99 protein-coding genes, 2 pseudogenes and 1 riboswitch (1 of these 102 only partly in view) are annotated in these 115,343 nt (G+C 70.7%); of the genes and pseudogenes, 74 read left to right on the forward strand and 27 right to left on the reverse strand.

All coding sequences use genetic code 11. The annotated features are described in order from the left end of the window. Nucleotides 1–41 precede the first annotated feature (41 nt). Both SH922_RS29330 and SH922_RS29335 read right to left on the reverse strand, forming a co-directional pair. Nucleotides 42–482 carry a winged helix-turn-helix transcriptional regulator gene (locus tag SH922_RS29330; protein WP_393061096.1) on the reverse strand — a complete coding sequence of 147 codons (441 nt, stop codon included), beginning with the start codon at nucleotides 480–482 and terminating at the stop codon, nucleotides 42–44. Nucleotides 483–610: 128 nt separating this feature from the next. Beyond that, entirely contained in the window at nucleotides 611–1,576 is a 966-nt protein-coding gene (locus tag SH922_RS29335) for a CAP domain-containing protein (protein WP_393061098.1), read from the reverse strand. 144 nt (nucleotides 1,577–1,720) lie between these two features. Here SH922_RS29335 and SH922_RS29340 point away from each other — a divergent pair, with 144 nt between their 5' ends. The 4 genes from SH922_RS29340 to SH922_RS29355 all read left to right on the forward strand — a co-directional run bounded on the left by SH922_RS29340 (nucleotide 1,721) and on the right by SH922_RS29355 (nucleotide 8,447). Beyond that, a complete protein-coding gene (locus SH922_RS29340; RefSeq protein ID WP_393061100.1) occupies nucleotides 1,721–2,002 on the forward strand; it encodes an acylphosphatase in 282 nt (93 codons plus the stop codon). 439 nt (nucleotides 2,003–2,441) lie between these two features. Continuing rightward, on the forward strand, nucleotides 2,442–2,654 hold the full coding sequence (locus tag SH922_RS29345; RefSeq protein ID WP_018551753.1) for a hypothetical protein: 213 nt from the start codon (nucleotides 2,442–2,444) through the stop codon (nucleotides 2,652–2,654). A 328-nt stretch (nucleotides 2,655–2,982) separates the two neighbouring features. Continuing rightward, nucleotides 2,983–6,807: an AAA family ATPase gene (locus SH922_RS29350; protein ID WP_393061102.1), complete on the forward strand. Its 3,825-nt coding sequence runs from the start codon at nucleotides 2,983–2,985 to the stop codon at nucleotides 6,805–6,807. 221 nt (nucleotides 6,808–7,028) lie between these two features. Beyond that, nucleotides 7,029–8,447 (forward strand): sugar porter family MFS transporter, encoded by a 1,419-nt coding sequence (locus SH922_RS29355; protein ID WP_393061104.1) that lies wholly within the window; start codon nucleotides 7,029–7,031, stop codon nucleotides 8,445–8,447. 74 nt (nucleotides 8,448–8,521) lie between these two features. Here the strand turns inward: SH922_RS29355 and SH922_RS29360 are convergent, their stop codons facing one another. After that, nucleotides 8,522–9,487: an LLM class flavin-dependent oxidoreductase gene (locus SH922_RS29360; protein WP_393061106.1), complete on the reverse strand. Its 966-nt coding sequence runs from the start codon at nucleotides 9,485–9,487 to the stop codon at nucleotides 8,522–8,524. Between the two features lie 63 nt (nucleotides 9,488–9,550). Beyond that, entirely contained in the window at nucleotides 9,551–10,942 is a 1,392-nt protein-coding gene (locus tag SH922_RS29365; protein WP_393061108.1) for a purine-cytosine permease family protein, read from the reverse strand. 262 nt (nucleotides 10,943–11,204) lie between these two features. Here SH922_RS29365 and ftsY point away from each other — a divergent pair, with 262 nt between their 5' ends. Beyond that, on the forward strand, nucleotides 11,205–12,413 hold the full coding sequence (gene ftsY / locus SH922_RS29370) for a signal recognition particle-docking protein FtsY (RefSeq protein WP_393061110.1): 1,209 nt from the start codon (nucleotides 11,205–11,207) through the stop codon (nucleotides 12,411–12,413). 79 nt (nucleotides 12,414–12,492) lie between these two features. Here the strand turns inward: ftsY and SH922_RS29375 are convergent, their stop codons facing one another. Beyond that, a complete protein-coding gene (locus SH922_RS29375; RefSeq protein ID WP_393061112.1) occupies nucleotides 12,493–13,149 on the reverse strand; it encodes a bifunctional DNA primase/polymerase in 657 nt (218 codons plus the stop codon). Between the two features lie 421 nt (nucleotides 13,150–13,570). Here SH922_RS29375 and SH922_RS29380 point away from each other — a divergent pair, with 421 nt between their 5' ends. The 6 genes from SH922_RS29380 (at nucleotide 13,571) to ftsH (ending at nucleotide 23,313) form a co-directional block, all read left to right on the forward strand. Then, complete coding sequence (locus SH922_RS29380; RefSeq protein WP_362550236.1) at nucleotides 13,571–15,046, forward strand: hypothetical protein; 1,476 nt, start codon at nucleotides 13,571–13,573, stop codon at nucleotides 15,044–15,046. Between the two features lie 382 nt (nucleotides 15,047–15,428). Continuing rightward, nucleotides 15,429–16,781: an ammonium transporter gene (locus SH922_RS29385; protein WP_393061114.1), complete on the forward strand. Its 1,353-nt coding sequence runs from the start codon at nucleotides 15,429–15,431 to the stop codon at nucleotides 16,779–16,781. Continuing rightward, nucleotides 16,778–17,116 (forward strand): P-II family nitrogen regulator, encoded by a 339-nt coding sequence (locus SH922_RS29390; protein ID WP_136330688.1) that lies wholly within the window; start codon nucleotides 16,778–16,780, stop codon nucleotides 17,114–17,116. Before SH922_RS29385 ends, SH922_RS29390 begins: the two co-directional genes overlap by 4 nt. A 31-nt stretch (nucleotides 17,117–17,147) precedes the next feature. Beyond that, nucleotides 17,148–19,547 (forward strand): [protein-PII] uridylyltransferase, encoded by a 2,400-nt coding sequence (locus tag SH922_RS29395; protein ID WP_393061116.1) that lies wholly within the window; start codon nucleotides 17,148–17,150, stop codon nucleotides 19,545–19,547. 121 nt (nucleotides 19,548–19,668) lie between these two features. Further along, nucleotides 19,669–21,222 carry a signal recognition particle protein gene (gene ffh / locus SH922_RS29400; protein ID WP_393061118.1) on the forward strand — a complete coding sequence of 518 codons (1,554 nt, stop codon included), beginning with the start codon at nucleotides 19,669–19,671 and terminating at the stop codon, nucleotides 21,220–21,222. 174 nt (nucleotides 21,223–21,396) lie between these two features. Then, entirely contained in the window at nucleotides 21,397–23,313 is a 1,917-nt protein-coding gene (gene ftsH, locus SH922_RS29405) for an ATP-dependent zinc metalloprotease FtsH (RefSeq protein ID WP_393061120.1), read from the forward strand. A gap of 133 nt (nucleotides 23,314–23,446) precedes the next feature. Here the strand turns inward: ftsH and SH922_RS29410 are convergent, their stop codons facing one another. Next, entirely contained in the window at nucleotides 23,447–24,301 is an 855-nt protein-coding gene (locus SH922_RS29410) for an SAM-dependent methyltransferase (protein ID WP_393061122.1), read from the reverse strand. Nucleotides 24,302–24,882: 581 nt separating this feature from the next. Here SH922_RS29410 and SH922_RS29415 point away from each other — a divergent pair. The 18 genes from SH922_RS29415 to SH922_RS29500 all read left to right on the forward strand — a co-directional run bounded on the left by SH922_RS29415 (nucleotide 24,883) and on the right by SH922_RS29500 (nucleotide 38,777). Next, nucleotides 24,883–25,476, forward strand: coding sequence for a hypothetical protein (locus SH922_RS29415; RefSeq protein WP_136329609.1), 594 nt, complete (start codon nucleotides 24,883–24,885; stop codon nucleotides 25,474–25,476). Nucleotides 25,477–25,634: 158 nt separating this feature from the next. Next, nucleotides 25,635–26,078, forward strand: coding sequence for a 30S ribosomal protein S16 (gene rpsP, locus SH922_RS29420; protein WP_326739033.1), 444 nt, complete (start codon nucleotides 25,635–25,637; stop codon nucleotides 26,076–26,078). Nucleotides 26,079–26,080: 2 nt separating this feature from the next. Further along, the gene (locus tag SH922_RS29425; protein ID WP_014153811.1) at nucleotides 26,081–26,320 is read left to right on the forward strand and encodes an RNA-binding protein; all 240 of its coding nucleotides are present in this window, start codon (nucleotides 26,081–26,083) and stop codon (nucleotides 26,318–26,320) included. A gap of 79 nt (nucleotides 26,321–26,399) precedes the next feature. After that, on the forward strand, nucleotides 26,400–27,011 hold the full coding sequence (gene rimM, locus SH922_RS29430; protein WP_393061125.1) for a ribosome maturation factor RimM: 612 nt from the start codon (nucleotides 26,400–26,402) through the stop codon (nucleotides 27,009–27,011). After that, a complete protein-coding gene (trmD, locus tag SH922_RS29435) occupies nucleotides 27,011–27,832 on the forward strand; it encodes a tRNA (guanosine(37)-N1)-methyltransferase TrmD (RefSeq protein ID WP_393061127.1) in 822 nt (273 codons plus the stop codon). Before rimM ends, trmD begins: the two co-directional genes overlap by 1 nt. 128 nt (nucleotides 27,833–27,960) lie before the next feature. Continuing rightward, nucleotides 27,961–28,311, forward strand: coding sequence for a 50S ribosomal protein L19 (rplS, locus tag SH922_RS29440; RefSeq protein ID WP_350995107.1), 351 nt, complete (start codon nucleotides 27,961–27,963; stop codon nucleotides 28,309–28,311). Nucleotides 28,312–28,356: 45 nt separating this feature from the next. Beyond that, nucleotides 28,357–29,127, forward strand: a complete 771-nt coding sequence (gene lepB / locus SH922_RS29445; RefSeq protein WP_393061129.1) for a signal peptidase I — start codon at nucleotides 28,357–28,359, stop codon at nucleotides 29,125–29,127. After that, nucleotides 29,120–30,199, forward strand: coding sequence for a signal peptidase I (lepB, locus tag SH922_RS29450; RefSeq protein WP_393061131.1), 1,080 nt, complete (start codon nucleotides 29,120–29,122; stop codon nucleotides 30,197–30,199). Before lepB (SH922_RS29445) ends, lepB (SH922_RS29450) begins: the two co-directional genes overlap by 8 nt. Further along, on the forward strand, nucleotides 30,096–30,995 hold the full coding sequence (lepB, locus tag SH922_RS29455) for a signal peptidase I (RefSeq protein ID WP_393063725.1): 900 nt from the start codon (nucleotides 30,096–30,098) through the stop codon (nucleotides 30,993–30,995). The genes lepB (SH922_RS29450) and lepB (SH922_RS29455) overlap by 104 nt, the downstream gene beginning before the upstream one ends. A gap of 51 nt (nucleotides 30,996–31,046) precedes the next feature. After that, a complete protein-coding gene (gene lepB, locus SH922_RS29460) occupies nucleotides 31,047–31,952 on the forward strand; it encodes a signal peptidase I (RefSeq protein ID WP_393061133.1) in 906 nt (301 codons plus the stop codon). Between the two features lie 49 nt (nucleotides 31,953–32,001). Continuing rightward, nucleotides 32,002–32,751 (forward strand): signal peptidase I, encoded by a 750-nt coding sequence (lepB, locus tag SH922_RS29465; RefSeq protein WP_393061135.1) that lies wholly within the window; start codon nucleotides 32,002–32,004, stop codon nucleotides 32,749–32,751. Then, a complete protein-coding gene (locus SH922_RS29470) occupies nucleotides 32,741–33,229 on the forward strand; it encodes an NUDIX hydrolase (RefSeq protein ID WP_393061137.1) in 489 nt (162 codons plus the stop codon). Before lepB (SH922_RS29465) ends, SH922_RS29470 begins: the two co-directional genes overlap by 11 nt. A 64-nt stretch (nucleotides 33,230–33,293) precedes the next feature. Beyond that, a complete protein-coding gene (locus SH922_RS29475; protein WP_003965949.1) occupies nucleotides 33,294–33,602 on the forward strand; it encodes a DUF2469 domain-containing protein in 309 nt (102 codons plus the stop codon). An 84-nt stretch (nucleotides 33,603–33,686) separates the two neighbouring features. Next, nucleotides 33,687–34,046, forward strand: coding sequence for a YraN family protein (locus SH922_RS29480; RefSeq protein ID WP_393061139.1), 360 nt, complete (start codon nucleotides 33,687–33,689; stop codon nucleotides 34,044–34,046). Beyond that, the gene (locus SH922_RS29485; RefSeq protein ID WP_393061141.1) at nucleotides 34,046–35,671 is read left to right on the forward strand and encodes a YifB family Mg chelatase-like AAA ATPase; all 1,626 of its coding nucleotides are present in this window, start codon (nucleotides 34,046–34,048) and stop codon (nucleotides 35,669–35,671) included. The genes SH922_RS29480 and SH922_RS29485 overlap by 1 nt, the downstream gene beginning before the upstream one ends. Before the next feature lie 89 nt (nucleotides 35,672–35,760). Next, nucleotides 35,761–36,945, forward strand: coding sequence for a DNA-processing protein DprA (dprA, locus tag SH922_RS29490; RefSeq protein ID WP_393063726.1), 1,185 nt, complete (start codon nucleotides 35,761–35,763; stop codon nucleotides 36,943–36,945). Nucleotides 36,946–37,235: 290 nt separating this feature from the next. After that, nucleotides 37,236–38,072 (forward strand): RNA polymerase sigma factor WhiG, encoded by an 837-nt coding sequence (gene whiG, locus SH922_RS29495; protein WP_350995091.1) that lies wholly within the window; start codon nucleotides 37,236–37,238, stop codon nucleotides 38,070–38,072. A gap of 129 nt (nucleotides 38,073–38,201) precedes the next feature. Continuing rightward, the gene (locus SH922_RS29500) at nucleotides 38,202–38,777 is read left to right on the forward strand and encodes a TetR/AcrR family transcriptional regulator (RefSeq protein WP_393063727.1); all 576 of its coding nucleotides are present in this window, start codon (nucleotides 38,202–38,204) and stop codon (nucleotides 38,775–38,777) included. 52 nt (nucleotides 38,778–38,829) lie between these two features. Here SH922_RS29500 and SH922_RS29505 read toward each other — a convergent pair whose 3' ends face one another. Beyond that, nucleotides 38,830–39,612 (reverse strand): peptidoglycan DD-metalloendopeptidase family protein, encoded by a 783-nt coding sequence (locus SH922_RS29505; RefSeq protein ID WP_393061143.1) that lies wholly within the window; start codon nucleotides 39,610–39,612, stop codon nucleotides 38,830–38,832. A 276-nt stretch (nucleotides 39,613–39,888) separates the two neighbouring features. Here SH922_RS29505 and rpsB point away from each other — a divergent pair, with 276 nt between their 5' ends. The 9 genes and pseudogenes from rpsB to SH922_RS29550 all read left to right on the forward strand — a co-directional run bounded on the left by rpsB (nucleotide 39,889) and on the right by SH922_RS29550 (nucleotide 49,785). Then, complete coding sequence (rpsB, locus tag SH922_RS29510) at nucleotides 39,889–40,818, forward strand: 30S ribosomal protein S2 (protein ID WP_393061145.1); 930 nt, start codon at nucleotides 39,889–39,891, stop codon at nucleotides 40,816–40,818. Between the two features lie 99 nt (nucleotides 40,819–40,917). Continuing rightward, nucleotides 40,918–41,754 carry a translation elongation factor Ts gene (tsf, locus tag SH922_RS29515; RefSeq protein WP_393061147.1) on the forward strand — a complete coding sequence of 279 codons (837 nt, stop codon included), beginning with the start codon at nucleotides 40,918–40,920 and terminating at the stop codon, nucleotides 41,752–41,754. 158 nt (nucleotides 41,755–41,912) lie between these two features. Continuing rightward, nucleotides 41,913–42,689 (forward strand): UMP kinase, encoded by a 777-nt coding sequence (pyrH, locus tag SH922_RS29520; protein ID WP_393061149.1) that lies wholly within the window; start codon nucleotides 41,913–41,915, stop codon nucleotides 42,687–42,689. Nucleotides 42,690–42,859: 170 nt separating this feature from the next. After that, nucleotides 42,860–43,417, forward strand: a complete 558-nt coding sequence (gene frr, locus SH922_RS29525) for a ribosome recycling factor (RefSeq protein ID WP_037690170.1) — start codon at nucleotides 42,860–42,862, stop codon at nucleotides 43,415–43,417. Then, a complete protein-coding gene (locus SH922_RS29530; protein ID WP_393061151.1) occupies nucleotides 43,417–44,502 on the forward strand; it encodes a phosphatidate cytidylyltransferase in 1,086 nt (361 codons plus the stop codon). The genes frr and SH922_RS29530 overlap by 1 nt, the downstream gene beginning before the upstream one ends. Nucleotides 44,503–44,606: 104 nt before the next feature. After that, a complete protein-coding gene (gene rlmN / locus SH922_RS29535; protein ID WP_393061153.1) occupies nucleotides 44,607–45,713 on the forward strand; it encodes a 23S rRNA (adenine(2503)-C(2))-methyltransferase RlmN in 1,107 nt (368 codons plus the stop codon). A 41-nt stretch (nucleotides 45,714–45,754) separates the two neighbouring features. Further along, nucleotides 45,755–45,871: riboswitch (TPP riboswitch) on the forward strand. 81 nt (nucleotides 45,872–45,952) lie between these two features. Continuing rightward, nucleotides 45,953–47,057, forward strand: a pseudogene (locus SH922_RS29540) (thiamine ABC transporter substrate binding subunit). Nucleotides 47,058–47,143: 86 nt separating this feature from the next. Continuing rightward, the gene (locus tag SH922_RS29545) at nucleotides 47,144–48,757 is read left to right on the forward strand and encodes an ABC transporter permease (RefSeq protein WP_393063728.1); all 1,614 of its coding nucleotides are present in this window, start codon (nucleotides 47,144–47,146) and stop codon (nucleotides 48,755–48,757) included. Nucleotides 48,758–48,759: 2 nt separating this feature from the next. Next, complete coding sequence (locus SH922_RS29550; RefSeq protein ID WP_393061155.1) at nucleotides 48,760–49,785, forward strand: ABC transporter ATP-binding protein; 1,026 nt, start codon at nucleotides 48,760–48,762, stop codon at nucleotides 49,783–49,785. 11 nt (nucleotides 49,786–49,796) lie between these two features. Here the strand turns inward: SH922_RS29550 and SH922_RS29555 are convergent, their stop codons facing one another. From SH922_RS29555 to SH922_RS29575, 5 genes are all read right to left on the reverse strand, one after another. After that, on the reverse strand, nucleotides 49,797–50,918 hold the full coding sequence (locus tag SH922_RS29555) for an LOG family protein (RefSeq protein ID WP_393061157.1): 1,122 nt from the start codon (nucleotides 50,916–50,918) through the stop codon (nucleotides 49,797–49,799). A gap of 65 nt (nucleotides 50,919–50,983) precedes the next feature. After that, nucleotides 50,984–52,168 (reverse strand): hypothetical protein, encoded by a 1,185-nt coding sequence (locus tag SH922_RS29560; RefSeq protein WP_393061159.1) that lies wholly within the window; start codon nucleotides 52,166–52,168, stop codon nucleotides 50,984–50,986. Continuing rightward, the gene (locus SH922_RS29565; RefSeq protein ID WP_393061161.1) at nucleotides 52,150–52,887 is read right to left on the reverse strand and encodes an ABC transporter ATP-binding protein; all 738 of its coding nucleotides are present in this window, start codon (nucleotides 52,885–52,887) and stop codon (nucleotides 52,150–52,152) included. The genes SH922_RS29560 and SH922_RS29565 overlap by 19 nt, the downstream gene beginning before the upstream one ends. Before the next feature lie 256 nt (nucleotides 52,888–53,143). Further along, nucleotides 53,144–54,523: an aspartate aminotransferase family protein gene (locus tag SH922_RS29570; RefSeq protein WP_326739068.1), complete on the reverse strand. Its 1,380-nt coding sequence runs from the start codon at nucleotides 54,521–54,523 to the stop codon at nucleotides 53,144–53,146. Beyond that, nucleotides 54,508–54,999, reverse strand: coding sequence for an Lrp/AsnC family transcriptional regulator (locus SH922_RS29575; RefSeq protein ID WP_326739069.1), 492 nt, complete (start codon nucleotides 54,997–54,999; stop codon nucleotides 54,508–54,510). The genes SH922_RS29570 and SH922_RS29575 overlap by 16 nt, the downstream gene beginning before the upstream one ends. 177 nt (nucleotides 55,000–55,176) lie before the next feature. Here SH922_RS29575 and SH922_RS29580 point away from each other — a divergent pair, with 177 nt between their 5' ends. The 3 genes from SH922_RS29580 to SH922_RS29590 all read left to right on the forward strand — a co-directional run bounded on the left by SH922_RS29580 (nucleotide 55,177) and on the right by SH922_RS29590 (nucleotide 58,590). Beyond that, the gene (locus SH922_RS29580; RefSeq protein WP_393061164.1) at nucleotides 55,177–56,616 is read left to right on the forward strand and encodes a gamma-aminobutyraldehyde dehydrogenase; all 1,440 of its coding nucleotides are present in this window, start codon (nucleotides 55,177–55,179) and stop codon (nucleotides 56,614–56,616) included. Nucleotides 56,617–56,826: 210 nt separating this feature from the next. Then, nucleotides 56,827–57,990: a spermidine/putrescine ABC transporter substrate-binding protein gene (locus SH922_RS29585; protein WP_393063729.1), complete on the forward strand. Its 1,164-nt coding sequence runs from the start codon at nucleotides 56,827–56,829 to the stop codon at nucleotides 57,988–57,990. Between the two features lie 54 nt (nucleotides 57,991–58,044). Next, complete coding sequence (locus SH922_RS29590; RefSeq protein ID WP_393061166.1) at nucleotides 58,045–58,590, forward strand: hypothetical protein; 546 nt, start codon at nucleotides 58,045–58,047, stop codon at nucleotides 58,588–58,590. A gap of 1 nt (nucleotide 58,591) precedes the next feature. On the opposite strand, the gene SH922_RS29595 is transcribed toward SH922_RS29590, so the two are convergent. From SH922_RS29595 to SH922_RS29620, 6 genes are all read right to left on the reverse strand, one after another. After that, nucleotides 58,592–59,791, reverse strand: a complete 1,200-nt coding sequence (locus tag SH922_RS29595; protein ID WP_393061168.1) for a serine hydrolase domain-containing protein — start codon at nucleotides 59,789–59,791, stop codon at nucleotides 58,592–58,594. Nucleotides 59,792–59,867: 76 nt separating this feature from the next. Next, nucleotides 59,868–60,596 carry a response regulator gene (locus SH922_RS29600; RefSeq protein ID WP_393061170.1) on the reverse strand — a complete coding sequence of 243 codons (729 nt, stop codon included), beginning with the start codon at nucleotides 60,594–60,596 and terminating at the stop codon, nucleotides 59,868–59,870. Then, a complete protein-coding gene (locus tag SH922_RS29605; RefSeq protein ID WP_393061172.1) occupies nucleotides 60,593–61,798 on the reverse strand; it encodes a sensor histidine kinase in 1,206 nt (401 codons plus the stop codon). The genes SH922_RS29600 and SH922_RS29605 overlap by 4 nt, the downstream gene beginning before the upstream one ends. A gap of 13 nt (nucleotides 61,799–61,811) precedes the next feature. After that, nucleotides 61,812–62,618 (reverse strand): SAM-dependent methyltransferase, encoded by an 807-nt coding sequence (locus SH922_RS29610; RefSeq protein WP_393061174.1) that lies wholly within the window; start codon nucleotides 62,616–62,618, stop codon nucleotides 61,812–61,814. 64 nt (nucleotides 62,619–62,682) lie between these two features. After that, the gene (locus SH922_RS29615) at nucleotides 62,683–63,402 is read right to left on the reverse strand and encodes a glycerophosphodiester phosphodiesterase (protein ID WP_393061176.1); all 720 of its coding nucleotides are present in this window, start codon (nucleotides 63,400–63,402) and stop codon (nucleotides 62,683–62,685) included. 24 nt (nucleotides 63,403–63,426) lie between these two features. Then, entirely contained in the window at nucleotides 63,427–64,506 is a 1,080-nt protein-coding gene (locus SH922_RS29620) for an adenosine deaminase (protein WP_393061178.1), read from the reverse strand. A gap of 78 nt (nucleotides 64,507–64,584) precedes the next feature. On the opposite strand from SH922_RS29620, the gene SH922_RS29625 reads away from it, so the two are divergent. Next, nucleotides 64,585–65,361, forward strand: coding sequence for a DUF4190 domain-containing protein (locus SH922_RS29625; RefSeq protein WP_393061180.1), 777 nt, complete (start codon nucleotides 64,585–64,587; stop codon nucleotides 65,359–65,361). A 155-nt stretch (nucleotides 65,362–65,516) separates the two neighbouring features. Here the strand turns inward: SH922_RS29625 and SH922_RS29630 are convergent, their stop codons facing one another. Beyond that, nucleotides 65,517–66,086 carry an NADAR family protein gene (locus tag SH922_RS29630; RefSeq protein ID WP_393061182.1) on the reverse strand — a complete coding sequence of 190 codons (570 nt, stop codon included), beginning with the start codon at nucleotides 66,084–66,086 and terminating at the stop codon, nucleotides 65,517–65,519. Between the two features lie 207 nt (nucleotides 66,087–66,293). Here SH922_RS29630 and SH922_RS29635 point away from each other — a divergent pair, with 207 nt between their 5' ends. The 8 genes from SH922_RS29635 to SH922_RS29670 all read left to right on the forward strand — a co-directional run bounded on the left by SH922_RS29635 (nucleotide 66,294) and on the right by SH922_RS29670 (nucleotide 75,970). Further along, complete coding sequence (locus tag SH922_RS29635; RefSeq protein ID WP_393061184.1) at nucleotides 66,294–67,808, forward strand: gamma-aminobutyraldehyde dehydrogenase; 1,515 nt, start codon at nucleotides 66,294–66,296, stop codon at nucleotides 67,806–67,808. Nucleotides 67,809–67,851: 43 nt separating this feature from the next. Next, complete coding sequence (locus SH922_RS29640) at nucleotides 67,852–69,102, forward strand: spermidine/putrescine ABC transporter substrate-binding protein (protein ID WP_393061186.1); 1,251 nt, start codon at nucleotides 67,852–67,854, stop codon at nucleotides 69,100–69,102. 54 nt (nucleotides 69,103–69,156) lie between these two features. Continuing rightward, nucleotides 69,157–70,305, forward strand: a complete 1,149-nt coding sequence (locus tag SH922_RS29645; protein WP_393061188.1) for an ABC transporter ATP-binding protein — start codon at nucleotides 69,157–69,159, stop codon at nucleotides 70,303–70,305. Next, nucleotides 70,302–71,228: an ABC transporter permease gene (locus tag SH922_RS29650; protein ID WP_393061190.1), complete on the forward strand. Its 927-nt coding sequence runs from the start codon at nucleotides 70,302–70,304 to the stop codon at nucleotides 71,226–71,228. The genes SH922_RS29645 and SH922_RS29650 overlap by 4 nt, the downstream gene beginning before the upstream one ends. After that, nucleotides 71,228–72,028 (forward strand): ABC transporter permease, encoded by an 801-nt coding sequence (locus SH922_RS29655; RefSeq protein ID WP_350995044.1) that lies wholly within the window; start codon nucleotides 71,228–71,230, stop codon nucleotides 72,026–72,028. Before SH922_RS29650 ends, SH922_RS29655 begins: the two co-directional genes overlap by 1 nt. Before the next feature lie 23 nt (nucleotides 72,029–72,051). After that, nucleotides 72,052–73,467, forward strand: a complete 1,416-nt coding sequence (locus tag SH922_RS29660; RefSeq protein WP_393061192.1) for an NAD(P)/FAD-dependent oxidoreductase — start codon at nucleotides 72,052–72,054, stop codon at nucleotides 73,465–73,467. Nucleotides 73,468–73,603: 136 nt separating this feature from the next. Then, nucleotides 73,604–74,053, forward strand: a complete 450-nt coding sequence (locus SH922_RS29665) for a hypothetical protein (RefSeq protein ID WP_393061194.1) — start codon at nucleotides 73,604–73,606, stop codon at nucleotides 74,051–74,053. A gap of 87 nt (nucleotides 74,054–74,140) precedes the next feature. Then, the gene (locus SH922_RS29670; RefSeq protein ID WP_393061196.1) at nucleotides 74,141–75,970 is read left to right on the forward strand and encodes a chitinase; all 1,830 of its coding nucleotides are present in this window, start codon (nucleotides 74,141–74,143) and stop codon (nucleotides 75,968–75,970) included. Here the strand turns inward: SH922_RS29670 and SH922_RS29675 are convergent. Both SH922_RS29675 and gabT read right to left on the reverse strand, forming a co-directional pair. Further along, nucleotides 75,921–76,739: a phosphatase PAP2 family protein gene (locus tag SH922_RS29675; RefSeq protein WP_393061198.1), complete on the reverse strand. Its 819-nt coding sequence runs from the start codon at nucleotides 76,737–76,739 to the stop codon at nucleotides 75,921–75,923. The genes SH922_RS29670 and SH922_RS29675 overlap by 50 nt on opposite strands. 151 nt (nucleotides 76,740–76,890) lie before the next feature. Beyond that, the gene (gene gabT / locus SH922_RS29680; RefSeq protein ID WP_362550367.1) at nucleotides 76,891–78,231 is read right to left on the reverse strand and encodes a 4-aminobutyrate--2-oxoglutarate transaminase; all 1,341 of its coding nucleotides are present in this window, start codon (nucleotides 78,229–78,231) and stop codon (nucleotides 76,891–76,893) included. Between the two features lie 246 nt (nucleotides 78,232–78,477). Between gabT and SH922_RS29685 the strand changes: the two genes are divergently transcribed. The 13 genes from SH922_RS29685 to SH922_RS29745 all read left to right on the forward strand — a co-directional run bounded on the left by SH922_RS29685 (nucleotide 78,478) and on the right by SH922_RS29745 (nucleotide 96,687). After that, a complete protein-coding gene (locus tag SH922_RS29685; protein ID WP_393061200.1) occupies nucleotides 78,478–80,949 on the forward strand; it encodes an ATP/GTP-binding protein in 2,472 nt (823 codons plus the stop codon). Nucleotides 80,950–81,078: 129 nt separating this feature from the next. After that, entirely contained in the window at nucleotides 81,079–82,647 is a 1,569-nt protein-coding gene (locus tag SH922_RS29690) for a PucR family transcriptional regulator (RefSeq protein ID WP_393061202.1), read from the forward strand. Between the two features lie 144 nt (nucleotides 82,648–82,791). Continuing rightward, nucleotides 82,792–84,237: an aldehyde dehydrogenase family protein gene (locus SH922_RS29695; RefSeq protein ID WP_393061204.1), complete on the forward strand. Its 1,446-nt coding sequence runs from the start codon at nucleotides 82,792–82,794 to the stop codon at nucleotides 84,235–84,237. Nucleotides 84,238–84,539: 302 nt separating this feature from the next. Continuing rightward, nucleotides 84,540–86,501 (forward strand): acyl-CoA dehydrogenase family protein, encoded by a 1,962-nt coding sequence (locus tag SH922_RS29700; protein WP_393061206.1) that lies wholly within the window; start codon nucleotides 84,540–84,542, stop codon nucleotides 86,499–86,501. A 95-nt stretch (nucleotides 86,502–86,596) separates the two neighbouring features. Then, nucleotides 86,597–87,844: a 3-phosphoshikimate 1-carboxyvinyltransferase gene (gene aroA / locus SH922_RS29705; protein WP_393061208.1), complete on the forward strand. Its 1,248-nt coding sequence runs from the start codon at nucleotides 86,597–86,599 to the stop codon at nucleotides 87,842–87,844. Nucleotides 87,845–87,903: 59 nt separating this feature from the next. After that, on the forward strand, nucleotides 87,904–88,398 hold the full coding sequence (locus tag SH922_RS29710) for a nucleotidyltransferase domain-containing protein (RefSeq protein ID WP_393061210.1): 495 nt from the start codon (nucleotides 87,904–87,906) through the stop codon (nucleotides 88,396–88,398). 104 nt (nucleotides 88,399–88,502) lie between these two features. Beyond that, on the forward strand, nucleotides 88,503–89,279 hold the full coding sequence (locus SH922_RS29715; protein WP_393061212.1) for a hypothetical protein: 777 nt from the start codon (nucleotides 88,503–88,505) through the stop codon (nucleotides 89,277–89,279). An 82-nt stretch (nucleotides 89,280–89,361) separates the two neighbouring features. Further along, entirely contained in the window at nucleotides 89,362–90,615 is a 1,254-nt protein-coding gene (gene dxr / locus SH922_RS29720) for a 1-deoxy-D-xylulose-5-phosphate reductoisomerase (RefSeq protein WP_393061214.1), read from the forward strand. After that, nucleotides 90,612–91,922, forward strand: coding sequence for a M50 family metallopeptidase (locus SH922_RS29725; protein ID WP_393061216.1), 1,311 nt, complete (start codon nucleotides 90,612–90,614; stop codon nucleotides 91,920–91,922). The genes dxr and SH922_RS29725 overlap by 4 nt, the downstream gene beginning before the upstream one ends. 184 nt (nucleotides 91,923–92,106) lie before the next feature. Next, nucleotides 92,107–93,261 (forward strand): flavodoxin-dependent (E)-4-hydroxy-3-methylbut-2-enyl-diphosphate synthase, encoded by a 1,155-nt coding sequence (gene ispG / locus SH922_RS29730; protein ID WP_393061218.1) that lies wholly within the window; start codon nucleotides 92,107–92,109, stop codon nucleotides 93,259–93,261. Nucleotides 93,262–93,432: 171 nt separating this feature from the next. Beyond that, nucleotides 93,433–94,275 (forward strand): GNAT family N-acetyltransferase, encoded by an 843-nt coding sequence (locus SH922_RS29735; RefSeq protein WP_393063730.1) that lies wholly within the window; start codon nucleotides 93,433–93,435, stop codon nucleotides 94,273–94,275. 62 nt (nucleotides 94,276–94,337) lie between these two features. After that, on the forward strand, nucleotides 94,338–94,913 hold the full coding sequence (locus tag SH922_RS29740; protein ID WP_393061220.1) for a GNAT family N-acetyltransferase: 576 nt from the start codon (nucleotides 94,338–94,340) through the stop codon (nucleotides 94,911–94,913). A 73-nt stretch (nucleotides 94,914–94,986) separates the two neighbouring features. Beyond that, a complete protein-coding gene (locus SH922_RS29745; RefSeq protein WP_393061222.1) occupies nucleotides 94,987–96,687 on the forward strand; it encodes a proline--tRNA ligase in 1,701 nt (566 codons plus the stop codon). A 66-nt stretch (nucleotides 96,688–96,753) separates the two neighbouring features. Here the strand turns inward: SH922_RS29745 and SH922_RS29750 are convergent, their stop codons facing one another. From SH922_RS29750 to SH922_RS29760, 3 genes are read right to left on the reverse strand one after another with little or no spacing between them, the layout of a single operon-like run. After that, entirely contained in the window at nucleotides 96,754–97,689 is a 936-nt protein-coding gene (locus SH922_RS29750; RefSeq protein WP_393061224.1) for an aminoglycoside phosphotransferase family protein, read from the reverse strand. Between the two features lie 28 nt (nucleotides 97,690–97,717). Continuing rightward, nucleotides 97,718–98,227: a ferritin-like domain-containing protein gene (locus SH922_RS29755; protein ID WP_393061226.1), complete on the reverse strand. Its 510-nt coding sequence runs from the start codon at nucleotides 98,225–98,227 to the stop codon at nucleotides 97,718–97,720. Beyond that, the gene (locus SH922_RS29760) at nucleotides 98,224–98,754 is read right to left on the reverse strand and encodes a hypothetical protein (RefSeq protein WP_393061228.1); all 531 of its coding nucleotides are present in this window, start codon (nucleotides 98,752–98,754) and stop codon (nucleotides 98,224–98,226) included. Before SH922_RS29760 ends, SH922_RS29755 begins: the two co-directional genes overlap by 4 nt. A 177-nt stretch (nucleotides 98,755–98,931) precedes the next feature. Here SH922_RS29760 and rimP point away from each other — a divergent pair, with 177 nt between their 5' ends. The 9 genes and pseudogenes from rimP (at nucleotide 98,932) to SH922_RS29805 (ending at nucleotide 111,090) form a co-directional block, all read left to right on the forward strand. Beyond that, a complete protein-coding gene (gene rimP / locus SH922_RS29765; protein WP_393061230.1) occupies nucleotides 98,932–99,429 on the forward strand; it encodes a ribosome maturation factor RimP in 498 nt (165 codons plus the stop codon). Between the two features lie 2 nt (nucleotides 99,430–99,431). Continuing rightward, a complete protein-coding gene (nusA, locus tag SH922_RS29770; protein ID WP_362556424.1) occupies nucleotides 99,432–100,472 on the forward strand; it encodes a transcription termination factor NusA in 1,041 nt (346 codons plus the stop codon). A gap of 160 nt (nucleotides 100,473–100,632) precedes the next feature. Further along, on the forward strand, nucleotides 100,633–100,911 hold the full coding sequence (locus tag SH922_RS29775) for a YlxR family protein (protein ID WP_176729335.1): 279 nt from the start codon (nucleotides 100,633–100,635) through the stop codon (nucleotides 100,909–100,911). A gap of 148 nt (nucleotides 100,912–101,059) precedes the next feature. Then, nucleotides 101,060–104,196: pseudogene (gene infB, locus SH922_RS29780) on the forward strand (translation initiation factor IF-2). Nucleotides 104,197–104,333: 137 nt separating this feature from the next. Further along, on the forward strand, nucleotides 104,334–104,630 hold the full coding sequence (locus tag SH922_RS29785) for a DUF503 domain-containing protein (RefSeq protein WP_326739190.1): 297 nt from the start codon (nucleotides 104,334–104,336) through the stop codon (nucleotides 104,628–104,630). Nucleotides 104,631–104,815: 185 nt separating this feature from the next. Beyond that, nucleotides 104,816–105,265 (forward strand): 30S ribosome-binding factor RbfA, encoded by a 450-nt coding sequence (rbfA, locus tag SH922_RS29790; protein ID WP_393061233.1) that lies wholly within the window; start codon nucleotides 104,816–104,818, stop codon nucleotides 105,263–105,265. Then, nucleotides 105,262–106,158 (forward strand): tRNA pseudouridine(55) synthase TruB, encoded by an 897-nt coding sequence (gene truB / locus SH922_RS29795; protein WP_393061235.1) that lies wholly within the window; start codon nucleotides 105,262–105,264, stop codon nucleotides 106,156–106,158. Before rbfA ends, truB begins: the two co-directional genes overlap by 4 nt. 200 nt (nucleotides 106,159–106,358) lie before the next feature. Then, nucleotides 106,359–110,093, forward strand: coding sequence for a trypsin-like peptidase domain-containing protein (locus SH922_RS29800; RefSeq protein ID WP_393061237.1), 3,735 nt, complete (start codon nucleotides 106,359–106,361; stop codon nucleotides 110,091–110,093). Between the two features lie 43 nt (nucleotides 110,094–110,136). Then, entirely contained in the window at nucleotides 110,137–111,090 is a 954-nt protein-coding gene (locus SH922_RS29805; RefSeq protein WP_393061239.1) for a bifunctional riboflavin kinase/FAD synthetase, read from the forward strand. A gap of 80 nt (nucleotides 111,091–111,170) precedes the next feature. On the opposite strand, the gene SH922_RS29810 is transcribed toward SH922_RS29805, so the two are convergent. Further along, nucleotides 111,171–112,535, reverse strand: a complete 1,365-nt coding sequence (locus SH922_RS29810) for an MFS transporter (protein WP_393061241.1) — start codon at nucleotides 112,533–112,535, stop codon at nucleotides 111,171–111,173. Nucleotides 112,536–112,735: 200 nt separating this feature from the next. Further along, nucleotides 112,736–112,918: a hypothetical protein gene (locus SH922_RS29815; protein WP_393061243.1), complete on the reverse strand. Its 183-nt coding sequence runs from the start codon at nucleotides 112,916–112,918 to the stop codon at nucleotides 112,736–112,738. 230 nt (nucleotides 112,919–113,148) lie between these two features. On the opposite strand from SH922_RS29815, the gene SH922_RS29820 reads away from it, so the two are divergent. Both SH922_RS29820 and SH922_RS29825 read left to right on the forward strand, forming a co-directional pair. Beyond that, nucleotides 113,149–113,748 carry a MarR family winged helix-turn-helix transcriptional regulator gene (locus SH922_RS29820; protein ID WP_393061245.1) on the forward strand — a complete coding sequence of 200 codons (600 nt, stop codon included), beginning with the start codon at nucleotides 113,149–113,151 and terminating at the stop codon, nucleotides 113,746–113,748. Nucleotides 113,749–113,808: 60 nt separating this feature from the next. Further along, on the forward strand, nucleotides 113,809–114,918 hold the full coding sequence (locus SH922_RS29825) for an XdhC family protein (protein WP_393061247.1): 1,110 nt from the start codon (nucleotides 113,809–113,811) through the stop codon (nucleotides 114,916–114,918). Nucleotides 114,919–114,992: 74 nt separating this feature from the next. On the opposite strand, the gene SH922_RS29830 is transcribed toward SH922_RS29825, so the two are convergent. Beyond that, nucleotides 114,993–115,343, reverse strand: partial view of an ABC transporter ATP-binding protein gene (locus SH922_RS29830; protein WP_393061249.1) — the final stretch only. It continues 654 nt past the right edge of the window; 351 of the gene's 1,005 nt are visible here — the last part of the coding sequence; its start codon lies beyond the right edge, outside the window — the gene reads right to left on this strand; it ends in the stop codon at nucleotides 114,993–114,995.

The following is a 115,343-nucleotide window of genomic DNA, read 5'->3' on the forward strand; positions in this document are numbered from 1 at the left end:
GACGTGCCGACCAAGCCGGCGAACCTATGCGGTCAATACACCTAGCGGACCTCGTGGGCCTCGTCGTACCGCCCGCGCGCCACCAGGACCTCGGACATCCGGCCCTCGACCAGCTGGATGAGGCCGAGCAGCTGTTCGGCGACCTGACGACCCAGGGGTGTGAGCTCGTAGTCGACGCGGGGCGGATTGGTCGGCTGGGCCTCGCGGTGCACCAGCCCGTCGCGCTCCAGCGCATGCAGTGTCTGGGAAAGCATCTTCTCGCTCACCCCGTCGACCCGGCGGCGCAGCGCGTTGAACCGGAGGCTGCCCTCGGACAGCGCGCCGAGCGTCAGACTGCCCCAGCGGCCGGTGACGTGCTCCAGGGTGCTGCGCGAGGGGCACTGCTTGGAGAACACGTCGAAGGGGAGAGTGCCGTCCGGTTCGAAGGAGAGTGTGCCGCGCGGGCAGCCCTCGTCCGGTGCGCTGTCGCCGATCCCGTCCATGAAACCAGCGTACGCCCGCACAGCGCTGTCCACGAGGTTGCGCATCCCGTGGGTGAGCGAGTGGGGCGTACGAGGTCGGAGTGGGTGATGGTGCGGGGCGGGCGGGGCTCAGTGGTGCTCCGGCAGCCTCAGAAGCCGAAGTCCTGCGTCCACCAGGGACCGCCGGAACCGAAGTGGACACCGACGCCGAGCGTCTTGTAGTCGCAATTGAGAATGTTTGCGCGGTGGCCGTCGCTGTTCATCCAGGCCTCCATCACGGCCTCGGCGTCGGCCTGGCCGCGGGCTATGTTCTCACCGCCGAGACCCGAGACGCCGGCCGCGGCGGCACGGTCCCACGGGGACTGCCCGTCGGGGTCGGTGTGGTCGAAGAAACCGCGGGAGGCCATGTCGTCGCTGAAGTTCTGGGCGAGCGAGGCCAGCGAGGAACTCGCGGTCACCGCACTGCAGCCGACCTTGGCGCGCTCCTGGTTGACCAGGGCGAGCACGGCAGCCTGGGCCGAGGTGTCGGCGGCCGGCGCGGTGGTCTTGCGGGCGGCCGGTGCGGAGGCGGAGGTCCTGGGTGCGGCCGGGCTCGGCGCGGCGGCCGGTGCCGAGCTCTTCGTGGTTCCGGCGGCGGGGGCCTTCGAGGCGGTGGAGCGGTTCGCCTGCGCCTTCGCGGTCGCCTCCTTCGCCTCCTTCGTCCTCGTCGGTTCGGACGTCTTCGAAGGGGACGCGGACGGCGTGCCGGCCTCGGGGGAGCCCGACTTCGTGGGGGCCTTGGCACGTTCGGTACCGCGGCTGGCGGCGGCCGACGCGGATCCGCGATCGGCCGGCGCGGTCGTGGAGCCGCCCTGCGTCAGGAGGTCGGGGGCCGCGTCGGAGCGCACCTGGTCGGCGGCCGTGCCGCCCCCCACGTTGTAGCTGTCGCCACCGGGCAGCAGGCCGGAGGCCACCGCCACGGCCCCGACGGCGAGGGCCGCGGAGACGCCGAGCAGTCCCGTGCGTACCGGTATGCCGGACCGCTTCCTGCGGCGCGTGCTCCGGTTCTGGCCTGCGGTTCCCTCCGCGTGCTGCTCAGCGGCGGGAGCTGCGGCGGAGCGTCGATGGCGTCCCATCTGCTGTGCCCTTCTGACGATCTGGACGCCGTTGTCGGCGCACCTTGGCTCACCCGATCGAGTGAAGCTATTGCGAGGGGACTGTACGCCATGGCGATTCGGCGAGAAGTGCTCCGAGAGCAATTGGCCGGTTAGCGTTCGGGCATGAACGAAGATGTGCGACTCACCGCTTGGGTACGCGGCCGAGTACAGCAAGTAGGGTTCCGCTGGTTCACCAGGGCAAACGCTTTGGAGATCGGCGGCCTCACCGGATTCGCCCTCAATCTCGACGACGGACGAGTGCAGGTTGTGGCCGAGGGGGCGCGTGAGAATTGCCACCGTCTGCTGGATTGGCTGCGCTCGGACGACACACCCGGCCGCGTTGACGGAGTCACTGAGATCTGGGACACGCCGCGGGGCGGATACGAGGGATTCGCCATCCGCTGATCCGGTCCTCCAACGGGGGAAGGGTGGGGTCTGTGTTCGGGCCGTGTTCGAGGCGCCGCGGGGGGTGATGACGAAGGGCGCGGTCATGCGTACACATGAAATGACCTGCGGAATGACCCGGTGGTTGCCAAGATTCGGTTGCCGTGCCAGGCTGCGGCAGTAACGATGATCTCCATGCCCCTGAGGGTCCCGTCGGAGAGTCGCGCCGCATGATCGTCAAGCCGCGCGCCCCCGGGACGCCCGCCTCTACAGGGTGTGATCGTGTTGACCGTCAAACTTTTTGGTGAGACGCTGAAATCCCCGCGCACCTTAGCTGTTCGGTAGAGCTGTTTGGCAGCAGAACAGCAGTGAACACAGAGCACTGCCGAGCACCGCGGGTGCGATTCCCTCACGACCCACACCGCATCGGTCGGTCACTCAGTGTGGAGGACCATCCATCATGGCAAAGGCGCTTCTCGGTTACGTCGGCGGTTCCGATCCGCGACTCCTCGCCGAGATGCGACGGCTTCAGCAGCGCGTCCAGGATCTTGAGTCCGAGCTTGTACGGATTCAGGACGAGAACGACGCGCTCAATGCCGCCGCCCAGCACCAAGAGTCGCTGCTCGACAGCATCGACATCGACGTACCTCAGGCAGAGCCGGCGCTGACCTGACCAATGGCCCTCAGGGGCCGGTCGGGCTGCATGCGTCAGCCGCACGGGATCATCGCCGGATCGTCACCGGATCATTGAAGATCAATCGCTCTTGATCTGCTTCTTCATATGCCTCGTCATTGATCCGGGCACGTACGCCTTCATGGAGACGGCGGATCCGTCGACGCAGCATTGCACAAGATTTGCAGGGGACGCTTCGGCGTCCCTTCTTTCTTTTCCCCTCCGGCCTGCGCCCGTCCTGCCCCGGACGTACACCCCTTGCCTTACCGTCTGATGTGCCCTGCACCTTCATCAGCGAAACCGAGAGCGAAAGGTAGAGTCCGGCGGCGTGCACCTCAAGGCCCTGACCCTGCGTGGTTTCAAATCGTTCGCCTCCGCCACCACCCTGCGGTTCGAACCCGGGATCACCTGCGTGGTCGGTCCCAATGGTTCGGGCAAGTCCAATGTGGTGGACGCGCTCTCCTGGGTCATGGGGGAGCAGGGTGCGAAATCCCTGCGCGGCGGCAAGATGGAGGACGTGATCTTCGCCGGCACCACCGGGCGGCCGCCGCTCGGCCGGGCGGAAGTGTCTCTGACGATCGACAATTCCGACGGCGCACTGCCCATCGAGTACGCCGAAGTGACGATCACTCGGATCATGTTCCGCAACGGTGGCAGCGAATACCAGATCAATGGCGACACCTGCCGGCTGCTGGACATCCAGGAACTCCTCTCGGACTCCGGTATCGGCCGGGAGATGCATGTCATCGTCGGCCAGGGCCAGCTGGACTCCGTGCTCCACGCGGACCCGATGGGGCGCCGGGCGTTCATCGAGGAGGCCGCGGGCGTCCTCAAGCACCGCAAGCGCAAGGAGAAGGCGCTGCGGAAACTGGACGCGATGGGGGCGAACCTGGCCCGTGTGCAGGACCTCACCGACGAACTGCGGCGGCAGTTGAAACCGCTCGGCCGGCAGGCGGCGGTGGCCCGCCGGGCGGCCGTCATCCAGGCCGATCTGCGCGATGCCCGGCTGCGCCTCCTCGCCGATGACCTGGTGCGGTTGCACACCGCGCTGCGCAGCGAGATCGCCGACGAGGCGGCGCTGAAGCAGCGCCGCGAGGCGGCCGAGGCAGAACTGAAGGCGGCCCTCGCACGCGAGGCCGAACTGGAGGGCGAGGTACGCAGGCTGACGCCGCGGCTCCAGCGTGCCCAGCAGACCTGGTACGAACTGTCGCAGCTGGCCGAACGGGTACGCGGCACCGTCTCACTCGCCGACGCCCGGGTGAAGAGCGCCACCGCGCCGCCCGAGGAGGAGCGGCGGGGGCGCGATCCCGAGGACATGGAGCGCGAGGCGGCCCGGATCCGCGAGCAGGAGGCGGAACTGACCGCCGCGCTGGAGGCGGCGGAGCACGCACTGGAGGACACCGCGTCCCACCGGGCCGAACTGGAACGGGAACTGGCGGCCGAGGAACGCAGGCTCAAGGACGCGGCCCGCGCCCTGGCGGACCGCCGCGAAGGGCTCGCCCGGCTGAACGGCCAGGTCAACGCGGCCCGCAGCCGGGCCGGTTCGGCGCAGTCGGAGATCGACCGGCTGGCCGCCTCGCGCGACGAGGCGCAGGAGCGGGCCGTCGCCGCCCAGGAGGAGTACGAACAGCTGAAGGCCGAAGTCGACGGCCTGGACGCCGGGGACACGGAACTCGGCGAGCGGCACGAGGCCGCCCGGCGCGAACTGAAGGAGGCGGAGGGGGCGCTCTCCGCGGCCCGGGAGGACCTCACCACCGCCGAACGCAAGCGCGCGGCGGTCGCGGCCCGCCATGACGCGCTGGCCCTCGGGCTGCGCCGTAAGGACGGCACCGGCGTGCTTCTCGGAGCCCGGGACCGGTTGGCGGGTCTGCTCGGACCGGCGGCGGAACTGCTCACGGTGGCCCCGGGGCATGAGATCGCGGTGGCGGCGGCGCTGGGCGCGGCGGCGGACGCGGTGGCCGTGACGGACCCGGCCACGGCGGCGGAGGCGATCCGGCTGCTGCGCAAGCAGGACGCGGGGCGCGCGTCCCTCCTGCTCGGCGGCAGCGGCGGCGACGCAAGCGGAGGCGGCGACGGCGGCAGAGGCGGCGCGAGTACGGGCGGCGCCGTACCCGGCGGATCCGATGCCGTGGGGCACGTACCCGGTCAGGGGTCGGAGGCCCACCCCGAGCCGTGCGCCGGTGTCGCGCATGTCCCGGGTCAGGGTGCGGAGCCCGCCCCACGGGCACCGGAGGCCACGTCCTTCACCCACCGTGGACCGGCCGAAGCCCGACCCGAGGCAGCCGAAGCCCGACTCGAGGCTGCCGGACACCTGACTGCCCTGGTCCTCGCCGGCGGCCGGGGCACCCCCGCCGTCGCCGATCTCGTCAGCGGTCCCGTCGAACTGATGGCCGCGGTCCGCAGGCTGGTACGGGACATGGTGGTCGTCGGGACACTGGAGGACGCCGAGGACCTGGTCGCAGCCCACCCGGAGCTGACGGCGGTGACCGGCGAGGGGGACGTCCTGTCGGCGCACTTCGCGCACGGCGGCTCGGCGGGTGCGCCCAGCCTCCTGGAGGTCCAGGCGTCCGTGGACGAGGCGGCGGCCGAGATGGCCGAACTCGCGGTGCGGTGCACGGAGCTGGCCGAGACGCAGCGGCGCGCGGCGGAACGGCGCGGCAGTTGCGCGGCGCTCGTCGAGGAGCTGGGGGAGCGCCGCCGGGCCGCCGAGCGGGAGAAGTCCGGGGTGGCCCAGCAGCTCGGCCGGCTGGCCGGCCAGGCGCGCGGCGCCGCGGGCGAGGCCGAGCGGATGGCCGCGTCCGCCGCCCGCGCCCAGGAGGCGCTGGAGCGGGCGACCGAGGAGGCCGAGGAGCTGGCCGAACGGCTGCTGGTGGCCGAGGAGGCGGCGGAGGACGGCGCGGACGAGGAGCCGGACACCGCCGTGCGCGACCGGCTGGCCGCCGACGGCGCCAACGCCCGCCAGACCGAGATGGAGGCCCGGCTCCAGGTCCGTACCCACGAGGAACGGGTCAAGGCTCTCGCAGGCCGCGCCGACTCCCTCGACCGGGGCGCCCGCGCCGAACGCGAGGCCCGCGCCCGCGTCGAGCAGCGCCGCGCCCGGCTGCGTCACGAGGCCGCCGTGGCCTCGGCCGTCGCGTCCGGCGCCCGTCAGCTGCTCGCCCATGTCGAGGTGTCGGTCGTGCGGGCGGAAGAGGAGCGGGCCGCCGCCGAGGCGTCGAAGGCCGAGCGGGAGCGGGAGCTGGCGGCCGAACGGCACCGGGGCCGCGAGCTCAAGGGCGAGCTCGACAAGCTGACGGACTCGGTCCACCGGGGAGAGGTGCTCGGCGCCGAGAAGCGGCTGCGGATAGAGCAGCTGGAGGCGAAGGCCCTGGAGGAGCTGGGCGTGGAGCCGGCCGGACTGGCGGCGGAGTACGGACCCGACCAGCTCGTCCCACCGTCGCCGGCGGCCGAGGGGGAGGAGCTGCCGGAGGATCCGGAGCACCCGCGCAACCAGCCGAAGCCGTTCGTCCGGGCCGAGCAGGAGAAGCGGCTGAAGTCGGCCGAACGGGCGTATCAGCAACTCGGGAAGGTGAATCCGCTCGCCCTTGAGGAGTTCTCGGCGCTGGAGGAGCGGCACAAGTTCCTCTCCGAGCAGCTGGAGGACCTGAAGAAGACCCGGGCCGATCTGATGCAGGTCATCAAGGAGGTCGACGAGCGGGTCGAGCAGGTCTTCACCGAGGCGTACCGGGACACGGCCCGCGAGTTCGAGGGCGTCTTCTCGCGCCTCTTCCCGGGCGGTGAGGGGCGGCTCATCCTGACCGATCCGGACAACATGCTGGCGACCGGTGTGGACGTCGAGGCCAGGCCGCCGGGCAAGAAGGTCAAGCGGCTCTCCCTGCTGTCGGGCGGCGAAAGGTCGCTCACGGCAGTGGCGTTGCTGGTCTCGATCTTCAAGGCCAGGCCCAGCCCGTTCTATGTGATGGACGAGGTCGAGGCGGCGCTCGACGACACCAATCTGCAGCGGTTGATCCGGATCATGGAGGAGCTCCAGGAGAGCTCCCAGCTCATCGTGATCACGCACCAGAAGCGGACGATGGAGGTCGCCGACGCGCTGTACGGCGTCTCGATGCAGGGCGACGGCGTCTCCAAGGTGATCAGCCAGCGGCTGCGCTGAGCCTTTACTCAATCTTCAAGGCTTCAACGTACCGATTTGCGCCTTCATGGGTGGATCTCGGGTGAAACCTTGCCTGCACCCCGGTGTTGACTTCAAAACTTGAACGCATAGTCTCTGCAACGTCGTTTTTACCTTCAAGTGGTGCCAGGGTTGAAGTTGTGCCCCACTAGAAGAGCTCACCCCCCACCGCCTGACGTTGCGGCCAGGCCCCAGGAGTTCATGTGACCAGCACATCGCAGGGACCGGAGTCCGGAGCCCGGGCGGCTCATCCGGACCACATCGGCCATGTCATCTTCATCACCGCAGCGGCCGCTATGGGTGGCTTCCTCTTCGGCTACGACAGCTCCGTGATCAACGGCGCGGTCGAAGCGATCCGCAGCCGGTACGACATCGGCTCCGGCACGCTCGCCCAGGTGATCGCCATCGCGCTGATCGGCTGTGCGATCGGTGCCGCCACGGCCGGCCGGATCGCCGACCGCATCGGCCGCATCCGCTGCATGCAGATCGCCTCGGTGCTCTTCACCATCAGCGCCGTGGGTTCCGCGCTTCCCTTCGCGCTGTGGGACCTGGCGATGTGGCGCATCATCGGCGGCTTCGCCATCGGCATGGCGTCGGTGATCGGTCCGGCGTACATCGCCGAGGTCTCACCGCCCGCCTACCGCGGCCGGCTCGGCTCCTTCCAACAGGCGGCGATCGTCATCGGCATCGCCATCTCCCAGCTGGTCAACTACGGCATCCTGCAGATCGCCGACGGTGACCAGCGCGGCAAGATCGGCGGGCTGGAAGCCTGGCAGTGGATGCTCGGCGTGATGGTCGTGCCCGCGATCCTCTACGGACTGCTCTCGTTCGCGATTCCCGAGTCGCCGCGCTTCCTGATCTCCGTCGGCAAGAAGGACCGGGCCCGGCAGATCCTCGAAGAAGTCGAAGGCAAGAACATCGACCTCGACGCCCGGGTCACCGAGATCGAGACCGCGATGCACCGCGAGCACAAGTCGAGCTTCAAGGACCTGCTCGGCAGCCGCTTCGGCTTCCTGCCCATCGTCTGGGTCGGTATCGGCCTGTCGGTGTTCCAGCAGCTCGTCGGCATCAACGTGGCGTTCTACTACTCGGCGACGCTGTGGCAATCGGTCGGCATCGACCCGACCGACTCGTTCTTCTACTCGTTCACGACCTCGATCATCAACATCATCGGTACGGTGATCGCGATGGTCCTGGTCGACCGGGTGGGCCGCCGCCCGCTGGCCCTCGTCGGCTCCTGCGGCATGGCCGTCGCCCTCGCCTTCGAGGCCTGGGCCTTCTCCGCCGACCTGGTCGACGGCAAACTCCCCACGACCCAGGGCGTGGTCGCGCTCGTCGCCGCCCATGTCTTCGTGCTCTTCTTCGCCCTCTCGTGGGGCGTCGTGGTCTGGGTCTTCCTCGGCGAGATGTTCCCGAACCGGATCCGCGCCGCCGCGCTCGGCGTCGCCGCCTCCGCGCAGTGGATCGCCAACTGGGCGATCACCGCGAGCTTCCCGAGCCTCGCCGACTGGAACCTGTCCGGCACGTACATCATCTACGCCTGCTTCGCCACGCTCTCGATCCCCTTCGTCATCAAGTTCGTCAAGGAGACCAAGGGCAAGGCGCTGGAGGAGATGGGCTAATCCCCCGCTGCCCCTCTCCTCGAAAACCGTACGGCCCCGGCTCGCGCCCGCGAGCCGGGGCCGTACGCATGTCGTCACCCCCCGATCGCCCCGCAGAACAGCCGCAGACTGCGCCACCCCTCCTCGACCGGCATCCCGCCGCACAGCGGGTGCAGCACCAGGCTGTCCAGCTCCCCGGCCAGGGCCGCGCACGCCTCCGGTGTGACGACCCGGTAGACGCCCTCGGCCCGGAGTTCCGCCACCGTCGTCGCCGCCGAGCGGACGGCCGAGCGGATGTCCTTGGACTGCCAGGAGGCGTACGTGCACGCCTCGTGCAGGAAGTGCTCCCCGTACTCGGCCCAGGTCCGGTCCGGATCCTCGGACACGTGCAGCAACGGCGTCTCGGCGGCGGGCATCATGCAGAAGCCCTCCGTGCCGTGCTCCGCGCGCCGCTCGTGGTAGTACGCCTCCAGCTCCGGCAGGTGCGCGCTCGGGAACAGCGGCAGCCCCAGCCGCGCCGCCCGCCGCGCCGCCGCCCGCGAGCTGCCGCCCACCAGCAGCAGCGGATGCGGGCGGGTGTACGGCCGCGGGGTGACCGTGACCGTACGGCCGCGGAACTCGAACGGCTCCCCGGTCCACGCCTGCAACAGCGTCTCCAGCACTTCGTCCTGGAGACGGCCGCGCCTGCCCCACTCGACGCCGGCCCGCTCGTACTCCTCGGGCCGGTAGCCGATCCCCGCGACCGTGACCAGCCGGCCCGCACTCAGCAGGTCGAGCACCGCGATGTCCTCGGCCAGCCGCAGCGGGTCGTGCAGCGGCCCGATGACCGCGGAGACCGTGACCGCGATCCGGCGGGTGGCCCCGAAGACGGCACCGGCGAGGACGAACGGGGACGGCAGCCAGGAGTTGGCGGCCCCGTGGTGTTCCTCGGTCTGCACGGTGTCGACGCCGTTCTCGTCGGCGTACGCGGCCATGTCCAGTGCCGCACGGTAGCGGGCCGAGAGGGACCCCGGGGTGGCATGGGGATCGACGAGGTTGAACCGGACGACGGTGAAGGCCATGACGCTGTCCCCCTGGATCCTGACTGGCGGGCCGGGCGAGGCCGGACCCTAGCTGACGAGGCGTCAGAAGGGTAGGGGCATGGCCCGCCGTCGCTCCCCGGGCCGCGGCAGGATTGCGTACAGACCGCCCGAGACGACGATCGTGACCGCCCAGCCGAGCCCGTTGCGTCCCGTCCAGGTCGCCGCGAGCGGGCCGGTGAACCACTCCACACCGGTGAACAGCAGCCCCACCGACAGACCCGCAGCCCAGGCCGCCACCGCGCTCCACGCGAAGCCGCCCGTGTACCAGTAGGCGCTGGTCGGGGTGGTGTTCATGAGTGCCACCGGGTCGTATACGCGCCCGCGCAGCAGATCCACGCCGAAGACGCCGATCCATGCCGAGAACGTCACCGCGAGCAGATTCAGAAAGGAGACGAACGAATCGACGAAACTGCTCGCCACGAGCATCAGCAGTAACCCCAGGAACAGGCTGATCGCGGCATTCACGCCGACGGCCCAGGCGCGCGGCACCGTGAATCCCAGGGTCTGTGCGGTGAATCCGGCCGAATACATCGACATGGCGTTGATCAGCACCATGCCGAGAACGGCGATGGCCAGATACGGAACCGAGATCCAGTCGGGCAACAGCACTCCGATGAACGAGACCGGATCATGAGTGACGGCCAGCTCCGGCGTGCCCACCGCCATCACCGCCCCCATCAGAACCATCGGCAGGAATACGATTCCCGCGCCGCCCACGGTCGCCGCGACCATCGCCCGCCCGGATGCGGTGCGCGGCAGATAGCGGGTGAAGTCGGGTCCCGACGGTGCCCAGCTGATGCCGCCGGCCGCCAGGGTGCCGATCCCGGCGATCATCGCCGATGCCGGTCCGGCCGGCCGGTCCAGGACGGTCCCCCAGGCCGTCGACCCGGCCAGGTGCACCAGGACCAGGACACTGAACCCGCCGAAGAGGTACGCGGACCAGACGCAGCACACCCGCAGGGCCCGTGCGCCCAGCCCCGACAGGAGAAAGCTGCCCGCCACGAAGGCGAGCAGCGTCACCATGATCAGCGTCGTGGTGCTCCGGACGCCGAAGAGCAGGTCGAGCACGGCCAGCAGGGCGTACGCACCGGTGACCGCGTTCGCCGTCTCCCACCCCCAGCGGGCCACCCAGATCAGCGCACCGGGCGCCAGATTGCCCCGCTGGCCGAAAACGGCCCGCGAGAGCGCCATGCCGGGGGCGCCGCCGCTGCGCCCCGCGACCGAGATCAGGCCGACCATGCCGAACGAGACGGCCGGAGCCGCGACCGCGACGACCAGCACCTGCCAGAAGCTCAGTCCGTCGAAGACGACGAGCCCGGCACCGATGGTGAGCAGCAGTACGGTCATGTTCGCTGCCGCCCAGGTGGGGAAGAGGGCCCGTGCCCGGCCGGTGCGCTCGCTGTCGGGCACGGGGTCCAGCCCACGGGTCTCCACGGCCAGGATCGTACCTTTACCGGCATACGGTGCGTAACGCCCAGCTGCATACGGGGCAGCGCGCGTCCCGCCGGCTGCCGCACCGGCCCGGCTCCCGGCGGCGGACACCGCCCGGACCGGACTGCGGACGGCAACCGGGGCCGAAGGCATGCGCGGTTGGGCGTACGGACCTCACCGTCCAGGGGCTGTCGCGCGCATTCGCCCCCCTGTGGGAGCGGGCATCCCTCGCGCGGCGCCGCACGTGACCGATACTGGGTGGGTTATGGAATTCGTCATCCTTGCTGTAGTCATCGCCCTGGTCGCGGTCGGCGTGATCAGCGGGCTCGTGGTCAGCAGCCGCAAGAAGAAGCAGCTGCCCCCGGCACCGTCGAGCACGCCGACCATCACTCCTCCCGCCGAGCCCCATGTCGGCGAGGAGGCCGAAACGCCGCGCGACGAATCGCGCCGCACCATCGAGGAGGTCGGCCTTCCGCCCGAGGAGGCCGCCGGGAAGGCTCCGGAAACCGCCGAGCCGGAGGCTCCCGCAGCCCCCGTGCTGGACGTCCCCGAGCCCACCGCCGGCCGTCTCGTACGACTGCGGGCCCGGCTCGCCCGCTCGCAGAACTCCCTCGGCAAGGGGCTGCTCACGCTCCTGTCCCGGGACAACCTCGACGAGGACACCTGGGAGGAGATCGAGGACACCCTCCTCACCGCCGACGTCGGCGTCGCTCCCACCCAGGAACTGGTCGAACGGCTCCGGGAGCGCGTACGCGTCCTCGGCACCCGTACCCCCGAGGAGCTGCGCAAGCTGCTGCGTGAGGAGCTCCTCACCCTCCTCGGCACCGACTTCGACCGTGCGGTCAAGACCGAGAGCGGCGCGGACACCCCCGGCGTCGTGATGGTCGTCGGTGTCAACGGCACCGGCAAGACCACCACCACCGGCAAGCTGGCCCGGGTGCTGGTGGCCGACGGCCGCAGCGTCGTACTCGGTGCGGCCGACACCTTCCGTGCGGCCGCCGCCGATCAGCTCCAGACCTGGGGCGAGCGCGTCGGTGCCCGCACCGTGCGCGGACCCGAGGGTGGCGACCCGGCGTCGATCGCCTTCGACGCCGTGAAGGAAGGCATCGCCGAGGGCGCCGACGTCGTCCTCATCGACACGGCGGGCCGGCTGCACACCAAGACCGGGCTGATGGACGAGCTCGGCAAGGTCAAGCGGGTCGTCGAGAAGCACGGACCGCTCGACGAGATCCTGCTCGTCCTCGACGCCACCACCGGGCAGAACGGCCTGGTGCAGGCGCGGGTGTTCGCCGAGGTCGTCGACATCACCGGCATCGTCCTCACCAAGCTCGACGGCACCGCCAAGGGCGGCATCGTCATCGCCGTCCAGCGTGAGCTGGGTGTACCGGTGAAGCTGGTCGGGCTCGGCGAGGGGCCGGACGATCTGGCCCCCTTCGAGCCGGAGGCGTTCGTGGACGCCCTGATCGGGGACTGAGTACCTCCGTACAGCGAGGAGCCCGGCCGCACACATCGTGTGGCCGGGCTCCTCGCTGTACGGAGGTGTGGCCGGGCGCTCAGCAGGGAGCCAGCCGGTGGCAGACGTAGGCCAGCGTGCCCAGGAGCAGCCGGGCCTCCGGGGGCGCCGCCGCGGTGTCCAGGGCCGGCGGGCGCAGCCAGCGGACCGGGCCCAGGCCCCCCTGGTCCGACGGTGGCGCGGTGATGTGGGAGCCGGCGCCGAACGCCCGCAGGTCCAGGCCCGTGTCGTCCCAGCCCATCCGGTACAGCAGCCGGGGGAGTTCGGCGGCCGCTCCGGGCGCGACGAAGAACTGCGCCCGCCCGGCAGGGGTCACGGCCACCGGGCCCAGCGGCAGCCCCATCCGCTCCATCCGCACGAGCGCCCGGCGCCCGGCCGGCTCCGCGACATCGAGCACATCGAAGCTGCGGCCCACCGGCAGCAGCATCGAGGCGCCGGGCACCTCGGCCCACGCGCGCGCCGCGGTGTCGAGCGTCGCCCCGGCCGGAACCTCCTGCGCGAAGGCCAGCGGATGCGCACCGGGGGCGGGGCAACCGGCTGTCCCGCACGAGCAGTTGCCGTCCGCGGCGCGCGCGCCGGGCGCGACCGCCCAGCCCCACAGCCCCGTGTACTCGGCCACCGCGGTGCCCTCGGCCGCACGGCCGCGGCGCCGCGCGCCGGATCGCATCTCACGGATGCCGCCGATCGTGAAGCCCATGCCCCCTCCAACGGGTCCGACGCACCGATGGTTACGGAAAGGAGTGACGTCGTGACACTCCGCCGTCCCTGGCGATCGACGTGAGCGCGGGGTGTGCCCCGGGAGTGCGAGCCCCCGTGTGCGCCCTTGAGTGCGCTCTGCGCCTACTGCTGATCGCTGTCTGTCAAGTGAATCGCGCCCGGCTGTGGTGGCGTTCATTCGAAGGGGTGGCGAATGGTGGCGTTTCTGCGAACGCCCTCGCCGAGGGGTGATCGTAGGATTACCGTCGGTACACGAGGCATGGAAGTATGTGCGCCCATGGGTATGCCGGAGGCAACCCGATTCTCTGTTCGATGGTGGGCAACCTGCATACGGGCAGCATCGGTTCGCGGCATTCTGATAGAGGTTCGCGCGACGGTATTCGGCGGATGGGGGCGTTCCAGTGAGTGGCAGCGGCGCAGGCGATTCGAATGCCGGCAAGCGCCCTAACGGGCAATTGGGATCCTGGTTCGTGCGCAGCGGCTGGTCGAAGGGCGAGCTGGCCCGGCAGGTGAACCGCAGGGCACGGCAGATGGGCGCCCACCACATCAGCACCGACACCTCGCGGGTGCGGCGCTGGCTCGACGGCGAGCAGCCGCGCGAACCGATCCCGCGCATCCTGTCCGAGCTGTTCTCCGAGCGTTTCGGCTCCGTCGTCGCCGTCGAGGACCTGGGGCTGCGCGCCGCCCACCAGGCCCCCTCCGTGGCCGGCGTCGATCTGCCCTGGGCCGGACCCCAGACCGTCGCCCTGCTCAGCGAGTTCTCCCGCAGCGACCTGATGCTCGCCCGCCGCGGCTTCCTCGGCAGCTCGCTCGCGCTCGCCGCCGGACCCGCCCTCATCGAGCCCATGCAGCGCTGGCTGGTGCCCGTCGCGTCCGGCGGATCCGTCGAGCCGGAGTCGGCCGCCGCCGCCCGTCGCCCCTCCCGGCTCTCCGGACCCGAGCTCGACCTGCTGGAATCCACCACCGCGATGTTCCGCCAGTGGGACGCCCAGTGCGGCGGCGGACTGCGCCGCAAGGCCGTCGTCGGCCAGCTCCACGAGGTCACCGACCTGCTCCAGGAGCCGCAGCCGGCCGCCACGGCGAAGCGCCTCTTCCGCTGCGCTGCCGAACTGGCCGAGCTGGCGGGCTGGATGAGTTACGACGTCGGCCTCCAGCCCACCGCCCAGAAGTACTTCGTGCTCGCCCTGCACGCCTCCAAGGAGGCCGGCGACAAGCCGCTGGGCTCGTACGTCCTGTCCAGCATGAGCCGTCAGATGATCCACCTCGGCCGCCCCGACGACGCCCTTGAACTCATCCACCTCGCGCAGTACGGCAGCCGCGACTGCGCCACCGCGCGGACCCAGGCCATGCTGTATGCGATGGAGGCCCGCGCCTACGCCAACATGGGCCAGCCCAGCAAGTGCAAGCGGGCCGTCCGGATGGCCGAGGACACCTTCCTCGACGCGGGGATCGACGGCGAGCCCGAGCCCGACTGGATCCGCTTCTTCTCCGAGGCCGAGCTCAACGGCGAGAACTCCCACTCCTACCGTGACCTGGCCTATGTGGCCGGCCGCAGCCCCACGTACGCCTCGCTCGCCGAACCCGTCATGCGCAGGGCGGTCGAGCTCTTCGGCGAGGACGACGAGCACCAGCGGTCGTACGCACTCAACCTCGTCGGTCTCGCCACCGTCCACCTCCTCAAGCGCGAGCCCGAGGAGTCCACCGTGCTGGCCGAGCAGGCGCTGCGCGTCGCCAAGAAGGTCCGCTCGGAGCGCGTCAACACCCGGCTGCGCAAGACCGTCGACACCGCGGCCAGGGACTTCGGGGACATTCCCGAGGTCGCCAGGCTCACCGACCTCCTCAGCGCACAACTCCCCGAGACCGCCGAAGCGGTCTGAAGAGTGTTCTGAAGGTCCCACCTGCCCCGGCCACGACAGCCACCCCGCACCGACCGACTTCGGCTCCCCCGATTGCCTGGTCAGTGGGTGGTCGTCGTGGCCGGTTCGTGTGGTCGTTCCCTTGCCGGAGCGTCGTAACCGCACCGTATGCGGCTCCGGCCGCAGAGTAGGCCCGAGCGCGGGTACGGCACGGGCGGTTCATGGGGACGTAACACGTCGGTCTCCTTCGTCACTGCGGCGAAACATCGTGTGGCATCGGCGGAAACGGCGCTGGGCGAATCTCATGGCCATAACCGGCCCGCACCTTTTCCCCAGTGGTCCCGCACGTGGTTACGCCCCCACCGCCCCCGCACGCGGCCGCACCGACGACGAGGAGACGCCGATGCCCCCAGGCATCACGACGCTTGCAGCAGACGCCCCGACGCTGTCTGCCGCCAACACCGGGTTCATGCTCATCTGTTCGGCCCTGGTGATGCTCATGACCCCGGCCCTGGCCTTCTTCTACGGAGGCATGGTCCGCGTCAAGAGCACCCTCAACATGCTGATGATGAGCTTCATCAGCCTCGGGATCGTCACGATCCTGTGGGTGCTCTACGGATTCAGCCTCGCCTTCGGTACCGACGCCGGCTCGATCATCGGATGGAGCCAGGACTTCGTCGGCCTCAGCGGGATCGGCGTCACGGAACTCTGGGACGGCTACACCATCCCGGTGTACGTCTTCGCCGTCTTCCAGCTGATGTTCGCGGTGCTCACCCCGGCCCTGATAAGCGGTGCCCTCGCCGACCGGGTCAAGTTCACCTCGTGGGCGCTCTTCATCACCCTCTGGGTCACCGTCGTCTACTTCCCGGTCGCGCACTGGGTCTGGGGCGCGGGCGGCTGGCTCTTCGAGCTGGGTGTCATCGACTTCGCCGGTGGTACGGCCGTCCACATCAACGCGGGTGCCGCGGCACTCGGCGTGATCCTCGTCATCGGCAAGCGCGTCGGATTCAAGAAGGACCCGATGCGGCCGCACAGCCTGCCGCTCGTCATGCTCGGCGCCGGTCTCCTCTGGTTCGGCTGGTTCGGCTTCAACGCCGGCTCGTGGCTCGGCAACGACGACGGCGTCGGCGCGGTCATGTTCGTCAACACGCAGGTCGCCACCGCCGCCGCGATGCTCGCCTGGCTCGGCTACGAGAAGCTCCGCCACGGCTCCTTCACCACGCTCGGTGCCGCCTCCGGTGCCGTCGCGGGACTCGTCGCCATCACCCCGGCGGGCGGCGCGGTCAGCCCGCTCGGTGCCATCGCTGTCGGTGCCATCGCCGGTGTGCTGTGCGCCATGGCGGTCGGCCTCAAGTACAAGCTCGGCTACGACGACTCCCTGGACGTCGTCGGCGTCCACCTCGTCGGCGGTGTCGTCGGGTCCCTGCTCATCGGCTTCTTCGCCACCGGCGGAGTCCAGTCCGACGCCAAGGGCCTCTTCTACGGCGGCGGTCTCGACCAGCTCGGCAAGCAGGCCGTCGGTGTCTTCGCGGTCCTCGCGTACTCTCTGATCGTCTCCGCGATCCTCGCCTTCCTGCTCGACAAGACGATCGGGATGCGGGTCGAGGAGGACGACGAGGTCTCCGGTATCGACCAGGTCGAGCACGCCGAGACGGCGTACGACTTCAGCGGCGCCGGCGGCGGTGCGGCCCCGCGCACCACGACCCCCGCGCCCGGCACCACGGCAACCCCGACGACCAAGAAGGTGGACGCATGAAGCTCATCACCGCAGTCGTGAAGCCCCACCGGCTTGACGAGATCAAGGAGGCCCTCCAGGCCTTCGGCGTCCAGGGCCTCACGGTCACGGAAGCCAGCGGCTACGGGCGTCAGCGCGGCCACACCGAGGTCTACCGGGGCGCCGAGTACACCGTCGACCTCGTACCGAAGATCCGCATCGAGGTCCTCGTCGAGGACGAGGACTCCGAACAGCTCATCGACGTCGTGGTCAAGGCCGCCCGGACCGGCAAGATCGGTGACGGCAAGGTCTGGAGCGTCCCGGTCGAGACCGCGATCCGGGTACGCACCGGGGAACGCGGCCCGGACGCACTCTGACCGACTGTTCCGCACACGGAAAGGCAGCTGGGTGACGAGCACCGAAGTGACCACCGAATCCGAGGACTCGGGACCCAGCGGCTACGCGGCGGCCCTCGCCACGCTCACGGACGAGTGGCTGACAGCCCTCTTCACCGCCGCGGCCGAACACGCCGGCGTCCGGGGCGCCGCCCTCGTCGCCGTCGGCGGCTACGGCCGCGGCGAGCTCTCCCCGCGCAGCGACCTCGACCTCCTGCTCCTGCATGACGGCAGCGCCGACGCCGGAGCCGTAGCGGCCCTCGCCGACCGCGTCTGGTACCCCGTCTGGGACCTGGGCCTCGCCCTCGACCACTCCGTACGCACCCCCGCCGAAGCCCGCAAGACGGCAGGTGAGGACCTCAAGGTCCAGCTCGGCCTGCTCGACGCCCGGCCCGTCGCCGGGGACCTCGGCCTCGTCGCCTCACTGCGCACCGCGATCCTCGCCGACTGGCGGAACCAGGCCCCCAAGCGCCTGCCCGCCCTCGACGAGCTCTGCCGCGAACGGGCCGAGCGCCAGGGCGAGCTCCAGTTCCTCCTGGAGCCCGACCTCAAGGAGGCCCGCGGCGGACTGCGCGACGCCACCGCCCTGCGCGCCGTAGCCGCCTCCTGGGTCGCCGACGCCCCCCGCGAAGGCCTCGCCGAGGCCCGCCGCGTCCTCCTCGACGCCCGCGACGCCCTCCACCTCACGACCGGCCGCGCCACCGACCGCCTGGCCCTCCAGGAGCAGGACCAGGTCGCCGCCTCCCTCGGCCTTCTCGACGCCGACGCACTGCTGCGCCAGGTGTACGAGGCCGCCCGCACCGTCTCGTACGCCACCGACGTCACCTGGCGCGAGGTCAACCGGGTGCTGCGTGCCCGGTCGGTCCGCCCCCGGCTGCGCGCCATGCTCGGCGGCGGCAGGGCCCCGGCCACCGACCGCACACCGCTCGCCGACGGTGTCGTCGAGGCCGACGGCGAGGTCGTCCTCGCCCGCACCGCCCGGCCCGAGCGCGACCCGGTCCTCGTCCTGCGCGCCGCCGCGGCGGCGGCCCAGTCCGAGCTGCCGCTCTCCCGCCATGTCGTACGGCACCTCGCCACCGCCACCAAGCCGCTGCCGGTGCCGTGGCCGGCCGAGGCCCGGGAGGAACTCGTCACGCTCCTCGGCGCGGGCGAGGCCACCGTCCCCGTCTGGGAGGCACTCGAAGCCGAGGGGCTCATCACCCGGCTCCTGCCCGACTGGGAACGAGTCCACTGCCGGCCCCAGCGCAACCCCGTCCACACCTGGACCGTCGACCGCCACCTCGTCGAGGCGGCCGTCCGCGCCTCCTCCCTCACCCGCCGCGTCGGCCGCCCCGACCTCCTGCTCGTCGCCGCGCTGCTCCACGACATCGGCAAGGGCTGGCCCGGCGACCACTCCGTCGCCGGTGAGGTCATCGCCCGCGACATGGCCGCCCGGATCGGCTTCGACCAGCACGACGTGGGCGTCATCGCCACCCTCGTACGCCACCATCTGCTGCTCATCGAGACCGCCACCCGCCGCGACCTCGACGACCCGGCCACCGTCCGCTCCGTCGCCACCGCCGTGGGGAGCGCCGCCACTCTGGAGCTCCTGCACGCGCTCACCGAGGCCGACGCACTCGCCACCGGGCCCGCCGCCTGGTCCACCTGGCGCGCCTCCCTCGTCGCCGACCTCGTCAAACGCGTCGCGGCGGTCCTCGCCGGCGAGGCGCCCGAGGAACCCGAGCCCGCGGCGCCCAGCGCCGAGCAGGAGCGCCTGGCCATCGAGGCCCTGCGCACCGGTGAGCCGGTCCTCGCCCTGCACGCCCAGGCGGAGACCCCGCACGAGGACGGCGGCCCCGAACCCGTCGGCGTCGAACTCCTCATCGCCCTCCCCGACCGGCCCGGCGTCCTCCCCGCCGCCGCCGGGGTCCTCGCCCTGCACCGCCTCACCGTCCGCGCCGCGGACCTGCGGGCCGTGGAACTCCCCACCGAAGTCGGCGAGACCGCGGACCTGCTGCTGCTCAGCTGGCGGGTCGCGGCCGAGTACGGCTCCCTGCCCCAGGCGGCCCGGCTGCGTGCCGACCTCGTACGCGCCCTGGACGGCTCCCTGGACATCCGGGCCCGCCTTGCCGAGCGGGAGGCCGCCTACCCGCGACGCCGCGGGGTGAAGGCCCCGCCGCCGAGGGTGACGGTCGCGGCCGCCGGTTCGCAGCTGGCCACGGTGATCGAGGTGCGCGCCCAGGACGCCCCCGGTCTGCTGCACCGGATCGGCCGGGCGCTGGAACAGAGCGGGGTGCGGGTGCGCAGTGCGCATGTGTCGACGCTGGGGGCGAACGCGGTGGACACGGTCTACGTCACGGACGCGGAGGGTGAGCCGCTCTCCGCGGAACGTGCCGCGGAGCTGGCCCGGAAGATCGAGAAGGCGCTCGGCTGAGCCCCTGCACCCTCCTCGTCCGTCACGAGAACCGGGCGAGGGCTTTGCGTTCTCCGGCGTCCGGATACCCTGGGGGACGACTACCTGACCCCGCCCCCGACCCTGAGGACCGACGAGCGCCGTGTTCGATACTCTCTCCGACCGCCTTGCCGCGACTTTCAAGAACCTCAGGGGCAAGGGCCGCTTGTCCGAGGCGGACATCGACGCCACGGCTCGCGAGATCCGTATCGCCCTGCTGGAAGCCGATGTCGCGCTCCCCGTCGTCCGGTCCTTCATCGCCAAGGTCAAGGAGCGGGCGCGTGGCGTCGAGGTCTCCCAGGCGCTGAATCCGGCGCAGCAGATGATCAAGATCGTCAACGAGGAGCTCGTCTCCATCCTCGGTGGCGAGACCCGTCGGCTGCGGTTCGCCAAGACCGCGCCCACCGTGATCATGCTCGCCGGTCTCCAGGGTGCCGGTAAGACGACCCTCGCCGGAAAGCTCGGCGTCTGGCTCAAGGGCCAGGGCCACTCCCCGCTGCTCGTCGCCTGTGACCTCCAGCGCCCCAACGCCGTGAACCAGCTGAGCGTCGTCGCCGACCGCGCCGGAGTCGCGGTGTACGCGCCGGAGCCGGGCAACGGCGTCGGTGACCCGGTCCAGGTCGCCAAGGACTCGATCGAGTACGCCCGGACCAAGCAATTCGACATCGTCGTCGTCGACACCGCCGGCCGCCTCGGTATCGACCAGGAGCTGATGCAGCAGGCCGCGGACATCCGCGACGCCGTCAACCCGGACGAGATCCTCTTCGTCGTCGACGCGATGATCGGCCAGGACGCGGTCAACACCGCCGAGGCCTTCCGCGACGGCGTCGGCTTCGACGGTGTGGTCCTCTCCAAGCTCGACGGTGACGCCCGCGGTGGTGCGGCCCTGTCGATCGCCCATGTCACGGGCAAGCAGATCATGTTCGCGTCGAACGGTGAGAAGCTCGAGGACTTCGACGCCTTCCACCCCGACCGCATGGCGTCCCGCATCCTCGACATGGGTGACCTGCTCACCCTGATCGAGCAGGCGGAGAAGACCTTCAGCCAGGAAGAGGCCGCTCAAATGGCCTCCAAGCTGGCGTCCAGCAAGGGCGGCAAGGACTTCACGCTCGACGACTTCCTGGCCCAGATGGAGCAGGTCCGGAAGATGGGCTCCATCTCCAAGCTGCTCGGGATGCTGCCCGGCATGGGACAGATCAAGGACCAGATCAACAACATCGACGAGCGCGATGTCGACCGCACCGCCGCGATCATCAAGTCGATGACCCCGAAGGAGCGCGCCGAGCCGACGATCATCAACGGCTCGCGGCGGGCCCGTATCGCCAAGGGTTCCGGTGTCGAGGTCAGCGCCGTGAAGAACCTGGTCGAGCGGTTCTTCGAGGCCCGCAAGATGATGTCGAAGATGGCACAGGGCGGTGGCATGCCGGGGATGCCCGGGATGCCGGGCATGGGTGGCGGCCCCGGCCGGCAGAAGAAGCAGGTCAAGCAGGCCAAGGGCAAGCGCAAGAGCGGTAACCCGATGAAGCGCAAGGCCGAGGAGCAGGCCGAGGCGGCCCGCCGCGAGCAGGCGGCCCAGGGCGGCGCGTTGGGTCTGCCGGCCGGTCAGGACGACAAGAACTTCGAGCTGCCCGACGAGTTCAAGAAGTTCATGGGCTGAGCAGCCTGCCGAGTTACGTCCCCGAGGGGGCGCCCGCTTCACGGCGGGCGCCCCCTCGGGCGTGTACGCGGGATGGCGAGGTCCCTCCATGGGCCCAGCAGACCGCCGCTCCGAGGGCTTCGCCCGTATTTCTCCCTTAATGTCGGCTCAATGGCTGTCGGCAGAGGAGACCGCGTGACCAATCCCGTACCTCCGCGCGACCGTACCGACCAGCCATGGCGCTCCGAGGGTGCACCGAAGCCCCCGCCACCCGGCCGGAAGATGCCGGGAGGCTGGGGCGGACTTCTGCTGACCGCGCTCGCTGTCTATCTGATCGCCAACCTGGTGCTCTCCTTCTTCAACGGCAAGGACGAGCCGACGATCGCGTACACGGAGTTCAGCAAGCAGGTCACCTCGGGCAACGTCTCCAAGATCTACTCCAAGGGCGATGCCATTCAGGGGCAGCTGAAGAAGGAGGCGAAGGTCCCGGGCAGCGACGACAAGTACACCAAGTTCGTCACGCAGCGGCCTGCCTTCGCCGATGACAACCTCTGGGGGGAGCTGGTCAAGGACGACGTCACGGTCACCGCCGAACCGGTCGTCAAGGAACGCAGCTTCCTCGCCAACCTGCTGATCTCGCTGGCACCGATGCTGCTGCTGGTCCTGCTGTGGGTGTTCATCGCCCGGCGGATGTCGCGCGGTGGGATGGGGGGCGGAATGGGCGGCTTCGGCCGCAAGGCCCCGCCCAAACCGGTCGAGCTGGAGGGGGACCGGCGTACGACGTTCAAGGACGTGGCGGGTATCGACGAGGTCGAGGGTGAGCTCAACGATGTCGTCGACTTCCTGAAGAACCCGGACGCCTACCGGAAGATGGGCGCCCGGATGCCTGGGGGAGTGCTGCTCGCGGGCCCTCCCGGCACCGGCAAGACACTGCTGGCGAGGGCGGTCGCGGGGGAGGCCGGGGTGCCGTTCTTCTCGGCCTCGGCCTCCGAGTTCATCGAGATGATCGTGGGTGTCGGCGCGGGCCGGGTCCGGGAGCTCTTCGCCGAGGCGCGCAAGGTCGCCCCCGCCATCGTGTTCATCGACGAGATCGACACCATCGGCCGGGCCCGCGGCGGCGGCTCGGGCATGGGCGGGCACGACGAGCGCGAGCAGACGCTCAACCAGATCCTCACGGAGATGGACGGCTTCTCCGGCTCGGAGGGCGTGGTGGTGCTCGCGGCGACCAACCGCGCCGACGTACTCGACCCGGCGCTCACCCGGCCCGGCCGTTTCGACCGGATCGTCCAGGTCAGCCCGCCGGACAGGAACGGCCGGGAGGCGATTCTGGAGATCCACACCCGGAGCATCCCGATGGCCGGGGACGTGGACCTGGCCCAGGTGGCCCGTACGACCCCGGGAATGACCGGAGCCGATCTCGCCAACCTCGCCAACGAGGCCGCGCTCCTTGCCGTGAAGCGGGGGCAGCCGGAGGTGAACGGCGCCGATTTCTCGGACGCCCTGGAGAAGGTCCAGCTCGGGGCGGAGCGCTCGCTCGTCATGTCGGACGAGGAGCGCCGGCGGACGGCGTACCACGAGAGCGGGCATGCGCTGCTGGGGATGCTCCAGCCCGGCTCGGACCCGGTCCGCAAGGTCACCATCGTGCCGCGCGGCCGCGCGCTGGGTGTCACGCTCTCGACGCCGGACGCCGACAAGTACGCGTACACCGAGGAGTATCTGCGCGGCCGGATCATCGGCGCGCTCGGTGGCATGGCCGCCGAGCAGGTGGTGTTCGGCGTCATCACGACCGGCGCGGAGAGCGACCTGGAACAGGTCACCAACCTGGCCCGGGGGATGGTGGGCCGCTGGGGCATGAGCCACCGGGTGGGCCGGCTGACGGCGATCCCGGGCGATGCCCAGCAGGCGTACGGGCTGTCGGCCGCGCCCGCGACGCTGGACGCGGTGGACGGTGAGATGCGGCGCATCGTCGACGAGTGCTACGAGGAGGCGTGCCGGCTGCTGCGCGAGAACCGGGACCGGCTGGACTCGCTGGCCACGGCGCTGCTGGCGACCGAGACGCTGGACGAAGCGGACGCCTACCGGGCGGCCGGGATCTCCCGGCTGGTGAAGTAGCCGCTTAGGGGGACGGGGGTGGCGTGGCTTCCGGGGCCGGCCGGCACGGACCGGCACCCGGAGGTCCTGCTTCGTGAGGTTCTGCGTCGTGAGTCGTGAGGTTCCGTGCCGTGAAGTCCTGCGTCCTGAGGTCCTACGTCGTGCAGACGAGATAACGGAACACGTTGGGCATCCAGACCGTGCCGTCCCGGCGCAGGTGCGGATGCAGGGCCTCCGCCACCTCCTTCTCCACCTGGGACCGGTCCGTCGCCTCTATCGCAGCGTCGAAGAGCCGCGTCGACAGCAGACCCCGTACCGCGCTGTCCACGTCCGCGTAGCCGAACGGGCAGGCCACCCGCCCCGAGCCGTCCGGCTTCAGCCCGGACCGGAACGCCACGTTCTCCAGATCGTCCCGCCGCGCTCCGAGCCGGCTCGTGGTCCGCGAAGTTCCCGAGCCCTCCGCGAGCCGGGTCGCCACACGCAGCACGGCATCGGTGGCGCACCGCTCGGGCGGCCCCCAGCCGGTCAGGACGACCGTGCTGCGCCGGCCGGCCGAGGGCACCGCGGCGCCGAGCGTCCGCACCAGTTCCTCCCCGTCGTCGGGGGAGCAGCCGATCGGGGTGAACGCGGTGATCAGGCTGTAGGGCTCGTGGCCGGCAGCCGTGGCCGGAAGGGACTCAAGGAGCTGCGGTCCTGTGGACCCGGCCACGGGCTTGTCCTCCGGGCCGGCCAGCAGCCGGATCCGGGCGAGCGCCAGGCGTTCGAGGTCGGGGTCGACGCCGGTGACGTGTGCCCCGCGGCCGGCCGCGATCAGCAGCGCGAGTCCGGAGCCGCAGCCGAGCGAGAGCATGCGCGTGGCCGGTCCGACTTCGAGCCGTGTGTACACAGCCTCGTAGAGCGGTGCGAGCATCCGCTCCTGGATCTCGGCCCAGTCACGGGCGCGGGAGCCGGTGTCCACGGGCGCGGACGGCTTCGCCTGCGTGTGGTGCCGGACGAGCGTTGGTGTCATGGAATGCGCCCCAATCCGCCGAGAGGCCGGTCATACCGATCGGTCGTGCCTGATGGACGATTTCCCCGTGGCCGTACGTCCGCGCTTCCCCCGTATGCCAGAGAACTGCGCATCGGCCGCCGCGTCCAGGGGTCTACGGGCCATGGTTGCCCGTGGCGGCGGCCGGCGATGCGCTCCGACCGGAACGTCTGCAGGGCGTGGGGGCCCAGGGGTTGTGCTTTCCCGTACTGCGGTCCCAGTCTCACCCGGCGCGCGGGGGTGGGCACGTCGAGCGCTCCGCGCCGGGCCACGCGGCGGCTGCGGCGCTGCTCGGGGGAGGGGGCGTGAGGGTGGGCGGTGCGCCGGGTACTGTCGGTTACCGCGCCCGGCGCCCGCATCACCGGCGGGTGGGCGTACGCGCCGTCTACGCGCTCGGGCGTACGCGGCGCTACGTACCACCTTGGTGTGAGCTGTGAGTCTTCTCCGCAGATCAGCGCACCCGCCCTCGTCAGGACGCATGAATGGCAACTGACTGGTACGTGCAAAATATTTGGGATGGCCCGGAATCGGAACACCGGGGCACTCGCGCTCGTTGTCACGACGTGAGCACGACACCACCTGTACTTGCCGCAGAGCTGGCACAGGCGTGGGCCGACATTCAGCGGTACCACTCCGAGCTGCCCGATCTAGCCGCGCCCGAGTCCCTGATCGGAGAGTCCTCGTCCGCCTGTGGCGCCGAACTCTCCTTCGAGCGACTGCTCCATGAGGCAGTCCATGGCATTGCCGCCGCCCGAGGTGTCCGCGACACCTCGCGCGCCGGCCGATACCACAACCGTCGATTCCTCGCGATCGCCGAGGAGCTGGGCCTCGATCACGCCGAGGAGCCCCACCCCAGCAGTGGCTTCTCGCTGGTCACGCTCAACCCCGAAGCCAAGCGCCGGTACCGGCCGACGATGGAACGGCTGCAGCGCGCCCTCAAGGCGCACACCGTGGCCACCGCCGCCGACACCAAGCGCTCCTTCCGCGGGCCCGCGGCCCGGCACGGCTCCTCCGGAGGGGGCGTGCGGGTCAAGGCCGTCTGCGACTGCGGTCGCAATGTGCGCGTCGTCCCGTCGGTCCTCGCGCAGGCCCCGATCGTCTGCGGCGGCTGCGGAAAGCCGTTCCGGATCCCGGAAGCAGTGGTCGCGGTGGGGTGAGGCGATGTGGTGTGGCACAATGGCTAGCTGTACTCGACAGTCGCATAGGACCCCTCTCTCCTCCGGCTGACGCGTCCATCGGGCACTCCGAGTACCGCAACCCCACGTGGCATCTTTGTTGTGCCCAACCACGTCATAGACCAGGAGACACCACTTCCGTGGCAGTCAAGATCAAGCTGAAGCGTCTGGGCAAGATCCGTTCGCCTCACTACCGCATCGTCGTCGCCGACTCCCGTACCCGCCGTGATGGCCGGGCCATCGAGGAGATCGGCCTGTACCACCCGGTGCAGAACCCCTCGCGCATCGAGGTCAACGCAGAGCGCGCGCAGTACTGGCTGTCCGTCGGCGCCCAGCCGACCGAGCCGGTTCTCGCGATCCTGAAGCTCACCGGTGACTGGCAGGCGCACAAGGGCCTCCCGGCCCCCGCGCCGCTGCTGCAGCCGGAGCCCAAGGCTGACAAGCGCGCCCTGTTCGAGGCCCTCACCAAGGACATCGGCGAGGAGTCCAAGGGCGAGGCCATCACGCAGAAGGCGAAGAAGGCCGACAAGAAGGCGGACGACGCTGCTGACGCAGCTGCGCCCGCCGAGTCGACCGAGGCCTGAGCATGCTCGAGGAGGCTCTCGAGCACCTCGTGAAAGGCATCGTCGACAACCCCGACGACGTGCAGGTCGCCTCGCGCGATCTGCGCCGTGGACGTGTGCTCGAGGTTCGGGTTCATCCCGATGACCTCGGCAAGGTGATCGGCCGTAACGGCCGCACCGCACGCGCGCTGCGTACCGTCGTGGGCGCCATCGGCGGCCGTGGTATCCGCGTCGACCTCGTCGACGTGGACCAGGTTCGCTGACAGAGTTGAACACCGGCACGGGCCGGGGAGGGCCATGCGCCCACCCCGGCCCGTCGTCGTACGACAGGAGAGACACAAGGTGCAGTTGGTAGTCGCACGGATCGGTCGCGCCCACGGCATCAAGGGCGAGGTCACCGTCGAGGTGCGCACGGACGAGCCGGAGCTCCGGCTCGGGCCCGGCGCCGTACTGGCCACCGAGCCGGCCTCGACGGGGCCGCTGACGATCGAGACCGGCCGGGTGCACAGTGGCCGGCTGCTGCTGCGTTTCGAGGGCGTACGGGACCGTACGGCCGCCGAGGCGCTGCGCAACACGCTGCTGATCGCCGATGTGGATCCGGCGGAGCTCCCGGAGGACCCGGAGGAGTTCTACGACCATCAGCTGATGGACCTGGACGTCGTACTCGCCGACGGTACCGAGATCGGCCGGATCACCGAGATCACGCACCTGCCGTCCCAGGACCTCTTCATCGTGGAGCGTCCCGACGGCACCGAGGTCATGATCCCGTTCGTCGAGGAGATCGTCAGCGAGATCGACCTGGAGGAGCAGCGCGCGGTGATCACGCCGCCGCCGGGTCTGATCGACGAGAGCCAGGCGATCGTGGTGTCCACGCGTGACGAGGAGGAGGCGGCGGCCGAGTCCGGGGCCGGGCCTTCCGAGGAGGGTTCCACCGAACCCGGGAAAGACGTCTGATGCGCCTCGACGTCGTCACGATCTTCCCCGAGTACCTGGAACCGCTGAACGTCTCGCTCGTCGGGAAGGCTCGTGCCCGCGGGCGCCTCGGTGTGCATGTGCACGATCTGCGGGAGTGGACGTACGACCGCCACAACACGGTCGACGACACCCCCTACGGCGGCGGTCCCGGCATGGTCATGAAGACCGAGCCCTGGGGCGACGCGCTGGACGAGACCCTGGCGGACGGATACGAGTCCGGGGCGCACTCCCCGGTGCTCGTGGTGCCCACGCCGAGCGGCAGGCCCTTCACCCAGGAGCTGGCCGTCGAGCTTTCCGAGCGGCCCTGGCTGATCTTCACCCCGGCCCGCTACGAGGGCATCGACCGGCGGGTGACGGAGGAGTACGCCACCCGGATGCCGGTCGTCGAGGTGTCCATCGGCGACTACGTGCTGGCCGGCGGCGAAGCCGCGGTGCTGGTGATCACGGAGGCGGTGGCCCGGCTGCTGCCCGGCGTACTCGGCAACGCCGAGTCGCACCGGGACGACTCCTTCGCCCCCGGGGCGATGGCCAACCTGCTGGAGGGTCCCGTCTACACCAAGCCGCCCGAGTGGCGTGGCCGGGGGATCCCGGACGTGCTGCTCAGCGGCCATCACGGGCGGATCGCGCGCTGGCGCCGGGACGAGGCATTCCGTCGTACCGCACTCAACCGGCCCGATCTGATCGAGCGCTGCGAGGCGACGGCCTTCGACAAGAAGGACCGAGAGATGCTCTCCATCCTCGGCTGGTCACCGGAGCCCGGCGGCCGATTTTGGCGCAGGCCCCAAGCCGTGGAACAATAGGCGACTGCTGTACGTCCGCGTGCGCCCCTGCCACAGGGGGAACGACGCCCGTCCGACGCGATCAGCACCCCCAACTCATCACACTCTCCCGTCGATGACCTGTGGCATCGGCGAAGAAAGCAGACAACATGGCTTCCCTGCTCGATGACGTCAACGCCGCATCGCTGCGTACCGACGTCCCGGCGTTCCGCCCCGGCGACACCGTCAACGTCCACGTCCGCGTGATCGAGGGCAACCGCTCCCGTATCCAGCAGTTCAAGGGCATTGTCATCCGTCGCCAGGGTGCGGGCATCAGCGAGACCTTCACGGTCCGCAAGGTCTCCTTCAGCGTCGGCGTCGAGCGCACCTTCCCGGTGCACAGCCCGATCTTCGAGAAGATCGAGCTCGTCACCCGCGGTGACGTCCGTCGCGCCAAGCTGTACTTCCTCCGTGAGCTGCGCGGCAAGGCCGCGAAGATCAAGGAGAAGCGCGACCGCTGAGCTGACTCCCTGGTCCACAGGACGGCCGGATAAGCTCTGGCCCCGATGGACACGGAAGCAAAGCCCCAGGAGCGCGACCGCTCCTCCGCACCCGCTACGGGATCGGAGGAGGGGTCGCGCTTCTCGCGTATCCCGAACCGGTGGGCAACCTCGATGTCATGGCGGCGCACCCTTGCGCTCGGTGCCGTCTGCTCGGTCGCTGTGCTGCTCTTCAGCAACTTCGTGGTGCAGCCCTTCCTGATCCCCAGCGGCTCGATGGAGTCCACGCTGCAGGTCGGGGACCGGGTGCTCGTCAACAAATTGGCGTACCGTTTCGGCTCCGTACCTCAGCGCGGCGACGTGGTGGTGTTCGACGGCACCGGCTCCTTCGTCCAGGAGGCGCCGCCGCAGAACCCCGTGACCGGGCTGCTGCACGGCGTGGCGGCTTCGCTCGGTCTCGCGGAGCCCGCCGAGACCGACTTCGTGAAGCGAGTGGTGGGTGTGGGGGGTGACCGGGTGGTCTGCTGCGACAAGCGCGGAAGGGTCGAGGTGAACGGCCGGGCCGTGAACGAGGACTACCTGTTCACGGGCGACGCGCCGTCCCGGGTGCCCTTCGACATTGTCGTGCCCGACGGCACGCTGTGGATGATGGGCGACCACCGGAGCAACTCCCGTGACTCCCGCGATCACCTGGGTGAGCCGGGCGGCGGCATGGTGCCCGTCGACAAGGTGATCGGCCGGGCCGACTGGTTCGGCTGGCCGCTGGGCCGGCTGGGGTCCGTTCCGGACACCGCGGCCTTCGATGGAATAGCGGCGCCCGGTCCGGCGCATGGGTAACCGCGGGCGGAGGCACGGCGCGGCGGATCCGGAGATTCCGCTGCCCACCGGCACCCGGCCCACAGCCGCGCGCTCGCTGCCCACTCGCGCGGAGCGGCGCAAGCTGGCCCGCAAGGTGAAGCGGAAGCGGCGCAGGTCGGCGGTGAAGGAGATCCCCCTTCTCATCACCGTCGCACTGCTGATCGCGCTGGTCCTCAAGACCTTTCTGGTGCAGGCCTTCGTGATCCCGTCGGGGTCGATGGAGCAGACCATCCGGATCGGCGACCGGGTGCTCGTCGACAAGCTGACGCCCTGGTTCGGGTCCAAGCCGCAGCGCGGCGACGTCGTCGTGTTCAAGAACCCTTCGGACTGGCCGCCGCCGAACCCGGTGGGGGAGTCCAAGGAGTCACCTGTCGTCATCAAGCAGGTGAAGGAGGTGCTGACCTTCATCGGGCTGCTGCCCTCCGACGACGAGCAGGACCTGATCAAGCGGGTGGTCGCCGTCGGTGGCGACACGGTGAGGTGCTGCGAGAAGGACGGCAGACTCATCGTCAACGGGGTGGCGGTCGACGAGCCCTACGTCTTTCCCGGCGATTCGCCCTCCACGATCAAATTCGAGGTAAAGGTTCCGGCCGGAAGAATCTTCGTGATGGGGGACCATCGCTCCAATTCGGCCGATTCGCGCTTCCACCTGGACAAGACGGGTGACGGCACGGTTTCCGAGGATGCGGTAGTGGGACGGGCCGTGGTGATCGCCTGGCCCTTCGGACACTGGCATGAACTGGAGGAACGTTCGACGTTCTCCTCCGTCCCGGACGCGCGCGCCGGGACGGCGGCTGCCCCCGGACCGTCGAATAGTGTGTCCCCGGATCCCAACGGAATGATCCGGCTCCCGACCCCTGCGGAACTCCCGCTCGTTATGGGAGTGGTGGGCCTGCACCGGCTAGGGCGCAGGCGGTGGCACGGAATAAGGAGTGGATGTGGGGGATTTGGCGGTCGGCGCACGATCCGGACACGACGAACCCGAGGACCGGCCGGACAATCCGGGGAATGCCGAGCCCGCCGGGACGACGGCGGACTCGACGGAGAGTGACGACGGCTCCTCGAGCAGCGGCAGCACGGCGCAGAACAAGCCCCGCTCCTTCTGGAAGGAGCTGCCCCTCCTCATCGGCATCGCGCTCGTCCTGGCCTTGCTGATCAAGACGTTCCTGGTGCAGGCGTTCTCGATTCCCTCGGACTCGATGCAGAACACGCTTCAGCGGGGCGACCGGGTGCTGGTCGACAAGCTGACGCCGTGGTTCGGCTCGGAGCCCGAGCGGGGCGAGGTGGTCGTCTTCCACGACCCGGGCGGCTGGCTGGAGGACACCGCGGCACCCGACCCGAACGTGGTGCAGAAGTTCCTGAGCTTCATCGGTCTGATGCCGTCGGCCGAGGAGAAGGACCTGATCAAGCGCGTCATCGCGATCGGCGGTGACACGGTGGAGTGCAAGAAGAACGGGCCGGTCACGGTCAACGGCAAGGCGCTCGACGACAAGTCGTTCATCTTCGAGGGCAACACTCCCTGCAACGACAAACCGTTCGGACCGATCAAGATTCCCAAGGACCGTATCTGGGTGATGGGCGACCACCGCCAGAACTCCCTCGACTCCCGCTATCACCAGCAGTTGCCGGGCGGCGGCACCGTCTCCGTCGACGAGGTGGTCGGCCGGGCCGTGGTCATCGCGTGGCCGGTCAACCGCTGGGCGACCCTGCCCATCCCGAAGACCTTCGACCAGCCGGGGCTGAACGCCGCGATGGCCGCGGCGCCCGGTGCGATCGGCTTCGCCGGAGCCGTGCCGCTCGTGCTCTGGCGACGCCGGCGGGCCGCGCTCGTTTCCGGCCGTCAGTAGTGGATGGCGGCTCGGTGCGGGCCGCAGAGTGAGGACTGGAACGTGAGTGACATGGCTGCCAGTGCACCACCTGGGCATGGAGAGCCCGCGACGGGGTCCGAACAGCCCGCCGACCCTGCCTCCGGTCCGACGGAGGGGCCACCGGACTCGGACGCGCCCGCGGATACGCAGGCTGCGGGCGGGGGCGGCAAGCAGGCACGGAAGCAGCGTCCCCTCTGGAAGGAGCTGCCGCTGCTGATCGCCGGCGCACTGGTTCTCGCGTTGCTGATCAAGACGTTTCTCGTGCAGGCGTTCTCGATTCCGTCGGAATCGATGCAGGACACGCTTCAGCGGGGCGACCGGGTGCTGGTGGACAAGCTGACGCCGTGGTTCGGCTCGGAGCCCGAGCGCGGTGAGGTGGTGGTGTTCCACGATCCGGACAACTGGCTGGCCGGGGAGCCGACCCCCGAGTCGAACGTGGTGCAGGACTTCCTGAGCTTCATCGGTCTGATGCCGTCGGGCAAGGAGAAGGACCTGATCAAGCGGACGATCGCGGTCGGCGGTGACACCGTGGAGTGCGCGAAGGGCGGTCCTGTCGAGGTCAACGGGAAGGCGCTCGACGAGCCGTACATCTTCCCGGGCAACTCGGCGTGCGACGACAAGCCCTTCGGGCCGTTCACCGTGCCCGAGGGGAAGATCTGGGTGATGGGCGACCACCGGCAGGATTCCTCGGACTCGCGCTATCACACCGATGAAGCGACCAAGGGCTTCGTGCCCGTCAAGGACGTGGTGGGGCGGGCCGTGGTGGTGGCGTGGCCGGTCAATCGCTGGGCGATGCTGTCCGTCCCGGACACCTTCGATCAGACGGGGATCGACGCGGCGGCGGGCCTGGCCCCGGGGGTGTTCGGAGTCGCGGGCGCGCTGCCTCTCGTGCTGTGGCGCCGCAGGAGGCTGACCAGCGGGCGTACCGCCGGGTAGGGTGCCGACTCGGATCAGCGATTGTCGATCTCCGATGGGGGACGCTGCGATGAGTGGAACAGGACGTACGGGTGGCGGCGACGGCCGGCTCGGCAGCAAACTGTCGGGGCTGGCCGTGGCCATCGGCTGTGTGCTCTTCCTCGGCGGCTTCGCCTGGGCAGCCGTGGTGTACCGGCCGTACACGGTGCCGACCGAGTCGATGACCCCGACGGTGAACGCGGGCGACCGGGTCCTCGCGCAGCGGGTGGACGGCGGCGAGGTGCGCCGGGGCGATGTGGTGGTGTTCACCGACCACGCGTGGGGTGACATGCCGATGGTGAAGCGGGTCGTCGGCATCGGCGGCGACAAGATCGCCTGCTGCGAGAAGGACGGCCGGCTCACGGTCAACGGCGTACCCGTCGCGGAATCGTATCTCCAGGCCGGCGACCCGGCCTCGGCGGCCGATTTCACGGCCGTGGTGCCGAAGGACCAGCTCTTCCTCCTGGGTGACGACCGCAGGTCCTCGCTGGACTCGAGGGTCCACCTGGAGGAGACCGGGCAGGGCTCGGTGCCGCGCAGCGCCGTACAGGCCCGGGTGGACGCCGTCGCCTGGCCGCTGGGCGGCATGATCGGACGGCCGCAGGCCTTTGCCGCGCTGCCCGGCGGGGTGTCGTCCCCGGGGCCGCTGAAGCTTCAGCTCGGTGCCATGGCCGCGGGTGTGGTACTGATCCTGGGCGGTGCCGTGTACGGGCCGGTCGCGGCGCGTTCCGCCCGGTCGAAGCGGAACGAGCAGGAGAAGGCGACCGCCGGTGCCCGTTGAGTCGCGCAAGGTCGCCCGTCTGGTGCTCCTCGATCCGGACGACCGCATTCTGCTGATGCACGGGTTCGAACCGGAGGACCCGGCGAGCACCTGGTGGTTCACCCCCGGCGGCGGTCTCGAGGGCGACGAGACCCGGGAGCAGGCCGCCCTGCGGGAGCTGGCCGAGGAAACCGGAATCACCGACGTCGAGCTGGGCCCGCTGCTCTGGCAGCGCATGTGCTCCTTTCCGTTCGACGGGCGGCGCTGGGATCAGGACGAGTGGTACTTCCTGGCCCGCACGGCGCAGACCGCGACGGACACCAGTGGGCAGACCGGGCTGGAACGCCGCAGTGTCGCGGGGCTGAGGTGGTGGACCTCCGCCGAACTGTCGGCGGCGCGTGAGACGGTGTACCCGACCAGACTCGCCGAGCTGCTGCGCACGCTGCTCGACGAGGGTCCTCCGCGTACGCCGCTGGTTCTGTCCCCCGAAATCGCCTGAGCGACCGGGGGCGCCGGGCCCTGGCGCACAATGGGGGAACGCACGGCTGAAGGGGAACATGCCAATGAGCGCCGAGGACCTCGAGAAGTACGAGACCGAGATGGAGCTGAAGCTCTACCGGGAGTACCGCGATGTCGTCGGTCTGTTCAAATATGTGATCGAGACCGAACGGCGCTTCTACCTCACCAACGACTACGAGATGCAGGTGCACTCGGTCCAGGGCGAGGTGTTTTTCGAGGTGTCCATGGCGGATGCCTGGGTCTGGGACATGTACCGGCCCGCACGGTTCGTCAAGCAGGTACGGGTCCTGACGTTCAAGGACGTCAACATCGAGGAGCTCAACAAGAGCGATCTCGAGCTTCCGGGTGGCTGAGTTGTCCACAACGGCTGAGTTGTCCACCAAGATCCACTAGTTGGGGGCAGACGCGTCACAGTCGGTGCCGGAGGTGGTGCCGATATGAACGCACGGGGGGCACTCGGGCGGTACGGCGAGGATCTGGCGGCACGGCTGCTGACCGATGCCGGCATGTCCGTACTCGAACGGAACTGGCGCTGTCGCGCCGGCGAGATCGACATCGTCGCGAAGGACGGTGACGCTCTCGTCATCTGTGAGGTGAAGACCCGCAGGGCGGGGGCTTTCGAGCACCCGATGGCAGGGATCACTCCGGCCAAGGCGGACCGTCTGCGGAGGCTGGCCGAGCTCTGGCTGGCCAGGTGCGGCGGTCCGCCGCCCGGCGGGGTGCGGATCGACCTGGTCGGTGTGGTGCTGCCCAGGCGTGGTGCGCCCCTGGCCGAGCATGCGCGGGGGGTGGCCTGATGGGGTTCGCGCGTGCGTGCTCGGTGGCGCTGGTCGGTGTCGAGGGCGTGGTGGTGGAGGTCCAGGCGGACCTGGAGGCAGGGGTCGCGGCGTTCACCCTGGTGGGGCTGCCGGACAAGAGCCTGGTGGAGAGCCGGGACCGGGTCAGGGCCGCCGTGGTCAATTCCGGGGCGGAGTGGCCGCAGAAGAAACTCACGGTCGGACTCTCACCCGCGTCGGTGCCCAAGGGTGGTTCGGGCTTCGATCTCGCCGTCGCCTGCGCGGTTCTCGGCGCCGCGGAGCGGATCGACCCCGCGTCGATCGCCGATGTCGTGATGATCGGGGAGCTGGGGCTGGACGGCAGGGTGCGCCCCGTGCGCGGGGTGCTGCCCGCCGTTCTGGCCGCGGCGGAGGCCGGGTACCGCCAGGTGGTCGTTCCCGAGCAGACCGCGAGCGAGGCGGCTCTGGTGCCCGGGGTCTCCGTGCTCGGGGTCCGGAGTCTGCGGCAGCTGATCGCCGTGCTCTGCGACGAGCCGGTGCCCGACGAGGCGGAGGCCCACGAGCAGGGGCGTCCCGACACCATGCTGGCCGGGCTGATGGTGCCCGGCGCCGGTATGGGCACCGGGATCGCCAGAGGGGCGGCGCATGGCGAGGGCAGCAGGCCGGATCTGGCGGACGTCGCGGGTCAGGAGCGGCCACGCAAGGCCCTGGAGATCGCGGCGGCGGGCGGACACCACCTCCTGCTGTCAGGGCCGCCGGGCGCGGGCAAGACCATGCTGGCCGAACGGCTGCCCGCCATCCTGCCGCCGCTGACCAGACAGGAAGCCCTCGAGGTGACCGCGGTGCACTCGGTGGCGGGCATCCTGCCGCCGGGCGAACCCCTGGTCTCCCGCCCGCCCTACTGCGCACCCCACCATTCCGCGACCATGCAGTCGCTGGTCGGCGGGGGAAACGGGCTGCCGCGGCCCGGCGCGGTCTCGCTGGCGCATCGCGGAATTCTCTTTCTGGACGAGGCTCCGGAATTCTCCGTCCGTGCGCTGGACGCGCTGCGCCAGCCGCTGGAGTCGGGGCATGTCGTGGTGGCACGAAGCGCCGGGGTGGTGCGGTTGCCTGCCCGCTTCCTGATGGTGCTCGCCGCCAACCCCTGCCCGTGCGGGCGGCACACCCTGAGCGGGGCGGGGTGTGACTGCCCGCCCTCGGCGGTCCGCCGGTACCAGGCCAGGCTCTCCGGGCCGCTGCTGGACCGGGTGGACCTGCGGGTGACGGTGGACCCCGTCAGACGCGAGGACCTGATGGGGCAGGGCGGCCGGGGTGAGTCGACCGCGACGGTCGCCGCCCGGGTGATCCGGGCCCGTGAGCGGGCCGCGGAGCGGCTGGCGGGCACCCCGTGGACCACCAACAGCGAGGTGCCGGGGCATGAGCTGCGGACCCGGTTGGTCGCGGCACCGGGTGCGCTGATGGCTGCCGAGCGGGACATGGAACGGGGCATGCTCACCGCGCGCGGTCTGGACCGGGTGCTGCGGGTGGCGTGGACCGTGGCCGATCTGCGTGGTGCCGAGCGCCCGGACGCCTCGGACATCGGGGTGGCCCTTGAGCTGCGGACCGGGATCCCGCGCGGGGTCCCCATGACCGCGGGGGCGTCATGACCGGGCACCGGACCGAGGGCTGCGCGGACACTGCCGGAGGAGCGGGGCGGACGGGCGAGCCGCACGGGCAGGCGGCCGGAGAGCAGCGGATGGCCGGCCGGACGGGCTCTTCCGGAGGGGTGAGCGACCGGGAGCGGCTGGCGCGGGCGGCACTGACCCGGGTCATGGAGCCGGGGGACGTGCGAGGCGGGCGCTGGCTGCGTGAGCACGGCGGCGCGGAGCTGATGCGGCGGATCGCCGCCTGGGACGGATCGGCCGAGCAGCTGAGCGGCATGACGGCGAGGCGGTTGGCCGGCTACCGGCTGCGGGCCCAAGCCGTCGAGCCCGAGCGGGACCTGGCGGCGGTGGCCTCGGCGGGCGGGCGCTTCATCTGCCCCGGCGACCGGGAATGGCCGAGTCAGCTCGACGACCTGGGCGACGCCAGGCCGACGGGACTCTGGGTCCGGGGGAGGCCCGATCTGCGGCTCTGGGCGCTGCGCTCGGTCGCCGTGGTCGGAGCCCGCGCCTGCACACCGTACGGGGCCCACATGGCGACGACGCTCGGCGCAGGCCTCGCGGAGCGGGGATGGGTGGTCGTCTCGGGCGCGGCCTTCGGGGTCGACGGAGCGGCTCACCGCGGCGCCCTGGCCGCCGGTGGCGCGACGATGGCGGTACTGGCCTGCGGGGTGGACGTCGCCTACCCGCGCGGCCATGCCGAACTGATCGGACGCATGGTCGAACAGGGGCTCGTCCTCGGTGAACTGCCGCCGGCCGAGCATCCCACCCGCAGCAGATTCATTCTCCGGAACAGGGTGATCGCCGCGTTGACGCGGGGAACCGTCGTCGTCGAGGCCGAGTACCGCAGCGGTTCACTGGTCACGGCGCGCAGCGCACAACGACTCGGCCGCTACACCATGGGCGTACCGGGCCCCGCCACCAGCGGTCTGTCGGCAGGCGTCCACGAACTCCTGCGGGGCGAGGGTGTGCTGGTGACGGACGCCGCGGAAGTCGCCGAACTAGTTGGGGACATCGGGGACCTGGCTCCGCCGAGGCGCGGTCCGATACTGCCCCGTGATCACCTGGATCCCGTCTGCGGCAGAGTGCTTGACGCCCTGCCGGCCCATGGTTTCGTCAACGGACGGGAGGTGGCTCGTGCTGCGGCCACGAGTGCGGACGAGGCCCTCGGCAAGCTGTACGAACTGCACTCACTGGGGTTCGTCGAACGCGAAGGCGATGGATGGAGGTTGACGAAGCGGCCGACATGCAATGGCGACGCGCGGCGAGGCGGTTCTTGACCTGGGGCATTCGGGTGAAAAGGTGATGCCGATGACCTCGGTGGATCCTTCGGTGACGCCTCCGGGGCCGGCGCGTGAAGCGACGGCCCCGGAGGCCGGTCATGTCCTCGTCCAGGGGCGCAGTCGTGTCCGCCGCCACGTCATGCTCCATGTCCGCTCGCCGGGAAGCGCACAGCATCGATCCCCTATCCTGCGCGGACCGCGACAACCCAGTCACGCTACGCTCACAAGGATTCCGGCCCAGACGCAAGTCCCCCAGCACTTCACGGCAGAACGGCTCAAGGCACCACATGCCCCAGCACACCTCCGGGTCTGACCGCGCGGCAGTACCACCGGCTGCGCGTGGCACTGTGCGCCCGCCCGCCCCCTCCTCGCTCGACGAGTTGTGGCGTTCGTACAAGACCACGGGCGACGGGCGGCTGCGGGAACAGCTGATCCTGCACTACTCGCCCCTGGTGAAGTACGTCGCCGGCCGGGTGAGCGTGGGCCTGCCGTCCAATGTCGAGCAGGCGGACTTCGTCTCCTCGGGGGTCTTCGGGCTGATCGACGCGATCGAGAAGTTCGACATCGAGCGCGCGATCAAGTTCGAGACCTACGCGATCACCCGTATCCGGGGGGCGATGATCGACGAACTGCGGGCGCTGGACTGGATCCCGCGCTCCGTACGTCAGAAGGCGCGGGCGGTGGAGCGCGCCTACGCCACCCTGGAGGCGCAACTGCGACGCACCCCCTCGGAGACGGAGGTCGCCGCCGAGATGGGCATCGCGCTGGAGGAACTGCACGCGGTTTTCAGCCAGTTGTCACTTGCCAACGTCGTTGCGCTGGAAGAGCTGCTCCACGTGGGCGGCGAGGGCGGCGACCGGCTGAGCCTGATGGACACGCTGGAGGACACCGCCGCCGACAACCCGGTGGAAGTGGCCGAGGACCATGAGCTCAGAAGGCTCCTCGCCCGCGCGATCAACACCCTCCCGGACCGCGAGAAGACCGTCGTCACGCTCTACTACTACGAGGGCCTCACCCTCGCCGAGATCGGCAACGTCCTCGGAGTCACCGAGAGCCGGGTCAGCCAGATCCACACCAAGTCGGTGCTGCAACTACGCGCGAAGCTGGCCGACGCCGGACGCTGATACGGCCCCGACGGGCCCCGGAGCAGTCTCCTGGCAGGAGCGCTTCGGTCAACGACCGGGGCCGCCCGCCCCCCTTGTGAACACCGGCCGCCGTAGAGTGGTGGTGTGCCCAGGATTCGAGCGGCCTCCGTGGCCGAGCACCGGACCATGCAGCGCAGCGCCCTCCTGGACGCAGCGCGCTCCCTGCTGTCCGAGGGGGGCACAGAGGCGTTGACCTTCCCCGCCCTCGCTGAACGCACGGGCCTCGCCCGGTCCTCCGTCTACGAGTACTTCCGCTCCCGCGGCGCCGTCGTCGAAGAGCTCTGCGCCGTCGACTTCCCCGTGTGGGCGGCCGAGGTCGAGAGTGCGATGGAGCGCGCGGGGACGCCCGAGGAGAAGATCGAGGCGTACGTCCGGCGGCAGCTAGATCTCGTCGGCGACCGTCGCCACCGGGCCGTCGTCGCCATCTCGGCGAGCGAGCTGGATGCGGGCGCCCGCGAGAAGATCCGGGCGGCGCACGGCGGTCTGATCGCCATGATCGTGGAGGCGCTCAGCGACCTCGGGCACGATCAGCCCCGGCTGGCGGCCATGCTGCTCCAGGGCTCCGTGGACGCGGCGGTCCGTCGTATCGAGCTGAGCGTGGCGGAGGAGCCCGGAGTGATCGCGGACACCGCCGTCGCCATGGTCCTGAACGGCGTCGGGGGCATCCGCGGCGACCAGGGCTGACGCCCTCGTCGGACACTCCGGCCGCCCGGGTGCTCACAGCCGTCACCAGAACCTACGCGGAGCGGGGTACGGGTACGCCCGACACCGGCAGCAGCCGGGACGGTCCGCGTCGCAGCAGTGACGGCGGCAGCAGGGACAGCGGGTCCAGATACTCGTCCGCCCGCCGCAGGCCCCAGTGCAGACAGCCGGACGCGCAGTGGGACGGCCCGGCCGCCAAGACCGCCACCACCTGGCCCGCCGTGACCTCGTCGCCCTTCGTGACCAGCGGGCGCACCGGCTCGTAGGTGGTCCTCAGCGGCGGATCACCCGTCCCCGCAAGCTCGATCACGACCACGCCGCGCCCCGCGACGCCACCCGCGAAGGACACCCGGCCCGCAGCGGCCGCGAACACCTGCGCACCCGGTCCGGCACCGAGGTCGACCCCGCGATGGCCCCGCCCGTACTCCGTGGCCGGTGGCTCCCACCCTCGCAGGACCGGGGGCCGCCCCTCCAGCGGCCAGACCCGTGCACCGGCCGGGTCCACCGGCGCGGGCGCAAGGCCTTCCGCCGAGCCGGGTGAAGCGACGGCCGAAGCCCCCACCCCACCCGGAGCCCCCACCCCGCCCGGAGCCCCCACCCCGTCCGCGGCTCCCCCCACGCTCGGAGGCGGCCGCTCCGCCGCCAGGGCGTACAGCCCGCCGCACCCCATCGCGAGCAGCCCCATGAACAGCAGCCCCGAGGCGGCCACCCCCGCCCTGCCGGCCCGCCACCCGGTCCCGTCGGCCTGTGCACCACGGCGCGCGGCAGGGCGGGCGGACCGGACCCAGGAACAGCCCCGTTCAGATGTGAATCGCATGCCGCCACCGTCCCCCGTCCCGCGGATCCGTGGGGATCATGGACCGGATCTGTGGACTACCGGCCGGTTGTGGACAGCGCCGTCACCCGGCACCCGACGGGTCCCGTACACTTCCTATGGCGATCCGGGTCACCGGGTCGACTTCGCACGCCCCGCCACCTCCCTCTCTGCGGAGGTGGCCGCGCTCCTCGGTCCCTCGTGGCACGGCGCGTCGGGGCGTCAGGCGCGACAGCAAACCTGCGGTCGCGATAACCGAGCACCTCAAGGAGTACGGCCATGGCCGTCGTCACGATGCGGGAGCTGCTGGAAAGCGGCGTCCACTTCGGTCACCAGACCCGTCGCTGGAACCCGAAGATGAAGCGCTTCATCTTCACCGAGCGCAACGGCATCTACATCATCGACCTGCTCCAGTCGCTGTCGTACATCGACCGCGCCTACGAGTTCGTCAAGGAGACCGTCGCCCACGGCGGCTCCATCATGTTCGTGGGTACGAAGAAGCAGGCCCAGGAGGCCATCGCCGAGCAGGCGACGCGCGTCGGCATGCCGTACGTCAACCAGCGTTGGCTCGGTGGCATGCTCACCAACTTCTCCACCGTCTACAAGCGCCTTCAGCGTCTGAAGGAGCTCGAGCTCATCGACTTCGAGGACGTGGCCGCCTCCGGCCTCACCAAGAAGGAGCTCCTGGTTCTCTCCCGCGAGAAGGCCAAGCTGGAGAAGACCCTCGGTGGTATCCGCGAGATGCAGAAGGTGCCGAGCGCCGTCTGGATCGTCGACACCAAGAAGGAGCACATCGCCGTCGGTGAGGCGCGCAAGCTCCACATCCCGGTCGTCGCGATCCTGGACACCAACTGCGACCCCGACGAGGTCGACTACAAGATTCCGGGCAACGACGACGCGATCCGCTCCGTCACCCTGCTCACCCGCGTGATCGCCGACGCCGTCGCCGAGGGCCTCATCGCCCGCTCCGGCGCTGCGACCGGCGACTCGAAGCCGGGCGAGAAGGCCGCCGGCGAGCCGCTCGCCGAGTGGGAGCGTGACCTGCTCGAGGGCGACAAGAAGACCGACGCCGAGGTCCAGACCTCCGCCGAGACCGAGAAGGTCGCGGACGCGGAGGCCGCTGAGGCCCCCGCCGAGGCTGCTGCTGAGGCCACCGAGGCCGAGGCTCCCGCTGCCGAGGCTCCGGCCGCGGACGCCGAGCAGGCCTGACACCCGTCACGGCTGAAGACGGCGGGGGCCGGTGCCACAAGCACCGCCCCCGCCGTTCACCCGTAGATCTTTCAGACTTCGAGAGAGAAATACAGACTCATGGCGAACTACACCGCCGCTGACGTCAAGAAGCTCCGTGAGCTCACCGGCGCCGGCATGATGGACTGCAAGAAGGCGCTCGACGAGGCCGACGGCAACGTCGACGGCGCCGTCGAGGCGCTTCGTATCAAGGGTCAGAAGGGCGTCGCCAAGCGCGAAGGCCGTTCTGCCGAGAACGGCGCGGTCGTCTCCGTGGTCTCCGAGGACAAGACGTCCGGCGTCCTGCTCGAGCTGAAGTGCGAGACCGACTTCGTCGCCAAGGGTGACAAGTTCCAGGCCGTCGCCAACACGCTGGCCGCTCACGTCGCCGCGACCTCCCCGGCCGACATCGAGGCGCTTCTCGCCTCCGAGATCGAGCCCGGCAAGACCGTCCAGGCGTACGTGGACGAGGCCAACGCCAACCTCGGCGAGAAGATCGTCCTGGACCGCTTCGCGCAGTTCGAGGGCGCTTTCGTCTCGGTGTACATGCACCGCACCATGCCCGACCTGCCGCCGCAGATCGGTGTCCTGGTCGAGCTGGACAAGGCCGACGCCGACCTGGCGAAGGGCCTTGCCCAGCACATCGCCGCCTTCGCGCCGAAGTACCTGTCCCGCGAGGACGTCCCGGCCGAGGTCGTCGAGGCCGAGCGCCGTGTCGCCGAGGAGACCACGCGCGCCGAGGGCAAGCCCGAGGCCGCGCTCCCGAAGATCGTCGAGGGTCGCGTCAACGGCTTCTTCAAGGAGGCCACCCTCCTTGGCCAGCCGTATGCGCTGGACAACAAGAAGTCCGTCCAGAAGGTCCTGGACGAGGCCGGTGTCACCCTGAAGCGCTTCACGCGCATCAAGGTCGGCATCTGACTCCGTCCGCGAAAAACGGTGGACCCCGATAGGGTCTGGTGCAGTCGACGGCCGCACACCGCCGTACGACCGCAGATCTGACGAGGAGGCCATTGCCGCTGAGGGACACCAGACCCACCGGCAATGGCCTTCTTCGTATGTGCACGAGGAGAATCTCCATGAACAAGGGCGCGGACGCCGCTAAAGGTGACCACAAGCGCGACGACGGCAAGGTGCGCGGACGCTTCATGCTGAAGCTGTCCGGTGAGGCGTTCGCCGGCGGCGGAGGTCTCGGCGTCGACCCCGACGTCGTGCACGCCATCGCCCGCGAGATCGCGGCAGTCGTCCGCGGCGGCGCGGAAATCGCGATCGTCATCGGTGGCGGCAACTTCTTCCGCGGTGCCGAGCTCCAGCAGCGCGGCATGGACCGTGCCCGGTCCGACTACATGGGCATGCTCGGCACCGTCATGAACTGCCTCGCGCTCCAGGACTTCCTGGAGAAGGAAGGCATCGACTCCCGTGTCCAGACGGCCATCACCATGGGCCAGGTCGCGGAGCCGTACATTCCGCTGCGCGCCGTACGGCACCTGGAGAAGGGCCGCGTCGTCATCTTCGGCGCCGGCATGGGCATGCCGTACTTCTCCACCGACACCACCGCTGCACAGCGTGCCCTGGAGATCGACGCCGAGGCACTGCTGATGGGGAAGAACGGCGTGGACGGGGTCTACGACTCCGACCCGAAGACCAACCCCGCTGCGGTGAAGTTCGACGCGCTGGAGTACAGCGAGGTGCTCGCCCGCGATCTCAAGGTCGCCGACGCCACCGCCATCACGCTCTGCCGCGACAACCAGCTGCCGATCCTCGTCTTCGAGCTGACGACCGCGGGCAATATCGCCCGCGCCGTCAAGAGTGAGAAGATCGGCACGCTCGTGAGTGACCAGGGCACCCGGGCCTGACAACCGGGGGGACTCCGCCGGGGCGACCCGGCGAGGTTCCGGGGGCCCACGGGACGGCCCCGAAAGATGGACAACGGCCTGCCGGTCGGACACCGTGCAGGTGAGGACGCGACGCAGGACCCGCCGGGCCCGAGCACGCCGGGCCCACTCAAGACACGCAGGAGCACGTGGTGATCGAAGAAACCCTCCTCGAGGCCGAGGAGAAGATGGAGAAGGCCGTCGTCGTCGCGAAAGAGGACTTCGCCGCGATCCGCACCGGCCGTGCGCACCCGGCGATGTTCAACAAGATCGTCGCCGACTACTACGGCGCGCTGACCCCGATCAACCAACTGGCCTCGTTCTCGGTGCCCGAGCCCCGTATGGCCGTCGTGACGCCGTTCGACAAGACCGCGCTGCGCAACATCGAGCAGGCCATCCGCGACTCGGACCTCGGCGTCAACCCGAGCAACGACGGCAATATCATCCGGGTGACCTTCCCCGACCTCACCGAAGAGCGCCGTCGCGACTACATCAAGGTCGCGAAGACCAAGGCCGAGGACTCCAAGATCTCGATCCGGGCCGTCCGCCGCAAGGCCAAGGAAACGCTCGACAAGCTGGTCAAGGACAAGGAGTCCGGCGAGGACGAGGTCCGTCGCGCCGAGAAGGAGCTCGACGACACCACCGCGAAGTACGTCGCGCAGGTGGACGAGCTGCTGAAGCACAAGGAAGCCGAGCTGCTCGAAGTCTGATGAACGACTCTTCCTGGGGCGTCCCGCAGGGCGCCGGCCACCGGGCTGCGCCCGAGATGCGGGCCGCTCCGGCGGGTCCTGCATACGATGTGCATGACGCCCAGCAGACTCGGCCCATGCCCATCGTGCCGGACGTTCCCGACGCAGGTAGAGATGCTGACGACCGTGATGAACGGGACGAGGGGGCCGGACGCCTGAGCGGCGGCCCCCTGTTCCGCGACGAGAAGCCGCAGGAGCCCATGTCCACCCCGCCGCCACCCCCGCAGAAGAAGCGTGCGGGCCGTGATCTGGGAGCCGCCATAGGGGTCGGCCTTGGGCTCGGGGCCGTCGTCGCCGCATCGCTCTTCATCGTCAAGGCCGTCTTCGTCGGCGTGGTCGTGGTCGCCGTTGTCGTGGGCCTCTGGGAGCTCACTTCCCGGCTGGAGGAGCGCAAGGGCATCAAGGCGCCCCTCGTGCCTCTCGCGATCGGTGGCGCGGCCATGGTCGTGGCCGGTTACGCCAGGGGCGCCGAGGGCGCCTGGATCGCCATGGCGCTGACCGCCCTGGCGGTGCTCGTCTGGCGGATGACCGAGCCACCGGAGGGCTACCTCAGGGACGTCACGGCCGGAGTCTTCGCCGCGTTCTACGTGCCGTTCCTGGCGACCTTCGTCGCCATGCTCCTGACCGCCGACGACGGACCCCAGCGGGTGCTGACCTTCCTGCTGCTGACCGTGGTCAGCGACACGGGTGCGTACGCCGTCGGCTGGCGGTTCGGCAAGAACAAGCTCGCACCGCGCATCAGCCCCGGAAAGACCCGCGAGGGCCTGTTCGGAGCCGTGGCCTTCGCGATGGTGGCCGGTGCGCTGTGCATGCAGTTCATGATCGACGACGGCACCTGGTGGCAGGGGCTGCTGCTCGGCCTCGCGGTCGCCGCCAGCGCCACTCTGGGCGACCTGGGCGAGTCCATGATCAAGCGGGATCTCGGGATCAAGGACATGGGCACGCTGCTGCCCGGGCACGGCGGCATCATGGACCGGCTCGACTCGCTCCTGCCGACCGCGCCGGTGGTCTGGCTACTGCTGGTGATTTTCGTCGGCTCCGGCTGACAAGCGACTAGGTCACCCCTTCTGACCTGCGTTTTTACGAGTGAGGGTCCGTTGTCCACAGGGCGGCGGGCCCTCACTGTTCTGTCTGCGACACTGGAAGAACCATGCCTAAGCCCGGAGAACTCACTTTCGTCGCGCCCCGCGGAGCCAAGAAGCCGCCGCGGCACCTCGCCGACCTCACGCCCGCCGAGCGCAAGGAAGCCGTCGCCGCGATCGGCGAAAAGCCGTTCCGCGCCCAGCAGCTCTCGCAGCACTACTTCGCGCGGTACGCGCACGACCCGTCGGAGTGGACCAACATTCCGGCCGGATCGAGGGACAAGCTCGCCGAGGCGATGTTCCCCGACCTGATGTCCGTGGTCCGGCACATCAGCTGTGACGACGACACCACCCGCAAGACGCTGTGGAAGCTGCACGACGGGACGCTGGTCGAGTCCGTCCTGATGCGCTACCCCGAGCGCGTCACGATGTGCATCTCCTCGCAGGCCGGCTGCGGCATGAACTGCCCGTTCTGCGCCACCGGACAGGCCGGTCTCGACCGCAACCTGTCGACCGCCGAGATCGTCCACCAGATCGTCGACGGCATGCGCGCGCTGCGTGACGGCGAGGTCCCGGGCGGGCCGGCCCGGCTCTCCAACATCGTCTTCATGGGCATGGGCGAGCCGCTCGCCAACTACAACCGCGTGGTCGGCGCGATCCGCCGGCTGACCGACCCCGAGCCCGACGGCCTCGGGCTCTCGCAGCGCGGGATCACGGTCTCCACCGTCGGCCTCGTCCCCGCCATGCTCCGCTTTGCCGACGAGGGGTTCAAGTGCCGCCTCGCCGTCTCGCTGCACGCGCCGGACGACGAGCTGCGCGACACCCTTGTGCCGGTGAACACCCGGTGGAAGGTCCGCGAGGTACTGGACGCGGCGTGGGAGTACGCGGAGAAGTCCGGCCGCCGCATCTCCATCGAGTACGCCCTGATCCGCGACATCAACGACCAGGCGTGGCGGGGCGACCGGCTCGGCCGGCTCCTCAAGGGCAAGCGGGTCCACGTCAACCTGATCCCGCTGAACCCGACGCCCGGCTCGAAGTGGACCGCCTCGCGGCCCGAGGACGAGAAGGCGTTCGTCGAGGCGATCGCCTCCCACGGCGTGCCGGTGACCGTCCGGGACACCCGCGGACAGGAGATCGACGGGGCCTGCGGACAGCTGGCGGCATCCGAGCGCTGAGGCGGAAACCAGGCGTGTAGCCTGGGCTCGAATTCAACTTCATATTCCGACAGGGGAGCGCCACAGCGCTGAGAGTGCGGCACCAAGGACAGGTTGGCCGCAGACCCTCTGAACCTCGCCCGGGTCATTCCGGGTAGGAAGTTCGGACCTTACTCAAGCTGTTGCGCCCTGCCCGCTTCCGGTTTCCACCGGTGCGGGCAGGGCCGCGTCTCTTCCTGGTCACCCCCAGGAGGAATCACATGAGCACCACCAAGAAGATCGCGCTGACGGCCGTCGCCGCCGCGCTCGGCGCGACCGCACTCGCCGGATGCGGAAGCTCCGACGACTCGGCCGCCGGCACCGGCGGAACCAAGGGCACCGGCTCCAAGACCGTCACCCTCGTCAGCCACGACTCCTTCAACGCCTCCAAGAACGTGCTGAAGGAGTTCACCCGGGAGACCGGCTACACCGTCAAGGTGCTGAAGAGCGGGGACGCGGGCGCCGCCCTCAACCAGGAGATCCTGACCAAGGGATCGCCCCGCGGCGATGTGTTCTTCGGCGTCGACAACACCCTGCTCTCGCGTGCCCTCGACAACGGCCTGTTCACCTCGTACAAGGCAAAGGGAATCGACCAGGTCGCCGCCGGCGTTCAGCTGGACGCGGAGAAGCACCGGGTCACCCCGGTCGACACCGGCGACATCTGCGTCAACTACGACAAGAAGTACTTCGCCGACAAGAAGCTCGCGCCGCCACAGTCCTTCGACGACCTGGCGAAGCCCGCGTACAAGAACCTCCTCGTCACCGAGAACGCCGCGACCTCCTCGCCCGGCCTCGGCTTCCTCCTCGGCACGGTCGCCACGTACGGCGAGGACGGCTACCAGGACTACCTGGAAGAAGCTGAAGGACAACGGCGTCAAGGTCGTCGACGGCTGGGAGCAGGCGTACAACGAGGAGTTCTCCGGCTCCGCCGGCGGCAAGAAGGCCAAGGCCGACAGGCCGCTCGTCGTCAGCTACGCCTCCAGCCCGCCCGTCGAGGTGCTGTACGCGGATCCGCAGCCGAAGACGGCCCCGACCGGGGTCGCCACCGCGACGTGCTTCCGCCAGATCGAGTTCGCAGGCCTGCTCGACGGAGCGAAGAACGAGGCGGGCGGCAAGGCCCTGCTGGACTTCCTGATCAGCAAGAAGTTCCAGGAGGACATGCCGCTCAACATGTTCGTCAGCCCGGTCACCAAGGGCGCGAAGGTGCCGGACCTCTTCACGGAGTTCGGTGCCACGGTCGACAAGCCGACGACCGTCGCCCCGGACGAGATCGCCAAGAACCGTGAGCAGTGGGTCCAGTCATGGTCCTCGCTCGTAGTGAAGTAGCGAAGACTCCCGTACGCGGACCGGGCGCGCGCGGGAAATCCGCGCGCGCCCGGGCACGGCGCGGGAGCGCGGTGCGGCTCGGACTGATGGCCGTGCCCGTCGCCTTCTTCGCGCTGTTCTTCGCCTACCCCGTCATCGCCATCGTCGGACGCGGGCTCAAGGCAGACGGGGTGTGGCAGTTCGGACGGTTCGGCGAGGTGCTGAGCCGGCCGGACATCCAGGACGTTCTCTGGTTCACCTGCTGGCAGGCGCTCGCCTCGACCGCGCTGACCCTGCTGATCGCCCTGCCGGGCGCCTATGTGTTCGCCCGGTTCGACTTCCCGGGCAAGCAGCTGCTGCGGGCGATCGTCACCGTGCCGTTCGTGCTGCCGACCGTCGTCGTGGGTACCGCGTTCCTTGCGTTGCTGGGGCGCGGCGGACTGCTCGACGAGCTCTGGGGCGTACGGCTCGACACCACGGTGTGGGCGATCCTGCTGGCACACGTCTTCTTCAACTACGCCGTCGTCGTGCGTACCGTCGGCGGGCTCTGGTCGCAGCTCGACCCCCGTCAGGAGGAGGCCGCACGGGTCCTCGGCGCGGGACGTTTCGCCGCTTGGCGCCGTGTCACCCTTCCCGCGCTCGGCCCCGCCGTGGCCGCCGCCGCGCTGATGGTCTTCCTTTTCACGTTCACCTCCTTCGGTGTCGTCCAGATCCTGGGCGGCCCCGGATTCTCCACGCTGGAGGTGGAGATCTACCGGCAGACCGCGCAGCTGCTGGCCCTGCCCACGGCCGCGGTCCTGACCCTGGTGCAGTTCGCCGCGGTCGGCGCCATCCTCGTGGTGCACGCCTGGACCGTACGGCGCAGGGAGACCGCACTGAAGCTGGTCGACCCGGCTCAGACCGCCCGCAGGCCGCGCGGCGCGGGGCAGTGGGCGCTGCTCGGCGGAGTGCTGCTGACCGTGCTGGTGCTGATCCTGCTGCCGCTCGCCGTTCTGGTGGAGCGGTCGGTCGACGTGTCGGGCGGTCACGGATTCGCGTACTACCGGGCGCTGGCGTCGGCGGAGATGAACAGCGGTACGTTCCTGGTCGCGCCCCTGGAAGCGATCGCGAACTCGCTGCGCTACGCCGTGGTCGCGACCCTCATCGCGCTGGTCGTCGGCGGACTGGCCGCGGCAGCCCTGACCCGGAAGGCGGGCCGGCTCGTCCGGGGCTTCGACGCGCTGCTGATGCTGCCCCTCGGGGTCTCCGCCGTCACCGTCGGCTTCGGCTTCCTGATCACCCTCGACGAACCACCGCTGGACCTGCGGACCTCCTGGATCCTGGTGCCGCTCGCCCAGGCGCTGGTCGGGGTGCCCTTCGTCGTACGCACCATGCTGCCGGTCCTCAGAGCGGTGGACGGGCGGCTGCGCGAAGCCGCCGCGGTGCTGGGCGCCTCGCCGCTGCGGGCCTGGCGCGAGGTGGACCTCCCGCTGGTGCGCCGGGCGTTGCTGGTCGCCGCCGGATTCGCGTTCGCCGTGTCCCTCGGCGAGTTCGGGGCCACCGTGTTCATCGCGCGGCCGGACAACCCGACACTCCCGGTGGCCGTCGCCCGGCTGCTGGGGCGGTCCGGGGAGCTCAACTACGGCCAGGCGATGGCCCTCAGCACCATCCTGATGCTTGTGTGCGCGGTGTCGCTGCTGCTGCTCGAACGTATCCGCACCGACCGATCCGGGGAGTTCTAGAGATGCTGACACTCGAATCGGCCACCGTCCGCTTCGGCGAGCGCGCGGCGCTCGACGCGGTGGACCTGGAGGTCGCCGAGCACGAGATCGTCTGCGTGCTGGGGCCGAGCGGCAGCGGGAAGTCGACGATGCTGCGGGTGGTCGCCGGACTTCAGGACCTGGACGGCGGGCGGGTACTGCTCGACGGCGCGGACCAGGACGGCGTGCCGGTCCATCGGCGCGGGCTCGGCCTGATGTTCCAGGACCACCAGCTGTTCCCGCACCGGGACGCCGGGGCCAACGTCGCCTTCGGGCTGCGGATGCACGGCGTGAGCCGGAGCGAGCAGGAGCGCAAGGTCACCGAACTCCTGGACCTGGTGGGGCTCCCGGGCGCCGAGCGCCGCGCCGTGGGCGCGCTCTCGGGCGGCGAGCAGCAGCGCGTAGCCCTCGCCCGCGCCCTCGCTCCCCGGCCCAAGCTGCTGATGCTGGACGAACCGCTGGGCCAGCTGGACCGCAGTCTGCGTGAACGCCTCGTCGTGGAACTGCGTACGCTCTTCGCCCGGTTGGGTACGACGGTGCTCGCCGTCACCCACGACCAGGGCGAGGCCTTCGCGCTGGCCGACCGGGTCGTCGTGATGCGCGACGGGCGCATCGCTCAGGTGGGCACCCCGCTCGAGGTCTGGCAGCGCCCCGCCTCCGCCTTCGTCGCCCGCTTCCTCGGTTTCGACAACGTGGTGGAGGCGACGGTCACGGAGGAGGCCGCCGACACGGACTGGGGCAAGGTGCCGGTGCCCGCCGGATCGCCGCAGGGGGCCTGCGATCTGCTGGTGCGCCCGGTGGGGGTCCTGATCGGAGCCCCGGAGGACGGCCTGCGCTGCACCGTGGGCGCCCGCACCTTCCGCGGCAACCACGTCGCGGTGAAGCTGCACCCCGAGCACGGCCCGGTCCTGGACGCGGAGTGCCCGCTGAACAGCACGCCTGACGAGGGCGCGCAGGTCGGGGTCACTTTCGACGCGGCGGAGAGTGTTGTGCTGCCCGCCCTCTTCTGACCGGCCGCGTCCTACGCCACCGACAGCCGCGCGAGTGCCTCGGGCGCCTCCTCCACCGTGTCGACGAGGGCGATGCGGGACTCCATCGGCCGGTTCGCCGCGAGGGCCCGGAGCAGTGGCCACGCGGGCAGCTCCCGGGTCCAGTGATCGCGCCCCACCAGCACCATCGGTGACGGTTCGCCGCGTGACCCGTAGTAGTTCGGGGTGGCGCTGTCGAAGATCTCCTGGACGGTGCCGGCCGCGCCCGGCAGGAAGATCACGCCCGCGGTCGAGCGGGCCAGCAGGCCGTCCTCGCGCAGGGCGTTGGCGAAGTACTTGGCGATGTGGTCGGCGAACGGGTTCGGCGGCTCGTGGCCGTAGAACCAGGTGGGGATCGACACGGAGCCGCCGCCGTCCGGCCAGTGCTCCCGCACGGCGAACGCCGCCAGCGCCCAGTCGGTGACCGACGGAGTGAACGAGGGGACCGCGCCGAGGAGTTCGCAGGCCTTGTCCAGCATCGGGTCGGGGTGCGGCGCCGCGTAGGCGCCGAGGTTCGCCGCCTCCATCGCACCCGGCCCGCCGCCGGTGGCCACCGTCAGTCCGCTGCGGGCCAGGGTCCTGCCGAGGCGGGCGGCGGCCGCGTACGGGGCGCTGCCGCGGGGCGTCGCGTGGCCGCCCATCACGCCGACGACCCGGGCGCCGACGAGGAGTTCGTCCAGGGCGTCGGAGACCGCGTCGTCGTGGAGCGCGCGCAGCATCGACGCGAACGCGTCGCCGTCCGACCGCGTGCGCCGGAACCAGCGGTAGGCGCGGGCGTCGGGCGTCGCCTCGTAACCGCCCGTAGTCAGCCCGGCGTAGAGCGCGTCGGGGGAGTAGAGCAGCCCGCGGTACGGGTCGAAGGGGAGCCCTGGCACCGGGGGGAAGACGACCGCGCCGTCGGCCCGCACCTTCTCGGCCGCGCCGGGTTCCATCCGGCAGCCGAGGAAGACGACACCGGAGGTGTCGGCGGCCAGCAGCGCCGCGCTGCGGTCCGTCAGGTCGACGGACTGGACGCGGTGGCCCGCCAGCGAACCAGCGGCGACCGCCGCGTCGAACTCGGCGAGCGACTCGATCTCGGTGCCGGGTGCGGGAAGGGTGTCCTCCGGGCTCTCCACGCCCTCATGCTAGGCCGAAACGGCCCACGAGACCGGCCGGGGGACACGTCCCGGCCGGAGCCCGTTCAGGCGGTCAGCGGCAGCGCGGCCAGCTCGGCGATCGCCCAGGTCAGCGGGGCGAACACGAGTAGCAGGGCGGCCGCGCGCAGCGCCGTCGCCGCGCGAAGCGCCGAGGCCGGTGCGCCGAGCCGCAGCAGCGCCCGAGCCGTCTCGGCACGGGCCTGCTTCGCCTCCAGTGCGGAGGTCAGCAGCGTCGCGGTGGTGCAGCCGATGACGAGCACCGCGCCGAGTGCGGTGAGCGGGCCGAAGGGCCGCGGCCCCGTCCCGTACAGCGTGAACACGGCGACGACCGCGGACAGGACCGCGCAGACGACCCCCAGCGGCCGGCCGATCCGGTGTGCCTCGTCCATCAGCACCCGGCCCGCCAGCAGGCGTACGGCTCCGGGGCGCATCGCCTGGAGCAGGCGCCCGCACAGGTAGGTCAGCCCCGGGCCCGCCGTGGCAAGACCGATCGCGGTCAGGGTCCATCCCACCAGTACCCAGGCGGGTGTGGAGTCGAGCTTGCCGGGGAGCGGGAAGAGGCTGCCGGTCGAGCCGCGGTTCGCGTACGCCTCCACGGCGAGTCCGGCGGCTGTCAGGGCCACTCCCCACGGCAGCCCGGCAGGCGGCGCCGCCGGGGCGGGGATCCGCTCCTCCGGCACCAGGTCCTCGGTGTCCTCCGAGGCGCCCGCGGCCCGCACCGGCCGGCTGCGCAGCGCCAGCGCGCTCGCCGTCGCGGCGGCCGCCGGCACCAGGGTCAGCAGGACGAGCACGGCGGCCGGCGGAAGCGGTGCCTCGGCGCCGAGCAGCCCGGCCGCGGCACCGTCGAACGGCAGGCCGGACAGGTCGCCGCGCAGGTGGAGGAAGAAGAGCAGCGCCACCATCGAGCCGAGGGTGCACGAGACGGCGGTGGAGACCGCGGCGAGCACACTGAGCCGCACCGGACCGAGGCCGACCGCGGACAGTCCTGCGCGCGGGCGGGTGCTCGGGTCCGTACGCGCCACCGCGACCGCGAACTGCACCGTGGCGGCCAGCGGGACGAAGCACCACAGCAGCCGCAGCACGGAGCCGGCGGAGTGCGCCGGGTGCCCCGAGGCGTAGCCGAGCGTGCACAGGAGAAGGAAGCCGACCCCGGCGGAGGCGGCCGCGACGAGCAGTCGCCGCATCAGGACCAGTGGATGGGAACCGCGGGCTAGACGGAGAGCGAGCACGCCGCGTGGCCCTCCGTATCGGTCACGGCGGGCAGGGCGACCGTGGCGACCCGGCGTCCGTCCAGCAGCGGCACCACGCGGTCGGCGAGTGCGGCGATTTCCGCGTCGTGCGTGGCGAGTACCACCGTGATGCCGTGCGAACGGGCCGCGCTGGTGAGGGTGCGCAGGACATGAGCACGGTCGGTGCGGTGCAGCGTGGCGGTCGGCTCGTCCGCGAAGATCACCGCGGGCGCGGCGGCCAGTGCGCGGGCCACCGCGATCCGCTGCCGTTGGCTCTGCTGGAGGGTGTGCGGCCGCTTCCGTGCGTGCATGCCGATGTCGAGGCGCTCCAGCCACTCCATGGCGGCCTTCTTGGCCTCCCGGTGCGAGGAGCCGCGCAGCAGCAGCGGCAGGGCGGTGTTCTCCCAGGTGTTCAGCTCCGGGACGAGCTGGGGTTCGGGGGCGATCCAGCCGAACTTGTCGCAGCGCAGCCGCTCGCGCAGCCGCGGGCCCATGGTGTGGACGGGGACGCTGTTGAACCACACCTCGCCCTGCTGGGGTACGAGTTGACCGGAGAGGCAGTGCAACAGGGTCGTCTTGCCGCTGCCGCGCGGGCCGGTCACCGCGAGGATCTCGCCGTCGCGGATCCCCAGGGAGACCCCGCCGAGCGCGGGTGAGCCGTTGTGGGAGTGCTGCAGGGAACGCGCCCAGATCACGTCGTTGTCCGGCGGGGCCACCATGGCGTACACCTCGGTTCAGATCAGATATCCCGTTCCCCCGTACGGGGGAACGAAGGCGGGGCCGATCGGTCACTCGGCACCGTAAGGATTCGGATCGCGGTGTGCGCACAGCACGCGGCCCGGGTGCGCTCGTTCCCACTCGAATGGGCGCGTCCGGGCCGCGTGGACCGTATGAAATGACCGCCGGAGGGCCGTCGCGAGACAGTCAAGCGGTGGTCAAGCCGGTGCCGGCCGAGAGGGCCGTCCGGGCTAACGGTCAGAGCTTCGTCCAGGCCTCCGTCAGGACGGACCGGAGGATGCCCTCGATCTCGTCGAACGTGGACTGGTCGGAGATGAGCGGCGGGGCGAGCTGGACGACCGGGTCGCCGCGGTCGTCGGCCCGGCAGTAGAGGCCGTTGTCGTACAGCGCCTTGGAGAGGAAGCCGTACAGGACGCGCTCGGTCTCCTCGTCGGTGAACGTCTCCTTGGTGACCTTGTCCTTCACCAGCTCGATGCCGTAGAAGAAGCCGTTGCCGCGGACGTCGCCGACGATCGGCAGGTCGTGCAGCTTCTGCAGCGTGGTGAAGAAGGCGTTCTCGTTGTCGAGGACGTGCTGGTTGAGGCCCTCGCGCTCGAAGATGTCGAGGTTGGCGAGGCCGACCGCGGCGGAGACCGGGTGGCCACCGAAGGTGTAGCCGTGCAGGAAGGTGTTGTCGCCCTCGTAGAACGGCTCGGCGAGCTTGTCAGAGATGATGCAGGCACCGATCGGCGAGTAGCCCGAGGTCATGCCCTTGGCGCAGGTGATCATGTCCGGCACGTAGCCGAACTTGTCGCAGGCGAACATCGTGCCGAGGCGGCCGAAGGCGCAGATGACCTCGTCGGAGACGAGCAGCACGTCGTACTTGTCGCAGATCTCGCGGACGCGCTGGAAGTAGCCGGGCGGGGGCGGGAAGCAGCCGCCCGCGTTCTGTACGGGCTCAAGGAAGACGGCCGCGACGGTGTCCGCGCCCTCGAAGAGGATCTCCTGCTCGATCTGGTCGGCTGCCCAGCGGCCGAAGGCCTCCGGGTCGTCGCCGAAGAGCGGGGCGCGGTAGATGTTGGTGTTCGGCACCTTGTGCGCGCCGGGGACCAGCGGCTCGAAGGGGGCCTTGAGGGCCGGCAGGCCGGTGATGGACAGGGCTCCTTGCGGGGTGCCGTGGTAGGCGACCGCACGCGAGATGACCTTGTACTTGGTCGGCTTGCCCTTGAGCTTGAAGTACTGCTTGGCCAGCTTCCAGGCAGTCTCGACGGCCTCGCCGCCACCGGTGGTGAAGAAGACCTTGTTCAGGTCGCCCGGGGCGTAGTCCGCGAGGCGCTCGGCCAGCTCGACGGCCTTCGGGTGGGCGTAGGACCACACCGGGAAGAAGGCCAGTTCCTGCGCCTGCTTGTACGCGGCCTCGGCGAGCTCGTGCCGGCCGTGGCCGGCGTTGACCACGAACAGGCCGGACAGCCCGTCGAGGTAGCGCTTGCCCTGGTCGTCGTAGATGTAGGTGCCCTCGCCACGCACGATGGTGGGAACGGGCGCGTTCTCGTAGTCCGACATGCGGGTGAAGTGCATCCACAGGTGGTCGTACGCGGTCCGGCTGAGGTCCTTGCTCACGGCTATCGGGTTCCCCACATATAGGTCTGCTTCTTGAGCTTGAGGTAGACGAAGCTCTCGGTGGAGCGAACGCCGGGTATGGCCCGGATGCGTTTGTTGATCGTCTCCAGCAGGTGGTCGTCGTCCTCGCAGACGATCTCCACCATCAGGTCGAAGGAGCCCGCGGTCATCACCACGTACTCGCATTCGGTCATGGCCGACAGGGCCTCCGCGACGGGGTCGAGGTCGCCCTCGACGTTGATCCCCACCATCGCCTGCCGCCGGAACCCCACGGTGAGCGGGTCGGTGACGGCGACGATCTGCATCACGCCCTGGTCGAGCAGCTTCTGGACGCGTTGTCGCACGGCCGCCTCGGAGAGGCCCACGGCCTTGCCGATCGCGGCGTACGGGCGGCGCCCGTCCTCCTGGAGCTGCTCGATGATTGCGAGGGACACGGCATCGACCGCTGGGGACGATCCGTTCCCGGTCCTGGAGTCTGCGCTGCGACTGGCCACGGAGCCACTCTGCACCGGGACTCGTCTGTCTCGCAACCCCAGATCGATGAAATTCGTTGTCGAGGGGCTCCGATCTCACCGAATCCGAAGTTCGCGGCGGTTGGGTATGTCGAAACCGTTACCCGTGCGACTAGGCTGGGTGTCTCACCCATTGGACGTTCGACAGGAGGGGTGGTTGTGACCACCGAGGTGCGCCGTCTGCGCAACTACATCAACGGAGAGTTCCGGGACGCCGCCGACGGGCGGACCATCGATGTGGTCAACCCGGTGACGGAGGAGGTCTACGCGACCTCCCCGCTGTCCGGCGAGGCCGATGTCGATGCCGCCATGGCCGCCGCCGCAGCCGCCTTCCCCGCGTGGCGCGACGCCACGCCCGCCGAGCGCCAGCGCGCCCTGCTGAAGATCGCGGACGCCTTCGAGGAGCGCGCCGAGGACCTCATCGCGGCCGAGTCCGAGAACACCGGCAAGCCGATCGGGCTGACCCGTACCGAAGAGATCCCGCCGATGGTGGACCAGATCCGCTTCTTCGCGGGCGCCGCCCGGCTGCTGGAGGGGCGCTCGGCCGGCGAGTACATGGAGGGGCTGACCTCCATCGTCCGCCGCGAGCCGGTCGGTGTCTGCGCCCAGGTCGCGCCGTGGAACTACCCGATGATGATGGCCGTATGGAAGTTCGCCCCGGCGCTCGCCGCGGGCAACACCGTCGTCATCAAGCCGTCCGACACCACCCCGGCGTCCACCGTGCTGATCGCCGAGATCATCGGGCAGATCCTGCCCAAGGGCGTCTTCAACGTCCTCTGCGGCGACCGTGACACCGGCCGCGCGATGGTCGAGCACCGGACCCCGGCCATGGCCTCCATCACCGGTTCGGTCCGGGCCGGCATGCAGGTCGCCGAGTCCGCCGCCAAGGACGTCAAGCGGGTCCACCTGGAGCTCGGCGGCAAGGCTCCCGTCGTCGTCTTCGAGGACACCGACCTCGCCAAGGCCGTAGAGGACATCTCGGTCGCGGGCTACTTCAACGCCGGTCAGGACTGCACGGCCGCGACCCGTGTGCTCGTCCACGAGTCGATCCACGACGAGTTCGTCACCGCGCTGGCCAAGGCCGCCGCCGACACGAAGACCGGGCATCCGGACGACGAGGACGTGCTCTACGGCCCGCTCAACAACGCCAACCAGCTGGCCCAGGTCAGCGGCTTCATCGAGCGGCTCCCCGCCCACGCCAAGGTCGAGGCGGGCGGCCACCGCGTCGGCGAGAAGGGTTACTTCTACGCCCCGACCGTCGTCTCCGGCCTCAAGCAGGACGACGAGATCATCCAGCACGAGGTCTTCGGCCCCGTCATCACCGTCCAGTCCTTCACGGACGAGGCGCAGGCCCTGGAGTGGGCGAACGGCGTCGAGTACGCGCTGGCCTCCTCGGTGTGGACCAAGGACCATGCCCGCGCCATGCGGATGTCCAAGAACCTCGACTTCGGCTGCGTGTGGATCAACACCCACATCCCGCTCGTCGCCGAGATGCCGCACGGCGGATTCAAGAAGTCCGGCTACGGCAAGGACCTCTCCGCCTACGGCTTCGAGGACTACACGCGCATCAAGCACGTCATGACCTCCCTCGACGGCTGACGGCCGTCGGCTGACCGTCGCGGCCATCGGTACGGATACGGCCCCCGGGCGCACTGTGCGAGTGCCCGGGGGCCGTATCCGTGCTCCCGGGGTCCGTCCGCCCTCGACAGGGTGTGCGCGGTGGGCGGGCACCGCTGGACGGTTGGTCCATTGCCTGCCGCACCGGCGGACCGGCATCCTGCGCAGGTGCGAGCGATCCCGAACCACCCCATGTCCCGCCGGTCCCTGCTCCGCGTCCTCGGGGCGGGAGCGGCCGGCGCCACGCTGGCCGGCTGCGGTGTGCCCGCCGCTTATGTGGAGCCGGGTGACCGTGCCGGACGCGACTACTCCGCGGGCGATCACACCCTGCACTTCGCCAACTGGCCGCTCTACATCGACACCGACGACGAGGACGAGTCGAAGCGGCCCACCCTCGACGCGTTCAGCAAGCGCACCGGGATCTCCGTCACGTACACCGAGGAGATCAACGACAACGACGAGTTCTTCGGCAAGATCAGCCCGGCCCTGATGAACCACCAGCAGACCGGCCGGGACCTGATCGTCATGAGCGACTGGATGGCCGCGCGGTTCGTCCGGCTCGGCTGGGTCCAGGAGATGGACCGGGCCAAGCAGCCCAACGTGGCGAAGTACCTCGACCCGCAACTGCGCTCGCCCGCCTTCGACGAGGGCCGGACGCACAGCGTGCCCTGGCAGTCCGGGATCACCGGCATCGCGTACAACCGCAAGAAGCTGGGCCGGGAGATCAAGCACACCGGCGACCTGTGGGAGGACGACCTGCGCGGCAAGGTCACGCTGCTGTCCGGCCTCGACGAGTCCTTCGCGCTGCTGATGCAGGGCAACGGCGTCGACATCACCCGCTGGAAGCGCGACGACTTCTACGACATCTGCGACCAGGTGGAGAAGCTGGTGAAGTCGAGGCACATCCGCCGTTTCACCGGCAACGACTACATCAAGGACCTCTCCACCGGGGACGTGCTCGCCTGCCAGGCCTACTCCGGCGACGTCATCCAGCTCCAGGCGGACAACCCCGAGATCGAGTTCGTGGTGCCCGAGGAAGGGGCCGAACTCTGGGCGGAATCGCTCATGATCCCCAATCTCGCCCGCCACAAGCGCAATGCCGAGAAGCTCATCGACTACTACTACGAGCCCGAGGTCGCCGCCGAGCTCGCCACCTGGGTCAACTACGTCTGCCCGGTGCCGGCCGCACGCGAGGTGCTCGCCTCCTCCAAGGACGAGGAGACCGCCGCGCTCGCCGAGGACCCGCTGATCTTCCCCGACGACGCCATGCGCAAGCGGCTCGCCATCGCCCGCGACATCACCTCCGAGGAGCGCACCGAGTTCGCCAAGAAGTGGAACTCCATCGTCGGCTTGTGAAGCCCTGCCCGGGGTGGCGTAAAGAGCCGGTAAACCCGGGCGTACGCTGCGGACATGAGCGAGCGACGCGCCCTGCAGAGGCGTATACGCGTGTGGTTGGTCGTCTTCATCGTCTGTCTGGTACTGAGCGGGCTGACCGCCTTCCCGCTCGTCCATGAACTGCGCTGGGCCGAGGACTTGCTGAGCTCCTCGGCCTCGCCCGTCCCCGAACACTTCCCCGCCCTGATGGAGTGGATCACCCGCGTCCGGACCGGGCTCGACACGGCCGATGCCGAGTACCCCTTCGTGCTCTACGGCACCGACTGGCTGGCCTTCGCCCATCTCGTGATCGCGGTCGCCTTCTACGGGCCCTACCGCGACCCGGTCCGCAACATCTGGGTCATCGAGTTCGGCATGATCGCCTGCGCCGGGATCCTCCCGCTCGCGCTGATCTGCGGTCCGATCCGCGACATCCCCTTCTGGTGGTCGGTCATCGACATGTCGTTCGGCGTCATCGGGGTGATTCCGCTCCTCGTCGTGCACCGCATGATCAAACGGCTGGAGGCCACGGAGCGGACACCGGAGGCGGCGCCCGCCCAGGAAGCCGCTCCGGCCGTCTGAGTCACCCGGCCGACGGGGCACCGAAGGCGGCCACCACGATGTCCAGCGCCGTGCGATTCATGTCCGACCCCTTCGCGTCCGTCGAGTTGACGCTGTAGACGAGGGTCCGGGAGAGATCGGGGGTGGCCGCGATGGCCGTGTTGTAGCCCCAGCGGCCACCCGTCTTGCCCCAGACCTGACGTCCGCCCAGCTTCATCACGGAGAGACCCGCACTGAACGCGGCCGGCCCGCCCGTGCCGTACTCGCGCACCGACGAATCGGGCAGCGTGAACATCGCCCGGAGCAGCGGCCCGCGCACCACCCGCCCGCCGAACAGCGCCCGGGTGAATCGCTCCAGATCGGCGGTGGTCGAGATCAGGTCCCCCGCCGCCCAGGCGTCGCTCGTCCCCCACACCGTGACATCGCGCAGCTCACCGGCCGTGCCGAAGAGCTGGTAGCCGAGGTTGTGGGGTCCGCGGATCGACGGATCGGTGCCGGGGAAGGCGGTGTCCTTCAGATGCAGGGGCTCCAGGATGCGGCGGGAGACCTGCGAGGCGTACGCGTCACCGGTGACCTTCTCGATCAGCAGACCCGCCACGGTGTAGCCGATGTTGGCGTAGTGCTGCTGAGTGCCGGGCGCGAAGTCCGGCTCGTGCGACGTGGCTTCGCGCACCACGTCCGCCGGGTCGAGCACGTCGAAGCGGTGCGCGTACGCCCATTCGAGAGTGCCGTCGCCCGGGCTCACGGACGGGAGGCCGCTCGTGTGGTTCAGCAGCTGGCGCACCGTGATCTTCCCGTACGCCGCCGGGATCAGTTCCGGCAGGTACTGCCGGACCGGACGGTCCAGGCCGAGCCTGCCCTCACCGGCCAGTTGCAGCACGACGGCTGCCGTGAAGACCTTGGTCACCGAACCCACGCGGAAGCGTCCGTCCGGGTCGGCCGGGCGCCCGGAGGTCAGGTCGTGGACGCCGGCGCTGCCCCGCCAGGTCCCGTCGGGTCCCCCGACCCTCACCAGCGCGGCCGTGGCGTCGGCGCTCAGGAGCCCGGAGATCGCGTCCCGCAGGGCGTCGCCGTCCGGAGCCTCGCGGGCGGCTTCCCGCTGTGCGGCGTGAGCGGCGGCCGCCGGGGTGCCGGCCGCCGCCAGGGCCGGTGAGGCGGTGCCTGCCGCAATGCCGAGGACCAGTGCGGCTGCGATGACGGTGCGGGTCGAGCGGGCGTTCATGTCCGGTGCCTCCTGGGCGTGGATTCGGCTCAACTGGTGTGGCAATCCATCCTGTTGAACCGGACGCCCGGGCGGATCACCCGACCGGGGGTTTCCCGGAGGGAGGCTTCCTCCCCTGCGCGAGGGAGCCGGCTCCCGCCCCTCCCTCCGGAGAGGGAGCGACGACGCCGCACTCGTACGCGCAGATCACCGCCTGGATCCGGTCGCGCAGGCCCAGCTTGGACAGCACATTGCCGACATGCGTCTTCACCGTGTGCTCGCTGACGACCAGCGCCGCCGCGATCTCCGCGTTCGACAGCCCGCGTGCCAGGTGCAACAGGGTTTCGCGCTCCCGGGCGGTCAGCGCGTCCAGGCGCGGCGACGGCGCCAAGGGCGAGGAGACCGGGCGTGAGGTGTACTCGGCGATCAGCCGCCGCGCCACCGACGGCGCCAGCAGCGAGTCCCCGGCCGCCACCACCCGTACCGCGTGCACCAGGTCGTCGCGGCGGACGTCCTTGAGCAGGAACCCGCTCGCACCGGCGTGCAGCGCCTCGTAGACGTACTCGTCCGAGTCGAAGGTGGTCAGCATGACCGTCCGGCAGCCGGTCTCGGAACTGATGGCGCGGCAGGCCTCGATGCCGTCCGTGCCGGGCATCCGGATGTCGAGCAGCGCCACCTCGGGCGCCAGTCGCCGCACCGCCGCGATCGCTGCGGCACCGTCGCCCGCCTCGGCCACCACCTCGATGTCCGGCTGCGCGTCCAGGATCATCGCGAAGCCGCTGCGCACCAGTTCCTGGTCGTCGGCCACCACCACGCGGATCGTCACTTCTTCACTCCAGTCGGTTGATCCGGTTCGGGCTCCGGCCAGGCGCGCGGGTGCGGGATCGTCACGGCGACGAGGAAGCCCCGGCCGTCCGGACCCGGGCCGGTGCGCGCCGTGCCACCGTGAGCGGCGGCGCGCTCCTGGATGCCGGTCAGCCCCAGCCCCGCTCCGCCCCCGGGGCCACGCCCGTCGTCGGCGACGGTGAGGGCCAGTGCGTCGGGCCCGTGATCCAGCCGCACGCGGACCGTGGCCGCGTCCGCATGCCTGACCACGTTCGTCAGGGCCTCCTGCACGATCCGGTAGACGGTGGCCTCGACCGCCAGGCCCGGCGGGCGGGGACGGCCCGTGACCTCGTAGGAAACCGCCGGACCGGTCGCGCGCACCCGCTCCACCAGGCCGGGCAGTCCGGCCAGCGCGGGCTGGGGTTCACGGGGAGCGTCCGGTGCGCCCTCGTTCTCGCGCAGCACGCCGAGCATCCTGCGCAGCTGCGCCATCGCGTCCCGGCCGGCCTCCGAGATCGCGTCGAAGGCGGCCTCGGCACGCTCCGGCGCCGTACGCACCGCCACCGGGCCGGCCTCCGCCTGCACGATCATGAGGCTCACCGCATGGGACAGGATGTCGTGCATCTCCCGTGCGATCCGGGCCCGTTCGCGGGCCGCCACCTGTTCCGCCTCGATGCGGTGCGTCAGCTCCAGCTGACGGGCCCGGTCCTCCACGGCCCGCAGATAGGCCTTGCGCGTCACGGCGAGCCTGCCGAAGGCGTACGCCGCGGCGAACACGAACAGGGAGAAGAGCAGCTCCCTGAGCGCGTCGCTGTCGATCCCGACCGAGACCAGTACCCCCAGCGCCGTGAGCAACGCGATCCCGGTCCGCTTCGGAGGCGAGGAGAGTTCGGCCACCGTGTAGAAGGCCACGAGGCCGGTGTACGGGAGCGGCTGGCCAGGGCCGTCGATGGTGAACCGGTACAGGGCGCCCGCCGCGAGTACGGCGAGGAGGACCGCGACCGGTGCCCGGCGGCGGACGACCAGCGGCAGCACCATCAGGGTGGTCAGCCCGTATGCCGTCCACGTCGCGGCCGGCATCTCCGGGGCGCGCGGGACGACGAACGGCATGGTCACGGCGGCCTGGACCAGCAGCGTGATGAGGAGGTCGACGGTGCGCGGGCCGGCCCGCCGCGCTCTCGCCGTGATGTCTCGTAGGTGCATCGGGGCGGCGCCGTCAGGACTTCCGCGCGACCGCGCCGAACTGGGCGACCTCGGCTGCCCGGGTGCCCGGGGCGGGGCGCCAGCGCGCGCACGAGACGATGCCCGGATCGACGATGTCCAGCCCGTCCAGGAACGCGGCGACCTCGAACCTGTCGCGGGCGGTGATCGGGGGAGTGGCGTTCTCGTTCCAGAACCGCATCGCCGCCTCGTTGCCCTCGCCGCCGAGCTCCAGGGTGGGGTGGGTGAGGACCAGGTAGCTCCCGGAGGGCACCGCGGCCATCAGCTGCCGGACGATGCGCAGCGCCTCGTCCGTGTCGAGGACGAAGTTCAGGATGCCCAGCAGCATGACCGCTACCGGGCGCTCCAGGTCGAGGGTGGGCTGCGCCGCCCGCAGGATCTGTTCCGGATTCCGGGCGTCCGCCTCGATGTACTCGGTCGCGCCCTCCGGCGAGCTGGTGAGCAGCGAGCGGGCATGCGCCAGCACGATCGGGTCGTTGTCCACGTACACGACGCGGGCGTCGGGCGCGGTGTGCTGGGCCACCTCATGGGTGTTGTCCGCCGTCGGCAGGCCGGTGCCGATGTCCAGGAACTGGCCGATGCCCGCGTCACCGGCCAGATACCGCACCACCCGTCCGAGGAACGCCCGGTCGGCCCGCGCCACTTCGCCGATGCTCGGGTACATGCCGGTGACCCGGTCGCCGACCGTCCGGTCCACCGGGAAGTGGTCCTTGCCACCGAGCCAGTAATTCCAGACCCGGGCGTTGTGGGCGACGTCGGAACGGACGCGGGCAGGAAGGGAATTGCTGCGAGGGGCGGTCACTGCTGACTCCTTGGCGCCGGCCTGGCATCGGGACGATGAGGTCCCGTCCATGATGCCGGAACGGTCAAGATCCGTCGCGCGCAGCGGAGTTGGCGATCACCTTGTGCAGGACGTCGATCCGGTTGGTCGTGATGGAGTCCACACCCTGCCCGATCAGCCGGCGCATCGTCCGTCCGGTGTCCGCCGTCCACGCCGACACCAGCAGCCCGTCCCGGTGGTTGCGGTCCGTCAGCTCCCGGCTCACCAGGCCGAAGCGGTAGTTCAGCCAGCGCGGCCGCACCGCCTCCAGCAGCGCGGCGCGCGGCGGCGCGAGCGTCGTCCAGGTCATCGCGATCTCGGCGGACGGGTCGGCGGCCCGCACCCGCAGCATCGCCTCGGGCCCCGCGCAGTAGTAGGCGCGCTCACCGGCCCCGCACTCCCGCACCACGTCGACGGTCCTTCGTACGGACACGTCGGTGGAGCCGGGCAGATCGATCATGACGCGGTGCGCCCCGGCGGTGAGCAGGGCCTCGCGCAGGGTCGGCACCGCGCCCGCGGTCAGCTCGGTCAGTTCCTGGTGGGTGAGCCGGTCCAGCCGCAGGTCATGACCCCACAGCCGCTCCAGCGTGGCGTCGTGCAGCAGGACCGGCACGCCGTCGCGGGTGACCCGGACATCGATCTCGACCGCGTCCGCCCCCCGTTCGAGGGCGGAGCGGATCGAGGGGAGGGTGTTCTCCCGGACACGGTAGGGATCGCCGCGGTGTGCGACGGCGGTGACAGAGGTGACAGGAGTGACAATGGCCATGGGGCCATTGTCACCACCGAGGGGTCACCGACCGGTGTGCTCCAGCCAGTCCGTCGTGTACGTGTCGATCTCGGAGGACAGCGTGCGCTTGGCGGCCGCGTCGAGGAAGGACGCCTCGACGGCGTTCTTCGCGAGCGCGGCGAGACCCCGTTCGTCGAGGCCGAGGAGGCGGGCCGCCACCCCGTACTCGTTGTTGAGGTCGGTGCCGAACATGGGCGGGTCGTCACTGTTGATGGTGACCAGGACACCGGCCTGGACCATCTCCCTGACGGGGTGCTGCTCGATGTCCGTCACCGCCCGGGTCGCGATGTTGGAGGTGGGGCACACCTCGAGCGGGATGCGGTGCTCGGCGAGGTGCTCCAGGAGCTTCGGGTCGCGCACCGAGCTGGTGCCGTGGCCGATGCGCTCGGCGCGCAGCGAGGTCAGCGCGTCCCAGATCGTCTGCGGTCCCGTGGTCTCCCCGGCGTGCGGCACGGAGTGCAGGCCCTCGGCGATCGCCCGGTCGAAGTAGGGCTTGAACTGCGGCCGCTCCACCCCGATCTCCGGGCCGCCGAGGCCGAAGGAGACGAGCCCCTCCGGCCGCAGGTCGACGGCGAGCCGGGTGGTCTCCTCGGCGGCTTCGAGGCCGGCCTCGCCCGGAATGTCGAAGCACCAGCGCAGTACGACCCCGAGCTCGGACTCGGCGGCCTTGCGGGCGTCCTCTATGGCCTCCATGAACGCCTGCTCGGGGATGCCGCGGCGGGTGGACGAGAAGGGGGTGACGGTCAGTTCCGCGTAACGGATGTTCTGCCGCGCCATGTCGCGGGCGACCTCGAACGTCAGCAGCCGGACGTCCTCCGGGGTGCGGATCAGATCCACGACCGAGAGGTACACGTCGATGAAGTGGCCGAAGTCGGTGAAGGAGAAGTAGTCGGCCAGTGCCTCGGGGTCGGTGGGGACCTTGGAGTCGGGGTGGTGGGCGGCCAGTTCGGCGACGATGCGGGGCGAGGCGGAACCGACATGGTGGACATGGAGCTCGGCCTTGGGCAGCCCTGCGATGAAGGGGTGCAGATCGGTCATCGGATCCTCCGGGGGCAGGGGTGGTGCGGAGCCCGGGTACGTCATGGAACCGGGCAGGGGACGGGAGTCATCGTAGGACGGGGGCGGCCCGTAGCATGACGGGCATCACGATGGGGGAGGCCCATGTCAGACAACACAGAACGGCCCGCGGACGGGGCCGCGCCGCGCGATCCGTGGGCTCCGCCGGACAACCGGGTGCCGCTGGACAAGAACACCGGGGACACCCGCCCGCAGACGGACGGCGGCACGGGGAATCCCGGCCCGCCGCCCGTGCACGACCAGCAGACGGTCACGTCGATGCCTGGCGTCGGAACGGGCCCGATACCGACGGCCGGCTTCGGACCGCCCGACCAGGGACAGCCGGCCGGCCCCGGCGGCTGGCAGGGCCCCGGGACGGTGCCGCCACCGCCGGTCGGACCGAACGGCCCCGGGCACGGGGCACCGCCGCCGGCGGGGCAGTACGGCTACCCGGCCCCGCCGCAGTCGCAGTACGGCTACCCCGCACCGCCGGTTCCGCAGTACGGCGGCGACTACGCGGGCTATGGCGGCCAGCCCGTATGGGGCGCCACCGGGCCCTCGAACGGCATGGGCACGGCGGCGATGGTGCTGGGGATCCTGGCCATCTGCCTCTTCTGCATGTACGGCATCCCGAGTCTCGTCCTGGGCACCCTCGCGTTGATCTTCGGCATCATCGGCCGCAAGCGGGCCGGGCGCGGCGAAGCGGACAACGCCGGTCAGGCGCTGGCCGGGATCATCCTGGGCTCCATAGGCATAGTCATCGGCGTCATCATCATCGGAGGCCTCATCTGGCTCTTCGCCACGCACGCGGATGAGTTCAACGACGACACCTACGGCGACGACACGTACGGGACGTCCCTGGTCGTCGAAGACGCACGGTGACGTGTCCGGTCGTCGACGACGCACGATGACGTCCCTGGTCGTCGACGACGCACGGTGACATCCCCGGTCCCGGTCACCGCGCGATGCGCGACAACGGCCAGGACGCAGCGGCCCGCGGGGCGGTGGGAGATCATCCCGCCGCCCCGCGGGCCGTCTCATATCCCGCTCGACCCGTCCCGCAGCGCGGCCCGCGCATCCATCAGCGCGAACCCCAGCAGATTCAGGCCGCGCCAGGTCGCCGGATTCTCCGCGCGCGGATCGTCCGCCGCCAGCCCGATGCCCCAGATCCGGTCCATCGGGCTCGCCTCGACCAGCATCCGCTCGCCCGTGCCCAGCAGAAACTTCCGCAGCTCCGGGTTCTGGCCGAACTTGTGGATGCTCCCCTTGACCACGAGCCCGTACCGCTCGCGCTCCCAGACGGTCTCGTCGAAATCGCGGACCAGCCGGCCCACCTTCTTCGCCTGGGCCGGGCTCTTCGCTGCCACCGCCTGCTTCGCGGACTCCTCGTCACCGAACAGCCTCGCCTTGCCGGCCATCATCCAGTGCTCGGCCGACGCATACGTCACCCCGTCGACCTCGAAGGGCGAGGGCCACCACTGGCTGAGGCAGCTCGCACCGATCCGGCCGTCCTGGCGCGGCCGGTGCCCCCAGAACAGCAGGTACTTCACTGGCTCGCCCAGCGACACGAGCCCGCCGACATGCCGGACATCCCCGATGTGTTCCATGACACGCGATTCTGGCATCCGCCACTGACACTACGTACGGGGATTTCCGTGCCGACGCGACACATGGTCGACAGATTCCGTCGCGTAACCAAAAGGCAACAACGGAATCACTTGTTGGGCTCGGTCCCCTCTGTCAGGATCGGCAGTCAAATCGAGCAGAAGCTACGCCGCCCCCGGTCTGCGGGGACAGCGGCGGAGGAGAGCGTGATGGGCAACAGCTTCCAGGTGCAGGACCGCTTCGCGGACGGCGCGCAGTACATCGGCGGAAGGCTGCGGTCCGGCACATCAGGACGCAGGCACGAGGTGGTGAACCCGGCGACGGGCGAGACCGTCTACAGCTACGAACTGGCGGGCACCGCCGACGTCGACGCGGCCGTAGCCGCGGCGCGCGACGCCTTCCCCGGCTGGTCGGGGGCGACCCCGGCCGAGCGCTCCGAGGCGATGCACCGCTTCGCCGCCGTCCTCGCCGAGCAGGCGGACGACTTCGCGTACGCGGAGTCCCTCCAGTGCGGCAAGCCGGTGAAGCTCTCCACCGAGTTCGACGTCCCCGGCACGGTCGACAACACCTCCTTCTTCGCCGGCGCCGCCCGCCACCTGGAGGGCAGGTCCGCCGGTGAGTACGACGGCGACCACACCTCGTACGTACGACGTGAGGCGATCGGCGTCGTCGGCTCCATCGCCCCCTGGAACTACCCGCTCCAGATGGCCGCCTGGAAGGTCCTCCCGGCCATCGCCGCGGGCAACACCATCGTGCTCAAGCCCGCCGAGATCACCCCGCTGACCTCGCTGATGTTCGCGCAGGCGGCCACCGAGGCCGGCATCCCGGACGGCGTGATCAACATCGTCACCGGCGCCGGCAAGGACGCCGGTGAACACCTCGTCGGCCACCCGGACGTCGTGATGACCTCCTTCACCGGCTCCACCGCCGTCGGCAAGCGCGTCGCGGAGATCGCCACCTCCACCGTCAAGCGCCTCCACCTCGAACTCGGCGGCAAGGCCCCCTTCCTGGTCTTCGACGACGCCGACCTGGAGGCCGCGGTCAACGGAGCCGTCGCCGGATCACTCATCAACACAGGCCAGGACTGCACGGCAGCCACCCGGGTCTATGTCCAGCGCCCGCTCCACGACGCCTTCGTCCAGGGCGTCGCCGCGCTGATGGAGACCGTCCGGCTCGGCGACCCGTTCGACCCGAAGACCGACCTGGGCCCGCTGATCAGCCACGCCCAGCGCGACCGGGTCGCCGGCTTCGTCGAGCGCGCCCGCGCCTACGCCACGGTCGTCACCGGCGGCGAGGCCCCGGGCGGCGACCTGGCCGACGGCGCCTACTACCGGCCGACCCTGGTCGCCGGGGCCGCCCAGGACAGCGAGATCGTCCAGTCCGAGATCTTCGGCCCCGTCCTGGTCGTCCTGCCCTTCGACACCGACGACGAAGGCATCGCCCTGGCCAACGACACCCCCTACGGACTCGCCGCCTCCGCCTGGACCCGCGACCTGTACCGGGCGGGCCGGGCCACCCGCGAGATCAAGGCGGGCTGCGTCTGGATCAACGACCACATTCCGATCATCAGTGAGATGCCGCACGGCGGATACAAGGCCAGCGGCTTCGGCAAGGACATGTCGGCGTACTCCTTCGAGGAGTACACGCAGGTCAAGCACGTCATGTACGACAACACCGCGGTCGCCCGGAAGGACTGGCACCGCACGATCTTCGGGGACCGATAACCAGGCCGGTCCGGCCGCACACCCACCCGAAAGGGCAACGCGTATGGAGCAGTACGAGCCCGAGCGTCTCTCCGCGGCCCAGCTGGCCGCGATGCGCCGGAGTCTGACCAATGGCAGGGGAGCCCTCACCCGCCGATCGATGTTGCGCGCCTCAGGCCTCGGCGCGCTCGCGATCGGGGGCCTGGGGACGCTGAGCGCGTGCGGCATCCCGCCCGCCAAGAGGGAGGGCGACGCGGCGGCGGCCTCGGACGACCACTCGGCCAAGGAGAAACAGGTCAACTTCTCCAACTGGACCGAGTACATGGACGTCAGTGAGGACGAGAAGCACCGGCCCACGCTGGACGCGTTCACCGAACGCACCGGGATCAAGGTCAAGTACACCGAGGACATCAACGACAACGTCGAGTTCTTCGGGAAGATCAAACCTCAGCTCGCGGCCGGCCAGGACACCGGCCGCGACCTGATCATCGTCACTGACTGGCTGGCCGCCCGCATCATCCGGCTCGGCTGGGCCCAGAAGCTCGACCCCGTGAACCTGCCGCACGCCTTCGCCAACCTCTCGGCCCAGTTCCGCACCCCCGACTGGGACCCCGGCCGCGCCTACTCCTACCCTTGGACCGGCATCCCGACGGTCATCGCCTACAACTCCAAGGCGACCGACGGCCGCAAGGTCGACTCCGTGACGCAGCTGCTCGACGACCCCACGCTCAAGGGCCGGGTCGGTTTCCTCTCCGAGATGCGCGACTCCGTCGGCATGACCCTGCTCGACATGGGCAAGGACCCGGGGAAGTTCACCGACGCCGACTACGACGCGGCGATAGGCCGGCTCCAGAAGGGCGTCGACAAGAACCAGATACGCCGCTTCACCGGCAACGACTACACCGCCGACCTCGACAAGGGCGACATCGCCGCCTGCGTCGCCTGGGCAGGCGACATCATCCAGCTCCAGGCCGGAAACCCGGACATCAAGTTCGCCATCCCGGCTGCCGGATACATCACCTCCAGCGACAACATGCTGGTCCCGGCCAAGGCCCGGCACAAGACCAACGCCGAGAAGCTCATGGACTACTACTACGAGCCCTCGGTCGCCGCCCAGCTCGCCGCGTACATCAACTACGTCTGCCCGGTCGACGGGGTCCGTGACGAACTCGCCAGGATCGACAAGGCGATGGCCGCCAACACGCTGATCCTCCCGGACAAGGCGATGGCCGCCAGGTCGCACGCCTTCCGCTCCCTCACCTCCAAGGAAGAGACGGCGTACGAGGAGAAGTTCGCCAAGCTCATCGGCGCCTGACGCCACGCACCTCCTCCCCCTGATCTCCCTCTGACACCACTGGGACTGCGATCCATGACACAGCAGCAGACAGGCGGCGACGTCCGCCTCACCGGGATCAGCAAGACGTACGGCTCCTTCGCCGCCGTCCAACCGCTCGATCTGACCGTCCCGCAGGGCTCCTTCTTCGCGCTGCTCGGCGCGTCCGGCTGCGGCAAGACCACCACCCTGCGGATGATCGCGGGCCTGGAGGAGGCCACCACCGGCACCATTTCGCTCGGGGGCCGGGACATCACCGACCTCCCCCCGTACAAGCGGCCCGTCAACACGGTCTTCCAGAGCTACGCGCTGTTCCCGCACCTCGACATCACGGAGAACGTCGCCTTCGGTCTGCGCCGGCGCGGCATCAAGTCGGTGAAGAAGCAGGTCGACGACATGCTGGAGCTCGTCCAGCTCGGCGACTTCGCGAAGCGCAAGCCCCATCAGCTCTCCGGCGGCCAGCAGCAGCGCGTCGCCGTGGCCCGCGCCCTGATCAACCACCCGCAGGTGCTGCTGCTCGACGAACCGCTCGGCGCCCTCGACCTCAAGCTGCGCCGCCAGATGCAGCTCGAACTCAAGCGCATCCAGACCGAGGTCGGCATCACCTTCATCCACGTCACCCACGACCAGGAGGAGGCCATGACCATGGCCGACACCGTCGCGGTGATGAACGGGGGCCGGGTCGAGCAGCTCGGCAACCCCGCCGATCTCTACGAGAACCCGAGGACCACCTTCGTCGCCAACTTCCTCGGCACCTCGAACCTCATCGAGGGCGAAGTCGTCTCCACGGGCACGGACATCGTCGTCTCGGCCGGCGGCGGGAAGCTGCGCCTGCCCACCGACCGGTGTCCGGCACCGACCGCGAACGGCGGCAGGCTGCTCCTCGGCATCCGCCCCGAGAAGATCTCCCTCGCGCACGGCGACGACGCGGACGAGATAGCCGAGGGCCGCAACCGGGTCACCGGCCGCATCGTCGACTCCAGCTTCATCGGGGTCTCCACGCAGTACGTGGTGGAGAGCCCGGCCGGCAAGTCCCTTCAGGTCTACGAGCAGAACATCGAGCGCGACACCCGGCTCACCGCCGGGGCCGAGGTCGTCCTGCACTGGAACCCGGCGCACACGTTCGGCCTGGACGCAGCCCAGGACATCGACGCCGGTGTGGAGACGGTGGAGGACGCGGCGTGAGCCTCACAAAGGAGGCGCCACCGGCCCCCGCCACCGAGCCGGAAGTGCGCAAGCCCTCCACCCGCAAGCGCCTCGTCCCCTACTGGCTGCTGCTCCCCGGCATCCTGTGGCTCGTCGTCTTCTTCGCGCTGCCGCTGGTCTACCAGGCGTCGACCTCCGTACAGACGGGATCCCTGGAGAAGGGGTTCGAGGTCACCTGGCACTTCCAGACGTACTGGGACGCGCTGACCGACTACTACCCGCAGTTCATCCGGTCCCTGCTGTACGCGGGCACCGCGACGATCCTGTGCCTGCTCCTGGGCTACCCGCTCGCCTATCTCATCGCGTTCAAGGCCGGCCGCTGGCGCAACCTGGTGCTGGTGCTGGTCATCGCCCCGTTCTTCACCAGCTTCCTGATCCGTACGCTCGCCTGGAAGACGATCCTCGCGGACGGCGGCGCGGTCGTCGACGTACTGAACACGTTGCACGTCCTGGACGTCACCAGCTGGCTCGGCTGGACCGAGAGCAACCGCGTCCTGGCCACCCCGATGGCGGTGGTCTGCGGTCTCACGTACAACTTCCTGCCGTTCATGATCCTGCCGCTCTACACCTCGCTGGAGCGGATCGACGGCCGGCTGCACGAGGCCGCCGGGGACCTGTACGCCACGCCCGCCACCACCTTCCGCAAGGTGACGTTCCCGCTGTCCATGCCGGGTGTCGTCTCCGGGACGCTGCTGACCTTCATCCCGGCCAGCGGTGACTACGTCAACGCGGAACTCCTGGGCTCCACCGACACCAAGATGGTCGGCAGCGTCATCCAGAGCCAGTTCCTGCGCGTCCTCGACTACCCGACGGCGGCCGCGCTCTCCTTCATCCTCATGGCGGTCGTCCTGATCATGGTCACCGTCTACATCCGCCGCTCCGGGACGGAGGACCTGGTCTGATGCCCGTACTGCGCTGGCTGCGACGCCATCTGATCGTCATCGCGGGTCTGCTGACCCTCGCCTACATGATCCTGCCGAACATCGTCGTGATGGTGTTCTCCTTCAACAAGCCCAACGGGCGTTTCAACTACTCCTGGCAGCGTTTCTCGACCGACGCCTGGAAGGACCCCTGCGGCGTCGCCGACATGTGCGGCTCGCTCTCGCTCTCCCTCCAGATCGCCGTCTGGGCCACGGTCGGCGCGACCGTGCTCGGCACGATGATCGCGTTCGCCCTGGTCCGCTACCGCTTCCGGGCACGCGGCGCGATCAACTCGCTGATCTTCCTGCCGATGGCGATGCCCGAAGTCGTCATGGCCGCCTCGCTGCTCACGCTGTTCCTCAACATGGGTGCGCAGCTCGGCTTCTGGACGATCCTCATCGCCCACATCATGTTTTGCCTCAGCTTCGTCGTGACGGCCGTCAAGGCGCGCGTCATGTCGATGGACCCGAGGCTGGAGGAGGCGGCACGCGATCTGTACGCCGGACCCGTGCAGACCTTCGTACGGGTGACCCTGCCGATCGCCGCCCCCGGAATCGCCGCGGGAGCGCTGCTCGCCTTCGCGCTCTCCTTCGACGATTTCATCATCACCAATTTCAACGCGGGCTCCACCGTGACCTTCCCCATGTTCGTCTGGGGCTCGGCACAGCGCGGCACTCCCGTGCAGATCAACGTCATCGGCACAGCGATGTTCATCATTGCGGTACTGGTGGTACTCGTCGGCCAGCTGATCGCGAACCGGCGGAAGAACGCACGACCCTGAAAGTCCCGAAGGAGTTGGAAACCATGGCCCCAGTTGCCATGCGTACTGCCGCACGATCACTCTCCGACGCCAAGCCGGTGTCCTTCTGGCTCGACGACCCCGGCAGGCCCGAGGCGCTCGGCGCGCTCACCGGCGACGAGCAATGCGATCTCCTCGTCATCGGTGGCGGCTACAGCGGACTGTGGACCGCGCTGCTCGCCAAGGAACGTGAACCGGAACGTGATGTCGTACTGATCGAGGGGCACGAGACGGGCTGGGCCGCCTCGGGCCGCAACGGCGGATTCTGTGCCGCCTCCCTCACCCACGGCCTGCCCAACGGACTGGAGCGCTGGCCGGGCGAGATCGCGCAACTGGAGGAGCTGGGCGCGCGCAATCTCGACGCCATCGAGGCGGCAGTCGCCCGCTACTCCATCGACTGCGAGTTCGAGCGCACCGGCGAGATCGATGTCGCCACCCAGCCCCACCAGCTCGAAGAGCTGCGGGAATGGCACCAGGAGAGCGAACGGCACGGCTTCGGCGGGGTCGAGTTCCTCGACCGCGACGCGCTGCGCGCAGAAGTCGACTCGCCGACCTTCCTGGGCGGCCTCTGGGACCGGAACGGCGTCGCGATGCTGCATCCGGCCAAGCTGGTCTGGGGCCTGAAGCAGGCCTGCCTCGACCTGGGTGTGCGGATCTACGAACACACCCGGGGGCTGGAACTGGCCCGGACCGCAACCGGAATGGCGGTTCGCACGCCGTACGGAAAGGTCCTCGCCCGCCACGTCGCCCTGGGCACGAACATCTTCCCCTCACTCGTGAAGCGGGTCCGCCCGTACACCGTCCCGGTCTACGACTACGCGTTGATGACCGAGCCGCTGACCGAGGACCAGCTCGCCGCCATCGGGTGGAAGAACCGTCAGGGACTGGGGGACAGCGCCAATCAGTTCCACTACTTCCGGCTTTCCGCGGACAACCGGATCCTGTGGGGCGGATACGACGCGATCTATCCGTACGGAGGCCGGCTCAGCGCCGATCTCGATCAGCGGCCCGAGACGTTCCTGAAGCTCGCCGGGCAGTTCTTCGAGTGTTTTCCGCAATTGGCGGGCGTGCGTTTCAGTCATGCCTGGGGCGGTGCGATCGACACCTGTTCCCGCTTCTCCGCATTCTTCGGAACGGCCCATCAGGGCCGGGTCGCCTATGCCGCCGGATTCACCGGACTCGGCGTCGGGGCCACCCGGTTCGGAGCCGATGTCATGCTCGACCTCCTCGCGGGGACACGGACCGAGCGCACCACGCTGGAGATGGTGCGGACCAAGCCGATGCCGTTCCCGCCGGAGCCCCTCGCCTGGGCCGGGATCGAGTTGACGAAGCGGTCGCTGGCCAGGGCGGACAACAACGGCGGACACCGCAATCTGTGGCTGCGGACGATGGACCGCGTGGGCCTCGGTTTCGACAGCTGAGCCCCGGGGCGCTGCCTCGTGACCCAGCTCACCACCGATTGGTAGCCGAACCCGCGTAATGGATCGGCCCGACCCCTCTCTCCCGGGTGAACGCACCGGCAACTCCTGCCGGTGCGACACGGAATGGAGGCCGGCCATGACGGGCACGGGGGTCAGGGCAGCAGTGGAGTGGCTTGCGTCGGTGGCGCCGGACCCGGAGGCCTGCCGGTGGGAATGGGAGCGCAGTACGCGAGGGATCGCGCTCCTTCCCGCCGGCCGGCGCTGGGACGTGCTGATTCTTCCGGGGGAGCTGGGCTATCCGACGCTCGACGTGCTCACCCGTCTCATCGACCGGCCGGGACCGGTTCTCTCCGACTTCGGCGACGCGCGCATGGGCTTCTTCGTGCCACCGGGCACGGTCGCCCGCTGGGTGGGCACGGGGGTACGGGGCGCGGGCCAGGGCACCTGGATCGTGGTCCCCCACCCGGGACGGTCCGCCGTCGGCGGGGTGCGCTGGCTGATCCCGCCGGACGGGTCCGGCACACTCACCGACGCCACGCTGCTGGAACTGGCGATGCACGAGGCAGCGGCGGGAAGCAGGGAATAGAGGGCTGAGTGCCAGAGGTCTTGACAACCTGATTGGTCTGGACCATGTTGTGCGCCACACCCAATTCCCCCCTGCACGGAGGCCGTTGTGGAACGCACGGGACCCCCCGCCCGCATGACCGGACTTCTGGCCGCCTTCTCGGCTGCCCTGCTGGCTGCCGGCGGGCTGGCCGCCACGGCACCGGGCGCCGCCGCGGCCGACGCCGATCTGGCGCGCAACGGCAACTTCGAGGCAGGCCTGAGCGGCTGGAACTGTACGGGCGGCAGCGGAGCCGCCGTCAGCACGCCCGTGCACGGCGGCACCTCCGCACTGAAGGCGACTCCGGCCGGCAGCGACAACGCCAAGTGCTCCCAGGCCGTGACGGTCAAGCCCGGCTCCACGTACACGCTGAGCGCCTGGGTGCAGGGCAGCTACGTCTACCTGGGTGCGGAGGGCACCGGCACGACGGACGTGTCCACCTGGACGCAGTCCGCCGGGGACTGGAAGCAGCTCACCACCACCTTCAGGACGGGCGCGTCGACCACCTCGGTCACCGTGTACACGCACGGCTGGTACGGCACCCCCGCCTACTACGCCGACGACCTCACCCTCGTCGGCCCCGGCGGCGACCCGGTCGCGCTCCCGGCGGTCCCCGCGGGCCTCAAGGCCGGCACGCCCACCTCGTCCTCGGTCCCGCTGTCCTGGACCGCCGCCGCGGGCGCCACAGGCTACAACGTCTACCAGGGCGGCACGAAGGTCCTCTCCGCCACCGGCACCTCGGCGACCGTGACGGGCCTGGCCGCCTCGACCGCGTACAGCTTCCAGGTCAGCGCCACCAACGCCGCAGGCGAGTCCGCGAAGTCCGCCGCCGTCTCCGCCACCACGACCACCGGCAGCAGCGGGGGAGGAGGCGGCGCGGACCTGCCGGCCCACGCGCTCGTCGGCTATCTGCACTCCAGCTTCGCCAACGGCTCCGGCTACACCCGGATGGCGGACGTGCCCGACTCCTGGGACGTCATCGATCTGGCCTTCGGCGAGCCCACCTCCGTCACCTCCGGCGACATCCGCTTCTCGCTCTGCCCGGTCACCGAGTGCCCGAACGTCGAGTCCGTGGCCGAGTTCAAGGCGGCCATCAAGGCCAAGCAGGCCGCGGGCAAGAAGGTGCTGATCTCCATCGGCGGCGCCAACGGCCAGGTACAGCTCGCCAGCACCGCCGCTCGCGACACGTTCGTCTCCTCGGTCAGCAAGATCATCGACGAGTACGGCCTGGACGGCCTGGACATCGACTTCGAGGGCCACTCCCTCTCGCTGAACACCGGCGACACCGACTTCCGCAGCCCCACCACCCCGGTCGTGGTCAACCTGATCTCCGCCGTGAAGACCCTCAAGGCCAAGTACGGCGCGAAGTTCGTCCTCACGATGGCTCCCGAGACCTTCTTCGTGCAGCTCGGCTACCAGTACTACGGCTCCGGGCCGTGGGGCGGTCAGGACCCGCGTGCCGGGGCCTACCTGCCGGTGATCCACGCGCTGCGGGACGACCTCACCCTGCTGCACGTCCAGGACTACAACTCGGGCTCCATCATGGGTCTGGACAACCAGTACCACTCGATGGGCGGAGCCGACTTCCACATCGCGATGACCGACATGCTGCTTACCGGGTTCCCCGTCGCCGGGGACCAGACGAAGATCTTCCCCGGCCTGCGCCCCGACCAGGTCGCGATCGGACTGCCGGCCTCCACCCAGGCAGGCAACGGGCACACCTCGCCGGCCGAGGTCACCAAGGCGCTGAACTGCCTGACGAAGAAGACGGACTGCGGCTCGTACACCACGCACGGGACGTGGTCGGGGCTGCGCGGGCTGATGACGTGGTCCGTCAACTGGGACCGCTTCAACAACTGGGAGTTCTCGAAGAACTTCGACGCCTACTTCGGCGGCTGAGCACCCACAGCGCCAGCAGCAGCACTCCGCACAGACACCAGCTGCCGATCGCATCCAGCGGCCAGTGGTAGCCGCGGAGCACCAGACCGATGCCCGTCGCCACCGTCAGCAGGACGGCGGCGACGGGCATCATCCATGCGCGTCCCACATACGGGGTCAGCAGCAGCGCCGTGGCGCCGTACGCCACCGCGGCGGTGGCCGCATGACCCGACGGGTAGTAGCCGGTGGCGTCCGTCAGCGGCCCCGGACGGGCGATCCAGCCCTTGAGCGGGACGACGAGCAGCGGCACCGCGGCCATGGCCAGGGCTGCAGCGAGGGGAGCCCGGCGCTCTCCGCGCAGCAGGCTCCAGACGATCGCGCAGCCGAGAACCGGGAGCGCGACCTGCATGTTGCCGAGATCGGCGAGGAATTCGGTGAGCCGCTGCGGGCCGTGTCCGACGAGCGCCCGGCCGGCGCGCTCGTCCAGACGGCGCAGTGGGCCGTCGGCCGTGATCTGCCAGGTGGTGAGCGCGAACAGGGCCGACAGGCCCGACACCACGGAGAAGAAAAGGGCCGTCCGGCCCGGAACAGGGGGGGTTGTTCCGGGCCGGACGGTGGGACCGGTTTGCCGCGCGCCCCGGGGGGTGTGGGGCGGGCGGCCATCCGATCGGTGAGGAGTTCCGGGGCCGGAGGCCCCAGGGGTGTGCGCGAAGGCACAACCAGGACGGCGCTGGGGAAGCTCCGACCCGGTATCGCCCGCAGTCCCCTGCGGGCGGGGTGCATCTCTCATCTGCGGAAACCGTACGTCAGGCGATGGGGGGACCGACAGGCCGAACGGTATCCCGCCATCGCCCCCGCACACCTTCTTCACAGGCCCTCACGCGGGCACCGGGCAACCCCGGAGAAAACGCCGTGCGCGCCCCCGGACCGCATGGATCGGATCAGACCCCGGCGAACGCCTGCTCGATGACGTCGAGGCCCTCGTTCAGCAGGTCCTCGCCGATCACCAGCGGCGGCAGGAAGCGCAGGACGTTGCCGTACGTGCCGCAGGTGAGGACGAGGACGCCCTCGGCGTGGCAGGCCTTCGCGAGCTGTGCGGCGACCTCCGGGTTCGGGTCCTTCGTGCCCGCCTTCACCAGCTCGATCGCGATCATCGCGCCGCGGCCGCGGATGTCACCGATGAGGTCGCCGTTGGGCAGCTTCGACTGCATCTCGGCGAGCCGGCCCTTCATGACCTCCTCGATGCGCTTCGCCTTCCCGTTCAGGTCCAGCTCGCGCATCGTCTCGATGGCGCCGAGCGCCCCAGCGCAGGCGACAGGGTTTCCGCCGTACGTACCACCGAGGCCACCGGAGTGCGCCGCGTCCATGATCTCGGCGCGGCCGGTCACGGCGGAGAGCGGCAGGCCGCCCGCGATGCCCTTGGCGGTCGTGATCAGGTCGGGGACGATGCCCTCGTCCTCGCAGGCGAACCACTGGCCGGTGCGGCAGAAGCCGGACTGGATCTCGTCGGCGACGAAGACGATGCCGTTGTCCTTGGCGAACTGCGCGATCGCCGGCAGGAAGCCCTTCGCCGGCTCGATGAAGCCGCCCTCGCCGAGGACCGGCTCGATGATGATCGCGGCGACGTTGTCCGCGCCGATCTGCTTGGTGATCTGGTCGATGGCCTGGGCGGACGCCTCCGCGCCTGCGTTCTCGGCACCGGTCGGCCAGCGGTAGCCGTACGCCACCGGAACCCGGTAGACCTCGGGCGCGAACGGACCGAAGCCCTGCTTGTACGGCATGTTCTTCGCCGTCAGCGCCATCGTCAGGTTGGTCCGGCCGTGGTAGCCGTGGTCGAAGACGACGACGGCGGTGCGCTTGGTGTAGGCGCGGGCGATCTTCACCGCGTTCTCGACGGCCTCGGCGCCCGAGTTGAACAGCGCGGACTTCTTCGCGTGGTCGCCCGGAGTGAGCTCGGCGAGCTGCTCACAGACCTCGACGTACCCCTCGTACGGCGTGACCATGAAGCAGGTGTGGGTGAAGTCGGCGAGCTGGGCGGAGGCGCGGCGCACGACAGCCTCGGCAGAGGCGCCGACGGACGTCACGGCGATGCCGGAACCGAAGTCGATCAGACGGTTCCCGTCCACGTCCTCGATGATCCCGCCGCCGGCGCGGGCGGTGAACACCGGCAGGGTGGAGCCCACACCTGCGGCGACCGTCGCGAGCCGGCGGGCCTGCAGCTCCACGGACTTCGGGCCGGGAATGGCAGTGACGACGCGGCGCTCCTGCGGAATTGCGGTCATGCGGGGCTCCTGGGGGGTGTTTCGGACGCTTCTCTTTCTGCAGGCTAGGGGTGGGGGCGGGGGTCCGGCATGCTCCGATCGGGAGTGGTGGCGGGCGTGTCCTTGTCCGCGACGGACAGATGCCGGCACGGGTCCGGCGTGGCAGCGCACCTCCTCACTATCCGGGCGCCTTGCTGAACTCACCGTGTTCGCGCACTAGATTGAGCGGGCAGCGGTCGGACCTGGCTGGTCAGGGGGCAACGGTTCATGGACTACGAAGGCACGCACAGCGCCCGGGGCGCGCGGGGTGCGCAGCCGCCCGACGGGCGGCCCGGGAGCTCCGTGCCGCACCCGGGTGGCCCACCGCCCGCGCTGCCGCCCGGGCCACCGCCCGTCGCCCCGCCCGCTTTCCCTCCGACGGTCCCGCCGCCCTCCGCGCCGCCCGCCGTCCCGAAGCGGCCCCCGACTTCCCCCGGGCAGCACCGGCCGGCGGCCACGCGCTCGGCCACGGCCGAATGGCTGAACGCGCCCCGCCCCGAGACCGAGCCGGGTGTGTGGCGGTACGCGTACGTGCCACGGGCCGCCGAGCGGCCGCCGCGCCCCTCGCTGGTGGGTCCGGCCGCCACGATGGCTCTGTGGCTCCTGCTGTGGCTGCTGCTCATGGAGCGCGCAGTCCCCTACGTGTCCAAGCCGATCGAGATCATCACCGGGCCCGAGTGGTGGTCCTTCGGCGGCCTCAGGAAGGATGCGCCGGCGCTGGTGGTCAACTCCACCACGCTCTACTACCAGGTGCTGGTCCTCGGCCTGGGCTTCTGGGCCGCCCGGATCGGCGGCTGGGCCCACGTCTTCCGCTACTTCACGGGCCCCAGGCTGGGCCGGGCCAGGCTGGTGGTCTCGGCATCCGGTGCGGCAGCCGCCGTCTGGCTCGTCTGGACGCGGCGGGTACCACTCGCCGACGTCATCCTGCCCGCGGTTCCGACCAGCTGGATGCAGGGTGGCGGCAACCAGTACGCGGCACTCCTCGTCTCGATCGTTCTCTACGCCCTGATCGGTACCGCGATCGTGTGGCCCTTCGCCAGAATCGGCCAGTGGCCGGTCGAGCTCGGCCCTCTTCTGGGGCGCGCCGGGCCCGTTCCGGAGCAGCTCCGGGCCGCTCCCGCGCAGGCCGGCCCGGACCTCGCCCACTGGCCCGAGCTGCGGGCTTCCGGAGGCGCGGAGGCCGCGGAGGCACTCACCGCGGCCCTGCACGCGGGCCGGCTGAACGACATCGACTGCGTACGGCTGCGCCACGCCTGGGGCGCCGCCAGGACCCGCCCCGACCGGCGCGCCTCCTTCACCGAGACCGTGCTGCGCAAGGGCGCCGACGCCTACCTGCACCCCTCCGGCCGCCGAGACCTGCCCCTGCGCACCGCCGTGCACGACCCGCTCACCGGTCAGGTCCGGATCGGCGACTGCGCCGACGACCCGCGCAACCCCTATCCCCGTCGCGGTGCGGGGATGGCGCTGGAACCCGCGTCGCTGGGCACCTCCCTGCTGGTCGTCGGACCGCCCGGATCGGGGAAGACGGAACGGGTGGTCCGGCCCGTCGTCGAATCGCTCGCCCTGCGGGCCCTCACCGGACAGGCGGCGGTGCTCGCCGTCGGCGGTGCCGGCGACCGGCTCGGTCCGGACGGGGCCTACGACGTCGTCGTCCGGATCGGTGACCCCGCGTCCGTGCACGACTTCGACCTGTACGGCGGTACGACCGACCCCGACGAGGCGGCGGCCGCCCTCGCGGAGGGCCTGGCCGGAGACCTCCCCGCCCTGGACACCCGGCGTGCGGCGACCGCGCTCGGTCAGCTGCTGGGCCCGTACCGCGCCGTCCACGGCACGTTCCCCGCCGTACCCGACCTCCGTGAGCTCCTCGAAGGGTCCGCCGCCGCGCTGGGCGGCCTGCGGCAGGCCCTGGAGTCGGCCGGCCACCACGCGATGCTGCGCGAGCTGGACGCCCGGCAGCGTCAGGCGGGGAGCGCAGGCGACCCGGCCGCCGTCCTCGCCGACCGGATCGCCGTGCTCGACCGGCCGGCCTTCGCCGGGTTCTTCGCCACCGGGGCCGAGGCCCGCCCGTTCTCGCTGCGCTCCCTGGAACAGCACCCGCTGCGGGTGCGCATCGATCTGCCGGAGCGCGCCCACGCCGAGGCGTCCCGGGTGCTGGCCCGGATCGTCCTCGCCCAGTTCAACGCGATCACCGCGGCCCGCGCCGACCGCTCGCTCTTCGTCTGCCTGGTCCTGGACGACGCGACCCACACGGTCACCGCCGAAACCGTCCGGGGCATCCGCCGGCTGCGCTCCGTCAACGCCGGTGCGGTCCTCTCCCTGCGCACCCTGGACGATGTGCCCGAGGAACTGCACACGGCACTGCTCGGCGCGGTCGGCTGCACCATGGCCTTCCCCGGCGTCACCACCTGGGACGGCAAACGCTTCGCCGAGGCCTGGGGCAAGGAGTGGGTGGAGGTCCGCGAGGTCGCCCAGCACGGCGTCTTCGCCGACCAGCCGCTCACCCGAGCCGTGCACGCCCTGCGGAAGCTGGCCACCGGCAAGGCCGTCACCACGGACGCGGTGACCGTGCGCCAGGTCGAGCGGGAACGGTGGTCCGCCTCCGGACTGGCGTACGAGCTGCCCGCCGGCCACGCGGTCCTCTCCCTCACCACGGTCGACGGCGGACACGCACCCCCGCTCCTGGTGCGGCTGGGGGAGTGAGGGTTACTCCGGAGTAGTCGTGCGGGCGGTCCGCCGACGGTGACGGGGACTCTGCCACCCTGGCAGAATCGCCGGGAGCCGTTCATACGGGACGGCGAAATCACCCCCTCCCAAAGGTCCCCGATCCCCATGCCCCCCACTCTCGCCTCGCTCGTCCAGCACTCGGCGCTCAAACTCACGGTGCGCGCGGGGGCGGACCGGCTCGACGCGCCGGTCCGCTGGGCGCACGCCAGCGAGCTGGCCGACCCCGTCCCCTACATGGAGGGCGGCGAGCTGCTCCTGGTCACCGCGACCAACCTCGACGCTGAGAACCCGGAAGCGATGCGGCGGTACGTACGACGGCTGGCCGGGGCCGGAGTCGTCGGGCTGGGCTTCGCCGTCGGGGTCACCTACGACGACGTACCGCAGCCCCTGGTCGACGCCGCCGAGGAAGCCGGGCTCCCCCTGCTCGAAGTGCCGCGCCGCACCCCGTTCCTCGCCATCGCCAAAGCCGTCTCCTCGGAGATCGCCGCCGATCAGTACCGGGCCGTCACCGCGGGATTCGAGGCGCAGCGGGAACTCACCAGAGCGGCCCTTGCCGGGGACGGTCCCGCCGAACTCCTCACCCGGCTCGCCGCACACGTCGACGGCTGGGCCGCGCTGTACGACGCCTCCGGGGCCGTCGTGGCCGCCGCCCCCGACTGGGCGGCCCGCCGCGCCGCCCGGCTCACCCGCGACGTGGAACGCCTGCGGGAACGCCCGGCGCCGGCCAGCGTCGTCGTCGGCGACACCGACGACCGGGTCGAGCTCCAGTCCCTGGGCACCGGACGGCGGGTGCGCGGGGCGCTGGCCGTGGGCACCGGGGCGGCACTCGGCACCGCGGAGCGCTACGCGGTGCACTCGGCGGTCGCCCTGCTCACCCTCACCACGGCGCGCTCCCGCTCGCTCCAGGGCGCCGAACAGCGGCTCGGTGCGGCAGTGCTGCGCATGCTCCTGGCCGGCCAGCCCGACCACGCGCGCGGTGTCGCCGGGGATCTGTACGGCGGGCTGCTCGACGCGCCCTTCCGGCTGCTCATCGCCGAGGCAGGCGAACCGTCGGCCACGGCGCAGCTGGCCGAGGCCATGGAGACTGCCGCCGCCCGGTCCGGTGAGACGCTGCTGATGGTGCCCGAGGGCGAACGCCTCGTCGTGCTGGCCGCCGACGGCGGGGCCGCGGTCGCCGCTTGCACCGCCTACGCCGAAGCACAGGAGGAAGCGCCCCCGCGCGAACCGTCGGCTGAGGACACCGAGGTGGTCGTCGGTCTCTCCGCCCCCGCGGGGCCCATCGCCGTCGCGGCCGCGTACAAGCAGGCCGAACAGTCACTCTCGGTCGCCCGCCGCCGCGGCAGGGCCCTGGTCGAGCACGAGGAACTGGCGGCCGGGTCCGTGGTACCGCTGCTCGCGGACGACGCGGTCAGGGCCTTCGCCGACGGCATGCTCCGCGCCCTGTACGAGCACGACGCCAAGGGCCGCGGCGACCTCGTGGCCTCCCTGCGGGCCTGGCTCTCCCACCACGGTCAGTGGGACGCGGCCGCGGCGGACCTGGGGGTGCACCGGCACACCCTGCGCTACCGCATGCGGCGGGTGGAGGAGATCCTCGGCCGCTCGCTGGACGATCCGGACGTCCGGATGGAGCTGTGGCTGGCCCTCAAGGTCGCGAACCCCCCGACGGCGTCCTAGCGACCCCGCCGGCCCCCGCCCCTCATCCGACAAACCGGCGCACCCCAGAACGCCTCTGCTCCATGCCGGACAAACGCCAGGCGGATGCTGCGGCCCTACGGTGGGGGACGGAACACCCCACGACATCGAAGGGCCGGAACCTCCATGACCTCCACCCACGCCTTCTGGCTGGCCGGCCGAGAGGCCACCGGCGAGGAAAGCTTCGACGTCACCAACTCCTGGGACGGGCGTCTCGTGGGCACCGTCAGTGTGCCCACCGAGGCTCAGGTCGAGGAGGCCGTCGCCGCCGCACACGCCGTGCGCGACGAGTTCGCCGCGACCCCGGCCCACGTCCGGGCCGCCGCGCTCGACCACGTGGCACGGCGCCTGACGGAGCGCACCGAGGAGATCGCCCAGGTGATCTCCGCCGAGAACGGCAAGCCGATCAAGTGGGCGCGCGGCGAGGTCGGCCGGGCCGTCTCCGTGTTCCGGTTCGCCTCCGAGGAGGCCCGCCGCTTCAACAGCGGTGACGCCCAGCGCCTGGACACCGATGCCGGCGGCACCGGCCGTCTCGGCCTGACCCGCCGCTTCCCGCGCGGCACGGTCCTCGGCATCGCACCCTTCAACTTCCCGCTGAACCTGAGCGCCCACAAGGTCGCCCCGGCCATCGCCGTCGGCGCCCCGATCATCCTGAAGCCCGCCCCGGCCACCCCGATCTCCTCGCTGATCCTCGGCGAGCTGCTGGCCGAGACCGACCTGCCCGCCGGCTCCTGGTCCGTGCTGACGGTCCCCAACGACCGCATGCCCGCCCTCGTCCAGGACGAGCGCCTGCCCGTGATCTCGTTCACCGGGTCCGCCCCGGTCGGTTACTCGATCATGGACTCGGTGCCCCGCAAGCACTGCACCCTGGAACTCGGCGGGAACGGCGCCGCGGTCGTCCTCGGCGACTACGCCTCCGAGAAGGACCTGGACTGGGCCGCGACCCGTATCGCGACCTTCTCCAACTACCAGGGCGGCCAGTCCTGCATCTCGGTGCAGCGTGTCATCGCGGACGCCGCGGTCTACGACCGGCTCCTGCCGAAGATCGTCGCGGCCGTCGAGGCCCAGGTCACCGGTGACCCGTCCGACGCCACCACCGACGTCGGCCCGCTGGTCGACGAGAACGCCGCCAAGCGCGTCGAGTCCTGGGTCGACGAGGCCGTGCAGGCCGGCGCCCAGCTGCTCGCCGGCGGCAAGCGCGACGGGGCGACGTACGCGCCGACCGTCCTCGCCGAGCTCCCCGACGGCGTCACCCTCTCCCACGAGGAGGTCTTCGGACCGGTCCTCTCGGTGCAGAAGGTGGACGGCGAGGCCGAGGCCTTCGCCTCGGTGAACTCCTCCAAGTACGGCCTCCAGGCAGGAGTGTTCACCCACGACCTGCAGACCGCCTTCCGCGCCCACCGCGCCCTGGAGGTCGGCGGCGTGATCATCGGCGACGTCCCCTCGTACCGTGCGGACCAGATGCCGTACGGCGGCGCCAAGCAGTCCGGTGTCGGCCGCGAGGGCGTCCGCTACGCGATGGACGACTACACCTACGAGCGCGTCCTGGTCCTCACCGGCCTCGCCCTGTAAGCCCCTGCCCCGTCGGCCGCCCGCACCCCGTCCGGACAGCGACAGCGAGACGGCAGGCGGCGGGCGGCAGGAGAACGGCCCGAACCCACTTGTGCGTCGGTTCGGGCCGTTTCGGCATGCGCACGCCCTGACGGGCAGTGGAGTGGCGACCGACCCGATCGGCTCCCGGAGGATGGTGACAGGGGCAGGAATCGGGTACATACGGACGAGTAGAACCGATAGGTACGCAAGGGCGGACGGTCCCCGGCCGCCCGCAGACCTGTCGGGACCACCCACCCCCGAAGCGGCGAGGTGAGCTCCTCATGTCCGCACCATCCGCACAACGTCCGTCCGCACAACCGCACACGCCCAAGGTCACCGAACGCGAAGCGCGACAAGTGGCCGAGGAAGCGCGCGAGCAGGACTGGCGCAAACCCAGTTTTGCCAAAGAACTCTTCCTGGGCCGCTTCCGGCTCGACCTGATCCACCCGCATCCGCTGCCCGCAGCCGAGGACGTCCGGCGAGGCGAGGAGTTCCTCGCCCGGCTGCGCGCGTTCTGCGAGACCAGCATCGACAGCGCCCAGATCGAGCGCGAGGCGAGGATCCCCGACGAGGTGGTCAACGGCCTCAAGGAACTCGGCGCGCTGGGTATGAAGATCGACGTCAAGTACGGCGGCCTCGGGCTGACGCAGGTCTACTACAACAAGGCCCTCGCCCTGGTCGGCTCCGCCAGCCCCTCGATCGGTGCCCTGCTCTCCGCCCACCAGTCCATCGGCGTTCCGCAGCCGCTGAAGATCTTCGGCAGCCAGGAGCAGAAGGACACCTTCCTGCCCAGGCTGGCCCGCACCGACATCTCGGCGTTCCTCCTCACCGAGCCGGACGTGGGCTCGGACCCGGCGCGGCTCGCCACCTCGGCCGTTCCGGACGGGGACGACTACGTGCTCGACGGGGTGAAGCTGTGGACGACCAACGGGGTCGTCGCGGACCTGCTGGTCGTCATGGCGCGCGTGCCGAAGTCCGAGGGCCACAAGGGCGGCATCACGGCCTTCGTGGTCGAGGCCGACGCCCCGGGCATCACGGTGGAACACCGCAACGCCTTCATGGGCCTGCGAGGCCTGGAGAACGGCGTCACCCGCTTCCACCGGGTGCGGGTCCCCGCGGCGAACCGCATCGGGCCGGAGGGTGCGGGGCTCAAGATCGCGCTCACCACCCTCAACACCGGCCGGCTCTCACTGCCGGCCATGTGCGTCGGCTCCGGGAAATGGTGTCTGAAGATCGCCCGCGAATGGTCGGCGGTCCGTGAGCAGTGGGGCAGGCCCGTGGCCCGGCACGAGGCCGTGGGTGCCAAGATCTCCTTCATCGCGGCGACCACCTTCGCCCTCGAAGCCGTGGTCGACCTCTCCTCGCAGATGGCGGACGAGAACCGCAACGACATCCGGATCGAGGCGGCGCTCGCCAAGCTGTACGGCTCCGAGATGGGCTGTCTGATGGCCGACGAACTGGTCCAGATCCGCGGCGGCCGGGGCTTCGAGACCGCGGAATCCCTCGCCGCTCGTGGCGAACGGGCCGTCCCCGCCGAGCAGATGCTCCGGGACATGCGGATCAACCGGATCTTCGAGGGTTCGACGGAGATCATGCACCTGCTGATCGCCCGTGAGGCGGTGGATGCCCACCTCAAGGTCGCGGGCGACATCATCGACCCCGACAAGCCGCTCTCGGCCAAGGCCAGGGCGGGCGCGAACGCGGCCGGGTTCTACGCCAAGTGGCTGCCGAAGCTCGTCGCCGGACCGGGACAGCTCCCGCGCACCTACGGGGACTTCCACCCGTCCGGCCATGCCGACCTCTCCGGCCACCTCCGTTACGTCGAACGGTCCTCCCGCAAACTGGCCCGCTCCACCTTCTACGCCATGTCCCGCTGGCAGGGCCGGATGGAGACCAAGCAGGGCTTCCTCGGAAGGATCGTCGACATCGGTGCGGAACTCTTCGCCATGAGCGCCGCCTGCGTCCGGGCCGAACTCCTGCGCACCGAGGGCGACCACGGCCGCGAGGCGTACCAGCTCGCCGACACCTTCTGCCGCCAGTCCCGGATCCGGGTGGAGGAGCTCTTCACCCGGCTCTGGTCCAACACCGACGACCTCGACCGGCGGGTGGTCGACGACGTCCTGTCCGGCACCTACACCTGGCTGGAGGAGGGCATCATCGACCCCAGCGGCGACGGCCCGTGGATCGCCGACGCCACCCCGGGCCCCTCGACCCGGGAGAACGTCCACCGGCCGATCCGCTGAGCCCCTGAGCCGCCGGACAGGCCCGACCGGCGGGGCACGTCCACTCGCTGGACGTGCCCCGCCCACGCGCGCGCGGCACGGCAGGATGGGCGCCCGTGACCGTCATCCATGTTCCCGGTTCCAAGTCCGTCACCGCGCGCGCCCTCTTCCTGGCCGCCGCCGCGAACGGCACCAGCACCCTCGTACGCCCCCTGCGTTCGGACGACACCGAAGGCTTCGCCGAAGGGCTCACCACCCTCGGCTACGAGGTGGCGCGTGAGGCGGAGGCCTGGCACATCACGGGCCGCCCGTCCGGCCCCGCCGCCACCGATGCCGACGTCTACTGCCGGGACGGCGCGACCACGGCCCGGTTCCTGCCGACCCTCGCGGCGGCCGCCGCCCGCGGCAGCTACCGCTTCGACGCCTCCGCCCAGATGCGCCGCCGCCCCCTCGCCCCGCTCACCGAGGCGCTGCGCACACTCGGCGTCGACCTGCACCACGAAGCCGCCGAGGGCCACCACCCGCTGCGCATCGAGGCCGCCGGCATCAAGGGCGGCGAACTGACCCTGGACGCCGGGCAGTCCAGCCAGTACCTCACCGCGCTGCTGATGCTCGGACCGCTGACCGCGGAAGGGCTGCGGATCACCGTCACCGATCTGGTGTCGGCGCCGTACATCGAGATCACCCTCGCGATGATGCGGAGCTTCGGCGTCGAGGTCACCCGCGGCGGCCCCGGCAACGCCGTCTTCACTGTGCCGCCGGGTGGATACCGGGCCACCACGTACGCCATCGAGCCCGACGCCTCCACCGCCAGTTACTTCTTCGCGGCGGCGGCCCTCACCGGCAGGGAGGTCACCGTCCCCGGACTCGGGCGGGGCGCCCTCCAGGGCGATCTGGGGTTCGTCGACGTGCTGCGCCGCATGGGCGCCGAGGTGCACATGACGGCCGAATCCACCACGGTGCGCTCCACCGGTGAGCTCCGCGGCCTCACCGTCAACATGCGCGACATCTCCGACACCATGCCCACACTGGCCGCGATCGCCCCCTTCGCCTCGGGACCGGTCCGCATCGAGGACGTCGGCAACACCCGGGTCAAGGAGTGCGACCGGCTGGAGGCGTGCGCCGGGAACCTCCGGCGGATGGGCATCACGGTCACCACCGGTCCGGACTGGATCGAGATCCTGCCGGGCACCCCGCGGCCCACGGAGATCGCCACCCACGGCGACCACCGCATCGTCATGTCGTTCGCCGTCACCGGTCTGCGGACACCCGGCATGACGTACGACGACCCCGGCTGCGTGCGCAAGACGTTCCCCCGGTTCCACGAGGCCTTCGCCGAGTTCGCGGAGCTCATGGTCGGATAAGGGGTCGGGCCGGTAGATCTCCCGGCACGAGGCGCGGCGGGACAGCTAGGCTCCGCGACATGATGTCCGCCTCCGATGCGCTGTCCGTCCTGTCCGTCGTGCGCGAGGCCGGTGCGGAGGTGGTGATCGCCGGTGGCTGGGGTGTCGATGCCCTGCTCGGCGAGGAGACCCGCAGTCACAAGGATCTCGATCTGCTGCACCGCCGCGAACAGGAACCCGCTCTCGTCGCCGCGCTGACGGCGGCCGGCTATGTGGAGACGCTCGACTGGCGCCCCGCACGGTTCGTCCTCAGCCACCCGTCCGGACTCGAAATCGACCTGCATCCCTTGCAGTTCGCCCCCGATGGTTCGGCGACGCAGTCCTCGCTCGACCCGGGGGAGCCGTTCCGCTACCCGGCGGAGTGCTTCGTCACCGGCACCATCGGCGGGACACGGGTGCGCTGCATCTCGGCGCAGCAACAGGTCGAGTTCCACCAGGGGTACGACCCCGGCGCAGCAGACCTGCACGACATGGCCCGGCTCCGCAGGGAGTTCGGGGTGGCCACGCATTTCTGAGCCGGTCGGCTCACCGGTGACCGGCCGGCTCCATGCAGCACGACCGGGCGTCGGTCACGCACGCGATGCGGAAGCGAAATCGGGACCAGGGAATGGGGAGAGGCATGTACAGGGCGAGGAACCTGCGGGGGCGGTGGCGCCGGGTGGCGGTCATCGGGATCGCGGCAACGATGGCTATGGGCGTATCCGCCTGCGGCAGTGACAAGGACGACGCGGGTGGTGCCGGCAGCTCCGCCGGCGCGGGCAAGGACGGCAAGGCCCCGGCCAAGCCCTCCGTGCAGGGGGCGCCCGGCAAGGCGCAGTTGACGGCCGCGTCCTTCACGGACGGCGAGAAGGTCGGCACGTACACGGCGTCCGAGTACGTCCTGGACGGCCCGCTCGGTGACGCGTACACCGCCGCCCCGGCCGGCTGCCAGCCGCTCGTCAGCCTCGCCGCTGAGGTCAGCGACCCGGACCCGGCCGCCCAGGTCCAGCGCAAGGTCGACGTCCCGGACGAGATGCTCGGTCTCACCGTCGACGTCACCCTGCGCGGCTACGCGAACGGCGGCGCGGCCACCGTCATGAAAGCCCTCGACAAGGCCGGCAAGGACTGCGCCGGCGGATTCACCGAGGAGCGGGCCGTCGCGACCGCGAAGTATCTGAAGGTCGAACCCGCCAAGGCCCCCGCCTTCGCCGCCGAGGCCGACGCGTCGAAGGCGTACCGCTTCACCATCCTCGACGTGAAGGGGAAGGAGAAGCTGTACGAGTACCTCACCGTCGTCCGCTCCGGCTCCACGACCCTCGCCTTCCGGGCGGAGATCACCTCCACCAAGGACGTCGGCGGGGTGCCGCCCGAGGTCATGGCCGCCCAGTGGGCCAAGTTCCGTGCGGCGAAGGGCTGAGGGCTCGATGAGCGAGCAGCCACGACGCGGCGCGAGGGGCGCGCTGTCAATGCACACAGCCGATGCGGCAACAATGGGGGGCATGAGCGACAGCCCCGCCCCCCTCGCAGACCCGCACCTCGTCTTCGACGCCGTGGAAGGCCGCAGGGATCTCGTCATCCTCGGCTCCACCGGGTCCATCGGCACCCAGGCCATCGACCTGGTGCTGCGCAACCCCGACCGCTTCCGCGTGACCGCCCTCTCCGCGGCGGGCGGCCGGGTCGCCCTCCTTGCCGAGCAAGCGCGCCGGCTGAGGGTGCGCACGGTCGCCGTCGCCTCGCCCGAGGTGGTGCCGGCCCTGCGCGAGGCGCTGCGCAAGGAGTACGGAGCAGGGGAGCAGCCTCCCGAGATCCTGGCCGGACCCGACGCCGCGACGGAGCTGGCCGGCAGCGACTGCCACACCGTGCTGAACGGGATCACCGGCTCGATCGGTCTCGCCCCCACCCTGGCCGCACTGAAGGCGGGCCGCACGCTGGCGCTCGCCAACAAGGAGTCGCTGATCGTCGGCGGTCCGCTGGTCAAGGCGCTCGCCGCCCCCGGCCAGATCATCCCGGTCGACTCCGAGCACGCCGCGCTCTTCCAGGCACTCGCGGCCGGCAAGAGGGCCGATGTGCGCAGGCTCGTCGTCACCGCGTCCGGCGGCCCGTTCCGGGGACGTACCAGGAGCGAGCTCGCAGACGTCACGCGGGAACAGGCCCTCAACCACCCGACCTGGGCCATGGGCCCGGTCATCACGGTCAACTCGGCCACCCTGGTCAACAAGGGGCTCGAGGTCATCGAGGCGCACCTCCTCTACGACATCCCCTTCGACCGGATCGAGGTCGTGGTCCACCCCCAGTCGTACGTCCACTCCATGGTGGAGTTCACCGACGGCTCCACCCTCGCCCAGGCCACCCCGCCCGACATGCGCGGACCGATCGCCATCGGCCTCGGCTGGCCGCAGCGCGTCCCCGACGCGGCCCCCGCCTTCGACTGGACGAAGGCCTCCACCTGGGAGTTCTACCCGCTCGACACCGAGGCCTTCCCGTCCGTCGGACTCGCGCGGCACGTGGGCACGCTGGGCGGGACCGCACCGGCGGTGTTCAACGCGGCGAACGAGGAGTGCGTGGACGCGTTCCTCGACGGCCGGCTGGCGTTCAACGGCATCATGGACACGGTCACGGCGGTGGTGTCCGAACACGGAACGCCTCCGGCGGGAACTTCACTGACGGTCACGGACGTCCTTGAAGCGGAGGCCTGGGCACGGACCCGGGCCCGGGAACTCTCGGCCAAGGCCACCGCGGAGGCGCGCGCATGAGCATGACGACGATCCTGCTGACCATTCTCGGCATCGCGGTCTTCGCCGTCGGCCTGCTGTTCTCCATCGCCTGGCACGAGCTGGGCCACCTGTCGACCGCGAAGCTCTTCGGTATCCGCGTCCCCCAGTACATGGTCGGCTTCGGCCCGACCGTCTGGTCGCGGAAGAAGGGCGACACGGAGTACGGGATCAAGGCCATCCCGGCAGGCGGCTACATCCGCATGATCGGCATGTTCCCGCCGGGACCGGACGGGAAGCTGGAGGCGCGGTCCACCTCGCCGTGGCGCGGCATGATCGAGGACGCCAGGTCCGCCGCCTTCGAGGAGCTGGAACCGGGCGACGAGAAGCGCCTCTTCTACACGCGCAAGCCGTGGAAGCGCGTCATCGTCATGTTCGCGGGCCCGTTCATGAACCTGGTCCTGGCCGTGGCGATCTTCCTCGGCGTCGCCATGACCTTCGGATTCCAGACGCAGACGACGGACGTCGCCGGCGTCCAGAAGTGCGTGATCTCCCAGAGCGAGAAGCGGGAGACCTGCAAGAAGTCCGACCCGGTCTCGCCCGCGCAGGCCGCCGGCCTGAAGGTGGGCGACAAGATCGTCGCCTTCAACGGCCAGCGGATCGACGAGTGGTCCGTGCTCTCCGACAAGATCCGCGACACGATCGGCCCCGCCACCATCACGGTCCAGCGCGACGGCCAGGAGAAGACCCTCCACGCCGTGCTGAAGAAGAACGCGGTGGCGAAGAAGGACTCCGACGGCGAGGTGGTCCCGGGGAAGTACATCTCCGCCGGCTACCTCGGCTTCGCGGCGCAGACGGAGATCATCCCGCTCTCCTTCGGCGATTCCGTCGTCCGCATGGGCGACATGATCGAGAACGGCGTCGATTCGATCATCGCCCTGCCGTCCAAGATCCCCGCCCTCTGGGATGCGGCCTTCAGCGACGGCGAGCGGGCGGCCGACTCCCCGGTGGGTGTCGTCGGCGCGGCCAGGATCGGTGGCGAGGTGATGACGCTGGACGTACCCGCGCAGAACCAGATCGCGATGATGCTGTTCCTGCTGGCGGGCTTCAACCTCTCGCTGTTCCTCTTCAACATGCTGCCGCTGCTGCCGCTCGACGGCGGCCACATCGCGGGGGCGCTGTGGGAGGCACTGCGCCGGAACGTGGCGCGGGTCTTCAAGCGCCCCGACCCCGGCCCGTTCGACGTCGCCAAGCTGATGCCGGTCGCCTATGTGGTCGCAGGGGTGTTCATCTGCTTCACCCTGCTCGTCCTCGTCGCCGACGTCGTCAACCCGGTCAAGATCTCCTGACCGGGCCGTCCGGGGGCCGCAAGTACCCCGAGTGACGAAGGATGCGCACGCTGCGTCCGGGAGCCCATATTTTGCCCGGGTTCCCGGACGCGGTGTGCTTCACGCCGTGCTCGGTGCCGTAACCTCGAAGGCCGGAGCCCGCCGACTTCGGGACCTCGATCCACACCTTGGGGATGCTCAGCGCATGACTGCGATTTCTCTCGGAATGCCCACCGTTCCGACCCAGCTCGCCGTACGGCGGGTCAGCCGCAAGATCCAGGTCGGGTCGGTGGCGGTCGGTGGGGACGCGCCGGTTTCGGTGCAGTCGATGACGACGACGCGTACGTCCGACATCGGTGCCACGCTGCAGCAGATCGCGGAGCTGACGGCCTCGGGCTGCCAGATCGTGCGGGTGGCGTGCCCGACGCAGGACGACGCGGACGCGCTCGCGACGATCGCCTCGAAGTCGCAGATCCCGGTGATCGCGGACATCCACTTCCAGCCGAAGTACGTATTCGCCGCGATCGACGCGGGCTGCGCGGCGGTGCGGGTGAACCCCGGGAACATCAAGCAGTTCGACGACAAGGTCAAGGAGATCGCGCGGGCGGCGAACGACGCCGGGACGCCGATCCGGATCGGTGTGAACGCGGGCTCGCTGGACGCGCGGCTGCTGAAGAAGTACGGCAAGGCGACGCCGGAGGCCCTGGTGGAGTCGGCGCTGTGGGAGGCGTCCCTCTTCGAGGAGCACGGCTTCCGGGACATCAAGATCTCGGTGAAGCACAACGACCCGGTCGTGATGGTCAACGCCTACCGGCAGCTCGCCGCACAGTGCGACTACCCGCTGCACCTCGGCGTGACCGAGGCGGGCCCGGCGTTCCAGGGCACGATCAAGTCGGCAGTCGCGTTCGGCGCCCTGCTCAGCGAGGGCATCGGTGACACGATCCGGGTCTCGCTGTCCGCGCCGCCCGCCGAGGAGGTCAAGGTCGGGCTCCAGATCCTGGAGTCGCTGAACCTGAAGCAGCGCCGGCTGGAGATCGTGTCCTGCCCCTCGTGCGGCCGCGCGCAGGTGGACGTGTACAAGCTGGCCGATCAGGTGAGTGCGGGCCTCGACGGCATGGAGGTGCCGCTGCGGGTCGCCGTGATGGGCTGCGTCGTCAACGGTCCCGGCGAGGCGCGCGAGGCCGACCTGGGCGTCGCCTCGGGCAACGGCAAGGGCCAGATCTTCGTCAAGGGCGAGATCATCAAGACGGTGCCCGAGTCGAAGATCGTCGAGACCCTCATCGAGGAAGCCCTCAAGATCGCCGAACAGATGGAGAAGGACGGCATCGCCTCAGGCGAGCCCGAGGTCTCCATCAGCTGATCCCATGACACCCACGACAGCGCCCCGCCGGAGGAACCCTCCCCGCGGGGCGCTGCCCGTGAGCGAGGTCACCGGCTTCCGCAGAAACGGTTCACAGCCACGAGCGGCGCCCCTCAGCCTCTTTGGGTACAGTGCGGAAATCAGCAGACCGCATGGTGAGGCCCCCTCGTGTTGACGCAGACCACCACCCGGGTCCTCGAACCCAGCGACCTCGGCGCCGCCCTCGCGGTGCTGGAGAGCGAACCCGTAGCCAACGCCTTCGTGACCTCCCGGGTCCAGATCGCAGGCCTCGACCCCTGGCGCCTCGGCGGCGAGATGTGGGGCTGGTACGCCGACGGCCGCCTGCGCTCGCTCTGCTACTCGGGGGCCAACCTCGTCCCCATCTGCGCCACCCCCGAGGCCGTCCGTGCCTTCGCCGACCGTGCCCGCAGGGCCGGCCGCCGCTGCTCCTCGATCGTGGGCCCGGCCGGGCCCACCGCACAGCTGTGGCGGCTCCTCGAACCGGGCTGGGGCCCCGCCCGCGAGGTCCGGGCCAACCAGCCGCTCATGGTCACCGAGAGCCCGTCCGCCGACGTGGCACCCGACCCGCTGGTCCGCCGCGTCCGCAAGGACGAGATCGACGTCCTCATGCCGGCCTGCGTCGCCATGTTCACCGAAGAGGTCGGCATCTCCCCGCTCGCGGGCGACGGCGGACTCCTCTACCAGGCCCGCGTCGCCGAACTCGTCGGCGCCGGCCGCTCCTTCGCCCGGATCGAGGACGGAAAGGTCGTCTTCAAGGCGGAGATCGGCGCCACCACCGCACAGGCCTGCCAGATCCAGGGAGTCTGGGTCGCCCCCGAGTTCCGTGGCCGAGGCCACTCCGAGACCGGCATGGCGGCCGTCCTGAGGTACGCGCTGGCCGATGTCGCGCCGATCGTCAGCCTGTACGTGAACGACTACAACACCCCCGCGCGCAAGGCGTACCGCCGCATCGGCTTCCGTGAGACCGGTGCGTTCATGAGCGTGCTGTTCTGATCCCGCCACCGGCCCGCCCCGGCCCGTACCCCGCACCCCGCCACGGACAGTAGGGTCTGCTCATGGCAGCAGCTCCCGGGGGCGGCCCCCGCACTCCCAGCGTCCGGATCGGACCGATCGATCTTGCCGCGCGCGTGGACGAGGCGCTCGCCGTGCAGGCCGTCGCCTTCGGACTCGGGCCCGAAGAGATCGAAGTGCGCCGCCACATCGTCCTCAGACATCTCGACCACCCCTGCGCCCGCGCCCTCGGCGCCATGACCCCGGACGGCGACCTCGTCGGGTTCGTCTACGGCATGCCCAACGAACGCGGCCACTGGTGGTCCACCGTCGTCGAGCCCTACCTGCGCGCCACGGGCTCGGCCGGCTGGCTCGACGACTCCTTCGTGATCACCGAGCTCCATGTCCACCCGGAGTTCCAGAACGCGGGCATCGGCCGCACCCTCATCACCACCATCACGGACGCCGTCGACCAGCCCCGTTCCATCCTCTCCGCGATCGACACGGAGAGCCCGGCACGTGGTCTGTACCGATCGCTCGGCTACCGGGACCTGGCCCGGCAGGTTCATTTCCCCAGCGCTCCCACGCCGTACGCGGTCATGGGAGCACCGCTTCCGCTGCTCCGCCGCGGGCAGGCCTGAGCCAATCGATTTCCGCCCGCCCGTGCCACCCGGCTAACCTCCTGCACATCACCCTTCCGAGCAGGAGTTCATCATGGCCCAGGTCCAGCGCATGTCCCGATTGATGATCAAGACACTGCGCGACGACCCGGCGGACGCCGAGACGCTCAACCACAAGCTCCTCGTCCGCGCCGGTTACGTACGCCGCACCGCGGCCGGAATCTGGTCCTGGCTGCCGCTCGGCAAGAAGGTCCTGGAGAACATCACCCGCGTCGTCCGCGAGGAGATGGACGCCATCGGCGGCCAGGAGGTCCTGCTCCCCGCGCTGCTCCCCAAGGAGGCGTACGAGGCGAGCGGCCGGTACGACGAGTACGGCGACCTGCTGTTCCGGCTCAAGGACCGCAAGGGCGCCGACTACCTCCTCGGCCCGACGCACGAAGAGGTCTTCACCCAGGTCGTCAAGGACATGTGCTCGTCCTACAAGGACCTGCCCGTGATCCTGTACCAGATCCAGACGAAGTACCGCGACGAGGCCCGTCCCCGCGCCGGCGTGCTGCGCGGCCGGGAGTTCCAGATGAAGGACTCGTACTCCTTCGACACCACCGACGAGGGTCTCGCCGAGGCGTACCAGCTGCACCGCGGCGCCTACATCCGGATCTTCGAGCGGCTCGGCCTCGACCACCGCATCGTCTCCGCCGTCTCCGGTGCCATGGGCGGCTCGGCGTCCGAGGAGTTCCTCGCGCCCGCCCCGGCCGGCGAGGACACCTTCGTCGACTGCCCCAGCTGCGACTACGCCGCCAACACCGAGGCCGTGACCTACAAGGCCACCCCGGTCGACGGCTCGGCGACCGCCGCCGTCGAGGAGCTGGACACCCCCGACACTCCGACCATCGAGACCCTCGCCGCGCACCTCGGTGTCCCGGCCTCCGCCACCCTGAAGAACCTCCTGGTCAAGGTCGACGGCGAGATCGTGGCCGTGGGCGTGCCCGGTGACCGTGAGGTCGACCTCGGCAAGCTCGGCGAGCACCTCACGCCCGCCGTGGTCGAGCTCGTCACCGCCGAGGACTTCGTGGGCCGCCCCGACCTGGTCCGCGGCTACGTCGGCCCGCAGGGTCTGGAGAAGGTCCGCTACATCGCCGACCCGCGCGTCGCCGCCGGCACCGCCTGGATCACGGGTGCCAACAAGGAGGGCAAGCACGCGAAGAACGTCGTCGCGGGCCGCGACTTCGAGGTCGACGACTACCTCGACGTCGTCGTCGTCGAGGCGGGCGACCCCTGCCCCAACTGCGGCGCCGGCCTCCAGGTGGACCGTGCCATCGAGATCGGTCACATCTTCCAGCTCGGCCGCAAGTACGCCGACATCTTCTCCCTCGACGTCCTCGGCCAGCAGGGCAAGCCCGTCCGCGTCACGATGGGCTCGTACGGCATCGGCGTCTCCCGCGCGGTGGCCGCCCTCGCCGAGCAGACCGCCGACGACAAGGGCCTGTGCTGGCCCCGCGAGATCGCCCCGGCCGATGTGCACGTCGTCGCCGCGGGCAAGGCGCTCCAGACCGAGCTGGCCCTCGACGTCTCCGAGAAGCTCAGCGCCGCCGGACTGCGCGTCCTGGTCGACGACCGCCCGGGCATCTCGCCCGGCGTCAAGTTCACCGACTCCGAGCTCATCGGCGTCCCGAAGATCCTGGTCGCCGGCCGCCGCTCGGCCGAGGGCGTCCTGGAGCTGAAGGACCGCCGCACGGGCGAGCGCGAGGAGCTCACGGTCGACGAGGCGATCGCCCGTCTCACCGAGCAGGGCTGATCCCACCCCGCCACACACCGGAGGGCGCCGCACGGACATCCGTGCGGCGCCCTCCGGCATACGGGGCTACAGCCAGCCCGCGAACTCCAGCGTCACTTCGCCCTCCTGGCGGCGCCCGGCCGCCAGCGCCCGGGTGCCCGACTCCACCGCGCGGAACAGCGTCCAGCCGTGCAGCCGGTCACGGTCCACGTCCAGCGCCTCCGCGAGCTTCTTGATCCTTCGCCGGGCGGTGACCGCACCACCGGGCGAGGCGATCAGGTCCTCGACCCGGTCCCGCACCAGCCGCGCCAGATCGTAGGCCCGCTCGCCGACCACCGGCTCGGGACCGACGGTCAGCCAGGGCGCGCGTTCGCCCGAGAGCACCTTGCTCTGCCGGAAGTTGCCGTGCAGCAGCAGATCGGCCTCGGGGGAGTGGGCGACCAGTTCCGCGCGTGCCGCCAGGGCCGCCGAGACCAGGGGCTCCAGGGTGGGATCGGCCGCCGCCGAAGCCCGCATCGAATCGATCCGGAGCCCGGTCCGCCCGGCGACGGTCTCGAAGGCGTGCCCGGCGGGCGGTTCGACCCAGAGCCGCCGCACCGTCCCGGCCGCCTCCAGCAGCGCCTTCGCCTCCGGCAGCGAACGCAGAGACACCTCGGGGTGCAGCCGCTCCAGCAGCAGGGCGCCGCCCGCGGTCTCCGCGACGGGCACCTCGTCCGGGGGAGCGATCAGGTTCACCGCGCCCCAGCCGTTCCAGTGCGCCAGCGCCGCCCTTTCGAGCTCCGGCGCCGCTCCGGCGGGGGCGAGCTTCAGGGCTGCCTGGGCGCCGGCGGCATCCCGTACCAGCAGGACCAGGCTGCTGCGACCGCCCGGGGCGGCGACCCTTTCCACGGTCAGCTCCCGCCCGGTCGCGGCCAGCGCCTGCTCGGTCAGTCCGGGAAGCCGTGCGAGCCAGTCCCCGGCGGCCGTATCCCCGTACGACTCGCCGAGCGCTCGCACCAGACGCTGCGGCGGTTCAAAACCCATACGTGCCGTGTTCCCTTTCAGAGTTCTCTCAGTGCGCCGTGCCGGCCTGGGCCTCGGACCGGCCGGCCGTCGCCTTGTCCCTGTCACCGGTCCCGTCGGTGCGGGACCCGTCCGCGGCACGCTCGGCGAGCCCGGGAAAGGGTACGCCGCTGCCACGCCAGCGGACCGCGCGCACCGCTGCCTCCCGCAGGGCGTCCGCCGCCGAGCGCCGCAACGGCCCCTCGGCGGCCCGCACGAGGTCGGAGTAGACATCCGCGACCCGGTCCTCCAGCACGGCGGCGAGGCGTACGGCCGAGGCGGCGTCCGGTACCGCGAACGGCAGAGCGTACGCGGGACCCGCGGCCACCGGCTCACCGCCCAGGTCGCGCACCGTCCGCACCAGCGCGTCGCGCCGGGCCCGGTGGGCGTGGTAGGCGGCGGTGGCCTCGGTGCGGCGGTCCGCGGCGACCCGGGCGCCCGCCACCCCGTATCCGTACACGGTCGCGTGTTCGGCGGCCAGCGCCGCCTGCGCGGCCTCCAGAGTCCCGTCGTCGCTCATGCCTTCGTCTCCTTGGCCAGTTCGGTCAGCAGATAGGCGTGGGCCGAGGCAGCAGCAGCGACCGAGGCGAGCAGCCGGGCGAGCTCCGGCGGGGCCTTCATCAGCGCCTCGGTGTGCGAGGCCGCGGCACGGCGTTCCGCGGCGGCCAGTTCCCTGACCGCCGCCGCGGCGCCACCGGTGCCGGGCCGGGTCCGGACGAAGCCGAGCGCGTCGCCGGGGCCCAGGGCCGTGATGTGGGCGCGAACGGCGTCCCGAAGGGGGGTGAGCCCGGCCGCGGTCGCCGGATGGGCCTGGACCACGTGCTCGTACTGGGCGTACAACGACGTGCTCACGCCTCGGGCCTTCACCCGGAGCGACGTCTCAGCCGACGACCGGTCGGCCGCGGTCCGTGCGTCGGCCCGTGCTGAACCCTTGCGTCCGGCGCTCTCGTCATCGCCGCCGCTGCCGCAGCCGGCCAGCACCGCCCCCATGGCGATCGCTCCCGTCGCGGTCAGCGCTCCCCTGCGCGTCGTCCCCGTGCGCCGCACTTGTTCTCCTTCGGGCCTGGACCTGTCTTGACTGGATCTGTCCGGAAGTGATCACCGTTGGCGAGCGTACCCGCGCCCCGGGGGCCGACGGACAGCAACACCCCCTGGGACCGGATACCCTTTGACCAGACACGCGACGATCCCCACAACAGCACACGCGGCCGAGGAGTCACCCGGATGAGCACCACCCAGAGCGAGAAGCTGCGCGGGCTGGTCGAACCGCTCGTCAGCGCCGAGCAGCTGGATCTGGAAGAGATCGAAGTGTCCCGGGCCGGCCGTCGCCGGGTGCTGCGGATCATCGTGGACTCCGAGGAGGGCGTGGAGCTCGACGCCTGTGCGGATCTGAGCCGCGCGATCTCCGCCAAGCTCGACGAGACCGACGCGATGGGCGAGGAAGAGTACGTCCTGGAGGTCAGTTCTCCCGGTGCCGACCGCCCGCTGACAGAGCACCGCCACTACGTACGTGCCACGGGCCGCCTCGCCAGGCTGACGCTGAACGAGGGCGGCGAGCTGGTGGCCCGCATCCTCGCGGTCGACGAAGAGGGCCTCGATCTTGAGGTGCCGGGCGTCAAGGGCCGCAAGCCCACGTCCCGCCGGATCGCCTTCGACGAGATCGCCAAGGCGCGCGTGGAGCTGGAATTCAACCGCAAGGACAAGAAGGAAGAGGAGGCGTAGCCGTGGACATCGATGTGAAGCTTCTGAAGGGCTTGGCGCAGGACAAGGAGATCCCGTTCGACGTGCTCGTCGAGGCGATCGAGTCGGCCCTCCTCATCGCGTACCACCGCACGGACGGCAGCCACCGCAAGGCGCGCGTGGAGCTGGACGAGCGCGGCCACGTGACCGTGTGGGCCAAGGAGGACCCGGCCGACCTCGAGGAGGGCCAGGAGCCCAAGGAGTTCGACGACACCCCGTCGGGCTTCGGCCGGATCGCCGCGACCACCGCCAAGCAGGTCATCCTGCAGCGGCTGCGCGACGCGGAGGACGACCGGACGTTCGGCGAGTACGCGGGCCACGAGGGCGATGTCGTGACCGGCGTCGTCCAGCAGGGCAAGGACCCGAAGAACGTCCTGGTCGACATCGGCAAGCTGGAAGCCATCCTGCCGGTGCAGGAGCAGGTGCCCGGCGAGGAGTACACCCACGGTCTGCGGCTGCGCACCTACGTCGTACGTGTGGCCAAGGGTGTCCGCGGCCCGTCCGTGACGCTGTCGCGGACCCACCCCAACCTCGTGAAGAAGCTCTTCGCGCTGGAGGTCCCGGAGATCGCCGACGGTTCCGTCGAGATCTGCGCGATCGCCCGAGAGGCCGGCCACCGCTCCAAGATCGCCGTCCGCTCCACCCGCTCGGGCCTCAACGCCAAGGGCGCCTGCATCGGCCCGATGGGCGGACGTGTGCGCAATGTCATGGCCGAGCTGCACGGCGAGAAGATCGACATCGTGGACTGGTCGGACGACCCGGCCGAGATGGTCGCCAACGCGCTGTCGCCCGCACGGGTGAGTGAGGTCGAGGTCGTTGACCTCGGTGCGCGTTCCGCCCGGGTCACCGTGCCGGACTACCAGCTGTCGCTGGCGATCGGCAAGGAGGGGCAGAATGCCCGCCTGGCCGCCCGTCTCACGGGCTGGCGCATCGACATCCGCCCGGACACCGAGACCGACGCCGAGCGCGACGTCGCGGACCGTGAGCGGGCCGAGCGGGCCCGGGAGCGCTCCGAGCGGCGCTGACCCACGACGATCCCGAAGGCCCCGTCGGACCCCGGTCCGGACCGGGGTCCGACGGGATGACAAGGAATAGATCTCGTCGGCACGCCGCTGAGATCACGACAACATCCGTTCGATTCTTGCCCCAAAGGGGTGAGGTCGGTACGGGGAGGTAGACTCAAACGTGTCTGGCCGGACGCACGCCCGCGCTTGCCCCGAGCGAACCTGTGTGGGATGCCGGGAGCGAGCGGCCAAGAGCGAGTTGCTGCGCATCGTGGTGGACGGGGACGCATGCGTCCCTGATCCTCGCGGTACGCTGCCCGGCCGGGGTGCATATGTACACCCCGTCTCCGTCTGTCTGGACCTGGCGGTTCGCCGCCGGGCATTCCCCCGGGCCTTCAAGGCCAAGGGGCCGTTCGACCCCGCTGCGGTGCAGCGGTTCGTCGAGCGGGTGACACCGTAAGAAATTGAACGGCACGGGTCCCCGTGCGGTCAGGTACCTCGCGAGTTGGAAGTAGGTCGAGATTGCGATGAGCACTCGATGAGTACGCGATGAGTACGCCCATGAAGTAGCGACGGTCCGGCGGTAACCCGGACCTAAAAGGAGCGAAGTGGCTAAGGTCCGGGTATACGAACTCGCCAAGGAGTTCGGGGTTGAGAGCAAGGTCGTCATGGCCAAGCTCCAAGAACTCGGTGAATTCGTACGTTCGGCGTCCTCGACGATCGAGGCGCCGGTTGTACGCAAGTTGACTGACGCACTGCAGGGGCCCGGCGGCAACGCCGGCAAGTCCGCTGCAAAGCCTGGCGCGCCCCGCAAGGCCGCCCCTGTGAAGCCCGCAGCGCCCTCCCCGGCCGCTGCGGCACGTCCCGGTGCCCCGAAGCCCGGCGCACCGGCCCCCAAGCCGGCTGCTGCCGAAGCCCCGGCGAGCACCCCCCCGCTGCACCTTCCGCGCCGTCGGCGGGCCCGCGTCCGGGTCCCAAGCCCGCGCCGAAGGCCGCCCCGGTCACCCCGGTGCCCGCAGCCGAGTTCTCGGCTCCGGCTCCGGCCCAGCCGGCAGCGCCGCAGCAGCAGCAGGCCCCGCGTCCCGCGGGTGCCACCCCGGGTCCCCGCCCCGCCCGTCCGGCTCCGGCCGGCGGTCAGCGCGACGGCGGCCGTGACGGTGGCCAGCGTGACGGCGGCCGTGGTGGAGAGCGTGGCGCCGAGCGCCCCGCACGCCCCGCAGGCCAGGGCGCCCCGCGCCCCGGCGGCGCACGTCCGGCCGGTCCCCGTCCGGGCAACAACCCCTTCACCTCCGGTGGCTCGACGGGCATGGCCCGTCCGCAGTCGCCCCGTCCCGGTGGCGCCCCGCGTCCCGGTGGCGGTCAGGAGCGCCCCGGCGCCCCGCGTCCGCAGGGCGGCCCCGGCGGCGCCCCGCGTCCGCAGGGCCAGGGTCAGGGCGGCGCACGTCCGTCTCCCGGCGGCATGCCGCGCCCGCAGTCCCCTCGTCCCGGCGGCGCCCCCGGCGCCGGCGGTAACCGTCCCAACCCGGGCATGATGCCGCAGCGTCCCGCTGCCGGCCCGCGTCCCGGTGGTGGCCCCGGCGGTGGCCGTGGTCCCGGTGGCGGCGGCGGTCGTCCCGGCGGCGGTGGCGGCGCAGGCCGTCCCGGTGGCGGCGGCTTCGCAGGCCGTCCGGCCGGTCCCGGTGGCGGTGGCGGCGGTTTCGCCGGTCGTCCCGGTGGCGGCGGTGGCGGTGGCGGCGCAGGCCGTCCCGGTGGTGGCGGCGGCTTCGGCGGTCGTCCCGGATTCGGTGGCCGTCCCGGCGGTCCCGGTGGCCGTGGTGGCACGCAGGGCGCCTTCGGCCGTCCCGGCGGTCCCGCGCGTCGTGGTCGCAAGTCGAAGCGGCAGAGGCGCCAGGAGTACGAGGCCATGCAGGCCCCGTCGGTGGGCGGCGTCATGCTGCCTCGCGGCAACGGACAGGCCGTCCGGCTGTCGCGCGGTGCCTCCCTCACCGATTTCGCCGAGAAGATCAACGCCAACCCGGCGTCGCTCGTCGGCGTGATGATGAACCTCGGCGAGATGGTCACTGCCACGCAGTCCGTCTCCGACGAGACGCTGAAGCTCCTCGCGGACGAGATGAACTTCGTCCTGGAGATCGTCAGCCCGGAGGAGGAGGACCGCGAGCTGCTCGAGTCCTTCGACATCGAGTTCGGCGAGGACGAGGGCGGCGAAGAGGCCCTGGTCTCCCGTCCGCCGGTCGTGACCGTCATGGGTCACGTCGACCACGGTAAGACCCGACTGCTGGACGCGATCCGCAAGACGAACGTCATTGCGGGCGAGGCCGGCGGCATCACGCAGCACATCGGTGCGTACCAGGTCGGCGCCGAGGTCAACGGCGAGGACCGCCGTATCACCTTCATCGACACCCCGGGTCACGAGGCGTTCACCGCCATGCGTGCACGTGGTGCGAAGTCCACCGACATCGCGATCCTCGTGGTGGCGGCGAACGACGGTGTGATGCCCCAGACGATCGAGGCGCTGAACCACGCCAAGGCGGCCGACGTGCCGATCGTGGTCGCGGTCAACAAGATCGACGTCGAGGGTGCGGACCCGACCAAGGTGCGCGGTCAGCTCACCGAGTTCGGTCTGGTGGCCGAGGAGTACGGCGGCGACACGATGTTCGTCGACATCTCCGCCAAGCAGGGCCTCAACATCGAGGCTCTTCTGGAGGCCGTCGTCCTCACCGCCGACGCCTCGCTCGACCTGCGGGCCAACCCGGAGCAGGACGCGCAGGGTATTGCGATCGAGTCCCACCTCGACCGCGGCCGTGGTGCCGTTGCGACCGTCCTGGTCCAGCGAGGCACGCTGCGGGTCGGCGACACGATGGTGGTCGGCGACGCGTACGGCCGAGTCCGCGCGATGCTCGACGACAAGGGCGAGAACGTCGAGGAAGCGGGTCCCTCGACCCCCGTCCTCGTGCTGGGTCTCACCAACGTCCCGGGTGCCGGCGACAACTTCCTGGTCGTCGACGAGGACCGTACGGCCCGTCAGATCGCCGAGAAGCGTGCCGCTCGTGAGCGCAACGCCAACTTCGCCCGCAAGGGTGTCCGGTTCTCCCTGGAGAACCTGGACGAGGCGCTCAAGGCCGGTCTGGTCCAGGAGCTCAACCTCATCATCAAGGGCGACGCGTCCGGTTCGGTGGAGGCTCTCGAGTCCTCGCTGCTCCAGCTCGACGTCGGTGAAGAGGTCGACATCCGGGTCCTGCACCGCGGTGTGGGTGCGGTCACCGAGTCGGACATCGACCTGGCGACCGGCTCCGACGCCATCGTGATCGGCTTCAACGTGCGCGCCGCAGGGCGTGCCGCGCAGATGGCCGACCGCGAAGGTGTGGACGTCCGGTACTACTCGGTCATCTACCAGGCGATCGAAGAGATCGAAGCGGCCCTCAAGGGCATGCTCAAGCCGGAGTACGAAGAGGTCGAGCTCGGTACGGCGGAGATCCGCGAGATCTTCCGCTCGTCCAAGCTGGGCAACATCGCCGGTGTGCTGGTCCGGTCCGGCGAGGTCAAGCGCAACACCAAGGCGCGCCTGCTGCGCGATGGCAAGGTCATCGCGGAGAACCTCAACATCTCCGGTCTGCGCCGCTTCAAGGACGACGTCACCGAGATCCGCGAAGGCTTCGAGGGTGGTATCAACCTCGGAAACTTCAACGACATCAAGATCGACGACGTCATCGCGACGTACGAGATGCGCGAGAAGCCGCGAGGCTGACCCGTACCTCAACAGTCGGGGCCGGTCGACGGGACGTATTTCCGTCGATCGGCCCCGGCCGTTCCGTGTACGGTTCTTGTGTCCCTGCCAATCACCGGCAGGGCGCGAACCCGAACCGGCGGGATATCCGGACACACATGTATGTGGGGACACTGTCCTTCGATCTGCTTCTCGGCGACGTACGGTCGCTGAAGGAGAAGCGCTCCATAGTCCGTCCGATCGTTGCCGAGCTCCAGCGCAAGTACGCGGTGAGCGTGGCGGAGACGGGCGGTCAGGACCTCCATCGCAGGGCCGAGATCGGCCTCGCCGTGGTCTCCGGGGACACCGGACACCTCACAGACGTACTCGACCGGTGCGAGCGGTTGGTCGCGGGCCGGCCGGAAGTGGAGCTGCTGTCCGTACGGCGGCGGCTGCACAGCGACGAAGACGATTGAGTAGGACCGACCGGGAATCGGGGGGTGGGTGAAGGAGCGGGGCTGGGTGCGTGCGGCTGCAAGGCGGAGGATTGAGCCATGGCGGAGTCATGGTGATTGACGACAACGCCGCAGCCGCACGTGACCGGCCCCGCGACGCCGCCCCCCGATTCCCGGTCGCTCCAAAGCGAGAAGGAGACGGACCAGTGGCCGACAACGCGCGGGCTAAGAAGCTGGCGGACCTCATCCAGGAGGTGGTCGCCGAGAAACTGCAGCGTGGAATCAAGGACCCGCGCCTGGGTACGCACGTGACCATCACGGACACCCGCGTCACCGGCGACCTGCGGGAGGCCACGGTCTTCTACACGGTCTACGGCGACGACGAGGACCGCGCGAGCGCGGCGGCCGGGCTGGAGAGCGCCAAGGGCATCCTGCGCTCCGCGGTCGGCTCGGCGGCGGGGACGAAGTTCACCCCCACCCTCGCCTTCGTGGCGGACGCGCTGCCCGAGAACGCCAAGGCGATCGAGGACCTCCTCGACCGGGCACGGGCCTCGGACGCCAAGGTGCGTGAGGCGTCCTCGGGCGCCACGTACGCGGGCGACGCGGACCCGTACCGCAAGCCGGAGGACGAGGACGAGGACTCACCTTCCGCATGACGCAGAACAAAACGCCGGACGGTTTGGTCATCGTTGACAAGCCGTCCGGCTTCACGTCGCACGACGTCGTCGCCAAGATGCGCGGCATCGCCCGGACCCGCCGGGTCGGCCACGCCGGCACGCTGGACCCGATGGCGACCGGCGTACTCGTGCTCGGCGTCGAGAAGGCCACCAAGCTCCTCGGCCACCTCGCGCTGACCGAGAAGGAGTACCTCGGTACGATCCGGCTCGGCCAGGACACCGTCACGGACGACGCGGAGGGCGAGATCACCTCGTCCACCGACGCCTCCGGGGTGACGCGGGAGGGCATCGACGCGGGGGTCGCCGCCCTGACCGGCGCCATCATGCAGGTGCCGTCCAAGGTCAGCGCCATCAAGATCGACGGCAAGCGGTCCTACGCGCGGGTGCGCGGCGGCGAGGAGTTCGAGATCCCGGCCCGGCCGGTGACCATCTCGTCCTTCAACGTTTACGACGTCCGTGAAGCCGTCGCCGAGGACGGCACCCCGGTGGTCGACCTGGTCGTCTCGGTGGTCTGCTCGTCGGGTACGTACATCCGGGCCATCGCCCGGGACCTGGGCGCCGGGCTCGGCGTGGGCGGGCATCTGACCGCACTGCGGCGCACCCGCGTCGGTCCGTACGGTCTCGATGCCGCGCGGACGCTCGACCAGCACCAGGAGGAGCTGGTCGTGATGCCGGTGGCCGAGGCCGCCGACTCGGCCTTCCCCCGGTGGGACGTCGACGACAAGAGGGCCAAGCTGCTGCTCAACGGCGTACGGCTCGACATGCCCACGTACCCGCCGGGTCCGGTCGCGGTCTTCGGGCCCGACGGGCGGTTCCTGGTCCTCGTCGAGGAGCAGAAGGGCAAGGCCAAGAGCCTCGCCGTCTTCGCCTGACACCTGGGGCCCGTCCTGGCCCCCGTCGTGGAGCGGGCAGGGCCCCTGTGCCCGCTCCACGACCCCCCACCGGATTCTGTCCGGCGAACGCCCCCGATTCACCCCAACGGGCAGGCGCTCGGAGTGAATCGGGGGTGCAAACGGGGCGCTTTTACCCTGTCCGCTTCTTGTGTCGATCACCGTCGCCCTATCGTCGGATCATGGGATGCGGGGACCGGGCGACGCTGGTACGACTGTGCGATCCGGCGGGCCGGCCGCGGGGGACGGGCTTCGTCGCGGACGACCGGGGCACGGTCGTGACCAGCCACGAAGCGGTCGACGGCCTCCCGCACCTCCTTCTGCACGGCCCTGACGGCCGTAGCTGCCGCGTCGAGGCCCACGACATCACCGCACTGCCGGAACTGGACCTCGCGCTCCTGACCACCGGCGGCCCGGACGCGCTCGGAGCGCCGCCCCTGCCGATCGCCCCGCGGGAGCGGATCGGCGCCGGCACCTATGTGACGATCGCCGCGCACGGCTGGCGCGAGGCACGCGTCCTCGGCGCGACCTCGGTGACGTACACCGCCGGCGGCCGCACCCACACGATCGGCCGGGCGCTGGAACTGGCCCTCGGCACGGACGGCAGCGATGCGCTCCGGCTCGGCGGCGCGGCCGTCGGCGGGCCCGTGCTCGACCCGGACACCGGCGCCGTCATCGCCGTCCTGGGCACCGCCCTGCGTACCGGTCACGCTGCCGCGGGATGCGCGGTGCCGCTCTCCGGCCCGGACCGGGACGGCCCGCTGCGCGCGCTTCTGCGACGCAACGCGATGGGGGTACCCGGATACGGAATCGACCTGAACGCGGCGGGGGCGCTCCAGCTCACCGCCATGTCGGTCGGCTCCGCGGGCGGCCCGAGTGCCTGGCCCGATCCGGTGGAACGGCCCGACGCCCTCGCGGAGTTCAACGCCTTCACCGCGGCCGGCCGGACAGTGGGCGGGGAGGATCCCGCGGTGGTCCTCGGCCTGGTCGGAGCGCCCGGCACCGGCCGCACCACCGAACTCGCCGCGCTCGCTGCACGACGGGCCCGGGGCCCGGTGCCCGCGCTCACCCTGTGGCTGCGCGGCGCCGATCTGCTGGCCGATGACACCTCCGTGGCCGATGCGATCGCCCGCACGCTCCGGCAGGCCGGGCGCATCGTCACCGCCGCCGGAGCCGTCGGTGACATGGCGACCGCCACTCCCGGGCGGGTGGCCCGGCTGGCCGCGGACGCCGGCAGCCCGCTGCTCGTCCTGCTGGACGGCCCCGAGGAGATGCCGCCCGTCCTGGCGCACCGGCTGGCCGGGTGGACCGAGGGGACGGTCGACTGGCTGCGGGAGCACGGGACGCGGCTCGTCGTCGCCTGCCGGCCCGAGCACTGGGAGACCGCGGGCGCGCTCTGCCCGCCCGGCGCGCTGCACCGCCCGGCCCGCCCCGCCAGGCGGCTCCCGTCGGCCGTCCGCATCGGTGACCTGACGGCGGGCCAGGCCGAGCGGGCCCGGACGGGGTACGCGCTCCCGCCCGACGGACTCGCCGCCGGCCACGACCGGCACCCGCTCACGCTGCGGCTGCTCGCGGAGGTACGTGAGGCCCTCCCGGCGGACACCCCCGGGCGTCCCGACACGGAAGAGGTCTTCAGCGCCCATCTGGACCTCATGTGCCTGCGCATCGCGGTCAGGATCGCCGCCCAGTGGCGTCCCGCGCCGCACGGCACGGAGGTGCGACGGCTGGCCGCGCGGGTGGCGGGCCAGGTCCACGAGGCGGCCCGGCGCTGCCTGGGGCCCGGGCAGGGGGAGCTGGACCGGGCGTCGTTCGAGGAGGTCTTCCCGTGGCGCACGGGCTGGGCGTCGGCGGTGCTGACCGAGGGCCTGCTGGTCCCGGCGGGAGCGGGATACCGGTTCGCGCACGAGGAGCTGGGTGACTGGGTGCAGGGGGCTCATCTGGATCTGGACGCGGCGCTGCGGGCGCTGGTGCACCGATGGCATGCGGATGCGGATGCGGTGGCGGGGGAGGGCGCGGGCGCGGGCCGGGTGCCGCAGCCCCGTCGGCCGGGCGGGCAGGCCGGACCGGAGGCGGCACCCGCACCGGAGCAGCCGCACTCCCTTCCCGTGCCGCGGCACCGGATCGGGCCGGTGATCCAGGCGCTCCTCCTCGTGGGCCGCCGCCAGGGCCCGGCCGCGCTGGCCCACCGGCTCGCCGATCTGATCGAGGCGCTGGACCGGCTCTCGGCCGGGGAGGCCTCACAAGCCGCACAAGCCGCAGAGGCTGCACAAGCCGCAGAGGCCGCAGAGGCTACTGAGACCGCGAAGGCCACTGAGGCCGCAGAGTCCGCCGGCCGCCCGGACAGCGGTGTGCCGTTCCCCGACGCGCGCTGGTGGGCCGTTCATCTGCTGTCCGAGACGCTGCTGCGGGTCCCCGACGCGCGGCCGCACCTCGGGGTGCTCCGGCTGCTCGCCGGGCGCATCGTCCGGAGTTCGGGCGACGGCGGCGGGTCCGGTGCGCGGGGTGCGTACGCCGAGTTCGGGCCGTGGTTCTGGCGGCGGCTGCGGCTGCCCGAGGCGGACCGGATGGATCTGTTCCGGCGGCTCGTCCCCGCCGACGGGCCACCGCGCGGCGACGGCGACGGCGGCGGGCGGTTCCTGGACGCCGTGGCCCGGCGGCTCGCCGCCCATCCGCGTACGCTCCAGCCGCTCCTGTGCACCTGGTTCACCGACGAGCACCCGCTCGCCGCCGAGGAGGGAGTGGCGTTGCGGCCCACCGTGGCGGCGGCCGCGCAGGCGCTCCTCTACGCCCGCCGTGACCTCGACGTGGACGATCTGACCGACGCGCTCGTCTCGTCCGGCCACCCCCGCGCCGACGAACTGCTCGCCGCGCTGGCAGAGGACGAACCGGCCGCGCTCTGCCGGGCCGTCGAGCGGTGGTCACGTGACGACGACTGTCGCGTCCGCCGGATGGCGGCCGCCTCGTACGGAGCGCTCGTCGCCCCGCATCTGTCCTGCGAAACGGATCGCGCCCTACTGCGCCGCGCCGCCCTGTCCCTGCTGGCCCGCCCCGCCGACATCGATGTGCACGGCTCCGCGCTCGCTCTGCTCGTGGCCGATCCGCAGACCCGGGACCGCTATCTGCCGCAAGCCCTCCGGGCCTTCGCCGCGGACGGGCCGAAGCTGTCCGCCGCCGCGCTCGCCGTCGCGCTGCCCACGCATCCGGAGCCGGTGCTGGCCGCGTACCGGGACCGACTCGTGCGGCCCGGGGACGGCGCCGGTGAGGTGCTCCGCGCACTCGCCGGGCTCGACGCCCCCGCGCTCGCCCTGCACACCGCCGGGCTCGTACGCGCCTTCGTCGACAGCCACCCCGGGGACACTTCGCACACCGCCGCGTACCTCGACCGCAGGCTGGAACACGGGCCCGCCGCACGGGCTCTGCTGCTTCCCCTGCTGACCGGACTGCTCCGGGACCGCCCTGCGCCCGCGCCCGTCCGCGGCGCACTCGCGGGGGTACTCGCCTCGCCCGGCAGCCCCGCGTCCCAGCAACTGCGGGACACCTTGCTTGAGGTGTTGCTGGACTTCGAGCAGGGCGGCGCATACCGCGACCCGATCGTGCTGGAAGCGCTGCTGCGGGCCGCCGCGACCGGCTGCGCCGGGCGGTCACCGGCCCGCACCCGGGCCCTTGTGCACCGCACGGGGATGCTGCTCGTCCGCACCCCCGAGGGGGCCGGTCTGTTCGACCGCCTGCTGGTCGCGCTCGCTCGTGACGTGCCCGGGTTCGGCGGGCTGGTCATCGGGTGGCTGGCCGACGCCCCGCAGGAGTGGGCGGCGGTCATCGGCCCCGGCGCGCGGCGGACGGTGGAGGCACTCGGTGCCCCGATGACCATGCCGATGCAGGCCGCAGGGCGTGAGCATGGCAGTCTTAGACCTGCGTAAGAGACAAACCCACGTACACAGGTTCGGGCGAGGAGCGGTCAGAGTGCAGCGCTGGCGTGGCTTGGAGGACATCCCCCAGGACTGGGGACGCAGCGTCGTCACCATCGGTTCCTACGACGGGGTGCACCGCGGACACCAGCTGATCATCGGCCGGGCCGTCGAGCGGGCCCGCGAGCTGGGGGTGCCCTCGGTCGTCGTGACGTTCGACCCGCACCCCAGCGAGGTCGTCCGTCCCGGCAGCCATCCGCCGCTGCTCGCCCCGCACCACCGCCGCGCCGAACTGATGGCCGAGCTCGGCGTGGACGCGGTGCTGATCCTGCCGTTCACCACAGAGTTCTCGAAGCTCGCGCCGGCCGACTTCATCGTGAAGGTGCTCGTCGACAAGCTGCATGCGCAGCTGGTCATCGAGGGCCCCAACTTCCGGTTCGGTCACAAGGCCGCCGGGAACGTGCAGTTGCTCACCGAGCTCGGCGACACCTACGACTACCGCGTCGAGGTCATCGACCTGCGAGTGCGCGGCGAGGCCGGGGGCGGCGAGCCGTTCTCCTCGACCCTCACCCGGCGCCTGGTCGCCGAGGGGGACGTGGCCGGTGCCGCGGAGATCCTCGGCCGTCCGCACCGCGTCGAGGGCATCGTCGTCCGCGGGGCACAGCGCGGCCGTGAGCTCGGCTTTCCCACCGCGAACGTGGAGACCCTGCCGCACACCGCTATCCCGGCCGACGGCGTGTACGCGGGCTGGCTGCATGTGAACGGCGAGGCGATGCCCGCCGCGATCTCGGTCGGCACCAACCCGCAGTTCGACGGCACCGAGCGGACGGTGGAGGCGTACGCGATCGACCGCGTCGGCCTCGACCTGTACGGCCTGCACGTCGCCGTGGACTTCCTCGCGTACGTGCGCGGCATGCTGAAGTTCGACTCGATCGACGATCTGCTCGTGGCGATGGCCGGCGATGTGAAGCGGTGCAGCGAGCTGATCGCCGCGTACGACAGGGGCTGAGGGCTCACCTCGTCCCCACGGCTCCGGCCGGGACCGCTGTCACGCGGTCCCGGCCGGAGCCGTAGTGGCACACGGGCTGCTCAGCTGTTGAGCTCCTCCAGCGTCTTCCCCTTGGTCTCCACGGCGAACAGCGCGATCACCGCGCCGACCACCGCGATACAGCCCAGCTGGGTGAAGACCGTGGTGAGGCCGGCGCCCGAGCTGATGATCGCGCCGACCACGATCGGTCCCAGGATGACTCCGAGCCGGTTCCACACCCCGCCGAACGACGCCCCGCGTGCCCGGCTCCGGGTCGGGTAGAGCTCGGGTGTGTAGAGGTAGAGGCTCACGTTGGTGGCGAAGACGAAGAGCGTCGCGACCGAGGCCCATGCCGCGACCTGACCACCGGACGTGGCGCCGGAGACGGCCAGCGAGAGCAGTGCGACGGCCGCCCCGCCGAGACCGACCGCCAGGGACACCCGGCGCCCCACCTTGTCGATGACGAGGGCGACCAGCAGACAGCCGATCAGACCGGTCACATTGCTCAGCAGCGAGTAGTTGAGCGCGGTAGGCAGATCGAGACCGAACTCCTTGGTGTAGAGCGACGGCAGCCACGTGGCGATGCCGTGGTTCACGTAGTACGCGACGAACCACAGCGCCGACACCACGACCGTGCGCCGCAGGTAACGGCCGGCGAACAGGTCACGCAGCCCGCCCCGCTCGGTCTCGACGACCGTCGCCGGTCCGGGTTCGGGGAGTGGCGCGCCGGTCGACCTCGCCACGTCCTTCTCGATCCGCGCGATCACCTCTTCGGCCTCCGCGACCCGGCCACGGGAGAGCAGCCAGCGGGGCGACTCCGGCACCTGGCGGCGCAGGACGACGACGAGGAGGACGGGCAGGGCTCCGATCATGAACATCACCCGCCAGCCGAAGCTGGGCACCACCCACCTCGCGACGAGCGTGGCCGTGGCGAGGCCCGCCGGGAAGATGAGTTCGTAGAGCAGCACGAACCGTCCGCGGTGCTCCGCCCGGGCGATCTCGTTGATGTACGTGGCGGCGACCGGCACGACACCGCCGATGCCCAGGCCCTGGACGAACCGGAAGAGGGTGAACAGGGCGAAGCCGGGGGAGACGGCGACGGCGAGGCTGGCCAGCGCGGTCACGGCGACGCCCAGCGCGACGGTGTTCACCCGGCCGATGCGGTCACCGAGCCAGCCGGCCACGAGAGCGCCGAGCAGCATGCCGACCGAGCCGCTGGTGACGATCATCGTGCCCTGACCGGTGCTCAGCTTCCACTGTTCGGTCAGGACGGGCAGGGCGGAGGCGGTCAGCAGCTGATCGAACGCCTCGAAGAACGTGACGGTGCCGATCAGGGTGCGGACCTTGACGTGCCAGCGAGAGCTCGGCAGGCGTTCGAGCCTGGCCGAGACGGAGCTCACCGTGGGGCCGTTGGCCACGATTGACATGGGGATCCTTCCGCGAACAGAGGAGTTGCGGTGACCCTAGGAAGAAGTCTCTTAGCGGTCAATAACTAAGTGCTTAGATTTAATAACGAAGTGAAACCGGTCCTGAGCTGGGGATTCGTGAATGCCGATACGGCTCCGGGCATGGCTGACCGGCCCGGGGCGAACGGCGCCAGGGGCCGGTCGACGGATGTGCGTGCGGGTCAGTGCACGTGCGACCGCAGGGCTTCGAAGATCCGCTCGGGGGAGGGTGGCGGGGTGGTCGCCCGTGCCCCCGTGGCGCCGTGTGCCGCGTTGGCGGCGGCCACCGTCGGGACCGTGGCGCCCTCGTCGTGACTCCAGGGGTGCGTCGTGGAGGCGGCCGGCCCGGCGGGGAGCAGGAACATGTGGACCGCGCCTCCTGGCCTCTGCTGTAACGGCAGAGGGTGATCTGATGACAGAAAGTTATCTAATGACTGAAACAGCTAATCCTGAGAGTTCTAGCACTAAGGAATTGTCGCCACAAGGGTTCCGCGACCGTCACCGGTTGTATCGTGAACACCTCGCCGCTGCGCCGTGCGCGGTGTTCTCGTAAGGAGGCGCGGGGTCGCGGCATCACGCCGGTCTCCCAACGCACATGACTCGTGGAGCTTCCGGCCGCCCCGACGCGGTCGACCTCATCCTGGAGCAGTGGAAGCGGGAGCTGCCCGCCCTCGACGCCTCACCGATGGAGGTGCTCGGCCGGCTCCACCGCAGCTTCCTGCGCTACCAGGGGCTGCTGTCCGACCTCTTCGAATGCTTCGACCTGAACATGGCCTCCTTCGATGTGCTGGCAGCTCTTCGCAGGTCAGGGCCACCGTACCGGCAGACCGCCGGTCAACTCGCGGACATTGCCCTGGTCACCACGGGTGGCATCACGCTCCGGCTGGACCGGCTGGAGAAGGCCGGCCTGGTGACCCGCGAGCGCGATGCGACGGACCGCAGGATCGTCTACGCCCGGCTCACCGAACGCGGGGCCGAGATCGCCGATGTCGTCGCCGTCGCGCACTTCGCCAACGAGGAGCGGATGCTCGCCGAGCTGTCCGCCACCGACCGGCGCAGTCTGAGCCTGCTGCTCGGCAAGCTCGAACGCTCGCTGGAGACGGCGGAACAGACCCCGCCCGACCGTGCCGCACTGAACGCACCCATTCGGCGGGACATCGCACCGGAACCGCAGCGCTCAGTATCTCAGCACTGAAGCTTCGCTTATGGTGGGCCCACCGGGGCCGGGTGTGCCGGGCCGGAGGAGGTCCGAACCGTGCGTGAACTGCTGTCGGAACTGCGTACCTGGCACGACGCCGGTACGCCCTTCGCGCTGGCGACCGTCGTCTCCGTGCGCGGCAGCGCTCCCCGGGCGCCCGGCGCCATGATGGCCGTGACCGCCGACGGCACGGTGGCGGGCAGCGTCTCCGGGGGCTGCGTCGAAGGGGCGGTGTACGAGGTGGCCGGTGAGGTGCTCGCCACCGGAACCCCGCAGTTGCAGTCGTACGGGATCAGCGACGACGAGGCGTTCGGCGTGGGCCTGACCTGCGGCGGCACCATCGATGTCCTCGTCACCCCCTTCACCGCGGCAGCCGACCGGACCTGGCTCCGGGACGTCGGCGCAACCGTCGCACGCGGCGAACCGGTCGCCCTCGCCACCCTCCTGCCGGATGCCGCCGGTGCGGGCGCGCGGCGGGTGGTCCGGGCGGACGGCGCGGAGGGCTCCCTGGGCAACGAGGGACTCGACGTCGCCGTGACCGACGACGCCCGGGGCCTCCTCGCCCAGGGAGCGACGGGCCGGCAGTGGTACGGGACCCACGGCGAACGCCGGATGCAGGACGTGTCCGTCTTCATCCAGACGTACGCGCCACCGCCCCGCATGATCGTCTTCGGCGCCATCGACCACGCGGCGGCGACCGCCCGGATCGGGTCCTTCCTCGGCTACCGGGTCACCGTGTGCGACGCCCGCCCGGCCTTCGCGACCCGCGAGCGCTTCCCCACCGCCGACGAAGTCGTCCGCGCCTGGCCGCACACCTATCTCTCGGACACGGACGTCGACGAGCGCACCGTGCTCTGCGTGCTCACGCACGACCCCAAGTTCGACGTCCCCCTGCTGGTCGCCGCGCTGCGCACCCCGGCGGCCTTCATCGGGGTGATGGGCAGCCGGCGCACCCACCTCGACCGGCTGGCACGGCTCCGGGACGAGGGCGTGAGCGAGGCCGACCTGACCCGGCTCGCGTCACCGGTCGGCCTCGACATCGGAGCCCGGACACCCGAGGAGACGGCTGTCTCGATCGCCGCGGAGATCATCCAGCACCGGTGGGGCGGCACCGGGCGGCCGCTCGGTGAACTGTCCGGCGCGATCCACCACCACGGACAGCAGTAGCGGGCGGTCCCCGGAACACGGAACCGCCCGCCACCGCATCGCCGTTCTGCTCCCGCGCCACGGCGGGAAACGCCTCAGGCCTGCGCGGCCCGGGCCATCGCCGTCGCGCCGGCCCAGTGGCACGCCACCTGGGTCTCGCCGCCGCCCGCGAGCACCGGCAGATCCTTCGTACGGCAGGCGTCGGCGACACCGGCCCGCTCCGCCTCGCCCGAGGCCAGGACCTGGCAGCGCAGATGGAAGCGGCAGCCGGACGGCACCTTTGACGGGTCCGGCGGCTCACCGGTCAGCACCACCGGTTCGCCCTCGGCCTCCGGGAGCACCGACAACAACGCCTGGGTGTACGGGTGCTGCGGGGCCGTGAGGATCTGCTCGACGTCACCCGTCTCCACGATCCGGCCGAGATACATCACCGCCACCCGGTCCGC

This window comes from Streptomyces sp. LN549, from assembly GCF_043203805.1.
GTDB lineage: Bacteria > Actinomycetota > Actinomycetes > Streptomycetales > Streptomycetaceae > Streptomyces.

What these genes read in the sequence shown, in the direction of transcription:
- SH922_RS29330 (WP_393061096.1), bottom strand. Translation starts at nt 482, where the DNA reads ATGGACGGGATCGGCGACAGCGCACCGGACGAGGGCTGCCCGCGCGGC.
- SH922_RS29335 (WP_393061098.1), bottom strand. Translation starts at nt 1,576, where the DNA reads ATGGGACGCCATCGACGCTCCGCCGCAGCTCCCGCCGCTGAGCAGCAC.
- SH922_RS29340 (WP_393061100.1), top strand. Translation starts at nt 1,721, where the DNA reads ATGAACGAAGATGTGCGACTCACCGCTTGGGTACGCGGCCGAGTACAG.
- SH922_RS29345 (WP_018551753.1), top strand. Translation starts at nt 2,442, where the DNA reads ATGGCAAAGGCGCTTCTCGGTTACGTCGGCGGTTCCGATCCGCGACTC.
- SH922_RS29360 (WP_393061106.1), bottom strand. Translation starts at nt 9,487, where the DNA reads ATGGCCTTCACCGTCGTCCGGTTCAACCTCGTCGATCCCCATGCCACC.
- ftsY (WP_393061110.1), top strand. Translation starts at nt 11,205, where the DNA reads ATGGAATTCGTCATCCTTGCTGTAGTCATCGCCCTGGTCGCGGTCGGC.
- SH922_RS29375 (WP_393061112.1), bottom strand. Translation starts at nt 13,149, where the DNA reads ATGGGCTTCACGATCGGCGGCATCCGTGAGATGCGATCCGGCGCGCGG.
- SH922_RS29385 (WP_393061114.1), top strand. Translation starts at nt 15,429, where the DNA reads ATGCCCCCAGGCATCACGACGCTTGCAGCAGACGCCCCGACGCTGTCT.
- SH922_RS29390 (WP_136330688.1), top strand. Translation starts at nt 16,778, where the DNA reads ATGAAGCTCATCACCGCAGTCGTGAAGCCCCACCGGCTTGACGAGATC.
- SH922_RS29410 (WP_393061122.1), bottom strand. Translation starts at nt 24,301, where the DNA reads ATGACACCAACGCTCGTCCGGCACCACACGCAGGCGAAGCCGTCCGCG.
- SH922_RS29425 (WP_014153811.1), top strand. Translation starts at nt 26,081, where the DNA reads ATGCTCGAGGAGGCTCTCGAGCACCTCGTGAAAGGCATCGTCGACAAC.
- trmD (WP_393061127.1), top strand. Translation starts at nt 27,011, where the DNA reads ATGCGCCTCGACGTCGTCACGATCTTCCCCGAGTACCTGGAACCGCTG.
- rplS (WP_350995107.1), top strand. Translation starts at nt 27,961, where the DNA reads ATGGCTTCCCTGCTCGATGACGTCAACGCCGCATCGCTGCGTACCGAC.
- lepB (WP_393061129.1), top strand. Translation starts at nt 28,357, where the DNA reads ATGGACACGGAAGCAAAGCCCCAGGAGCGCGACCGCTCCTCCGCACCC.
- lepB (WP_393061131.1), top strand. Translation starts at nt 29,120, where the DNA reads ATGGGTAACCGCGGGCGGAGGCACGGCGCGGCGGATCCGGAGATTCCG.
- lepB (WP_393061133.1), top strand. Translation starts at nt 31,047, where the DNA reads ATGGCTGCCAGTGCACCACCTGGGCATGGAGAGCCCGCGACGGGGTCC.
- lepB (WP_393061135.1), top strand. Translation starts at nt 32,002, where the DNA reads ATGAGTGGAACAGGACGTACGGGTGGCGGCGACGGCCGGCTCGGCAGC.
- SH922_RS29475 (WP_003965949.1), top strand. Translation starts at nt 33,294, where the DNA reads ATGAGCGCCGAGGACCTCGAGAAGTACGAGACCGAGATGGAGCTGAAG.
- SH922_RS29480 (WP_393061139.1), top strand. Translation starts at nt 33,687, where the DNA reads ATGAACGCACGGGGGGCACTCGGGCGGTACGGCGAGGATCTGGCGGCA.
- SH922_RS29485 (WP_393061141.1), top strand. Translation starts at nt 34,046, where the DNA reads ATGGGGTTCGCGCGTGCGTGCTCGGTGGCGCTGGTCGGTGTCGAGGGC.
- dprA (WP_393063726.1), top strand. Translation starts at nt 35,761, where the DNA reads ATGGCCGGCCGGACGGGCTCTTCCGGAGGGGTGAGCGACCGGGAGCGG.
- whiG (WP_350995091.1), top strand. Translation starts at nt 37,236, where the DNA reads ATGCCCCAGCACACCTCCGGGTCTGACCGCGCGGCAGTACCACCGGCT.
- SH922_RS29505 (WP_393061143.1), bottom strand. Translation starts at nt 39,612, where the DNA reads ATGCGATTCACATCTGAACGGGGCTGTTCCTGGGTCCGGTCCGCCCGC.
- rpsB (WP_393061145.1), top strand. Translation starts at nt 39,889, where the DNA reads ATGGCCGTCGTCACGATGCGGGAGCTGCTGGAAAGCGGCGTCCACTTC.
- tsf (WP_393061147.1), top strand. Translation starts at nt 40,918, where the DNA reads ATGGCGAACTACACCGCCGCTGACGTCAAGAAGCTCCGTGAGCTCACC.
- pyrH (WP_393061149.1), top strand. Translation starts at nt 41,913, where the DNA reads ATGAACAAGGGCGCGGACGCCGCTAAAGGTGACCACAAGCGCGACGAC.
- SH922_RS29530 (WP_393061151.1), top strand. Translation starts at nt 43,417, where the DNA reads ATGAACGACTCTTCCTGGGGCGTCCCGCAGGGCGCCGGCCACCGGGCT.
- rlmN (WP_393061153.1), top strand. Translation starts at nt 44,607, where the DNA reads ATGCCTAAGCCCGGAGAACTCACTTTCGTCGCGCCCCGCGGAGCCAAG.
- SH922_RS29545 (WP_393063728.1), top strand. Translation starts at nt 47,144, where the DNA reads ATGGCCGTGCCCGTCGCCTTCTTCGCGCTGTTCTTCGCCTACCCCGTC.
- SH922_RS29550 (WP_393061155.1), top strand. Translation starts at nt 48,760, where the DNA reads ATGCTGACACTCGAATCGGCCACCGTCCGCTTCGGCGAGCGCGCGGCG.
- SH922_RS29565 (WP_393061161.1), bottom strand. Translation starts at nt 52,887, where the DNA reads ATGGTGGCCCCGCCGGACAACGACGTGATCTGGGCGCGTTCCCTGCAG.
- SH922_RS29585 (WP_393063729.1), top strand. Translation starts at nt 56,827, where the DNA reads ATGTCCCGCCGGTCCCTGCTCCGCGTCCTCGGGGCGGGAGCGGCCGGC.
- SH922_RS29590 (WP_393061166.1), top strand. Translation starts at nt 58,045, where the DNA reads ATGAGCGAGCGACGCGCCCTGCAGAGGCGTATACGCGTGTGGTTGGTC.
- SH922_RS29595 (WP_393061168.1), bottom strand. Translation starts at nt 59,791, where the DNA reads ATGAACGCCCGCTCGACCCGCACCGTCATCGCAGCCGCACTGGTCCTC.
- SH922_RS29605 (WP_393061172.1), bottom strand. Translation starts at nt 61,798, where the DNA reads ATGCACCTACGAGACATCACGGCGAGAGCGCGGCGGGCCGGCCCGCGC.
- SH922_RS29615 (WP_393061176.1), bottom strand. Translation starts at nt 63,402, where the DNA reads ATGGCCATTGTCACTCCTGTCACCTCTGTCACCGCCGTCGCACACCGC.
- SH922_RS29620 (WP_393061178.1), bottom strand. Translation starts at nt 64,506, where the DNA reads ATGACGTACCCGGGCTCCGCACCACCCCTGCCCCCGGAGGATCCGATG.
- SH922_RS29625 (WP_393061180.1), top strand. Translation starts at nt 64,585, where the DNA reads ATGTCAGACAACACAGAACGGCCCGCGGACGGGGCCGCGCCGCGCGAT.
- SH922_RS29630 (WP_393061182.1), bottom strand. Translation starts at nt 66,086, where the DNA reads ATGGAACACATCGGGGATGTCCGGCATGTCGGCGGGCTCGTGTCGCTG.
- SH922_RS29635 (WP_393061184.1), top strand. Translation starts at nt 66,294, where the DNA reads ATGGGCAACAGCTTCCAGGTGCAGGACCGCTTCGCGGACGGCGCGCAG.
- SH922_RS29640 (WP_393061186.1), top strand. Translation starts at nt 67,852, where the DNA reads ATGGAGCAGTACGAGCCCGAGCGTCTCTCCGCGGCCCAGCTGGCCGCG.
- SH922_RS29645 (WP_393061188.1), top strand. Translation starts at nt 69,157, where the DNA reads ATGACACAGCAGCAGACAGGCGGCGACGTCCGCCTCACCGGGATCAGC.
- SH922_RS29655 (WP_350995044.1), top strand. Translation starts at nt 71,228, where the DNA reads ATGCCCGTACTGCGCTGGCTGCGACGCCATCTGATCGTCATCGCGGGT.
- SH922_RS29660 (WP_393061192.1), top strand. Translation starts at nt 72,052, where the DNA reads ATGGCCCCAGTTGCCATGCGTACTGCCGCACGATCACTCTCCGACGCC.
- SH922_RS29665 (WP_393061194.1), top strand. Translation starts at nt 73,604, where the DNA reads ATGACGGGCACGGGGGTCAGGGCAGCAGTGGAGTGGCTTGCGTCGGTG.
- SH922_RS29675 (WP_393061198.1), bottom strand. Translation starts at nt 76,739, where the DNA reads ATGAGAGATGCACCCCGCCCGCAGGGGACTGCGGGCGATACCGGGTCG.
- gabT (WP_362550367.1), bottom strand. Translation starts at nt 78,231, where the DNA reads ATGACCGCAATTCCGCAGGAGCGCCGCGTCGTCACTGCCATTCCCGGC.
- SH922_RS29685 (WP_393061200.1), top strand. Translation starts at nt 78,478, where the DNA reads ATGGACTACGAAGGCACGCACAGCGCCCGGGGCGCGCGGGGTGCGCAG.
- SH922_RS29690 (WP_393061202.1), top strand. Translation starts at nt 81,079, where the DNA reads ATGCCCCCCACTCTCGCCTCGCTCGTCCAGCACTCGGCGCTCAAACTC.
- SH922_RS29695 (WP_393061204.1), top strand. Translation starts at nt 82,792, where the DNA reads ATGACCTCCACCCACGCCTTCTGGCTGGCCGGCCGAGAGGCCACCGGC.
- SH922_RS29700 (WP_393061206.1), top strand. Translation starts at nt 84,540, where the DNA reads ATGTCCGCACCATCCGCACAACGTCCGTCCGCACAACCGCACACGCCC.
- SH922_RS29710 (WP_393061210.1), top strand. Translation starts at nt 87,904, where the DNA reads ATGATGTCCGCCTCCGATGCGCTGTCCGTCCTGTCCGTCGTGCGCGAG.
- SH922_RS29715 (WP_393061212.1), top strand. Translation starts at nt 88,503, where the DNA reads ATGTACAGGGCGAGGAACCTGCGGGGGCGGTGGCGCCGGGTGGCGGTC.
- dxr (WP_393061214.1), top strand. Translation starts at nt 89,362, where the DNA reads ATGAGCGACAGCCCCGCCCCCCTCGCAGACCCGCACCTCGTCTTCGAC.
- SH922_RS29725 (WP_393061216.1), top strand. Translation starts at nt 90,612, where the DNA reads ATGAGCATGACGACGATCCTGCTGACCATTCTCGGCATCGCGGTCTTC.
- ispG (WP_393061218.1), top strand. Translation starts at nt 92,107, where the DNA reads ATGACTGCGATTTCTCTCGGAATGCCCACCGTTCCGACCCAGCTCGCC.
- SH922_RS29740 (WP_393061220.1), top strand. Translation starts at nt 94,338, where the DNA reads ATGGCAGCAGCTCCCGGGGGCGGCCCCCGCACTCCCAGCGTCCGGATC.
- SH922_RS29745 (WP_393061222.1), top strand. Translation starts at nt 94,987, where the DNA reads ATGGCCCAGGTCCAGCGCATGTCCCGATTGATGATCAAGACACTGCGC.
- SH922_RS29750 (WP_393061224.1), bottom strand. Translation starts at nt 97,689, where the DNA reads ATGGGTTTTGAACCGCCGCAGCGTCTGGTGCGAGCGCTCGGCGAGTCG.
- SH922_RS29755 (WP_393061226.1), bottom strand. Translation starts at nt 98,227, where the DNA reads ATGAGCGACGACGGGACTCTGGAGGCCGCGCAGGCGGCGCTGGCCGCC.
- rimP (WP_393061230.1), top strand. Translation starts at nt 98,932, where the DNA reads ATGAGCACCACCCAGAGCGAGAAGCTGCGCGGGCTGGTCGAACCGCTC.
- SH922_RS29785 (WP_326739190.1), top strand. Translation starts at nt 104,334, where the DNA reads ATGTATGTGGGGACACTGTCCTTCGATCTGCTTCTCGGCGACGTACGG.
- truB (WP_393061235.1), top strand. Translation starts at nt 105,262, where the DNA reads ATGACGCAGAACAAAACGCCGGACGGTTTGGTCATCGTTGACAAGCCG.
- SH922_RS29800 (WP_393061237.1), top strand. Translation starts at nt 106,359, where the DNA reads ATGGGATGCGGGGACCGGGCGACGCTGGTACGACTGTGCGATCCGGCG.
- SH922_RS29810 (WP_393061241.1), bottom strand. Translation starts at nt 112,535, where the DNA reads ATGTCAATCGTGGCCAACGGCCCCACGGTGAGCTCCGTCTCGGCCAGG.
- SH922_RS29815 (WP_393061243.1), bottom strand. Translation starts at nt 112,918, where the DNA reads ATGTTCCTGCTCCCCGCCGGGCCGGCCGCCTCCACGACGCACCCCTGG.
- SH922_RS29820 (WP_393061245.1), top strand. Translation starts at nt 113,149, where the DNA reads ATGACTCGTGGAGCTTCCGGCCGCCCCGACGCGGTCGACCTCATCCTG.